The sequence below is a fragment of the Klebsiella sp. GL120222-02 genome (genome assembly GCF_003097195.1).
Taxonomy (GTDB): Bacteria; Pseudomonadota; Gammaproteobacteria; order Enterobacterales; family Enterobacteriaceae; genus Klebsiella; species Klebsiella variicola.
The window spans coordinates 603,625-716,043 of the sequence record NZ_QEQO01000002.1 but is presented as its reverse complement, the minus strand read 5'-3'; the positions used below and the strand labels follow the sequence as shown (position 1 = coordinate 716,043).

Genomic DNA, 112,419 nt, shown 5'->3' with positions numbered 1-112,419 from the left:
CGTCAGGATAGCGATCCCTCCAGTGGAACACAATCCTTATTTTCGCCCCACCGCCCCCGACGGCGGGTAAGGTATACTGGAGCAAGCGTGAAAGGGAGAAAGGATGAAAAGTAAGCTTTTGGTCAGCGCCTGCCTGATGGGATTCCAGGTGCGGTATAACGGTAGCGAGAAGGCACAGCTGGCGGCGACGCTGTCCCGCTGGCAGCAGACGGGGCGGCTGGTGATCCACTGCCCGGAGCTGGCGGCCGGTCTGTCCACGCCCCGTCTGCCGGCGGAGATCGTCGGCGGCGCAGGCGGAGATGTCCTTGCCGGGCGGGCGCGGATCGTGGAAAGCGACGGCCGCGACGTCACGGGACATTACCAGCTGGCCGCCTGGCTGGCGCTCAGCGCCGCCCGGGAAGCGGGCTGTCAGGCAGCGTTACTCACCGATGGCAGCCCTACCTGCGGCAGCCAGTTTGTCTATGACGGCTCCTTTCGCGGACGACGCAAAGCGGGCGCCGGGGTCGCGGCCGATCTGCTGCGCGCTCACGGCATCACGGTATTTTCCGACGGGCAAATCCCGCAGTTGCTCGCCTGGATGGCACAGAGGGAGCAGGATGATGATTCAATGTAAACGGGTGTATGACCCGCAGGAAAGCAGCGACGGCTACCGGGTGCTGGTCGACCGTCTCTGGCCGCGGGGGATTAAAAAAGAGGCGCTGGCCTGTGATGAGTGGTGTAAGGCGTTAACGCCTTCCGCTGAGCTGCGAAAAGCCTTTCACGGCGAGGCGATCGATTTCGCCCACTTCAGCCAGCGCTATCGCCAGGAGCTCGACACCCATCGTGAAACGGGCCTGCGGCTGGCGGCGCTGGCGCAGCGCCAGCCGTTGACGCTGCTGTACGCTGCGAAGAACACCGAGCAGAATCATGCCCGGGTGTTGGCCGCCTGGCTGGCGGCCCTGCCGGTTACGATTTAGCCGGATGATCCCGGCGCCACAGCGCCCACTCGTCGAGGGTTTCGCCGCTGGGTAGTTTGCACTGGGTGCTAACGCCCTGCGGCGTTTGCACCGGCACCCGGGTACCGCCGGATTGCTGACAGTACACCGACGCGGGATTGGCCATGCCGATGGTTTTCGTCGGCGCGGTGGACTGCGGCTGGGCACAGCCGGCTAATACCAGTGGCAGAATAGCCAGTAACTTTTTCATCGTTCCTCCCTTTCCTGAATGCCCGGGGATTTTAGCCTGAATCTCCACGTTTTCTCCATCTTGCCTGCACTTTTCCCCCGTAGAGTAGCCCCTGTTCTCGAACTGACCAGAGAACAGATCATTCCATAATCAATGAGTTTTTCCCCGTCGCCCCCGACGGGGCTTTTTTTCCTGCCGCGTGGACAAGTATTCCCCAAACAGATGTGATAAATTTAAAAATATCACTGTTTATTCGACGCTGATGTCCGTTTGCAGCCCATTATGCTGGGGTGACGTTTGGCGTGCTGGAGCTGTATTATTCATGTCAGATTTTATTCTTGCCCGGGTGTCGCAAACCCTCGCTGCGGAACAGTCCCTGGAAACCCTGGTGCGCCAGTTGCTGGAGATGCTTGAGGCGGTGACCCGAATGGAGTCCACCTATCTTACCCGCATCGATATCAACGCCCAGCGGCAGCAGGTGATGTTCGCCCATAACAGCAGCGAAATGCAGATCCCGGAAGGATTCTCCGTCCCCTGGGATGAATCCCTGTGCAAACGCGCCCTTGAGGACCAGTGCACGTTTAGCAACGACGTGGCCCATCGCTGGCACTCCTGCATCGCCGCCCAGGAGCTGGGGATCGCCACCTTTTTAAGCATTCCCGTCCGCCTGGCCGATGGCTCGCTGTTCGGTACCCTCTGCGCCACCAGCCGACAGAAGCAACCTTATAATCTCGAAGGTGAACAGGTGATGGGCCTGTTCGCGAAGCTCATTTCCCACTACGTGGAAAAAGACACCCTGGTGCAACAGCTGCAGGCGGCTAACGTCGCGCTGGAGCTGCACTCGTCGACCGATGAGCTCACCCAGCTTCCTAATCGCCGTGCGCTGTTTAAGCAGCTGGCGCTACGCTTTGCCTCCGCCCGCGCCCAGCAGCAGCAGGTGTCACTGATTTTTATCGATCTCGACGGTTTCAAAGCCATTAACGATCGGTTCGGTCATCCGTGCGGCGACAGCTTTCTGGTGCAGGTCGGCGAACGACTCACCGCCGTCGCGCGCCGTGAGGATATCGTTGGCCGCCTTGGCGGCGATGAGTTTTTGATCGTCGGTAGCGCCCAGGATCCCGCGGCGCAGCAAGCGTATGTCACGATCCTGCGCCAGGCCCTGTGCGGCGTCTACTTCCTCGGCGAACAGCGTATCGACTATGAAGGCGCCAGCTTCGGGGTGATCATCTGCGATCCGCAGAGTATCGATGTTGAAGCGGCCTTACGCGCCGCCGATGAGGCGATGTACCAGGATAAGAAGTCCCGCCGTCAGGAGAATTTCATTCATATTGACTAAAGTACCGCGATATCCAGTATCATGCTGGGCATCATTCGTGGGTACAGGGACACTATCATGAAATTGGGTATTCTTTTCCCGGTGGCGATCTTTATCATCGCCGTCGTCTTTCTCGGTTGGTTTTTTGTCGGCGGCTATGCGGCGCCGGGTGGGGCATAATGAAAAAAAGCACCATTATTATGCTGGTTGTCGCCATCGTGGCGGTGGCCGGCAGCCAGTTCGGCTGGTGGTGATCGCGGCGGCGATATTGCGGAGTTATCCTATCCCATCAACAAGTTAACCCTTTACACTCACGTTATCCACCGCGGCATTCTCTGCCCCGGGGAAAGCAGAATAGCGGGAGAAGTAAGGGATGAAAAAACCGATCGTGTTACCGTTGATTATTGCGCTGTGCACGCTGTTATCGGGATGCATTATTGACGATGGGTACCACGCCCATCGCCATCACCACCATCATCACTATCATGACGATGATTAATCCTTCAGGCTGTTGATGGGCCGATAAGACAGGGCGAACCATGGTTCGCCCGTTGACGCTTAATCCTGGCGCTCATCGCCGAGGAAAATAAAGCCGAGAGGAATAGCGAAGAGCGCGGTAAAGACAATGCTGTAAACCGTCACCATCGCCCCCTGCAGGAAGAACATGGACGTCGTCCACTCTGAGTACGGCATATTGTACTCGCTCACCACGCCCCCGAAGGTCGCCCGCCCCACCACCGCCAGCGCGATAGCAAACACCGCCGCGAGCGACAGACAGTATTTTTTGCAGTTTTTATTGCTGAGGAGTTTTTGCAGAATCATCGGGGCTTCCTTTTTGCTGAGCGATAAACGGCTGTATATGTAACACCAATGCAATAAAAAATGAAGGGTTTTTGTTACAGGGCAGAATAAGAGACGGCGGGCCGGTCTGCGGGTAACCGGCCCGAGGGGATCAGGACTGCAGGGTAGCCAGGCGCGCGGCGAACCCAACGAAAACCAGACCAATCAGGCTGTTGCCAAGTTTGGCCAGCTTCTTGCGGGTTTTAACGTAGCGGGTGACAAACGAGCCGGAGAGGATCAAAAAGCTCATATAGCAGAAGCTAATCACCTCGAGGGTCAGCGCCAGAATAAAGAACGCCACGCCGGGCGCTTTGGCGTTGACATCGATAAACTGCACGAAAAACGACACATAGAATAGAATCGCTTTCGGATTGGTCAGACTCAGGGTCAGAGAGCGCTTGAGGATCGCGCTCGCCGGCTCCGCGCTGGCGTCGGCCTGGCCATCGCGCTGGGTCAGCACCGCGTAGAGCATTTTGCCCCCCAGCCACAGCAGGTAGATCGCCCCGAGGTAGCGGACGACGTTAAACAGCACCGGCGTGGTCTTAATCAGCGTCGCCACGCCGGCAAAGGCCAGAAACATCAGCACCGCGTCGCCAATAAAGACGCCCGCCGCTGCAAGATAGCCTTTCTTCACGCCGTGGGCAATGCCCGTCTTCAGCACAAAAAACGTATTAGGGCCAGGGACGAGGATGATAAACACCGCCCCGACCAGGTAGGTCAAATAATTCAGAACACCAAACTCAGCGAACACTCTGCACTCCTTCGCGCACGACTAAAACATGATCCGGCTCACGTTACCCCAACTGTCGGGATTTTGAAAGCGCAGCCTGTGCGGGAAGGTTAATAGACGGAAGGTTCACCCAGCGGGCGGGTTTTAAAACGACGGTGCACCCACAGATACTGCTCGGGGGCACGCAAAATCTCGCGCTCGATCACCTTGTTGATATAGCCGGCAGCGATCTGCTTATCTTCACCCGGATAATCATTCATTACTTCGCTAATATGCAGGCTGTAGCCCTGGCGATCCAGCTTGCGCACCATACTGATACTCAGCATTTTCGCACCCGATAAACGGGACAGGACATAGGTGCCGTTGGTGGTCGCCGCCTGTGGGACAGAGAAAAACGGCGCAAACACGCTGCCCTTAGGACCGTAATCCTGGTCGGGAGCAAACCACACCGCTTCGCCTGATTTTAAGGCATGCACCAGACCAGTCAGGTTGTTGCGATCGATCATCGCTTTGTTCGAACGCAGGCGACCACGGGTTTGCACCCACTCCATCAGCGGGCTGTTGTGCGGACGATAAGTGGCCATCATTGGACGGCACAGCCCCATCGCGCGCCCGCCCAGCTCCAGCGACATAAAGTGCACACCGACCACCATCACCCCTTTGCCGCCGCTAAGCGCATGATTAAGGTTGGCAAATCCTTCGACATCAAACCATTTTTTGACCCGCTCGTCGCTCCAGAACCAGGCCATGCCGGTTTCGATAAGCCCCATTCCCAGCGACATAAAGTTTTGATCGATCAGGGTCTCGCGCGCCGCCGGCGACATGTCCGGGAAGCAGAGCTCAATATTGCGCCGGGCGATATGTTCGCGGCGTTTGAGAAAGCGTCGGGAGAGGCGACCCGCGCTGGTGCCAATAAAATGCAGCAGCGGATAAGGCAGTTGCACGATTAACCAGAGGATGCCGAGCCCAAACCAGGTCAGCCAGTTGCGCGGGTGTAAAAGTTGTTTATTAAATACGCAGGCCATGATTTTTCCTGTAAACATTAATTATGTGGTAACGCTTAAGGAAAACAGAATCCATTTATCATCATTAGGCGGTACGTACAGCAAGTTCGACAATACTAATCCGCTGAAATTCCCTCCGGCAAGTAAAAAACAGCTTGCTGACAAAAAAACATAATTGCGGCACAAATGTTACCAAATGTAAACTTAAATCTTATCCTCTTCTTAATATATTCATCGTGCATATCATTTTCACGCTAATCATCAGCGTTACTAACAGGCATAACCGAAACCCGCCGCGAGGACGCCTTGTCTGCCGGGGACTGAGCCCGCTCAGCCACGCGCCCCACAGCCTGCCCGCGTCCACAAGATCGTCGTCTGTACCGCGAAAGAATTAAAGCACTCCCGCTTCAGAGTGAAACATTTTTTATCCGTCGGCATAAGGAATATTAAAATCGCCTTAAGGGAATAATTAAGAATAGACTTATTTAAAGATGCTTTAAAAATAAGCGTCTTGCCAGTTGTTTGCACTTTAATACCGCCCTCACCCGCCGTAAAAAAAATATTTCTTTACGCCTTATACGCATAAAGCGCGGCGTTTAGCGCGGACAGTGACCCGACATCGGGTCACTGTGGGGCAAACCGCAGCGAAGGCGTGAGCGACGCCCTGGCCGCAGAGGATCAGTAGGTGTGGAAATATTGCTGGATCAGCTGTGGATCTTTCGTTTGCGTCAGCGCAGTCATCAACAGAATACGCGCTTTCGCTGGGTTGAGGGAGTCGGACACCAGCCCAGGCTGGCTGTCATCCGGCGGCACGACACCGCTGCCGGTACGGGAGGCGCGAACCACCACGATGCCCGCCTGCTGCGCTTTTTTGATGCCCGCAGCGCTACGTACCGACACCGACCCCGCCCCGGTTCCGGCGTAGATAATACCGTCGGCATGATGGGCGATCGCCGCGTCGTACATATACTCCGGGTCGTCCTGATAACCATAAATGATCACCACCTTCGGCAGGGTCTTCAGCTGGCGGACATCGAACACCGAGCGCAGGGTGTGAATTTTATCCACGCGCGTCTCGAACTGGGGTTTTCCGCCCACCACGACGCCAAGGTAGCCCTCCTCCGGCGCCCGGAAGGTATCCAGCGAAGTGGCATTGGTTTTGGTGACGAAGCGCGCCGCGCCGATGCGGTCGTTCAGCACCACCATCACCCCGCGACCCCGGGCATCAGGATCGGCGGCGACTGTGACCGCTTCCAGCAGGTTCATCGGCCCGTCGGCGCTGATCGCCGTCGCCGGACGCATCGCCGCGGTAAAGACCACCGGCTTGTTGCTTTTGACCGTCAGATTGAGGAAATAAGGGGTTTCATCGAGGGTGTCCGTGCCGTGGGTGATCACCACGCCATCGACATCATCCCGGGCCAATAACGCATTCACCCGCTTCGAGAGTTCCAGGATAATGTCGCTGGTCATATTCTCACTGCCGATATTCGCCACCTGCTCGCCCTCGACATGAGCGATTTTACTCATTTCCGGCACGGCGTTAATCAGCGTCTGCACCCCAATCGCCCCGGCTTTATAACCCGTTGTCTGGGTATTGCTGGCCGCCGAACCGGCAATCGTCCCGCCGGTGGCTAAAATAACGATATGCGGTAGACGCGTCTCGCTAAATGCCAGACTGCTCATCGTCAGTAACGCAATGGTAAGTAATGCTCTAAAATTCATACAGGTCACTCCCTTCATAGACATTAATCAAACTAACGCTTGCTTAATGCAAAGGGCTTGCCAGAATTTATTTATTTTTTGGGGGGGAAATGGTTAACTATCAGACAATAATAAGGTTCTCGCATCAACATCGCCCAAATCTGGTGCACGGCAGGCTCTGAATCGGGCAGCGCTATGAACCTGATACATTCTGGGTATTAACCTGTTCAGCAGCCAACTACACAACACGCATTGCGATCAGATTATCGACACTTCCGTCACCCGCGAGGTCATTTTTGCCCGCCAGGTAACGCGTACGGAGAACAGAAATGCGTATTGCCCTGAAATCAGCGCTAATGCTGACGACCAGAGTCATTCAGATCATTAACCCTGAACTGCACCAGCATATGCAACGAACGGCCTTAATCGCCCTGACGCTGGCGCAAAGGCTGGGGCTGCCTGCCGAGCGGCAGCAGACCATTTTTTGCGCCGCGCTGCTGCACGATATCGGCGTGCTGGGAGATAAACGCACCATTCATTCGCTGGATGCCATCGATAACATCCACGATCCGCATCAGCGCCAGGGGGCGGCGATGCTGGAAGGGTTAGTGACCTTTCTGCCCATTGTCCCCTTCATTCGCGATCACCATTTTAGCCCGGACCACCGGGGTAGCCGCGAACAGCATATTGTCTATTTCGCCGATGCCTTTGAACGGCTGCTGCCTGCCGGGAGTCACGTGGCCGGCTGGCCCACACGGGCGGTGGTGGAACAGTTCGTCTCCCTGCACCGGGAGATCGATCCGCCGCTGTGCGATATGCTGTGCGAGGTCGCTGAAAATGCGAACTTCTGGCAGCACCTTCATCCCGGCCATATTCAACGGCTGCTGGAAATTATTGGTCCCATCAACACGCTGTATCTGGATATTCATGGTCTGAAAGATATCTGCCTGCTGATTGCCAAAATTGTCGACACCTACAGCAGCTTTACCGCCACCCATAGCATCATGGTGGGGGAAATCGCCCGCCAGCTTGCCCGCTGGATGCAACTGCCGGAGCCCATCTGCCAGCAAATTCAGATTGCCGGCTATCTGCACGATATCGGCAAGATCTCTATCCCGCTTTCCATCCTCGAAAAAGAGGGCGAACTGGATGAGGACGAACTGAACCAGGTGCGCGAGCACAGCTATATGACCGGCGAGATCCTCAGCGACTACAGCGAGCTCGGCGACATCATTAACTGGGCGTCGAATCACCATGAAAAACTGGACGGCAGCGGCTACCCTCTGCATCTCGAAAAAGATCATCTGACCCTCGCCGACCGTATTATCTCTATCGCCGATATTTTCACCGCGCTGACCGAAGATCGCCCTTATCGTAAAGGAATGGCCTGGCAGGAGGCCTTACAGATTATGGAAGCGGATGTTATAAATGGCGCTCTGGATAGCGATGTCTTTCTCGTTTTGCGCCACCATGCGGAAACGCTGCACGCCATCATTCTTCAGACCCTCGAACACCCCCGCAGCGAGCACCGCCCCTGAGGCAGGCCGCCGTCATGGCGGGGGGCGAGTTCTATAATTAAAACAGCTTCATCTGCATGCAAGGAAATACAGGGTGAGAATCGCCACCATCACCAACTGGGCTTACGGGATCACCGTCGGCCTGACGCTGGCATCCGGCAGCGCCATGCTTATGGCCTCCAGCGCCGACCGCGTCGAACGCCAGGCGGTACAACAGCGCCAGGTCTTTGATACCCTCTCCGACGAAGTGGAAAACGACGCCTGGGCGCTGTCTGACCTCGCCCGGCTGTACGTGGTTAAGCCTTCGCCGGAGACGCTTACGCAGTATCAGCAACTGCAGCAGACCGACAAAAGCATTGAGCAGCGGCTGGCCGGACTGAAAGATAACGGCGCCAGCCGCGAGGAGCTGGCGCTACTCCAGGATGGTCTGCGGATCGCAGATGAGCTTCAGGATGAACAGCAGGCGGCCCTGACGCATGTCGCCCGCGGCGATGCGCCAGCGGCCATCGCGGTGCTGTACGGCAAAGCGTATGAGACCGAACTGGAGCGCATGCAGACGCAGATCGATCGCTTCCGTCAGATGCTTGAGCATCGCGCCGCCATCGCTATCGACCAGGCCACCGAGCGCTCGCGGATCTGGCGTACGCTGTCGGAAATCATGGTCGGCCTGACCGCCCTGATGTTTTTGTTTGTCCTCGGCTTCATTCTCAAACGCCGGGTGCTGTACCCGGTGGTCCGTCTGAGCGACGTGGTGCAGCGTCTCGCCTCCCAGGACTATGCGGTGGAGACGCCGCACTTCACCCAGGTGGATGAGATTGGCGATATGGCCCAGGCGATCCGCATTTTTCGCGAGAACGGCCTGGCCCGCCAGCAGCTGGAGCAGCAGCGCGACGCCGACTGGGCGATCCGTGAACTGCTGGCGCGTATGACCCAGCGTCTGCAGGGCTGTGAAACCATAGAGGATGTGATTAAGGTGGCGGAGCTGTTCGCGCCGAACATCGCCCCGACGATCCCCGGTAAACTGTATATTCTGGATACCGATCCATGGCAGATGCGCTGCGTGGCGCAGTGGCTGTCGCCCGCCGGGGAGACGACGTCCTTTGCTCCCGACGACTGCTGGGCGATACGGCGGGGACTCAGCCATCCGCCGGTGCAGGGTGAGCCCGATATCACCTGCTATCATCTGCCGGAGGCGCACGCCGGTCAGTCGCTCTGCGTACCGCTCATCGCCCAGGGCGAAGCGATCGGTCTGCTGAGCTTTCAGAACGTCACCGCCAGTGACGCCCCTTCCCGGGCTTACCTGGAGCTGATGGCCGAAGCGCTGGGGCTGGCGCTCGCCAATCAGCGTTTACGCAGCGCCCTGCTGGAAAAAGCGTTGTTCGATTCGCTGACCGGCCTGCGTAACCGCCATCATCTTGATGAAGCGCTGCACTCGCAGATGGCGCTGGCGGTCCATACCCACACCCCGCTGAGCTGCCTGATGATCGACATCGATCACTTCAAAGCCATCAATGACCGCTACGGCCATGAAGCCGGGGATCTGGTGATTAAGAGCGTCGCGACCATTGTGCAGCGCGCGGTGCGCGATATCGGCATGGCTTTCCGCTACGGCGGCGAGGAGTTTTTAGTGCTGCTCCCCGGCATTGACGAAGCCGGGGCGCACCAGTGCGCCAGCGAGATCTACACCCAGGTGCACAATATGACGCTGCGCGATGGCCTGACCGAGATAGGCCAGGTGGATGTGTCGATTGGCATCGCCAGCTACCCGCAGCACACCCAAAGCGACAGCCTGCTGCGCGCAGCGGACGCCGCGCTGTACCGGGCGAAAGAGCTGGGCCGTTCAAGGATTGTCAGCTTTGGCCGCCTGAAGACCCGCTAAGCGGGATTATTGCTCAGCGGCATTAAGCAGCGAGATAACTTTCCGCACCACCGCCGAACGGAAATGGCGGTGGTAAACCATGCTCAGCTCACTCTCCGCCAGCCGATCCTGGAGATCGATATACACCACGTTATCAAGGCGTAAGGCCCGCGCCGAGACCGGCACCAGCGCCACCCCCACCCCGGCGGAGACCAGGCTAATCATCGAGGTGACATCGTTAATTCGCTGCACCACCTGCGGCGTAAAACCCGCGACGCGACAGGCGTCAATAAATACCTGCTCCAGTCCGGTGCCCTGCGGATCGTCAAGCGAGATCCAGTTGTCAGTGCGCAACGAGGCCAGATTGAGCGCCCCCACGCCTGCCAGCGGATGCTGTTGATAAAGCGCCAGGCAAAGTTTTTCCCGCACAAATGGCCTGACCACCAGCGCGTCCGGCGGTGAAGCCAGCGGCGCGCGGATGATGGCGATATCCAGACGCAGATCCAGCAGCGCTTCGTAGAGCATTTGCACATCCCCCTGCACCAGCGACAGCTCAATCCCCGGCCAGTCAGCGCGCAGCTCGCGCAGGAGCCCCGGCAGTTTGCTGTCATACATCGCACTGGAGACATAGCCCAGATGCAATCGCCCCTGCTCGCCTCGCGCGGTGCGCTGGGCGTCCAGGACCGCCTGATCGGCCATCTCCAGCGCCAGCCGCGTCTTCTGTAAAAAGGCCTCGCCCGCGGCGGTGAGGGTCAGGCGCCGGTTAGCGCGGGAGAAGAGCACCACGCCCAGGCGCTGCTCGAGTTGTTTAATCTGCTGGCTGAGGGCGGGCTGGGCGATATGTAACCGCTCCGCCGCCCGATGCATATGTAATTCTTCAGCAACGACCACAAAATGGCGTAACGCTCGCAAGGACATGGCCGAACTCCGCGAAGTAAATTGATAATAAAAATCTTATCAATAACGCATGAATGATGCAATTGATAACCATTAGCCTGCGAAGCATACTGTGCGCATCGACACGCTAAGGAGAACATCATGACCGCACCGATTCAGGATCTGCGCGACGCCATCGCGCTGCTGCAACAGCATGACAATCAGTACCTCGAAACCGATCATCCGGTTGACCCTAATGCCGAGCTGGCCGGCGTCTATCGCCACATCGGCGCGGGCGGCACCGTGAAGCGCCCCACGCGCATCGGCCCGGCGATGATGTTTAACAATATTAAGGGCTATCCGCACTCGCGCATTCTGGTGGGCATGCACGCCAGCCGCCAGCGGGCCGCACTGCTGCTGGGCTGCGAAGCCTCACAGCTGGCGCTGGAGGTAGGCAAAGCGGTGAAAAAACCGGTCGCGCCGGTGGTCGTTCCGGCCAGCAGCGCCCCCTGTCAGGAACAGGTCTTTCTGGCCGACGATCCGGATTTTGATTTGCGCACCCTGCTCCCGGCGCCCACCAACACCCCGATCGACGCCGGTCCCTTCTTCTGCCTGGGCCTGGCGCTGGCCAGCGATCCCGACGACGCCTCGCTCACCGACGTCACCATCCACCGCTTGTGCGTCCAGGGCCGGGATGAGCTGTCGATGTTTCTCGCCGCTGGCCGCCATATCGAAGTGTTTCGCCAGAAAGCCGAGGCCGCCGGCAAACCGCTGCCGATAACCATCAATATGGGACTCGATCCGGCTATCTATATCGGCGCCTGCTTTGAAGCGCCAACCACACCGTTTGGCTATAACGAACTGGGCGTCGCCGGTGCGCTGCGTCAGCGTCCGGTAGAGCTGGTACAGGGCGTCAGCGTCCCGGAGAAAGCCATCGCTCGCGCCGAGATCGTTATCGAAGGGGAACTGCTGCCGGGGGTACGCGTCAGAGAAGATCAGCACACCAACAGCGGCCATGCGATGCCGGAATTTCCTGGTTACTGCGGCGGCGCCAATCCGTCGCTGCCGGTCATTAAAGTCAAAGCGGTGACCATGCGAAACAATGCGATTCTGCAGACGCTGGTAGGGCCGGGCGAAGAGCATACCACCCTCGCCGGGCTGCCAACGGAAGCCAGTATCTGGAATGCTGTCGAGGCTGCTATCCCGGGCTTTTTACAAAATGTCTACGCCCACACCGCGGGCGGCGGTAAATTCCTCGGGATCCTGCAGGTGAAAAAACGCCAGCCCGCCGACGAAGGGCGTCAGGGGCAGGCCGCGCTGGTAGCGCTGGCGACCTATTCCGAGCTGAAAAATATCATTCTGGTCGATGAAGATGTCGATATCTTTGACAGCGACGATATCCTGTGGGCGATGACCACCCGTATGCAGGGGGATGTCAGCATCACGACAATCCCCGGCATCCGTGGTCACCAGCTGGATCCTTCCCAGACCCCGGCATACAGCCCGTCGATCCGCGGAGAGGGTATCAGTTGCAAGACGATTTTCGATTGCACGGTGCCGTGGGCGCTAAAATCACACTTCGAACGCGCACCGTTTGCCGATGTCGATCCGCGTCCGTTTGCGCCGGAGTATTTTGCCCGGCTGGAAAAAAACCACGGTCAGTAAAATCAGATGATAGCCGCCGGAGCACGGCGGCATCTTCCGGGCCAGCATCACCTGCAGCGGGTGGCTGACGCAGGGTTAGTTGATCGCGGCGGAGTGGTCTTTTTTCACCTGCTCACGCTGCTCGGGGGTCAGCACCTGGCTCACGTCGAAGTAGTATTTCACACGATAATACCGCACCTGCTGGTCCAGCTGGCCAAAGGCGGCCAGCTGCTGTTTGACCTTAGCGTCATCCCATTTTCCGGAGTGAATAACGTCTGCCAGAGCACCATCCTGATAGCCGCTGATTTTAATCTGGCTTACATTATTTTCGAATCCCTGACGCAGCGCCTGGATTTTGGCGACCTGCTCTTCACTCAGCTTCAGGTGCTGGACGACCGGATCCTGCGAGACAGACGGTATATCGGCGGAGGTCGACGCCTGGCTGGCTGCCGTAAAGCAGGTGGTCAGCGCAATGGCGAGCAGGGTGTTACGCAAGCGAGTATTCACAGTGAATGATCCTTCAAAAAAGAAAATGAGAGGCGATTATCACTGCGCTAATAAAGACTATCTGTAACAAAGGGTTAATTTAAAACTGGATAAAAAAAGGATGGTAAGAAACAGAAATCAGATCCCGGGTCAGCAGCACAGAAAGATATATTCATCCTTCCAGTAACGGCCCTGTCCAATGATATCCCCGGCGGCGCTGATTAACTGTTTTTGCTTTTCGGTTTCAATCCCCTCAACGATCACATGGCTGGTCAGGGTATGAATAGATTGCAACAGCCCGGGAAAAGCGGGGTCGTTTTCTTTATCCCAGAAGTAATCTTTATCCACTTTGACGCAATCGAAGCGGAAGCGCTCCAGCAGCGGGAAGGACGTCCGTCCGCGGCCAAAATCATCCAGCCAGACCGGGCAAAGCGCCGCCAGCGTGCTCAGCGCCGTCAGCTCACGTCCGGCGATAAACTCGTGAAAGTTCTCATTTATTTCCAGAGCAATGTGTTTGCAGGAGCGCAGGAAATCACAGAGATAGCGATCCGTCAGAATAAAGTGGCTTAATAAATCATCAATATTCAGCGATATCGGTTTATTATCGACCCGGGCGAAATCAAATACAGAAAGTAACTCGATTTGCCGAATAAATAGAGCAAGCTTATCGCGTTCGGTAAGCGTGGAGAAAGAAAACGTCGACGCAGAGGTGGTATTTTGTGCGGGTGCTATAATATCTTTAGTAAGCAACTCCCACGAGTGGTAGCTGCCGTCATCGCTAATAGCGGGCTCCAGAACGAAGCGATAAGAGGTATTTTTCACGTTTTCTTCAACCATTTAAAAAATACCAAAAATAAGAAAGGGTTAAAGCATGTCATATATTTTCCGCCAACAAAAATAGTTTAAAGTGATCGATAATAATCATTCGATAGTTAAAAACTATCAAGATATAATTTATTGATCGGTAAATTGAATTAATATAAATTAGCCACTGCTGTAACTCCCTCTGAAAAGTCAATTAAAATATTGTTTCAAACCAGCCAGTTACCAGAGTATTCTGCGTAAAGCCTGGTCGTCTCACGCTTTGTGCTGCCAGGTAAAAAAAGAGAGGGGTAATAAAAATGAAAAATACAAGCCGCCAGTTTTAGTCATATCATTATGCCGAATATGAATAACGCTGCGTCCTGAGGCGCCGCTTCGCCTGGCATGCCATGAGTCCTCAATAAAAAAGTGTGACTCAGTCGACAAAACGTCATACTTTCCCGCTATCCTGCAGCGAAGAAGAGTGAAGTGGATGACAGGCAGTGAAAAAAATAAACGTGATTCCGCTGGGGCTGATGCTATTCATGCTCATCGCCAGCGCATGGCTGGGCCCTGCGCCGCGGCACACCGGCAGCATGCAGTGCGTTTGGTTTGACGGGGCAATGGTGAGCTGCCTGCCGAAGCAACGACTGGGCGAAGGCTCGCCGCATCATTTACTGGTCAGACGATAAACCGGTACTCGCCGGGTGGTGTTGAACAGATTATCGCTGGCTTCCACCTCTTCCGTGACAATTCCCATGCCGGACCGGCGCAATTGCGCAATGTCCGCCGCCACCCGCTGACTGCCGAACCAGAACAGCGCATCAAGCGCGGTAACCGGCAAGCCGGCAAGTAGCGCATGGCGAAGTCGCTCCCGGGCCGGCTTTATCTCGCGGGCAATCTGCTGGTACGGAGCCGCCGTCGGTCCCTGCGGATCGACGCGACGGATACGGTTTGACAGGTGGTAATGGAAGGACTCCGGAATCGGCTGTAAATCCTGCTTCAGACTGTAGACACAACCGTAACGTTTGCCGTTGAAAACGGCGGCTTTACGATTGAGCTGCAGCTGATCGCGCACGTCGGCGATCAGCTGCGGCGCGCGCACCAGCAGCAGGCGAAAAGGCAATTCGAAGCTGGTGACATAGTCGACATTCAATAGCGCAATGCGCAGACGCTCCTCAGCCCCGGCCTGCTGCTGACGACACTCCAGATAGACCTCACGCCACTGCGCTCTGAGCCGTGGCGACTCACCGGCTTCGGTAAACTGGTATTTTTCAATATCGTAATCAATTCTCCCGGCCACCGCGCATTCCTTTCTGAATCAGTCCGGCGTCATAATAACATCCTCTGGCGCAGTACCCTATGCCGAGCGTCCTCGCGCATCCCCTTCCCGGTTATTTACGATACAGATAACGGGTGATGACCACATCGAGGAGATAAAGCAGGAAAATAACGCTGCTTAACCACAATAAACCTGCGAATAAATCAAGTAATTGCATCGTTGCTCCCTCACTGTTAGCCATCGCCGAATGACGCCCCTCACCATAAAGTAGTTAAGTTCTGCCTTAACAGCCACCGAATAAATTTATTTAGTCAAAAGAAAGCCCGGCGCTATTGTACGTTCATTTTACTGTCATCAATTTGTCATCATAAAATGTCTATCATCAACCCGCGCCGCAGGGTTGCCCCGCGCCCCATGGCATCCAGGAGAAACGCGCGGCCACAGGTTTAACAACATGGAATAATATCGCCCCACCGTATCCTTAATGACATTGCATCATCTTATATCAGGCGCCACTGTCATCCTGCTGAATAATCCGGAAAACGCTTTAAACAATAAACGCCCTGCTGATTGGTTTACCATGGAGAAATAAGATGCCCAGCGAAAAAGCCCGCAGCCTTGACCATTTCTATGAATTACTGGCGACAGGACAACACCCGAAAATTGAACTCGATTTTGATGTCGCCGCGGACGATTTTTTTAAAATCGCCACCGAGTTTGGCGATATTGGCGCGAGGATCACCCGGGTTAACGAACGATTTATTATTAAGATCAAGCCGCCGAAAGCGTAAGCGCCCCCTGCCGCCTTGTTGGGTGCCACGCCAGCCGTCGCGGCCCGACAAGGTTTTCTTAACGAGCCGCGGTCTGACGCTCGGCAAAATAGTGCGCCGGTGTCGTCCCCATCGTTTTTTTGAACATGGTAATAAAGGCATTTACCGATTCATACCCCAGCTTAGCCGCCACGTTTTGTACCGAAACGCCGCTGGCCAGCTCCTGCAGGGCAATAATCAAATGCAGCTGCTGGCGCCAGCGCCCGAAGGTCAGGCCGGTCTCCCGCAGCATCACCCGGGCCAGCGAGCGCTCACTCAGCGCCAGACGCTTCGCCCACACCGACAGGGTGCTGCGATCGTCAGGATGGCTGACCAGCCGGTCGGCCATCGCCCGAATTTTGGGATGTGCTGAGACGGGCAGATTCAGGCGCTGCGCCGGCATGGTCGCCAGTTCGTCAAGGGTCACTCGGGTGAGTCTCCCGGCATGGCTATCCGCCACATAATCCGCCCCCTCACGAGTGAGTCGCTCCACCAGCTCGTGGATCAGGGGAGAGAGCGCCAGGGTGCAGCAGCTGCCAGGCAGCGCGGCAGCGCCGGGTTCAATAAACAGATAATTGAGGCGCGCGTTCCAGGTGGCGGACACACTGTGCGGAATACCGCCCGGGATCCATACCGCGCAGCGAGGCGGCACAATCCACAGGTTATTTTCCGCCCGACAACTCACTGCACCATACAGCACAATAATCAACTGCCCTTTGCGATGGGTATGCACCGGCACTTCCGCTTCATACTCGACAAAATCAAGATGACAGGCGACGGCCGGGCAGGACGCGGCGTCCGGATCGTACAGCGTATTGGCAAAAGGTGATGGCATACGATTGGCCAGATTCAGGTATTTTTTGACAGAATAGAGTATTTCGCCGCAAGCGCAAGCCAGCCATAATCCGCGGCATGAACATTAACCTCTTTCGCCAGTCCTCCTGGCTGCGTGCCGCAGGCGCCGTCGCGCGCCCTTTCATGCCGCAATCGACTTCAGCCGTCCTGCGCAGTGATGCCCAGGCAATACTCTTTTCCGCAAAGAGTTTCGCCGCGGCGATGCTGGCGTACTATCTTGCGCTATCCATCGGTCTGCAAAGGCCTTCGTGGGCCATCATCACTGTCTATATCGTGTCGCAGACCTCGGTGGGCGCATCGCTAAGCCGCAGCGTCTATCGCCTGGTCGGGACCCTCGTCGGCGCGGCGGCCACCGTCTTCATCGTGCCCACCTTCGTTAACCAGCCGATCCTGTGTAGTGCCATGCTGGGCCTGTGGATCGCGGGTTGCCTGTGTCTGTCGCTGCTTGAGCGCACGCCGCGCGGATACGCTTTTTTGCTGGCGGGCTACACCGCGAGCCTGATTGGTTTCCCCGCCGTCTCCGTGCCCGGGACCATCTTTGACCTCGCGGTCACTCGGGTGGAAGAGATCGCCATCGGTATCTTGTGCGCCGGATTGATTCACCGCTTCGTGCTGCCGGTGCGCATCGCCGGGCGGTTTAACAGCACGCTGGCACAGACGCTGGCAACCGCCCGGCAACGGATCGCCGATACGCTGGCCGGTAAGCCGGTGGCGGCGGAAACCCTGCGGCTGGCGCTGAGCCTGCAGTTTTTGCAGGGCATCAACCACCATCTTCCCTGGGATGACGGTCTCTCTGTTCCCCACCGCGAGGTCAGAAAAGCGATCCACGACCGGCTGGCACGACTGTTGATCGTCAATGGCGAATTGTATGACCGTTTACAGAGGTGCGGGCAGCCACCTGACGACCTGCAGACGCTGCTAACGGAGGCAGAGGTCTGGCTGAGAAGTCCGGAAGCCCACAGAACGGCGCTCTCCGCCGACGGACTACTCTCCCGCTGCGAGCAGCTCATCAACCGGTGCGCCCCTGCGCAGACGCTGAACGAGGCGCTGCGCGTTAGCCTGGTGCGCCACCTGGCGGAAGCCATCCGTCTCCTGCAGCAGAGCGAACGGCTGGCGAAGGCGATTTATCACCGCCGATCGCCAACCCTGCCCCCTGACGCCCACGCGGCAAAGGGCTATGTTTTCCATCGCGATCCGCTCAGCGCCCTGCGGACCGCCTTCGGCGCCTTCGTCATCATCCTCAGCGGCTGCCTGATCTGGATAGGCTCTGCCTGGCCCGATGGCGGCACTGCGGTCTCGATCCTCGGGGTCTGCTGTAGCCTGTTCGCCAGCTTCGATGCGCCGGCGGCGCAGCTGGTGAAATACCTGATCGGCTGCGTGTGGGGCGTGCTGTTCAGCCTGCTGTATAGCTTCGCCCTGCTGCCGCAGGTGAGCGAATTTGTCCTGCTGGCGGCGATGCTCGCCCCGGTCTATCTGCTGGCCGGTTCGCTGCAGGCGCGGCCGCCGACCACCTTTATGGCGATGGGCATCACCCTGACGCTGCCGATATTGTGCGAACTGGGCCCCAGTTATCAGGGGGATTTCGCGACGGCGATGAATACCTCTATCGCGCTGTTTGTCGCCATCGGCTATGCCGCGTTTGGTATGCGCCTGCTGCAAACCGTGCAGGCCGATGCCGCAGTCCATCGTCTGCTGACACTGTGCCGTCGCGATATCCGCCGTGCCGCGCGGGGCCGACTGGCGCACAATGCCCACCGCTGGACCAACCTGATGATCGACCGGACCGCTTTACTGCTGCCGCGGCTACCGCAGAGCGGGCCTGCCGCAGGTCAGCTGCTGGACAAGATGCTGCACGATATTCGTACCGGCCTGGCGGTGATCCACCTGCGCCGTAGCTATCAGCCGGTGGATCGAGAAGCGGCTACCGCTGTGCAGACGCTGCTTGACGCCCTTAAACAGGAGCCTGGCATAGAGGCCCTCGCGCAGCCTGTTGACGCGCTGTTAGCCCACGGTTTACCGGCTGATGCCGCCTCACATGAGCGCGCGGAAGCGCTCATTTCCCTGTATTGCGCCTTACACCGGCCTGAGGAGAGCCAAAACCATGCGTGATCTCGCGATGGGCGGGGTATTTTTCCCCGGCCTGCTGGTTGTCGGCCTTGTCGCCCTGCTCGCGACGCTGCTGCTGCAACCGCTTATTTTCTCCGTCCGGGGCCTGGGCCGCTTGCCCTGCCGCCCGCTGTGGGGGCTTTCCCTCTATATCGCACTCTTTTTCCTGCTCCTGCAGGAGGTTAACACGCTGGGGTTTGCCGTATGACAGTCTATCTCACTCTTCTGGGCCGCTACGCCCTGACCTTAGGCGCCGTTGCCGCCGCCGCGCTACTGGCTTTCATTCTCTGGAAACAGGAGGCGCAAACGCCCTGGACCCGCGATGGTCGGGTACGGGCCGACGTGGTGCAGATCGCTCCCGATGTCTCGGGACCGGTGGCCAGCGTGGCGGTAAAAGACAACCAGTGGGTCAATCGGGGAGATGTGCTCTATTCCATCGATCCGCGCTGGCTGAAGCTGGCGGTCAGTAGCGCCCAGGCGGAGGTGGAAGCCCGACGCCAGGAGATGGCGATGCGCCAGGATGCCGCCAGACGACGGGCGCAGATCCAGGGCGTCATCTCCAGCGAAGATCTGAAACAGACCAACAGCGCGGCCAGCGTCGCGGCCGCTAACTACCAGGGCGCGCTGGCTGCACTGGCGCTGGCGCAACTGAATTTAGCGCATGCCACCGTGCGGACGCCGGTGGCCGGGTACGTCACCCATCTGCGGCTACGCCCGGGCGACTATGCCACCGCCGGGGTGACGAAAGTGGCCATTATCGATGGCCAGCGTTTCTGGGTGGTGGGGTATTTTGAAGAGACCCGTCTGCGCCACATCCACGTTGGCGATACCGCACATATCACGCTGATGGGGTATGATCCGGTCATTACCGGCCATGTCGAGAGTATCGGACACGGGATCGGCGATACCAATGATGAGACCGGCGCCCTGGGCCTGCCGGAGGTCGAGCCGACCTTCAGCTGGGTGCGGCTGGCGCAGCGTGTGCCGGTACGCATCCATATCGATACCCTGCCCGAGGGGGTGGAACGGGTCGCCGGCTTGTCCGCGACTATCTCGGTCATTCCCGCGCGGTTGGCGCGACGCGCCGGCAAATCCTCACCTGCCGGCGCGAATCAGGCTCAGTGATAGCCCTCGCTGCCGGAGACTTTGCCGCGAAAGACGTAATAGCTCCAGGCGGTATACATCAGGATCACCGGGATAATGAGCAGCGCCCCCGGCAGCATAAACACCTGGCTGGAGGGCGGCGCGGCGGCATCCCACAGGGAGATATTCGGTGGGATAATGTTCGGCCAGACGCTGATCCCCAACCCGCTGAAGCCGAGGAAAATCAGGCCCAGCGTCAGGATAAAGGGACGAGCGTGGCTGGCGGGGCGCGCGCTCAGGCGCCAGATCCACAGGCTCAGCGCCAACACCAGAATCGGTACCGGCAGGAACCAGAAGAAATTGGGCAGCGTGAACCAACGCTCCGCCACGTAGCGCCAGCCCAACGGTGTCCAGACGCTGACCACCGCGATCACCACCATCAGCGCCAGTAGCACCTTGCGGGTCAGCTCGCGCATCCGCTGCTGCAGCGCGCCTTCGCTTTTCATGATCAACCACGTGGTGCCGAGCAGCAGATAGGCCACCACCAGCCCCAGGCCGCAGAACAGGTTAAAGGGGGTAAGCCAGTCCAGCGTCGAACCGGCGAAGCGGCGGTCAGCCACCGCAAAGCCGTTGATAAACGCGCCGACGACAATCCCCTGGCTGAAGGTCGCCAGCAGCGAGCCGCCGGCGAAGGCATAGTCCCAGAAGGTACGATGCGAGGGAACCGCTTTAAAACGAAACTCAAACGCCACGCCGCGAAAAATCAGGCCGATGAGCATCGCCGTCAGCGGGATGACCAGCGCATCGGTGATCACCGCATAGGCCAGCGGAAAGGCGCCGAACAGCCCAGCCCCGCCGAGTACCAGCCAGGTTTCATTTCCATCCCAGACGGGCGCCACGCTGTTGACCATCACATCGCGCTCTTCGCCATCATGCACCACGCTGAACAGCATCCCAATACCTAAATCGAAACCATCCATCACGATATACATCAGCGTGGCGAAGACGATGATGACAAACCAAATCACCGAGATATCGATGCTCATGATGCGTTCTCCTCATCACGCACCGGCTCTGCCGCCGAGAGCGGACGCGCCGGGGTGCCTGCGGTTTGCGAGGTCAGCTCCGTCACCGGTTGCGGCCCTTTTTTAATCAGCCGGAAAATATAGTAATACCCCACGCCAAATACCGCGCAGTAGACCACGATAAACACCAGCAGGCTGATGGCCATCTGCAGCGTGCTGTGCAACGACACCGCATCCCGGGTGCGCAGCAAGCCGTAGATCACCCACGGCTGGCGGCCCATCTCGGTAGTCACCCACCCGGCGACCAGGGCAATAAGGCCGGCAGGCCCCATGCAGAGCGCAAACCACTGAAAGGGACGCGAGTGATACAGTCGCCGCCGATAGCGCAGCCAGGCGCTGCAGATCCCTAAGGCGATCATCAACACGCCCATCCCAACCATGATGCGAAACGACCAGAAAACGGCGGGCGAATAGGGTCGGTCCTCTTTCGGGAAGTCTTTCAGCGCCGGCACCTGCTTATGCAGACTGTGGGTGAGGATCAGGCTGCCGAGAGCGGGGATCTCGAGGCCATAGCGGGTGCGCTCCTGTTCCATATCCGGCAGGCCAAACAGCAGCAGCGGCGTGGCCTCGCCGGGTCGGTTTTCCCAGTGCCCCTCGATGGCGGCGATCTTCGCTGGCTGATGCTCAAGGGTGTTAAGACCATGCATATCCCCCACCACCGCCTGGATTGGCGCTACCAGCAGCGCCATCCACATCGCCATCGACAGCATTTTGCGGATGGCCGGCGAGTCGTTGCCGCGCAGAAGATGCCACGCGGCAGAGGCCCCGACGAACATGGCGCTGCTGAGAAACGCGGCTATCGCCATATGAAACAAACGATACGGGAACGAGGGGTTAAAGATAATCGCCAGCCAGTCATGCGGAATGAGATGGCCATTTTCGATGGTAAAACCCTGCGGCGTCTGCATCCAGCTGTTGGAGGCGAGGATCCAGAAAGTGGAGACCAGGGTGCCAAGCGCCACCATGCAGGTAGTAAAAAAATGCAGCGCCGGCGGCACCTTATTCCAGCCAAATAGCATCACCCCGAGGAATCCCGCTTCGAGGAAAAAGGCAGTCAGCACTTCGTACAGCAGCAGCGGGCCGGTTATGCTGCCAGCAAACTGGGAAAATCCGCTCCAGTTGGTGCCGAACTGATAGGACATCACTAATCCGGAGACCACACCCATCCCAAAATTGACGGCGAAAATTTTCAGCCAGAAATTGTAGAGTGAGCGCCAGACGTTATCCCGGGTTCGCAACCACATCCCCTCAAGCACCACAAGGTAGCTGGCGAGGCCGATGGTGATGGCCGGAAAGAGGATATGGAAGGAAACGGTAAAGGCGAATTGCAATCGGGCCAGATGAAACGCGTCGAATTCAAACATATTCCACACCCATCATTGTGAATCGCCCCGGCCGCAGCCGGGGCTCATGCGAACATCACTTAGCCGATGAGGAAGTGTTTTGCTTACCGGCGCCGAGTTCGGCGCCGGTCAAAGGATCGCCCTGCGGGTCAGACTGCGTTCGCTTCAGCATCGCTTTGCACAGCGCTTCCTGCTCTGGCGTCAGGCCGACAGTAGCGCCGCCATCTCCGCCATCCACGGCCGGCTGCGGATCCTTGACATAATCGAAGTGTTTGTCACTGTTCCAGCTGCCGCGTACTTCTCCACCTTCAGACATATTGTAGTAGGTGTTAGCGTACTCGCTAATGGGCGGCAGTTTGCCCGGAGGATAGTTGTTGCGAATCGACTGCAGCGCCTTCTCAAAAGAGAGCTGATGCGCCGCTTCGCGGGTCATCAGGAACGCCAGCGCGTCTTTCACGCCGGGATCGTCGGTCACGTTAATCAGGCGTTCATAGACGATCTTCGCCCTCGCCTCCGCCGCGACATTCGACCGCAGGTCGGCGGTGGGTTCGCCGATAGTATCAATGTAGGCCGCCGTCCACGGCACGCCCGCCGAGTTGGTCAGCGGGGGACCGCCGCCGTACAGCAGCGAGGTAATGTGGCTGTCATTGCCGTTGGCGGTGAGTGAAAGATAAAGTTCCGCCTCGCTCTCGGTGCCCTCAGCCAGAGCTCCTTTGGCGCCTTTATTCAGCATGCCGACCAGGGTGCCAATGATCTCCAGATGGCTCAGCTCCTCTGTCGCGATATCCATTAGCATGTCTTTGCGGCCGGGATCGTCATCGCTTAATCCCTGGGTGAAATAACGACACGCGGCGGCCAGCTCGCCCTGAGGGCCGCCAAACTGTTCGAGCAGTAAATTCGCGAGCCCCGGATTGGGTTCAGCAACGTGCACGGTATACTGCAGTTGTTTCACATGACGAAACATAGGCCTGCCTCCTGGGTTATTTTTTCGCTTCTACGCCGTCAGCATCTGAACGCAGGAGAAACTGCTCCGTGGTCTGAGGAATATGTTTGATCAGCCAGTCGGCCATTTCCCGCTCTTCCGCCAGGATAGCCTCAATAGCCGGGATGGAGGCGGTGTCGCCCGCTTTTTCAGCCGCCGCCAGCAGAGAGGTGTAGCAGGCAATCTCAAATTGCTCGAAGACGTACCCGCTGATCGAGCCTTTGACGATTTCATCGGAAGGAAACATTCCGCCGATGGACTGGCCGAGAGCCGCCATTTTACTCATCGAATCTTTAATCACCGAGCGCGAAATGTCGTTGCGGTCGAGGATCTCTTCCAGCACGGTAATTTGCCGTTTGGTCTCATTAATATGCTGTTCAATTCTGGCACGGAGATCCGGATAATTATCGATACGGCCAGCCATCGATTCCAGCATGGATTCTGCCTGCTTTTCCATGGCATGCGCATCGCGTAGCCAGTCATGATAATGTTCAACGTGATTCATGGTCATTTCCTCGTGTCAGGGAGCGTTTATTTTTCCGCTTTTTTATTAATGTTACCTACCGCCAAATCGGTTAATTTAACGTCGGTTTGCTTTTCTTCTTCCAGCGTTTCGGCCAGCAATTTGACCGCTTTTTTATAGCCCAGCTGTTCTGCCAGGGTGACCAGGGTGCCGTAACTGGCAATTTCGTAATGCTCGACCTTTTGCGCAGCGGCAATTAGCGCAGCATCTCGTACCTCATTTTTTTCCGTGCTCTCAACGACTTCATTGGCCTCTTCGATTAATCCTTCCATGGCCACGCATTTCATGCGTTTGATTTTCAGGCCGGATTCCTGCTCAATAATTTGGTCAATACGTTCAATCTGGCCCTGGGTTTCTTCGAGATGAGCATTGAACGCCGCGCTGAGTTTTTCACTGGACGCCGCTCTGGCCAGTTTAGCCAGCCCGCGGGTTAATTGTTTCTCTGCGCTGTAGGTATCTGAGAGCAGGTGGATAAATACATCTTCAATGCTTTTCATATTCATAGAAATACCTTCTGGAGTCAGAAAATAACTGCGAGTCTATACAGACTCGCAGGAGATACTTTCACTTCAGGGTGCAAGGAAAAGGATAATCAGGAATTATCGGACTTGCGGCCACCGCCGTGGCTGTTTTGTCCGCCTTTTTTACCCGCTTCGGACGCACGCTGCGGATCATTTTTAAAGTTCCCGCCGCTGTGCTGACCACCTTTACGACCTGCTTCAGAAGCTTTTTCACGGTCTTCAGCAAAATTACCGGAACCACCACGATGCTCTGCCATATTTCACCTCATGTATATCGGTTATGTCAGTACGATACGAAAATATTCCGTATCACTCGTCGTTCGATATTTAACTCTAGCGGGTAATGCTGGTTAGTCAAATTATTATTCCGTTTTCCCGACGTCTTTCAGCAGTAATTCGGAATAATTCTACAACACACATTAAAAATAACCAGACGGCACATCACCGCTAACTTACTGTGTGCGGGGAAATAATACCTGCAGCCCTCGTATTATCGATACAATCGGAGTGCTCCTGTTGAGGTATATAACGAAGCGGCGCGGCGAGGCTTCGTCGGCATGAAATTCAGAACTTTTCTAAAGATAACCAATAAAAAAAGCCGCTGGGGGAGCGGCTATCAAATAAAAAAATGGAGCGAATATCATGCCTGATTAAGGCTAGCCTTCTTCATCCGAATATGCAAATAACCCAACAAACCAAACGTTAAATAAGCGAAACGTAAAATACACCCAACAACTGAAATATCACGCAGTTCCATTACTTGTACTCTACGCTTTATTTTTACGGTGGTTTATCGGTGGCCATCGCGTCAGGTCAATATGCCTTTGCACCTGATGCGGTCAGCCGTTCTCTCCAGGAGAATATGCAATGAAAGCACTCACTTATCATGGTCCCCATCATGTCAGCGTCGACACCATGCCCGACCCGGCCCTTGAAGCGCCGGACGATATTATACTGCGCGTCACCGCGACGGCGATTTGCGGTTCCGATCTCCATCTTTACCGCGGAAAGATCCCCGGCACGCATCACGGCGATATTTTCGGCCATGAATTTATGGGGGAAGTGGTGGAAGCGGGTTCCGAGGTCACCGCGGTCCGCAAAGGCGACCGGGTGGTTATCCCGTTTGTGATCGCCTGCGGAGACTGCTTCTTTTGTCGCCTGCAGCAGTATGCCGCCTGCGAAAGCACCAATAGCGGCCAGGGGGCGACACTCAACCGAAAAGGCATTTCGCCACCGGCGGCCCTGTTTGGCTATAGCGATTTGTACGGCGGCATCCCGGGCGGCCAGGCAGAATATGTACGGGTCCCCAAAGCCAATACCGGTCCATTTAAAGTGCCTGACACCTTACCCGATGAAAAGGTGCTGTTTCTGTCAGATATTCTGCCCACCGCCTGGCAGGCAGTAAAAAACGCCGAGGTCAAACCCGGCAGCAGCGTGGCTATTTTTGGCGCCGGCCCGGTAGGGCTGCTGTGCGCCTCCTGCGCCAGGCTCAATGGCGCAGAGCAGATATTTATCATCGATCATAACGATTACCGACTCGATTTCGCGCAGCAACGCTATGGCGCGATCCCGATAAACTTCGACACCCATGACGACCCGGCGCAGTGGATTATCGATAACACGCCGGGACATCGCGGCGTCGACGCGGTGATTGACGCCGTGGGCTTCGAGGCGAAAGGCAGCCTCACGGAAACCGTCCTCAGCAACCTGAAAATCGAGGGCAGCAGCGGAAAAGCCCTGCGCCAGTGCATCGCCGCCGTGCGCCGCGGCGGTATCGTCAGCGTGCCCGGGGTTTACGCCGGTTTCATTCATGGGTTTATGTTTGGTGATGCCTTTGATAAGGGACTGACCTTCAGGATGGGGCAAACCCACGTCCATGCCTGGCTGCCGGACCTGCTGGCGCTAATTGAGCAAGGGCTGCTCACCCCGGAGGAGATCGTCACTCACCATATGCCGCTGGAGGAGGCCGCGCGCGGCTATCAGATCTTTGAGAAACGCGAAGAGGCATGCCGCAAAGTCATCCTTGTGCCGGGGATGCAGCCCGGGAAGGCAACGCTTTGAGGCGGAAGTTAATCCGCCCTTCTCGGCAGCCAGTCCGGGCCGTGATATAAAAACAGCATGCGTTGACCCGCCGTCGCTGATACAGCCGTTAACCACAGGAGAAGTTAATGCTCGAGTTACGCCCGAATTGCGAATGCTGTGATAAAGATCTGCCGCCAGACTCACCCGAGGCGTTTATCTGCTCGTTCGAGTGTACTTTTTGCCGGGACTGCATGACGGCGCGGCTGCACGGTCGTTGCCCAAACTGTGGCGGCGAACTGGTGCGGCGCCCTGTGCGTCCCGAAGAGGCGCTGCGGCGGCACCCCGCCTCCACCCTGCGCCGCCATGCACAGTAAAACCGGATGAACTGGCGTGGCAAACGGGAGCCATCGAGCTCCCTTTCTTCACCATTATTTCTCTGCAGAAAAGTGCCACTCTGCGGCGGTCGATAGCGTCACAAATGGCCCGGCAAGCGTGATATTGTGATGGCCAATAATGTCAGGCGCTGACAACCGTTCGTTATCCATGGTTGAGTGCGCATCCGAGATCAGCACCGTCCGCCATCCCAGCGCCGATGCCGCACGGCAGGTCGTGTCCACGCAGAATTCGGTTTTCATCCCGGCAATAACCAGCTGTTTTACGCCGGCCTGAGCGAGCCGATGCGCAAGGTCAGTTTGTTGGAAACAGGAAGGGTACTTTTTAATAAAGACGATATCTCGCTCGCCGCTAACCCCCATCTCAGGCAGCAGTTGGGTTAATGGACTTTGTGCTGAGAACGGAGAATCGTCCGGCCCGGTATGGCGGGCAAAGAAGACGGGCACCTCAGCCTGTCTCGCTTTTTCAATCAGCAGGCAAACGTTCGCCAGAAGCGCATCGGCCTGATACGGAGAAACCGGGCTATGGAAAAGCCCCTGCTGCATATCGATAATTAAAAGGGCATGCTCAGATGAAATCATGATGGGTCTCCATTCAGTGTGTCACGAACGGAGAGGTCTCTCCCCGTCCACATTGGCGGGGAGTGAGGATCTGTTTGTCAGGAGCCGGTCACAGATACGCCCACACCACCGCAGGTTACGGTCGTGGTGGTGGTGACGGTGGTGGTTGGCTGCACTGACGTAATCATTATCTGACCTTCACTGATTCCTTACAGATAAAAGATAAGCACCATTAAAACGGCTCTTTTCTTATAGCATTGAGCAGATACGGATGGCAATTTATGCGCGATCAACGCAGCCGCCAGCACATAAATCCCCCTCCACAGAGAAAAGGCAAATCTATGCAACATGCTTATACCAGCCATATCACATGGACCGGCAATCAGGGCACGGGAACTTCGGGTTACAAGGCTTATGCCCGGACCTGGGTTATCGCGGTAAAGGGAAAAGAACCCATTCATTGTTCAAATGATCCATTACTGGGCGGCGATCCCGGCAAAATGAACCCGGAAGATCTCCTGCTCTCTTCTCTCTCAGCCTGTCACATGCTGTGGTACTTACATCTGGCCTCCGATGCCGGCATTACGGTCATGGAATATCAGGACTCGCCGGTGGCAACGGGTGAAGTGTTAAAAGGGGGCGCGGGTCGCTTTATTTCTGCCACCCTCAGGCCGAAAATCACCGTACTACCAGGTACCGATCTCGACGCCGCCACGGCCATTCATCAGCAGATCCATCACGTCTGTTTTATCGCCCGATCGGTCAATTTCCCGGTCAGTTACCAGCCTGAATTTATTATCTTTAACGCAGAGTAACGCGTTTCTGAAGGGTAATCCGGTGCGCAGGGACGGCGGCTGAGGGTATCCCCCCTCAGCCATACTTCGCTGCAGACCGAAGCATTCTGCTCTGGGCGTCAGTAGACTGCGGGGATATTCACCACGGAGAAGAATGATGATTGCGGTACTTTTTGAAGCCGACGCCTTACCAGAAGCACAGGAAAGATATTTACAGCTTGCGGCCGGGCTGACGCCTTTGCTTTCAGACACGCCGGGGTTTATTGCCATTGAGCGCTTTCAGAGCCTGAGTACGCCCGGCAAAATCCTCTCGCTATCCTGGTGGGAAGATGAAGCATCGGTGGCCAACTGGCAGCAAAATGAGCGGCATCTGGCTGCCCAGCGCGAAGGCAAAGCATCGATTTTTTCATACTACAGAATACGCGTCGCCCGCGTGTTCCGGGATTACGCATCGGCTCGGGGAGCACAGCCAGATGTATGACATTCACGTGATTCTCAGCAACACGCCGGGCTCGCTTGGCGCAATGGGTATGGCGCTGGGTAACAACGGCGTGGGGCTCGAAGGCGGTGGTGTATTCACCACGCCTGATGCCGGACATGCGCATTTTCTGGTGGAAGACGGTGAGAAAGCCCGCAGGGTACTGACCGAGGCCGGTTTTGCCGTCAGCAGTGTATGCCGTCCTCTGATCAGAAAGTTACCTCAGGAACGACCTGGGGAACTGGGAGACATCGCAGACACCCTGGCCCGCAATGGCATTAATATTCTGGTACAGTACAGCGACCACCGTAACCGGCTCATTCTCATTACCGATGATGACACCCGGGCAGCGGAAGTGACCAAAAAATGGGCCATACTTTCTGAATGAATCTCTTGAAAACGCAGCAAGACAGTGAGCCAGAGGAGGCGCTGGAAACCGCTATGGCGATGGTGGCCTCCGCCCTCTCTGACCCGTCAAGGGTCAGTATTCTGTGCGCGCTAATGGACGGGCGCGCATGGACAGCAACCGAACTCAGTACGGTTGCCGAGGTGTCTGCCTCCACCACCAGCGGGCATCTTGCCCGACTGCTCAGCAACGGGCTGGTGGTGTGTCTCGCGCAGGGGCGTCACCGCTATTACCGCCTGGCGGGCGCGCATATCGCCGCGCTGCTGGAAAACCTGATGGGCGTCTCTATGCAGGCGCATAAGACGCTTCTCCCCAGCACGCCGGTTAATCTTCGTTACGCACGCACCTGCTACGACCATCTGGCTGGCGAACTGGCGGTGAACATTTATGAATTTATGCTGCGGGAAAAATGGCTGGCGGCCGATGGACTGGCCCTGACATCAGCCGGTAAAGCCCAGCTTGAACGCCTTGGCGCAGTACTGAACACCCGCCCGCGACGTAAGCCTTGCTGCCCCTGTCTTGACTGGAGTGAAAGACGTTTTCATCTGGGCGGTGACGCCGGTTCGTCGCTGATGGCGCTGTTTGAGCAGAAAGGATGGATAACCCGCACGCCGGGATATCGGGAAGTGCAAGTGACGAATAGCGGCAGAGCGGCGCTGTCCCGGCTGTTTAATCTGAAGGTGAGCGGATAGCCTGAGTTTAGGCTACATCACATTTTCGCCGAACGGCGCCGGTTTAAGCCGGTCGGGCCATCAGTAAGACCCCTGGCGTTCAATCCATACCCACTTGCGATCTCGCGGTAAACTGAGCTATCCCTGTCACGAGGCGCATGGCTTTGATGGACATTTTGTTGCGGGAAATCGGCCATGGCACCGCGCAGCGAGCGTCCGGCAAAATAACGGCCTGAATGCGATAAAAAAGCGGGAGCCCATCGGCTCCCGCTTTTACTTAATCCACCAACGGGATTACATATTCGCGATAATCGCGTCATCAAACTCACTATATTTCAGCAGCTTAGCGCCTTCCATCAGACGTTCGAAGTCATAGGTCACGGTCTTGGCGGCGATAGCGCCTTCCATGCCTTTGACGATCAGGTCTGCGGCTTCGAACCACTGCATGTGGCGCAGCAGTACATTAGCCAAAAATATCTACCATATTGAATTCATTGCAAATATAAGCCCACACAACTCTAAAATCGATATCAAACCCTCTGCTAGTATCCCTTTGTTTTACAAATAGTTAATTTTAGTTTTGGGGAATGGTTTTCGCTTATCCGCGTTTATTTGAACAGAGGGTACAACTCCACCAATCATGATTGGACATTGATAGGACCTCACTAGCAATAAAAGTTAGTTAGAAGTTTCAGCAGGACACCGACCAGACGGTGAGGGACAAAAAGGGATACGTGGAAGAGCCTCGGCTCATTCATGACATTAAAGCCCGCTTCTGCGGGCTTTTTTAATACTTGTAGTTGAGTAAGCAACACAACCTTTTAAGATCTGTTGCTTTATTTCGAAGATTTACTTTCTCTGTCTTGCCTCAACGTTTTTTTGATACAAAGCGATAGCTTCATCTACCAAACCAAGGGGGTATAAGGTGTTGATTCCGATCCCTGACGGACATTTTATTTTTTCAGCCCCTCTTTCGCTGCGTAATTTTTCACACCAATGCCACAACTCCTCAATTGACAAAACCTCCAAGCCTAAGTCCATTAAGCGTTGTGGGACACTTCGGAATTTTGAAAGATCTCGTAAACTTTCTAATGAGTTAACTTTTAACTCTACATCATTAACACGGCTCTCGAGCTCCTCACGTTTAGCAATTTCCATAACTAAAGCATTTACTGTTTGTTGAAGGCTTGTAGCAAAAGCACGTATCTCAGATTGTTCTTGCTTTGGAGGAGGGGGAAAAACACCAAATTCACGAATGGAGGGCAAAACTTTATGAAACAGCCACCGTTGAAATTTTTTCCCAGCTGCTGATGTATCTTGAGCTAAAACCCTATACAGCCCAGGTTCAGCTAAAAATGCTTCAGAAGTTGTGATTCCGTTTTCGATAATGGGGAAGTTCTTAATCTCATCAGGATCAAGTGTTTGAATAACTGCTTTTATAACAGGTAATAAGCTCTGAGGAGTCTTACCATCCATTTTTCTGTTTTCAGTTGAGAGCGTCTTTAGTACATCAGATAGCGAAACATAGAATTGACCTTTCTCATTGATGCTACGGATGTAACTTTCTCCACTTTCACCTTCATAGCAGATCTGTAATAAATTCTTATCCATTTGGTACTCCCCATTTTTTCTCATGATTATACCGTGGATAACAACGGTGTCATGGGGTGTCGGGGGGTCGGAGGTTCAAATCCTCTCGCGCAGACCAAAAACCCCAAATAAATCAGCACGTTAATGCTGGTTTTTTATGCCTACTTTTTGCGCGGAGAGTTAGTGGGGTGAAACGGGGGAGAAACCCCATCAATAACAACTACTCCTGGGCTATTTTCCTCCCTAAGAAATGCTCAATTTTCTGTCTTCTATACTTTCAGAATGACTACTGGAGGTAACCATGTGTGGACGATTTGCCCAATCACAGACACGCGAAGAATATCTGGCTTACCTTGCCGAAGAAGCTGAACGTGACATCGCCTATGATCCAGAACCAATCGGCCGGTACAACGTGGCGCCAGGGACTAAAGTTTTGCTCCTGAGCGAACGCGACGAGCAATTGCACCTCGACCCGGTTCACTGGGGGTACGCGCCAGGGTGGTGGGATAAACCACCGCTGATTAATGCTCGAGTAGAAACCGCGGCGACAAGCAGAATGTTCAAGCCTCTATGGCAACACGGGAGAGCAATTTGTTTTGCAGACGGCTGGTTTGAGTGGAAGCGTGAAGGAGACAAGAAGCAGCCCTATTTCATCCACCGGAAAGACGGCAAGCCCATCTTCATGGCAGCTATCGGCAGCGTCCCTTTCGAGCGCGGGGATGAATCTGAGGGATTTTTGATTGTCACGGCTGCAGCCGATCAGGGTCTCGTCGATATTCACGACCGCCGGCCACTGGTTCTGACGCCGGAAGCAGCACGCGAATGGATGCGCCAGGATATTGGCGGGAAAGAGGCAGAGGAAATAATTGCAGATGACGCTCTGTCAGCAGACCATTTCACATGGCACCCAGTTTCACACGCGGTGGGTAACGTGAAGAATCAGGGGCCTGAATTGATTGAGGCTATCAAAAGCCTGTAGCTTTGATGACGTCCGGAATCTGCCAGAAGCGGAAGTGACCTGCACCCCGTTGAGTAACAACTGGAGGCTGACCAGCGGATGTAATCCGTCTCAGGACTCGATAATCGAGCGGATGATGATCAATCGATTTATTTCATAAGCATCAGATTGACTTCAATCTGATAAAATTGACATAATTTAAACGGATGGGGCAGGTTCTTCCTCTTACTAATGTAAGGGCGGCTCTGATAATGAACGGCAACCTTTGCTGTTGAGCGTTAAGCTTACCGATCCTGCTTAGCAGGGTGTTCAACGATTCCAATCTCTCCTGCCCCCTCCAAATCCCTAAAAAATTAAATGGAGTTTTTATGCGGGACAATATCTGGTTTACATATAAAGCACGCATAAATGCACATCATCGCTTAGAGTGGCTTGAGAAACATTCTCAGTTCATTCTCGTCTGGTATGCCATATTTAGCGCGGTACTTTCCGTCATATCCATACGCTTCCCAAAGGTGCTCGGGGATAATACCGATATAATCGCGTCAATACTTTCTGTGGCTTTGCTAGGTATTTCTCTTGTAGTTTCAAACCTCGATTTTCGCGGAAGAGCGATTTCCATGAGAAGGAACTATCTAGCGTTACAACGGCTGTATGCTAACACTTCTGATGAGGTTCCTTTAACATCTACACAACTAGATAAATACCATGAATTACTCGATGAAGTTGAGAACCATCTTGATATTGATGATAAGGCAGCACGCGTAGCCCAAACAGGACTGAGATCAAGGATCCCTACCGCTGATGAAACGCAGAGTGTTAAGCGCTGGAAAGCGAAGCGATTTATCTTCACTTACTCCTTCTATTTGCTCCCTCTCCTAATTATTTGGATAAACTATGACAGCTAACCGAAAATTCAGAAAGTCTTTTTCGGAACGAAATCTCCTTAAGATATATAAGGAAAGGATAAAAGAATCTGGAGCTATTGGCATTGACCGAGTACGACCTGCCAAACTAGAACCGATAATTAAAAGTGAAGTTAAGTTCATTTCTGAAAAGGTTCAATCTGGTGGCTATAAGTTCACCGCCTATAAAGAAAAACTAATCTCAAAGGGAGCCAACTCAAATCCGAGGCAGATCTCAATACCCACTGCCAGAGACAGGATTACGCTTCGTGCTCTCTGTGAATGCCTTACGGAAATTTACCCCGAATCAAGGTTAAGGCTCCCCCACACAGTCATTAATTCGCTAAAGGCTGCACTGGATAGCGGTCTTTATACAGAGTATGCCAAGATAGATCTCAGGGCTTTTTATCCTTCAATTGAACATAAGCTAATAGCTGATGCGATAAAAAACAAGGTCCGGAAAAATGAGATTAGAAAATTGATAATGTCATCGTTGGTGGTTCCTACCGTAAACGAATTTAAAGGCAGCAAAGGGTCTTCATCAAATACTATAGGAGTGCCTCAGGGATTAGCAATATCAAACATTTTAGCTGAAATTTCCTTATCTATTTTCGACAAGGATATCAATGCAATATCAGATATCTGGTTCATGCGCTACGTTGATGACATTCTAATATTAACTACGGATGGACAAGCAGAATCAATAGCATCTAATGTTATTGAAAAGCTCCAACGTCTGAATTTAAATCCTCATCCATTAAATGATGAGAACTCAAAATCTAAAGCTGGCCCTCTTCGTGAATCTTTTGACTTTCTTGGCTATCACATAAGCCAAGGAGAATTGCTAATTAAACATGAAAGCATTCTCAGATTTGAATCTTCATTGGCTAAAATCTTCACCGCTTACAGACACGCATTAATGCAGGCCAAGAGTAAGTCAGATAAAGAGCGTGCGATAGCTTACTGCCAGTGGAAACTCAACCTTAGAATAACGGGGTGTGTATTCGAAGGGAAACGCCTTGGATGGGTATCATATTTTTCTCAAATAACCACAACATCTCAACTTCGTTCCGTTAACCATACCGTGAGTCATCTCATTCGTCGGTTCAGGCTCTCATCAGATATAAAGCAAAAATCATTAATAAAAACATTCTATGAACTTCGCCGTGGAACTGCCGATACATTCAAATACATACCTAACTTTGATAACCTTGATATAGTTCAGAAGAGGGAACTGGTTTCAATGTGGGTAGGCAAATCCAAAGCAGAAAAAATGAGCAACAGTGAAATCGAAAAGCGGTTTAAATATATAATTGCAAAGTCTGCTAAAGAACTTGAAGAAGACATCTCAGGAATATCATAAAACCAATTACTAACACTCTGCACGCTGACAGAAGAGGTGACCTGCCCCCCGTTGATTCAAACAGAATGCTGTTAGCAATGTCCGCAGATCGCTCTAAGCGGACTGTAGTAACAGCATAACCACTACCGTTAATGGCCGAATCATCTAACTTTGAGCAGGTCACAGAACCTCGTAGTATAGCGAGGCGAAAGCATTTCCCGCTTCATCTGCCAAGCAGTCTGGATCCCCTGCCCTGCAAAATACAGCGTTCCCCTTCCGCCTTTTGCATTGAGATGATCGAGAACTTCCATCAGTTTCTCACTCCCCCTCCGGGGAGCGTTATCATCGAACAGGTTTAGCTGGGCCACTCCCTGACTGTAGAAATCGCCAAGCATCACACCTGCTTTCTGATATCTATGCCCATCTTTCCAGATGGCATCAAGACATTTTGTCGCCGCGGTGATGATGTCCCGGCTATCCTGGGTCGGTGTAAGCAGCTTTAATGATGAGCTGTTCCCGTAATACGGCTCGTTCAGCGCGAAAGGACTCGTTTTGACGAATGCAGAGATAAAGCGGCAGTACTGATGCTCGCCACGGAGTTTCTCCGCGGCACGGGATGCGTATAAGCATATCGCCTGGCGCATCTCTTCGTAGGTGGAAATCCGCTGCCCAAAGCTGCGACTACAGACAATCTCCTGCTTTACCGGCGCGAACTCCTCCAGACCGAGACAGGGTTCCCCGCGTAGCTCCCACACGGTTCGCTCCAAAACCACATTAAAATGCTTCCGGATAAACCTGATATCTGTATCCGCAAGTTGAAGCACCGTTTTAATGCCCATTGCCTCCAGTTTTTTACTGATGCGGCGCCCGACTCCCCAGACCTCATCCACTGGAAGCAAAGCCATCACCTTCCTCTGTCTTTCCAGATTAGACAGATCCACCACTCCTCCGGTCTGTCGCTGCCACTGTTTCGCCGCGTGATTGGCCAGCTTTGCCAGGGTTTTAGTCTGGGCTATGCCGACACCGACCGTGAGGTGCGTCCTGCGCAGAACCGTCTCGCGAATTTCCCTGCCAAAATCGGTAAGATCGCGACAGTTACGAACACCAGTCAGATCGCAAAAAGCCTCATCAATACTGTAAATTTCGCAGTGTGGGGAGAGTTCCTCCAGCGTTGTCATCACTCGGTTTGACATATCGGCATAAAGCTCATAGTTGCTGCTAAACGCGATAATACCGTGCCGGCGAAACATGTCCTTTTGCTTGAAATAAGGCTCCCCCATTTTGACGAAGGGCTTCGCTTCTTGCGAACGGGCGATCACACAGCCGTCGTTGTTTGACAGAACGACCACCGGCCGCCCCTTCAGGTCAGGACGGAAAACAGTTTCGCAGGATGCGTAAAATGAGTTCACATCGCAAAGTGCAAACATCTTAGCCAGCTGATTTAATGATGTACGTAACCACCCCGAACACGTCGAGAGTATCCTCGCTACCGACGACTATCGGCGAATATGCAGGGTTCATTGGGTTAAGCTGAACTCTTGGATGCAGCTGCAGCTTCTTAACGGTGAATTCCCCATCCACAGCAGCAATAACGATATCGCCATGAACTGCTGTTCTTGAGCTATCCACTACCAGAAGATCACCCTCCCCTATGCCGGCGTCTTTCATGCTGTCGCCCGCGGCTTTGACAAAATACGTCGCACTGGGGTGGTTAACGAGCAACTCGTTCAGATCGATACGTTGCTCAACGTAATCCTGTGCAGGACTAGGAAAACCACATTGCACAAGGTCGCTGTACAACGGGAGCAGCATGATCTGACGTAACTCAACGGGCGTGTAGAACTGCATAATAGACTCGCTCACATTTATACTGTTTTTATATACAGTAGTTTTAACAGGGCGACATATCAATATAGGTTCTGGCTATCAATTTACGCCATTGACGTAACATATTGATGTAATAAGTAAGGTAAGTCTTAAAGTGTTTTCAGGCCTTAGCTGTTTGATGGTTTTGCGAACAATGGGAGGTTAAAATTTTTCAGCTATGGCAATGCCTTCATAGCAAATTGCTCACCTGCGATCTCTTGCATACGGTTCGCAGGTGAGCAAACTTAACCGGCTGGAAAATATTTATAAATCGTCTTCACCCCCACCCCTATCACATCGGCTACCTGCTGCCGGGTTGCGCCCGTACCCAACATCCTGCGGCATCGCTCCACAACCTCAGTGGTCATTACCCGGCGGCGTCCGCCTACTCTCCCCTGCTCCCTCGCTGCGGCTAAACCGGCGCGGGTACGCTCGACGATCAGCTCGCGCTCCATTTCCGCCAGGTCGCTCATGACGTGGAAGAAAAAACGGCCTGCTGGCGTACTGGTATCGATGCTGTCGGTCAGACTGCGGAAATTTACCCCGCGAGCCTGCAGCTCTGACACGAGCGTAATCAGATCGCGCACGCTGCGGCCCAGCCGGTCCAGTTTCCACACCACCAGCACATCGCCGGGCTTAAGCCTGCGTAAGGCGCGCCTCAATCCCGGCCGTCTGGCATTTTTTCCGCTCGCGGTATCTTCAAATATCTGTACACATTCTGCGCGAAACAGTGCTGTTTTCTGCAAATCGAGGTTTTGATCCCCTGTTGAGACCCTGGCATAACTAATCCGCATGATGTAACCCTTTGAAATAGCTGATTGTAAAAAGCCCCTCTCTTTCGCTCAAACCCTCGTTTGGGCGAAGTCTCTTTTTGGAGCAAAAAACATGGCCTTAACCCGGAGCTGGGGAGCACGTCTCCCGCTGTGCTGCTCGGTAATGCCGAATAGCACCTCACAGGCTAGTCGTGGTGACCAAGTGTCAGCCAAAACACTTACTTCAACGTTCAAGAAAGCACGGGATAAAAGCGGTCTTACATGGGAAGAGGGAACAGCACCGACTTTCCATGAACAGAGATCTCTTTCCGAGCGCTTGTATCGTGAGCAAGGGATAGACACCCAGAAACTATTGGGCCACAAAACAATGAAAATGACTGACAGATACAATGATGATCGCGGTAAAGAGTGGATCGTTGTTGGTAAAAAAGCAGTATGATCTTCAATCAGTTTTGGGGAAGCCTCCGCACACTCCAAAAAAAACGGGAGCCCATCGGCTCCCGCTTTTGCTTAATCCACCAAGGGGATTACATGTTCGCGATAATCGCGTCGCCAAACTCGCTACATTTCAGCAGTTTAGCGCCTTCCATCAGACGTTCGAAGTCATAGGTTACGGTCTTGGCGGCGATAGCGCCTTCCATGCCTTTAACGATCAGGTCTGCGGCTTCGAACCACTGCATGTGACGCAGCAGTAGTTAACTAATAACATTATTATTTATTGATTTAAAAAGAAAAATAGGTATTTTTGATACGTGGTTAATGTTTTTAGTCTAAGCCCTAACCTATTGAAATTCATTAGTATATTTTCAGTTTTGATAACCGGCTTTGAGTCTTTCTGCTCATCTGGATAGTGAATTATTAGCCAATAATACTCACTCCCTGTGAGTCGGGTTAAATATTTCCGGTGTTATAAGTCATGATTTGAAAAGAAAATAAAAAAGCCTCGGAATCCGAGGCTTGCATTGGAACCAGCAGCGCCATTATATTATTTAATTACTACCTACCATGTAATGATTGCTCTTTTCCAAACCATCTTCCCTTTTTTTTCTTCTTTTATATGTAGAATCCTTTTCATAATAAAATATAAAATAAGAGAAAACGCTATGATAGCAATATATGTCCCGATGCCGAAAGACACCAGAAACACAACCAAGATCCCAAAGAGCGCTACCAGTAAAGATGTGCAGATAGATATCAAATTAATTGTCTTGCGTGCGTCTCTTGATACATAACCTTTAATCTTAAATGCATGGCAACTGTGGCAGTGGTCCTCATTAATTAAAATTGCACCACAAAATGGACATTTATCATCTTTTGTTGTCATTTATTTTAAATCTCGACATAATAGTAATCACTCATCCACAACCTTCCCTGGCAAGCGCAATCAACAACAGAATGTACTTTATTTTTTTGTTCTATTGTCTCAACTCCCTCAACAATCACGAAATTGCAGTATGATTTTATTTTATTTATTATTTTAAAGAATTCGCTCTCACTCTGTATTTCCCAGAAGTAATCTTTATCAATTTTTATACATTCAAAATCAAACATATCTATAACTGTTAAGCTTGTTAAGCCACTCCCAAAATCATCCAGCCATACTGGACACAATTTTGAAAGACACTTTAAGTCAACCATACAGCATTTAGTATTGAATTCATGAAAATGCTCGTTAATCTCAAAAGCAATGTTTTTTTGGTTTTTTAAGTAATCACCAATATATTTATCGTTCAAAATACAATCGCTAATAAGACTGTCAACATTCAACGAAACTGGCTTGAACTTCAATTCTGATGCATCAAGCTTTTCAATTGTCAATATCTGTTTCTTAAACACATCGATTTTTTCTTTATCGCTTAATGAAGTGAAACAAAAACCACTTTCATTAGCAAGGTAATCATTGCAGTCCTTTTTTTTAACATTTTTCGTGAGAATTTCCCAAGAATGAATAGAACCATCTTTTTTAAAAGATGGTTCTAAAACAAATCTACAGGAATCTATTTCCATACTGTTCTTTATCATTAAAAAACACCGGAACTAGGAATAATCCTAATCGTGTCATATTTAGAAATCAAAGGAAAATAGTTTAAAATGATCGATAACGATCGAACAATAGGCGAAAGCTATCACATTTCTTAAATTGATCGATTATTCAAATCAAATGACTTAAATGGGAAAAAAAAGAAACATGATTTCAATATAAATTTGAATAAAATCATATTGTTATGGAACGACAATACTTTAGTGGCATGTATCAAACGTTAGTTGAGAGGGGTCTGTGGTTCCGAGGAAATGTATCCGTATTGGCAATGCCGATAATAAACTATCTTAAAAATTTATATGTATAAAATCATGAGAAAAGAAATCATTTCATCTTCAATTATTCGGCATGCAATATCCATTCTTCCCGTTACGTTTAACTTCATATAGCATTTCATCAGCCTCTTTGATCCACTCGATGATTGATTCTTTATTTTCTGCACAAGAAATACCGATACTGACAGTACAGTAAATATCGTTGTGAGAAGGTAATGAAAGATCTTTAATTTTTTTCTGAATTATATGAACCATAGCTATAACAAGCTTGCTATTACTATTATTAACAATAATAGCCAACTCATCGCCACCAAATCTTGCTGGTACGTCCTTCTCGCCAGCACACTCTCGTAATATTGTTGATATACGAGATAACACCGCATCACCTACTTCATGGCCATAGGTATCATTAATTTTTTTAAAATTATCAACATCAATGAGCATAAGATAAGAATGAATTCTCTTTTTACGCGTTGCACGAAAAGCACTTTCCATTTTTTGCTCAAAAAAACGGCGATTTGGTAGATCTAAGCCAGGATCCATCAGAGCCTGTTTTTCCAGTAACTCCCTTCTTTTCCTCAACTTTATAGATAAGTGCCTTGAAACAATACTCAGTACTATGGGATAACAGGTCGCCAAGGGTAAAGAAAGCAATACTGTTCGGGTACTGAATTCTATAGTATATCTGAAATCATTTGCTAACCAAACTGTCAGGAAACTAATCATCATCCATATTAATGCTGGTTTTAAAATTTTCCATCCACCAGCAGCATAGCGATCAGCTATTTGAACTGAGATTATGAATAATGATGGAATTGGACTAACTTGCATTACAGCTATCCAGATCCCAGCCCAGAATGAATCAAGTATCATATTCTTTTTTTCAGTACTCAGCATATCCTTCGACACCATGCTTGCAAGATAAGCAACCGATGGCCAGATTAGTGCATTCAGAATTAACAAGGCTATTGTTATTTTTTGATGTGACTGTTCCTGGAGGACTGAATATATAGGAAGAAAGCAAAGAACGACACCAATCTGACGTAAAAAATATACTCGCTTAATGAACGATGAATTTCTATCAGATATGTATTTTTCATCCGGGAAATTTGTTAACATAGAAAGCCTATTACAAATCACTAAGAGCCGCCATCACTTTAACCCACTAAATAACAAGATAAAACCGCACTGCATTACAAAGTTATAACACGGATGTGAAAATTACAAGATTGCACTTCAATTAATGATAAACGTATCAATAATAACATTTGGCATCCATTTTTTTGAATCTATCCTCACGATTTATATCTGCTGCATATTAATTCTTTAGGATCATATTCTTAAAAATTAATTTCTATTGGAATTTAGCACTACCAAATTATTAATTTTGGTAGGTCATTAAAAAATAACACAACATCTGACCAGTAAAACTTTACTTGAACTTACTTATCGTTTACTGCAAATTATTCTGTGATGTACACAGCAATTAATGTCGTTTCAGTTGCCCCCGGCAAGTGCCTCCGGGGGATTTTTTATGTTCCTCAACTTTCTAGTGCGTCAACTCGCCTAATCAAATCCTGCACAACTATTACCAAATCGGCGATGATCGCCGTGTAATCTACATTCATCACCCTGAGTTTTTCGCCATCAATCTCCTGCTCGATGCCGAGAAAAGTATACAGTTCGTCAGCTTTTTCAGCCTGCTGAGCGATAAAACCGCGCCTCCGGCGCGTTTCGCCTTTCATATTGAACTCGCATACCCCGAGCGCATTAATGCGCCTGGAAGCCCCTTCCCGTGGTGCCGTGAATGCATCTTTCAGCCGTACATCTGAGCCAGTGGTCAGAACGTCACCCTTACCGGTGGAGATCGTGCCGCCAGCGCGAAAGATCCATGCGTCCGTCCGCCCGAAGCCATCAGCGTAAAGCACAAGCCGGTGCTCAATCCCGACCTGCTCTTCCATGTACATCTGCACGTAAGCGCCGTCCACGTCACCATAGGCCCCGCGCCCGGCCATCAATGAGCGTACCGGACTGGAGGTCAGTTGCGTTCCGATGGCTGGGTTGGCTGGCATGGTCGATGATGCTGTGATCCTCCCGTCCGTTACCCAAAAACTTTGTACCTGCGCGTTCAGGCGGTTCTGCCTGTCGTGGATAAGGCGAGCGGTATAATCCGCACTGCTGCCGTTGTAGTGGAAGTCAATGTAAGGCGTGCTCATTGACAGCTCGATCGCCTGCGTCAGAACCTTCCCCTTTGACGTGTTATCGATGTTGCCGCCAGCTGATAACCCACCGGGCAAAGTCGTCTGGTTATCGGTCCCAATAACGAGGATGTCATCAAAGGTATCTGACGGTGACACAGTGGTCGCTCTTGAACGCTGAACTCTGAACGGTGTTCCCGAGCCAACGGCAATTGTCCCGCCTTGCCCCTGTTTTTTGAGCAGAGCCAGATCTGAGTTCTTACCGAGAATAAAACCGGCATTATCGCTGGTTATAACCTGCGAGCCGTCGAGTTTGTTTCCTCCGGTGAGTTTTGCCAGCGCGTTAAGATCCGATGCCTTCGCCATCCCGGCTATTGCCGGCACGGTCACCTGGTTTCCGGTGATCGGGTCAGTCAGGGTGATATTGCCGCTGCCGGTCAGGGCCATCGACCAGCCCTCCACCACACTACGCCAGAATGCAAATGCGCTGGCCAGCTGGTTAGCAAACGACGAGGTGCTGGCGGTTTCAGCGGTAATAATGCCGTAACTGGCACCGGAAAATGCGGTGGTGATATTCCGGGTCAGCGTCAGTTGCGTGTCGCTGTCCACAGATTTGATCGCATACAGGTCAGCACTACCGCTGCGGTAGACCACCAGAATCGACCCGGGCAGTATCCCCAGCGCCTCCTGTGACCATTTTGTTGTCGCACCTGTCACCCGTGCCTGCGACGCTGCACCCGTGACGGTGCCGACTTCATACATCGCCATAATAAAGTTCCTCCTGGATGGTTTTCCCTGGAAAAAGAAAAGGCCCCTTACGGGGCCTCTGTTAGCTAAATGAACTGCTGTCCGTCCGAAATGCGGTTGCGGTGATGTTCTCGACTGTGCAGGTGTAATCAATCGCGGCAGTACGACCTGACGCTCTGATAAAGAAGCCGACATTGTTGTAGTCAGCATCCAGGCGCGCGGCAAACCGCAATTCAAAGGCCGTGGTGCCGCCTGTGATATTACCGGCATCGACGAAGATACGGCGGGTTACCTCCTGCCCACCAATGTTGAACGTAATATCAGAGGTATACCCCAGGCCACTGCCCGTCCCATAGGTCTGGCACACCAGGGTGCAGGCCAGAACCACTGTCATGCTATACCCCCTGTTCTGATACGCACCGTTCCGCTGTACCGTCTGGTTGCGGCGGAAAGTCAGGCTGTCGTAACTTTTGGCCACCGCAATGTCACCAATGAACGAATCCGCCTGGACAGTGCCACGGAACACGCCGCTATTCGCTTCAACCCTGCCACGGACGATCACGTTATTGAACTGCGAAGAGCCATCCTTGGCGATACGCCAGCCTTGCGAGCCATCAACAAAGTTATTCGAGCGGATCTCGTTACCGATCTTCGCGTTCGTAATGGAACCGTCCGCGATTTTGGCAGAGGTCAGGGAACTGTTTTTGATACGTGCCGTATCGATATACAGCTCATTGCCTTCGGCAACCATCACCGGAACAGCCGTCGCATTATTACGGTTAAACAGCGAGAAGCGGTCAGCGTAGAGGATCATGTCGCTCGTTTCACCATTGCTGCCCAGCGTAATCCCCGCGCCAACATTCTTCCCGTTAACCGTCTCAACCTTCATCGACCACAGCGAACTCACCGTACCATTCACATCCGCCACGGTTTTGGCGGTGTTCTGAACGGAAGCGCTGAGATCCCCGACACTGGATGTCAGGGTCGTCTGCTGCGTTGCCAGCGCCTCCAGTGCCGTTGCATGCGTCTGCTGGGTACTGGTGATACTGGCCACCGATTTAATCGTGTTGTCCAGCGTCGTCTGGTTTTTGATGTTGGCGGCCGCCTGCGCGTCAATCTGCGACTGAAGCGAGGTATTCAGGCTGGCCTGTGTGCTCTGGCTGTCGCTCAGCGTCTTCGCCATGTTATCGACGCGGGAGTTGGCATTATCCACTTTCGTGGCCAGTGCTGTCTGCTGCTGCGCCTGGGCAGTGATTTTCCCTTCGGCATCCGTTACGCGCGCCGTCAGGCCGCTCACGGCGCTCGCCGTCGCGTCAGAGGCATCCTGTGCCGCTTTCGCATCGGTAACATCCGTGATGACCAGATCGTCGATATACAGTGAATAGCCAGGGGTACCGTTGCCGGTGGCGCCACGAGTGGAGATCCAGACCACCGCGCGTGTTCTGCCTGCCCCGTTGTTACTGGCGATACCCGTGAATTTCACCCACTTATCGCGCGCGCCCAGAGAGGCTTCGCTGACAGTGACCGCCGCCTGCCACGCATTTTGCCCGGCAGCATTCTGCGACTGGATACCGACCAGCGTTGTCCACCCGGAGGAGAGCGCCTGATCCGCCGGCATCATGGCCCAGAACTCAAACCGGAACTTCGCGTCCTCACGGACTGATTGCCAGGTGCCAAGCTGTTTATCACTGTTGCCGCTGTTGTTCTCATCCCGTCTCAACTTCAGGCTCTTACCGCCGGTGAATTTCTGAGACGCCACCACAACGGCTGTGCCGTTCCCGCCCAGCACCTGGCCATCGCTGTAGCTTTCAAACGTACCGTCAACCCACGGATTAGCTCCCTGAGTGCGGATGGTATTGATGGTGCTGGTCAGCGACGTGATGCTCTGCGACTGGCTGGTGATGGTGTTTTCCACCTGGCTTACGCGACCGGTCAGTGAACTCACCGCGGACGTGTCAGCCTTTTTACCCAGCTCAGTATTCATCGTGGTCAGGCTGTTCTGCAGACTGGTGAGCTGCTGCGACTGCGAATCCAGTTTACCCTCGGCAGACGTCATCCGGGTGGTCAACCCGGTGACAGCGCTTTGCTCGGCCTTCTTACTGACCGCCGCATTCGTGACGGCCAGATCGCCGCTGAGTTTCGTCAGCTGCTGCGCCTGGGTGGTGATAGCCCCTTCAGCAGCGGTGACGCGGGTATTCATCTGAGAAATGGCCCCGGCATTAGCTGCGATATCCTTTTCATCCGTAACATCGAGGACATGGAAATCATCGAAATACATTGCCCCCGCGCTGAGGAAGGTCGTCAGCTGGAAACTGGCCGTCGTGGTCTTCGTGGCTTTCCAGTCAAACGTTACCAGTTGCCAGCCAGAACTAAACGGTCCGTAGTTTGAGCCGACCAGCAGGCCAGTGCTGTCGGCCACACGAAACTTCGTGTTACCCGCATCTTTAATCGTGGTTCCCGGGTCCTGCTTCGCCCATACCCCCATGCGGTAGGTACGGCCCTGCGTGATACTGATTTCCTGTCCGACCAGGTTCGACTGGCCGGCGGACATTTTCAGCGCCTTGTTACCCGAGTGCGGAACCTGTAAATCGGCCACCGTCGCGGTACTGCTCCAGCCGGTAAAGCCCGCCGCGCCGCGCTCAAAACTGCCGTTGACAATGAGGTTGCCCGGCATTTTCCCGCTGGCGTCAATATCCGCTGCCGTCTGGCTCAGGCTGTTACTCAGTTGCGTCAGAGAATCCCCCTGCGCACTGAGTGTTTTGCCCTGCTCAGTGACCTGGTTCTGCAGGGTGTTCATCGCGCTTGCGTCCGCTTTTTTGTTCACATTCGCATTCGTCGTGGCCAGATCGCTGCTGAGTTTTGTCAGCGCGCTGTTGGCTGCCGCGATGTCATTCCCCTGCTGCGTCACCGTGCCCTGCAGCTGTGTCACCGCTGTCGTGTCAGCCTTTTTACTCACCGTATCGTTTGTCGACCGGAGGCTGTTCTCCAGCGAGGTGGTCCGCGTGCCGATGCTGCTGAGCGTATCGCCCTGCTGGCTAACCGTGGTGGTCAGTGAATCCACCGCTTTTGCGGTCGCATCTGCGGTTTTCTGCGCACTGTTCGCCGCCGTCACGTTACGCATATGCCAGTCGGCAGCGTACCAGACAGTGCCGAACGGGCTGCTCTGATTAACCTGCAGGAACGGTCGCAGGAAGTTCGTGTCTGCCGGCACAGTAAAGCGCCAGGTGGCTCGTTTCCACGCGGTGGTGGTCTTGGTGTTTCCCCCGGACGCTCTCGCCCCAATACCACCAGTAGCAGTGGTGGCACGACCGATGTAGAAATTAAAGTCAGCGCTGCCGGTACCACACGCTACCAGAGCAGACATTTCGTAAACGTCGCCCGGCGTCACGGCGATGTTGTTGATTTTTGGCACATGGTCTCGCCCGGCCAGCCGGACGGCATACCTGAACGGGCAGTCAGCCGGCACACCTGCAGCAGTGGTCTCCACCACGTCATAACCCATGCGGTCATACGCCGGGTCAAATGACGGGTTTGGGATGTAATCATCCCCGGCAGCATTCCCGGCGTTCACCGCCGCCGTCAGGCTGACGATGTTGCTGTTGGCTGCCGTGAGGCCTGCCTCGGTTTTCTCCACCCGACCAGTCAGCGCGTTAAGCGCTGTCTGATCCGCTTTGGTGTTGACCTTATCGGTGGTGCTGCTCAAATCGCCCTGCAGCTTCGTGATAGCCTGCCCCTGGGAGGTGATTTTGCCTTCCGCACTGGTGACCCGGCTGGTGAGATCACTCACCGACTGCGCGCTGGCCTTTTGTGCCACGTTGTTGTTGGTGGTGTTCAGGCTGTTCTGCAGATTCGTGATGCTCTGAGACTGCGCGGTCAGTTGACCCTCGGCATTCGTCATCCGACTGGTGAGGCTGTTAATGGCCGATGTGTTCACGGTAATACCGCTGGCCGCATCATCCGGACTCGGTGACCAGTCAGTCATCACGGTCCCGGTTTCCAGCTGAGGGCGACAGAGCCAGACTTCTTTGTCGGCAGACGTCGCGCTTTCCAGACGCGCGGCAATCAGCCGTTTGGTGCCACTGGTGGCAGGAATAACCCATTTCACCCAGTAACGCGCCCATGAGGTGGTCAGTTTCGTGACCGCCTTGCCGTCACCGGCCCCGCCTTTAACCCCCTGGCTGGTTTCCGTGGTGGTGGTGTTCGACGGGTTATAAAAATAACTCGCCATTTCCTGTCCGTTATAGGCACCTTTCGCATAGAAGCTGAATACAAATTCAGTACGCCCGGTAACATCCAGCGTCTGTTCATCCAGCTGGATATAACCGGATGCACCTTTCGCCAGCCGGGTGTAGGCCACGCGGTCGCCCAGATACGTCTCTGTGGCGTGGCGGCTGCTCCATCCCTCCAGTGTGTCCGCATTGCGGATAAGGTTGGTCCCGCCAACGGCCAGGGAGGAAAAGTTGTTTTCCAGGTTCGTCAGCGCGCTGCTTTGCGCGGTCAGATCCCTGCCATGCTGTTCAACGGTGTTCTGCAGGCTCTGCAGCGCCGTTGCATCAGCCTTCTTCGCCACATTACTGTTGGTCGTGTTCAGGCTGTTCTGCAGGCTGGTCAGGCTGTCTCCCTGCGATTTCAGACCGCCTTCGGTAGCCGTCACGCGGGTCGTCAGATTCGTCAGCGCGCTGGCATCGGCCTTGCCGCTGATATCCTTACCCAGTTGCGTCACATCCGACTGCAGTTTCGTGATCGCGCTGCCCTGAGACGTAATATTCTTCCCGTTCTGCGTGACTGACGCGGACAGACTTGAAAGCGCCTGCGCATTCGCATCGGCGGCATCGAGCGCCGCTTTCGCATCGGTCACGTCAGTGATGATCAGATCATCAATCAGGAAGGCATCACCCAGGCGAACTTTTGGTGTATTCGGGATGGAGATCCTCACCATTGCCTGTTTCAGCGCGGTTCGGTTGTTGGTCAGATAGCCACTGACTTTTGTCCAGTTGTCCACCGACAACTCGGAGACTTTCACGTTCAGGCCAGGCCACGACCAGCCATTGGCAGAATCCTGGAAGGAAAATCCGAGCACCATATAAACGGTCGGATCGGCGGTCGAGCCAGCCGGCAACTTAACCCACGCCTCCACGTAATAGACCGCGTTATCGCGAACCTGCATGCCTGAAAAGATATGGGTATCGTTATTATCCGTCGCGTTCGGGTTGTACTCCGTACTGCGCGTAACACGCAGGCTTTTGGTCCCGCTGTGCGCAGCTTCACTGGTGATAACGGCGCGGGCATTACTGAGAACATCTCCGACGGCATAGGATTCAAAGCTGCCGTCCGGCAGTACGTTGGCTCCCCGTGTCGCCTGCTGCTTCAGCGATGTATTCAGGCTGGTCAGGCTGTCGGCCTGGCTACGGATATCCTTTTCAGTCTGGGTAACCCGGTTGGTCAGTGAACTGACCGCCGACGCATCAGCCTTCTTCGCCACATCGCCTTTGACCCCTTCCAGCGCGTTATTCAGCGCCGTGATGGATTGCCCCTGTGATGTCAGGGTGTTCCCCTGGTTCGTCACCGTCCCGGTCAGAGACGAAACAGCATCGCTGGTCGCCTTGATGTTGGTTTCATCGGTGATATCAAACACCCGGACGGAATCGAGCCAGATTTCACCGTTTGTCGGATGAGAATAAAGTTTGAAGTTCTGCCCGTCCGCGCCGGCAGCCGTCAATCCGGTTTCCCAGGTGATGGTTTGCCAGTCAGAGGTCAGCGTGACCGTTTTATCCTCATACGTACTGTCCGTCTGGCCGATTTTGTTCTGGCGACGGATCAGCAGACTCATCGCACCGGAAACACCTTTGGCCTTCACCACCACCCGATACTTGCGCTGGCCATACAGCGGCACCGGCTTGTTGTTGTTGGAGAAAATGCCTGGGCTGGTAGTGGTCGTCCGGTTCAGCCGGACCCCCGCTTTCCCGTCCCCGAAATCGCCAAAGGTCACACCGGCTGGATACTGAATATCCCAGGCCGTGCTGCCCTGCAGGAAATCGTAGTTCGGGATCAGGTTGTCGCCGGCGTTGCGGGTCGCCGTCAGCACATTCGCCAGATTTGTCAGCTGCTGGCTCTGTGTGGTCAGTTTCCCTTCCGCCTCTGTCACCCGGTTATCGACCGAAGTCAGTGCCGTGGCATCGGCCTTCTTCGAGACATTGCTGTTGGTCGTATTCAGGCTGTTCTGCAGGTTCGTCAGCTGCTGGCTTTGTGAGGTGATGGCCCCTTCCGCAGTGCTGACCCGGCTCGTCAGTCCGGTCACGGCGCCGGCGGTGGCATCGATGTCCACCCGGTCGGTAACGTCAGTGACGTAAAAATCATCGAAGTAGCGGCTGCCGCTAATCAGATAGTTACTCAGCGTCACCGGCAGGCTGGCTGTCTCCGTCGCTTTCCAGCGACCGGAAATCAGGGTCCAGTTCGTCCCCACCGTACCGCTGTTGTATGGACGCTCAAAAACCGGCTGGCCGGCAGAGTTGCCGATCCGCAGCTTGTTGTTCCCCGCGCCATTATCCGTCGTCGCTCCGGGTTCCTTGACCCACACCCCGATTTCATAGGTTCGCCCCTGAACAAACGGGATGTATTGCCCCGGAGTCACATTCCCCGGATCAACCTTCAGCGCCCGCGTCCCGCTGTGAGGAACGGAAACCTCCACCACACTGGTCGCGGTTGACCGCCCGGTGTAGCCATCCAGCCCACGTTCAAACGAGGGATTAACGACCAGGTTACCCGGTATCTGACCGCTGGCATCGATATCTGCCGCAACCTGCGAGAGACTGTTCGACAGGTTCGTCAGCGAATTGCTCTGGCTCTCCAGCGTTTTACCCTGCTGCGTCACTTTCGTGTCGAGCGTGGCCAGCGCAGTCGCATCGGCTTTCTGCGCCAGCGCTTTATCGGTATTCGCCAGATTTCCGGTCAGTTTCGTGATGGCGCTGTTCGCAGCAGTCAGATCGTTGCCCAGCTGTGTGACGGTATTGGTCAAATCCTGCACCGCTGTCGCATCAGCCTTTTTGGCCACTGCGGCATTGGTGGTTGCCAGCCCGTTTTCCAGCTGGGTTGTCCGGTTGCCGGTCGAGGTCAGCAGATTACCCTGTTGCGTCACGGTGGTGGTCAGGGAGTCAACCGCCGCCGCCGTGGCATCCGCAGTATCCTGAACCTTTTGCGCCGCTGTCACATTTCGCATATGCCAGTCCGTAACGAACCATACGGTGCCATACGGGCTGTTCTGCGAGATCTGCAGGAACGGGCGGATATAACCCCTGTCCACCATCGCCTGCGTGACCTTGAAGCGCCAGGTGGTTCTCTGCCAGGTCGCGGAGGGGGATTTCCCGCCCCCCGCCATGAGTGGCGCACCGGTGCTCGTATCTGGCCGAACGGCGGTGCCAACATACAGATTAAAATTCGCCGTGCCGGCGCCGCAGGCAACCAGTGCGCTGATCTCAATCACATCGTTAAGCGTGGCCGGGAACGCGGCAAAGTTAGGATGGTGATCCCGGCTGGCAATTCGGGCCGCATAACCATACGGGCAGCCCGGCGGGACCTCCTCAGCCGTCGTGGCTACCACGCTGAACCCCATCTGGTCATACGCCGGGTCAAACGTCGGGTTGGGAATTAAATCCCCGCCTGATGCGTTTCCGGCCCGTACAGCGGATTTCAGCGAGGTAATGTTGGCGTTAGCAGCCGTCAGCCCGGATTCCGTCTTCTCCACTCGTCCGGTTAGCGAGTTCATCGCCGTCTGATCCGCTTTGCTGGCCACGTTCGCGTCTGTCTGCGTCAGCGCATTCCGGAGTTGGGTGATGTTCTGCGAATTGCTGACCACATCGTTGCCAATCTGGCTGACATTCGAGCTGAGCACGCCGGCTGCGTTTGCCAGCGCGGAAACCCCGAGACCGGAGTACATCTCAGCAACCTTGTCTGACAGCTTCAGACCCAGGTTGATATACGCCTGGCCGGTCCACTGATTCACCAGAAACTCAACGGTGTTCCAGCCGGCTTTCAGTTCAAAACTGACGGTATTCCAGCTGGCGTTACCCCAGGCGACCTGAACCCCATTCACAAATATGGCGCCGGTATCATCAAAAACCCTGGCGCCGGGCGCCAGTGTGATGGTGGTATCTGCGGCCACTTTCACCTGGCAGGAATACAACGCGATCAGATAGCTGCCGGCGGACGTAAAGTCCAGTTTGGCCGCGTCGGCCACCTCATCCACGACCGTTGGCGCCACGGCGCGAACATCGCTGAATGACGGGACTGTCCCGGCGTTAGCCAGCTGCACCGGATAGAGTCGACGGGACCAGCGATTCGGCTGGCCATTGACCAGTTGATTCGACAGGCTGGTGATGCTGTCAGTATTGCTGCGAATATCCTGCCCATTTTGCTCTACCTGCAGCGTTAAGGCAGTGACCGCAGCCGCTTCGGCTTTCTTCGCCAGCGCGGCATTTGTCGTGCCCAAATCGCTCGTCAGTTTCGTGATGGACTGACCCTGGCTGGTTATCCTGTCACCCTGCTGGGTAACAACAGACTGCAGCCCGCTCAGCGCCTCATTCGTACCAGCCAGGCCCGTTTCCGTCTGGCCAACCCGGTTAGTGAGCGATGTTAACGCGGCGCCCTGCGATGTCAGCGTGGCGCCCTGTTGCTCAACTTTCTGCGTCAGGGACGTCAGCGCGGCTGCATCGGCTTTTTTCCCGAGGCTGGTTTCCAGGCCACCGATACGGCTCGCCTGCGCGCTCTGCTCTGTCGTCAGAGAACTCAGTTCACCAGAAACAGCAGCTTTATTGTCGTTAAACTGCGTCTGCAGGGACTCTCTGGCCTTAACTTCCGCCGAGATGGCGGTAACGCGTGCGGTTTTTTCCTGGTACAGCAGCCCGGAGGTGACTTTCTCCAGATCGCTCCCATCATAGGAGCCACGCATCTGCGCCGCCAGCGTGCTGCGTGCCTGCGCTTCGGCAGTCAGCGCGTTACTTAGCGTACTGCGCACATCCTGCAAAGCCGCCGTACTGGCGCCAGGTGCTGGCCGGCCAACGGCGATCCAGTCGAATTCGATAAAGTTGCTGGCATCCTGCTGGTTCGTCAGGTCCAGGCGAATACGATCAATGTTCCCTGTCCACGGAATATCACGCACCGTCAGGGTTGCCACCCCATCGGCATATTCCGGCTCAGCAACAATGTATCGCTTCGTGTTATTGAAGTTTTCGCCGGCAGACACCCAGCGGATCTCACCCGCCCAGACTGGTTTGCCGGTTTTACGAAAGCGCAGCATGATGAAACGGTACGCCGCACCATCGACAGCCAGCCCGCCAGGAGAGGTAATGTACGGATCGGTGGCGCTGTCCGCCGGGCGTAACCAGCCATCCTGTGACACACCCGGTACGCCGGCGCTGCCGGTCCAGCCCTCGGTCGTCTGATTGTTGAAATGCCAGATAACCTGCGAATCGAACTGGATATTAGCGCCGGCAGCGAGGCTGGACATTTCCCGCGCCAGATTTTCATCGGCGGTCTTCATCACCTGAGTCAGGCTCTCGATACTCGCCTCAATCCCCTGCGTTGCCGCCAGCAGTTCATCAGCGGCCTGTGACGCCTTCGCGTTAACATCGGCGATACGATCCGCGGTCTCCTGCTTCACCGCATTGGTCAGCGTGGTGTTGACCTGAGACAGCGACTGCTTCAGGCCATTTTCGGCAGTCATTATCTGCGCATTCAATGCGGCATCGCCGTCGGCCAGCGTTTTGCTGACCCTGGCAATCTCCAGGTCGATGGTGGCGTTGATTTCCGCAGCCGTATCGGTGACTGACTGTCTTACCTGGGTGATGCTGTCGGTCAGCGACTTGTTCACAGTTGCGATCTGCTTGTTCGCATCTGCGACGGCGGATTTTGCCTCCTGAACGCCTTTGTTTGCCTGAGCCAGACCAGAATCGAGAGCCTCATTGACCGAGGTGATCTCATCCATGATGGTTTTATTCACGGCGGAGATCTTCCCGTCAACATCAGCAGTGATGCTTTTCGCCGATGCATCAATATCCTGGCTGACCTGCTTCGCCTGGTCTTCGGCTTCCTTACGCAGAGCTTCAGCGGTCAGCTCCAGTTCCTGCTGCGTATTGCGGATACCTTCCTGCGTTTCGCTAATGGTGCGCTGCGTTTCCTCCCAGGCAGCCGTATCCTTGATCGCGTCAGTCAGGTTTTCGTAGTAGTCATCAAAGTTATCGCTGGCCATCCCCTGGACCCAGCCGGTCCACGGGCTTTCATTGCCAAGACGGTCCACAAGGCGCGCCCGATACCAGAATTCTGCGCCCATACTGAGGCCCATCTGCTGATAGCTTTTCCCCGGATAGGCCACGTCTGATAACGGCATCGGCGCACCGCCGTCCTGATTTTTGCTGTACTGTAGTTCCGTGCGCAGCGTATCCCCGGAGCCGGTCGGGAACTCCCAGCTAACCTGGACCCCATGAACCAGAGAACGGGTTGCCAGCGCCAGCGGTGCCAGCGGCTCGCCGACCTTGCCGGTCAGGGTTTTCTCTTCGGAATACGCCCAGCCGCTCGAGATCTCCGCCGCATTTATCGCGCGGACACGAACCAGATAACGACCGGCATAAATGCCGCTGACCTCAAACGAGGTGGTCGAGCTGCGCGGTACATTAATCCAGTTCCCGTCATTACGGCGCCACTGCGCCTCGTAGGCAATAGCACCGCTGACCGCTGACCAGGTAACCTGCATCGTTTCGACGCTGATCCCCTGATTCACGACCGAGCGGGATGTGATGACAATATCGTCAGGAGGTGACTGGTTGCCCGCCGGCAATACGCTAACCGGGCGCTGGTCGATAATAGCGCCGTTATCGATGCGGGGGAATTTATCCGGGTCATGTGCCACGCCGGTGATCGTGAGGGTGGCATCGCTGTTCTCTTTTACCCCTGTAACCCGGTACTGCTGCAGGAAGAGGTCATCGGATTCAATGGCCCAGACGCATTCCCGTTCTGGTGTCTCACTGTACGCCGTTGTGACCGTAATCTGCCGGCGTCCGTTAACAGCCTGAATTGTCCGGCTCTGTGAGATCCCGGATGGCAGGTTTAGCTGGAGGCGGTCGCCAGGTTTGGCATCCACATCACGATCCAGCGTAATCACCCGGCCATTCACCGCGCTGATTCGCCCGCCGTTGACCCGTCCGGCCAGCAACTCATCCGCCAGGGCAATGATATAACCGGGTTGAGGAATGCGACCGTCCAGCCCGACATCAATTTCGACCATGCGGTCCTTATTGTTGGTCAGTATGCCCCACAGCCCCTTACGGTGGGCTTCGCTCTGGCGCGTACAGCCAATCGCCGTCATTTCGAGCTGGTTAAAACTGTAGCGGGAAACCAGTTCCGGGATAAATGCCGGCTCCATTGCATCAGCATAAGCATTATCCGGATCAGACCAGGAAACCAGGGCGTTGGTGTACCGAACCTGGCTGCTGCTGCTCGAATAACGGGGTTTGCCGATAATATTGGCGCGCGTATAGGTAAAATCGACATCACGCGGCATATCAGCCTGCACAACAATCTGCTCACCGTTCCAGCAGGTCATGCCCCGGAAAATGGCGGCAAAGTCTCGCAGCACGGTGTAAGCATCGTTGCGTTCCTGGACATAGACGTTACAGGTATAGCGCGGCTCCATGCCGTCACCACCGCGCCCGTCAGGAACCAGCTGATCGCAGTACTGTGCAATCTGGTACAACGTCCATTTCGAAATATTGGCGCTGCTCAGACGATTACCGAGACCAAAACGGTCAGCTATAACAATGTCGTAATAGATCCAGGCCGGGTTATCCGTCCAGGCCCATTTAAACCCGCCGGTCCAGACGCCGGTATATTCGCGGGTTTCCGGATTGTAGTTATCCGGCACACGAATCACGCGCCCACGCGGCTCACAGGAAATTTGCGGAATGGAGCCATTAAACTGGCTGGAGTCGAACTCGATATAAAGCAGCGCGGTGTTGGGATAACGCAGCTTCGCGTCGATCACTTCGGTATAGCTCTGCAGCGTCATCACGTCGCCAACTTTGACACTGTTTGCATCCGGAGAGATTTTACGCAGGCGTAGCGTCCAGGTACTGCCGGCATGAGGCAGATCAATACGATGGCTCCGCTCATAACCGGAGGTGGTTTTACCCGTGACAGCGGTTTCCAGCACCGTCTGCCAGGCGCCGCCGTCGGTCTGCAGGTCAATCGCATACTTGACGGTATTGCCCACCACGTCGCCGTCATCTTCCTGTTTCATCAGGGACGGCCATTTCAGGCGGACACGAACGGCAGAAAGCTGGGTATTAGTAAAGGTATGGGTCCAGGCTGTCTTGCTGGAAACTTCCGTTCCTACACTGATTTCATTTTCAGTACTGGGAATACCCTGAATATAAGTCTGTGCCTGCGTGCCGGGGCGAAATTCCCAGGACACACCACTGAAGTTTTGCGAACCATCAGCATTTTCAAGCGGGGTGCCATCAAGATAAATATCTTTCCCGGTTAAACCACCTGCAAATTCACCCTCACCTAATGCGAGCAGAATTTTGGCTTTCGCAACGGACTGTAAATCATCCGGCTGTTCCGTCGGTGTACGCTGCTTTGAGCCGCCACCCTTGCGCCCTTTAATTATGTTATTTGCCATATTACGCCCATAAAAAAAGCCACCGCAAGGTGGCCTGAATTGGATGGTTTACTGAATAAAACTTATTGCTGGTCTTCTACGTAAATACCGGCAGATATAATGGCGCCGCCAATTCGCCGTTTGCCATAAAGCAAAGGGACCGGGTATCCCTGAGAGGCAGTGTTCGTCACGCCCCCAAAGGCGTAGGACGCTTTATTGTCAGCGGATTCTTTTCGTGCCAGGCCAGCTGGCTGTGGGGAAAGCATCTGAACAACGCCGCCGAGCATCATCGCAGCCCCCATTTTATAACCAAATGCTGACACGGGGTTGCCAGGAACAAAGTAAGAGCCGACAGCAGAGGCAACAATAATAACTGCTCCAAGAATTGTTTGAAGCAGTCCCGCCTTTTTACTACCAATTAAAACAGGAACAATTCTGATAACTTCACCACCAACAGGGAATCCTAAATCATCCTTACCGATATTTTTCTTTCCTTTGAAAACAGCAAAGGTCAACCCTTTTTCTTTGCTGTTATTCATGAAATGTTCAAATCCAGGGATGGTGGCAGCCAGTGCTATGCCTGCTTCTTGGACTGTTGAAATCAACCGATGATGAATCTTCCCGAAAGTTTTGCCAAGAATTCCAGAAAGCTCAATTCTTGTCATTATTTCCTGCATAATAGCTCCAGTTGGTGGGAAACGAGTTAATTAATAGTGGTTGGCCTTATATCCAAATCGCCATTAGCATCCGTAAAAACTCTTGCTGCTTTTTTCTCTCCAGCTTTAATATTGAAAAATCGTTCTTGCCTCTCTCGGTTTAAACTGCAAAGTCCTTTCCCTTCAAGATTAGCACCGACAGCCCACTCTCCCTCTGATAAATAAAATGTCGCTTTTTCTTTCGGATCCAGTTTCGCTACTCGCTCACCATTCAAATAAACTGTTGCATAGCATCCTGCCCCCACGAATCCTGAATCACGAACGATTGTCAGGCTACCGTTATTACCATCGTTTTCTTGATATTTAAAAACATGCTCTTTTGAGGCGGAAATAGCTTGGCTGGGAGGTACAACTGTTGTCGAACAACCTGTTACTGTGACAATTGCCAATGCTAGAGCTATTTTTTTCATTTCAGTGTCCCTTGGATTTATAGTTAAAATTCCACAAGAGATTAACACAGAGAATGGTATCGGACGATTTTCATTGTCCTTTCCATCCAGTATCCACCATACGGCACGCGCTTGCTGAGATGGCCATACAGGTGATGCAGCAGCATATTCCCTTCCAGCAGAATCCCGGCGTGGTTCCACTTATCCGCCTGCACCTGCATGATCACCATGTCACCCGGTTGCGGTGGACCATCAAACTCACGGAACCCGCATTCATACCAGCAGTCCTGATAAAAATTGTCCGGATACTCCTTTTCCCACCACGGATAATCGACGCGGTAATCGTGCAGCTCGATGCCGTGGGTTTGCCTAAAATAGCTCATCACCAGGCCCCAGCAATCGTAGTGACCCAGCACGAATGGTCGCTCGAGGAGCGGCAACTCACCACGCGGGTGGATGGTACGGAGATCGCCTTCTGGCCAGCTGATAATATGCCAGGGGAGAAGGGTCGCGTCGCATTGCGCTTTATCCAGTTCGCTCGGCTGGGTGGTGGCATCAGGATGGCTGTGAACAATACCGGTGATCGTTCCCCATTCCTCAACCTCCGCATAATCCTCCGGCGCCAGCACAAAATTATCTTTCGACTCTGTGGCCAGGTTCCGGCAGGGGAAATAACGCTCCGCTCGGCCCCTCTGGGCGACGAGGCCGCAGGCCTCGCGCGGATATTCTGCGGCCGCATGTTCCTGGATGGCCTTAATCGTTTTCTGACGCATATCAGCTCCTGATTAATGAGGTGCCGGGGAACCCGCCAAACGGCAGTTCACTATTCTCACCATGACGTAATTTGCAGGCCGTGAGCGTTCCGTTGCAGACATCCTGCGACGGGTCATCAACTGGCTGATTGTTCCTGTCAAAATACCGGGTGCCGGCATAGTCGCACCCGTTACCGCTGCGGTACTGATTGCGGATACACCAGGTGCAAATCGCATGCAGCTGGCGAGTCGGGATCATCATCCCCTGCAGGGCAAACGGGCTGGAGAGAGTAAATTCCACCTTCTCATCGTCTTCATAATGCTTTACGTCAATGAAGAAAAGGCGCCGTTTCTCCTGCGTCGGATCAGCTGAGGCATTCCCGTCCGGAAAGTTCTTCGCATCGAGATACTGTTTTTGCGTGTCGTGGATGACAACCCGCGCCAGAGCCAGATCGTCGTAATGAAGACAGAGCGCGGATATCTTTCCGTCGATGTTCCCTACCCGCAGCGTTGGCTGCGCGTCGCTGCCCGTGGTGGATGACTCGATCCCTTCGATTTCACATGGCCAGGCTTTATACTCCCGCCCCTGCCACCAGATGCTTTTCGCCGGCAGCTTATCCAGGTCGCCGCCAGCGGCGAGGATTTCGGCTGCAGTATGGGGAACGTTATAGCCGTGGAAATACAAAACCTCATCCAGGCCAAACGCCTGGCCATCGATCTCCAGGAGACGAACCTCATCGCCTGGCTCTAACTTCTGATAATTCGCGTTAAGGCTCATGGTTTAAATGCCTGAATAAAAGTGGCTGAAAGTGAGTAATTTCCGCCGCCCAGCGGCACCGGTTTGTATTGTTCGCAGCGGTAAAGCCCCACCTCTTCCAGAGGCGGGGTCCACTGAAACGCGCGGGTGCCGGCATGACGGTCGAAGAACTGCTTAATCGGACGGATATAGTCCTCCGTACCGACAAAACTCAGCTCCCAATCCTGTGATCGGGTGTTAATACCATCGCCGGATACCTGCGCATACCCGTCACCGAACTGCGCCTTCCGGACACGAAAGTTAACGGTCTGCTGGGGATTAACCCGCGGACTCCAGGTGAATATCTCAATAGCCATTAGCGTTGCCCTTTAACTGCATTCCAGACCATCCCGCCAGGGCGCATATCCTGCGCCATCAGCTCCCTGTATTTTTTCTCCACAAACGAGCCAATCTGCTGGCCAAACTGCTCAAAACCAGACGGCGCCTGCGTTGAGGTGTTTCCGCCTTCAATCGTGATATAGACTTTTGGCCCTTCCGACGCGCCGGCGTTCTGACCTCCACCGACAGCGCGTACACCCAGCGAACCATCGCCGGCACGCGTCAGTGGCATGATGGCCTCCGGCCCGGCCTCGCCAAATACGCCGGCCCCTTTTGCGAAAGCGAAGAACTGCGGAGAGTCGTAGACCTGGTTGCTGTATGCGCTCAGCGACGGCGAGTCGTAAACGCCGCCTTTGGCGTTGAACTGGAAGTTACTGGCGGCATTCTGGATCGCCGTCCCCGAGCCTGCGCCCGCAGCGCCCGTGACAACGCTGGTCCCGACGCCCACCACGCCCATAATGGTTTGCATGACGGAACTGGTGACCAGCGCCTGAGCGGCCATATCAACGAGGTTTTTTATGATCGACTGCGTGAGCGAGGAAAACAGGTCAGCCATGTTCTCCTTAAAGCTTCTCGTCCGCGTCAGCATGCTCGTCAGGAAGTTGCTTGAGCGCTCATGAGCCGTTTCAAATAACCCGACGGCCAGGCTCTGGAATTCTCCCTGTGATCGGTATAACTCCAGTGACGTCTGATACTGCGCATCGGCGGATTCTTTCGTCGCCTTCTGCATCAGCATTTCGTACTGTTCTTTGCTGATCGCGCTGCCCTGGTAGTACGCCTGCAGCAATGCCTGCCGCTGCGCAAGCTGATTGCGCAGCGAGACCAGTGGATCAACTTCGCCGGCGATATCCAGTGCCGGCGCAGCGATTTCATCGGCATGCGCCTGCAGCAGCTCTTTCGCGGTATCTCTGGCCAGCGTTATTCGTGCGGCCTGGTACTCTTTTTCATCAAGAAGGCGGGCTTTGAAAAGCTCAGCCAGGTCCCGGCTGGCTTCCTGCTCTTTTCGCAGAGTTTCCTGGGCGGGGGAATACTGCGCGGCCAGATCCAGTCGCTGTTTCTGGTAATTCTCTGCGTTCATTAACAGCGCGCGCTGCAGGTCAGCATCACTGGCGCCATTTTTCTTCGCCGCTTCCTGCAGCTCCCTGTTACTGTCCTTTTCCTGCAGGTTAATTCTGGCCAGGCTGGACGCATGGGCTTCTTCAATTTGCTGCCGCAGCGTTTTGAACTGGTCGACCTTGGACTTACTGCCTTTCCCCGTGCCGGTACCGCCATCGCCGCCCCAGGGATTTCCATCTCCGGTCTCTTTGGGGGGCGTGCTTAACGCCCCTTTCAGATCGTCCGTAAGGGAGGTTATTTTTCCCGATAAACCCAGCTGAGCCAGTGTTTTTGCATCACTGACACGCTTAATGTTTTCCTCGGTTTTGCGGAGTCCCTCGTTAACGCTATCTAGATCCGCCCGTGCACGCGCCTGGCCTTTTGTTACCCCTTCCAGCTGGCCGAAGGGGTCAAACCCTTTCAGGCTGTCGATACGACTGTCGGCATCCTGAATCTCTTTCATCAGCTGGTTACGCTGCACGACCTGGTTTTCGTACTGATCCTCCAGGTCGAACTGCTTCACATTTAGCTGGTTAAGCGAGAGGCGCATCAGCGCTTCACTGGTTTCGACTACGGCATCTTTTAAATCAATGGCTGACTGCCTGGCCTCCTTTGCTTTCTCATGAAAGTAAAGGAGGCCCGAACCGGCCAGCATCGCGGCGCCGAACGGACCACCGATTAAATTTAATGCACCTCTTGCCAGCCCCACCGCAACGGAGGCCGCGCGGGCTGATATCGACAATTGCCGGTTTGCCGCCGCCAGTTTCAGTTTCGCCTGGCTGGCCAGATTGGTTTGTTCAGTTTCCTGTCGGATGAGGCGGGTAAACTCATCCTGGTAACTGATATTCATCCCGAACAGTTTAGCCGTCCGCTCCATCTGCCGGTAGTGGCCAAACTCAGCGTCGTTCTGTTTCAGGATGGCCGCTGTCGAATCCAGCGTTTTGCGGGCAATATCCGCATCAGCCTGCGCCCGCGCTTTTACCGCCGCCTGGCTTTCCCGCCAGGCCGCGATATTCTCCCGTAGCCCTGCAGTCAGTTTCGTGGATAGCACGGGGATCAGGCTGTAAAGCGCCACGCTGGAGACGGTGTTGAAATTGTCTGCCAGGCTGTTCAGTGCCTCCGTGGCAACCTGAATCCCGCTGCGGAGTGGCCCGTTACTGCTCTGGCCGATCTTAATGACCATCCCTTCAAACGCACTGCTCAGCCCCAGCAAATCGCCGTTCAGGTTGTTAACCCTGATGGATGCCTGCTCATGCGCCGTTTTGGTACCGGTCAGGGAAGCGGTCAGCTCATCAAGCTTTGAACGGTTCTGGACCAGGATAGACGCCGCATTCAGGTTCTCCACGCCAAACAGTTTTACGGCCTGGGCCGTGGAGAGATTTTTCCCGGAAAGATTGGTCAGCGCCTGACTGAGACCAACCACGGACGGCTTGAGGCTCTTGTCCGTGCCCTTTTCCAGATTCAGGATGACGTTACGCAGCGCCGTGCCGGCTTCACCGCCTTTAATTTCACGCTCTGCCAGCACCTGAATCGCGGCATTCAGCTGCTCAAAACCAACGCCGGCCTGTGCGGCTGCGACGCCACCATTTTTAATGGCGGCCGCTGTATCCACAATCTCCGACGACCCGTACTTCGCGCCGGCAGCCAGCACGTTGATATAACGATCCGCCTCCTGCGCGCTCGCCCCGTACTGGTTTAAGGAGAGCGCCAGCGTTCTGGTCGCATCGGGCAGCGTTGTGCCGGCGGCTTGCGCCAGGATAAGCGCGCTGTTCGTAGCCTTCTGCAGTCCATCGGACGTTTTTAAAAGTTCCGGTTTAGCCGACGCCATCAGCTTTAACGCTTCGGCGGCCTGGCTGGCGCTGTACTCTGTCGTGCGCCCCATTTCCTGCGCAGCCAGATCCAGCGCTTTCATTTCAGCTGCAGTCGCACCGGTGATGGCCTGCAGGTCTGATAATGCCTGTCCATATTGTCTGGACGTGGTGACGATCGTGCCGATGGAAAGGCCGGCTCCTGCCAGTCCCGCCAGCCGGCTGGCCATCCCGGATATCGACAGACCGACCTTCTTATAGGCGTCCTCCGTCTTTTTCGCGTCCGCCTGGGCATTACGGTTAAACCGTCGTGACTGGTTCTCCGCATCGCCATACGCTCCCAGCAGCTGGGATTTAAAACTGGCTGCGTTCAGGTGCAGCCCGACCGCTAAAGATGCGACGTCTGCCATTACATTAATGCCCTCATGACTGCCGCGCATTCATCATCGACCCGGGATGGCGCAGGTGTGGTTTCGGTTGGTGGCGCGTTTTCATCGCCAGGACGGCGGAAAGTGCCCTGTTTCAGGAAGTAGGCTCGCCAGTGGTACAGAGTGTTTGCCGGCAACGCGGCAATTTTGGATGGGTCAGGCTCGCCCCAGCGGTCGGCCAGCCAGAAAATCAGCTCCAGCCAGGGCGAGTCACTCAGTTTTTTTCCGCTTCCTCCAGCTTGCCGATGGCGTGTTGCTTCACTTTTTCCACTGCGGCCAGCAGTTCGGGGTTTTCATGGGCCTTCAGCAGCTCGGCTGCCGTGGGTTTAAACTCATCCGGAATGGCCGTTCCATCCGGCTGAACCAGTGCATCGATGACGATCTGGATGACTTGCTCCGATGCCTCGCGCGCTGCGCCAGCTTTTGCGGTTTCAGCCATTTTCTCTTCGTAGCTGATGAGGTAATCCCCGGTCAGGCGGCGGATGAATACGGTGGCGCCAAATAACTCGGTTTTAATGACGGTTGGCTCCGATTTAAGCAACGCGGATTTCAGCGTGGACAGGTAATCTTTATCTTTCACAGGTAGTCCTTAAAAATAAAAAGCCACCCGAAGGTGGCTGTTTACAGGTTAAGTTAATCAGGCGCCGCCGGAGACAGCGACGGTTCCCCAGGTGATCTTGTTCTGCTTACCCTGAACAGTGATCTGGATGACCTCATTCGCCGGAGCGGCGATTTCATTCATCTGCCAGCCGGACAGCGCCAGGAGCATCGTCGCTGTTCGCTTGTTGGGTAATTCGACGTATAACTGGATGGTCTTGCGGGCCTCTGCTGCGTTCAGCAGCGCGGCAAAATCGGTATTGCCCGGATCATCAATGAAGCCCAGCGACTTTTCAGGCCCGTCAGGCAGATCGCTGATGGACTGTTTCTGCTTATCCAGTAACGTGGTGCAGTCGACAAAGCCCCCCGTCTGCCCCATTGCACCCAGCGCTTTACAGTTAATCAGCGGTTTCAGCGCTGACGTGGCAGTGCCAGGCTCCCCGTATTTCACAATGGTGCCCGCCGGCAACATCGCATATTCAGGCGAAGTTTTATCAGCCATGTTTCTCTCTCTTTTTATACGGCAGCGGATGCTACCTGTTTTCAATGCCGTTTCGGATTTCCACGGTTAACACGCGCAAAACGGTCTGGAGGTTGTAATCCAGGGCGGGTCGGATAAAGGGGTCTGCAACCTGTTTAACCGTGCCAAGCTCCTGCGCCAGCGCCTTCATATGGTGCTGCTTGCTGGGGCCAACACGGAGCGTTACAACCGCGTTCCCTTTACCCTTGCGGGTGGAAGAGCGGATTTTGATTGAGTCCCGCATGTGCGGCCCGGCAGACGTTTCGTCAAAGCCGGCATGCTGCTTCATATCTTCCTCGACGACCTTTAGCGCTTCGCGCCCGGCATCCCGCAATACCTTCGTCGCCACTTTTTCGCCCAGGGCCATTAACTGCCGCTCCAGCTCATCCAGCCCTTTAACTTCCATTCGGATCACGAGGAGTCCTCCACGTAGTGAATGATGAAATCGCGGGTCAGGCGATACTGAATGCGACGATTCGTCAGCTGGTTTTTATCCTGATGGATACCGCCTCGCTCCACATACTGAACCGGGATACCCTCCAGCTGGCCATGAACGACTGACTTCAGTTCCGCCCAGATTTTTTTATCCAGCTGCAGCAGTGAGGTGTAATTATCGAGAAGGTATAGGTTCACCTGGATACGGGCAGAGACGATCCCCGTTCGCAACATTCCCGAGACCATTTCCGGGTCAGAGATACGCTGAAAGGTCGCTCCTTCCTGGACTGTGTCCGGCAGTAAAAGCGGATACGCATTCATGCCGGTGATGCGCTCCAGCGCCCCCTTAATCGCCAGCTCTATCATGCCGCCCGTCAGCCTCCCCCGTGATAATGATCCGGTCCGTTTTGCGGTCGATATTCCGGACGGTATAAACCAGATTTTTCGTCGTGATTTTCCAGTCAATATCAACCAGCACACCCGGATAGACCGTAAACAGGCAGGTTTCCACCACCTGCTGCTGATCCAGCGTGCGGACTTTCCGCCCCGATACCAGCTCCCGTTTTGCCCACGCTTTTCCCGATTCAACCTGCTTTTCCGGTAGCGGTTCACCCAGCGGCCCCCGCCCGGACTGAACGTAGCTAATTGCAATGCGACAGTTCATATCACCCGGTTTCAGGCTCATAGCGTATGCTCCTGCAGGGGGAAAAGAAGATGCCTCACCGCAGCGGTTTCCAGCCACTGTCCGGTATGGCCATTCAGATACGCATCGCTGACCAGAAACTGAATGGCCAGCCGGATATCTTCATCCGCGATAAATCCGCGGACGGTCTCCGGGAGTGCCTGCAGCTCTTCATCACTGGTGACCAGCTTGCAGTAATAATCACGCTCGATGCTCCGCTGCGCGGCGTTCACCATTTGCGTGAGCATGGCGTCATGCTCCGTGAAATCCAGTTCCAGGCGTAGCTGGTTTTTCACATCATCCAATGTCAGTATCAAAATCGCTGTCTCCCGGCTTCGGTTTCAGCGCACGTTCGGCATCCTCCGGCCATACCGCGATACGCCGCTTAACCAGTTCTTCGGCGAGCGATCCTTCAAAGCACGCGATATCTCCACGGGAATAACGGTGGTGCGGCCCAAGGAACACAACGGATTTACGCTCTGCCTGTGCGACCACGGTCGCATGGTTGTCCTGTGTGCCTGTTTCTTCCGGCTCCACTGCTTTATTTTTCGCAGCCATAACATTCTCCTGAAAGGGAAAAGCCCGCATATGCGGGCCGTATTTACTGAGGGATGGGTTAGAACAGGACGCCGGTACCCAGCACCAGGCCTTCCGGATGACGGAAGCCAATATCATGCTCAGTAACAACGCGGATTAGCGACTGGTTACGGGAAAACGCAGATACCAGGGTGCCATCGGCATCGATGTAAGAGGCTTCCTTCGAGAAGTCGACTTTCATATTACCGTCTTCAGCGATAACCACATCATTGAAGTCAGCAAAGTAAATCTCAGTCTCCTTACCCCCGGTCCCCAGATTCGCAGGGATCGCGCTGGTACGCTGAACCGGATATCCTTTAAGTAATCCCTGAGCCATTTCCGGATAGACTTTGTTGCCGTTGCCGTCACGCAGCCCAAACAACTTCATATAGGTACGGTTCGACATGCCCCAGCCGCTGCTGATCATATTGCTGTTGCCGTCCATCGCCATCAAAATGATCTTGTCCAGATACTCGTCAACCGTGTTCAGGTTGATCGCTGCATCAGCTTCCCACGGCAGCAGGCGGTTCCACTGCGTCGCGCGCGCCTTCATACCAATCGGTGTATCGCCGGTACCGTCATCGCGCATAAAGGCTTTATCCTCACGCACTGAGATGGCGGTCAGAATATCCTGCAGGACCAGCTGCTCGACGTTGAATCCGGCGCGGCCAATCAGTGCATTGGAAATAGGCACCATCGCAATCAGAGTTTTCGCCGTCAGTTTTACATCATCAAAGCGTGTTTCTGATGTCTTGGCGTCTTTGTTTTCTCCTGTGTAGCTTGCCGTTGCACCACCGGCTACGCGTGGTAGCGTCATATTACCGTTAGGCAGCGGAACGGGACGGGCACCCAGCTTGCGGACGATGGTTCGGTCGCTCAGTAGCTCGATCACCTCACTGTGGAGGTTCTGTGGAATAAGCACCCCCCCGGATGCCGCTGCGGTGGAAATGGCCATCGATACGGACTGGTCATTCAGATCTTCTGAAGCGAATTTTGCCGCATCCTGCAGATCACCTGCGCCTGCGGCGACAGACATAACCAGTCGGGTCATGCCGGCACCGGTGTACTGTTTCGGCTCCTGCTTAACAATAATGCCGGGGGCCTGCTGAGTCGCTTTCACGGGCTTTGCGACCAGCGCCGCAGCACGTTCGGCGGCTTCCAGGCGTTCAATTTTGGCGCTGATATCAGTGAACTGCTGCTGCAGGTTCGCAAACTCCGTCAGCTGCTCCGCAGTCAGCGTGCCGCCGCTGGCGTCAATGGTTGCCAGGGCCTGAACCTGTTCGTTTATACCCGCACGCTGACGACGCAATTCTTCAATATGTGGCATTTTATTTCTCTCTTTTTAGACATAAAAAAAGCAGCCTACTGGCTGCTTAAGGTGACGCGGTTTGTGTTTGCGCCGGGTTACATTTTAGTTTGCAGATCCATCGCGGCTGCCTGCATCTGAATGGAGGTTTTTTGACGGGGTTGCTGATACTTTGCCGCGATAGCATTGATCGCCGCCTGGGGGTCAGAGACTTCATCCGCCAGGCCGGCGGACACAGCGCCAGGGCCAAAATACACCCCCGCCTGCGTATCAATGACGGCCTGCTGATTCAGGCCGCGATATTCGGCCACCGACCCCGTAAACGTCTCGTACATTTCGTCGATCATGCCCTGGAACATACCCAGCGACTCTTCACTCAGTGGTTCATGTTGGGTGCCGTTATTTTTGTTATCTCCCCGGTAAATGGTGGTGAACGTCAGCCCCATTTTTTCTTCCATCTTCGACGTATCGAGGTGCTCCATGATCACACCAATCGACCCCACGCCACTGGTCTGGCTGACGATGATTTTGCTGCAGGCCGATGCGATGAAATACGCGGCGGAATACGCGCTGTAGTTCACAATCGCCGTGATGGGTTTCGTGTCGCGAGACTGATAAATGTAATCGGCCAGCTCCTTGCACCCCACCGCTGCGCCGCCGCCGGAGTTAATATCCAGAACGATTTCGCTGATTGAGGGGTCGTTTAACGCCGCCTGCAACTGCCCGCGGATCCGCTCGTAGCTGGTCAGCTCGGAGCACATCGCCGTAATCTGCCCCCGGCGTGGAACAAGAATGCCGTGAACGGGGATCACCGCCACCCCGCCGGTGGGCTGGACCTGCTCAGCAGCAGGTGATTTCCCCGGATTCAGCGCCATCTGAATGACGGCATCTTCGGTGATCCCCTGAATACGGGGGATGAGCACCGCTTTCACGGAGTCCATTGTTTGCCGCGTCACGTAATGCGGCACGCCAAAGACCATATCTGCCAGGTGCGGCAGGTTAATTAATTTCGTTGTCATGTTGTCTTCCAGGTCATCCCGCGCGGCGGGAAATAATCAGGCTCTGGCCAGAAGGGATTCTATTTCGGCCAGCTGTTTTGCTGTCGGCGACTTATCGCCAGGAAGGATCTTCGCGCTGTCGACCATATTGAGCGGCGTCAGGTATTTGTCCCCGCCAGCAATTGGCGGCAGATTCTCCATACGCCGGATATCGTTAGTGGATAGCCATCCCCACTGGCGGCCCAGCGCATACGATTCATAGCGTGACTTCTGGTCGCCTCGCAGCAGCCCGGAAACGTTGAACTCGATGTACAAATCGCGGCGTTCGCAGGGCAGAAGCAGATCGCGCTGCAGCGCACCCTCATGGCGTTTCAGCCAGGCCAGCAGCGTATACATCACGAACTGCAGGCCCTGGTGCTCGATGTTGTTGTTGGTCGCTTTCGCCAGCATCTGCACCATATGTGGCGGGATTTTATAGAGCCGGCAGACCTCTTCCACGCCCCACTGCCGCGACTGTAGCAGCTGCGCCTTTTCGTTATCCTGCGACAGTTGTTTGTAGCTCATGCCCTCCTGCAGCAATGCCACAGAGAACATATTGTGAATACCGGAATGGCGCTCGGTCCATTTCGCCAGCAGGCGATCAATAGCATCCTGGCTTTTAATGGTCGCAGCCTCTTTCGGACGCTCTATCACCCCGCTCATCGTTGTCCCGCGCCGGAATGTCGCGGCCGCATGCTCCTCAACCGCCAGATTCAGCCCCAGAACATCTGCGTTCGTCTGAATGGGGGAACTGCCGATATAGCCATCCAGAGAAAAGACCTTCACATGGTGCATCATGCGCATCGGCAGAATTTCACCGACTTCCGGGAGTTGGTAATACGGCATACCGTCCGGCCCTTTCAGCACAATGACCTTTTTCGGGTTAATGGGGATCAGCTCTTTCGGGTAGCCTTTCCCGTCCCGTTCGATGATCGAGTAGCAATTTCCCTCCAGCCCCAGCAATCCCTGCTGCTGCTCGAAATACTCGAATGAGGTATCTTTCCTGTTAGGCCGGGAGTGAATCAGGTCATAAACCGGGTGATCCGTCGCACGCTGGCGCCCGCCATTTTTATCCCGCCGGTAAAGTTCGCACGGCAGCTGCGCGACGGACTCCGCCAGGAGGGTGACACAGGCCCGGACCGCTGAAAGCCCAAGAGCGCTTTCCGGCGTGATTATGATGCCAGTTTTGCTCTGGCTTGAACGAACCCCGCCCAGCATGGCTTCCCAGAAGCTATTACCCGAATATTGTCGGCCCCTGAACATCTGGGGAAGGAACATTATTCACCTCCGCCATTGCTGACGCCGGAGGAAAAGGCCCGGGTTGTCATATATGACCAGCCCAGACAAATAATCCCTCCTGTTATCAATCCCACTGATGGAGAAATAAGCCAGGCTCCAGCTGATAACAATCCAGCACCAGTGAGGCCGACAATAAAACTCAGAACTGAAATTAGCATGCTATATCTTCCTCATCGTATACGGATGTCATCACTGAACTGTTAAGCATGGCGCGCCCCAGCCCCATCATTAAACCAACCGCACCATCTATCTTGTTCTGCCGCCCTTCTTTCCCGGGACGCACAATATCGTCACTTCCGGGAAGGTACTGGCCGACGATATTGGAAATACACCAGTTCATGATGGGGTGTCCGTCATGATGGAATCTCCCCGAGATGAGCGCAGCCTCAATCTCTCTCATAGGATCACTCATATGGGTAAAATTTTGTCTTATCTCAACAGGCTCAAGCCCCTCTTCCTCAAGCATGTGACGTAATGAAGTCGCGCCATAAGGATCAATGGGGCATTGGGCAATTTTTACGGTATTCCGCAGCTTCAGGATCGTTTCAAATATCAGTCTGTAATCAACTTCGCCACCATCGGTCGGGATCAACTTACCCTGCCGGACAAAGGACTGATAACGTTCTGCGGTACTTTTCAGCGCGGTCTCCTGCGAGTAAATGGTTTCTTCGGGTGCCCAGAACAGAGGAGAAACACAGTAAAAATGTGTTATTCCGTCTATTTCACGACGAAAAACTGGAACCACGGCATTGAGGTCAACTTTCGAGGCCAGATCGATACCCAGCCAGCATTCTTCCCCTTCAAAATCTGACAACTTAAGGTTTTTATCGGCTGCATCCATCCATTTTCTCAGGTCGTAATAAGCTGATTTTGCGCTTACCCAGCGATTGAAATGCTTGGTCAGAATCTTGTTTGTCTGCCCGGGCGTCGACATACCCAATAATTGTTTAGCCCGGAGAAAATCTGCTTTTACCGAAATGCCATAGTTGGGGTTTGCCTTGATTAATGCCTCAGGAGTCGTCCAGTCATCATCGTCATCAAGGCCATAAATCAGCCCAAATATGGTTTCATTTTCCTCGCCATTACGGGTTCTCCGCAGGATCTCGACAACCTGAGTACGCTTTTCATAGCAAGGGGATGTAATGTCATAGCCGGCAGTGGTGATGATCAGTGTCATCGGTTGTTCACGAGCCCCCATACCGGTGGTCATGGTGGTGTAAAGCGCATCAGTAGTATGTTCGTGATATTCATCAATGATGGCGCATGATGGCGAATCACCATCCCCCGGGTCACCGATCACAGGCGCAAAAACCGAACCGTCAGGGCGCGTCATTTTTTTTGCCCAGGGTTTTATCGAGAATTTTTGCCGCAATGCCGGCAGCTTTTTCACCATTTGCAGCGCCGGAGAAAATACCTTCCATGCCTGTTTTTCAGTCGTGGCGCCGCAATAGACTTCTGCACCATGCTCGCCATCTGCACAAAACATATAATTTCCTACAGCAGCGGCAATAGCGGATTTCCCGTTCTTCCTGGGCACCTCGATATAGATTTCAGAGAAACGACGCAGGCCTGTCTTCTTGTGTACCCATCCAAACGGTACGCCAAGAGCGAACTTCTGCCAGGCTTCAAATTCAATCCGGAGTTTACGCCGGGCCCATTCCCCTGAGGTATGAGGCATTTTCTGGGCAAAACGAAGAAATCGTTCTGCTTTGTTTTTATCGAAGCGGTAGGGCCAGTGGGGATCCTTTGCTCGTTCGAGGTCGTCCAGATGTCGCTGACAGGCAAGTACCGTTAACTGACACGCCAGAATCTTCCCGCCAACGATATCCCGCGCATACTGGTTCGCCGCATTGACGTTCGGATAGGTAGCCATCAGTCAAACTCATCGAATTCATTCCCGTCATCGTCCGGATCCTTTTGTCCGCTGGTCATGCGAAGACGACTGAGCGGATCTAACCCCAACAGAGAGCCGAGGCGGGCAAGCTGGGAAACCGAGTCATTCCGGACATTAACTGCAGGGTGTTTTTTCAGGCCCCCCATTTCACTTTCTGAGGTCAGTCCGCTGGCCAGCATTTTTTCGGCTTCGAGCATCAGATGAAAAGCATTGCAGTAAGCCAGCAACAAAGGTGCGTCCTCCAGCTCAAACACCCCTCGGTCGATGAGTATTTTGCTTTGCGTCTTCCACATTCTTATTGCCGCCTCCCCCATTAACTCAGCGGGAGGCGCAATACGTGTTAATTTGCTTTTTTGCCCGGTGGGTAAAGTGGGTTTTCGGCCACCACCGGACGATCGAATTCCTCCGGCCATAAACGTTCCTTTGATAGATGAAACCTTCCGGAAAAAAGTTTCTTATTTCTGGCGTGTAAAAATAGACTTCAACGGGCAGTCCCGAAGCGCGAAAGGGGTCAGGGATTTGCTCCCCCCTACCCCTGGCTGCAGCTGCCTAAGTCGAGGAGGAGGTCGTCATTCCGGCTGCGCCGGCGGCGAATACGGTTCGCATTGCGCGGGCCTGCATATCTCAGACGTTCAATGAACACCAGTTGTTATACCGGCGGTCAGGATCCTGTCGCTGTAGCGGAGCCTCCATCGGCCTGCAGTACGCTTTCTGGTAGCCGTTCATCTAATGGCTGGTTCTCGAACACCTTCATCCCAAACTGACCGATCCAGGTGCTGACTGAGTTGATGTTCCCTGCGATGAAGTCGGTCACCTCGGCGATCAATGCTTTAACGACGACATCTGTACTCTGACGCCAGTAATTCTCAATCGCAACCAGCAACGGATCGGAACCATTACTGACAGATTGTTCACCTACGCTATATGTTTTTTTCTTCGCGCTATCGGTGATGCATAGCAGCTGGCTGGTCTGGACGGCTCCAGCCTCTGCCGCAATGACCTGCATCGTCAGCGTAGCCAATTTGTTCCCGTCTGCATCAGCGCTGGATGCATAGAACATGGAGAGCGTCAGATCCGTGCGTTGATACATCATTGCTTACCTCCACGGCGATGGCGGGAACGGCGACCACCGGAAGGCGGAGATTGTTGCTCCTGTACCAGCTCACCCTCTAAAGGCTCCTGATCCATTGCAGGTGATGAGGCAGGGGCCGGAGCAATATCATGTGCAATCGTCAGTTTAAGCAGGGGCCGGCCGCCCTGAACATGCTCAAAATGGATGCCATGTACGGCTTCATGCATCCGTGACTGACCATCCGTCTCCAGAACGGTCAAAGCGCCATCAACGTATTCAATTTTGAAATTCTTCATCGGGTTCTCTCTGTTGCTGTTTTCTTGCTGTGGCAGGTCCAGCACAATGACTCGAGATTAAAGTCATCGTCTGTACCGCCATGAGCTTTAGGAATAATGTGATCGACACTTGAGGCTTTCGTGGCAATACCGTCTCGCCTGCAGTTCTGACAAAGGTATTTATCCCTCTTCATGATACGGGCCCGTTTAATTTCCCACGGACGACCATAACCACGTTCCTGCCGAGTTTTTCCAGTCTGATAGTTACGCCAGCCATCACCGGCGTGTTGCTGCCGATGGATCTCACAGTACCCACTGACATCATTCGTTACTGCCGCGCATCCTCTGTGCCGGCAGGGTCGTTTAGCGCGTAGTGGCATTACTTTTTCCGAAGTTAGTGATAACGCAGCCGTTAACACCGTTTTGTGTTATAGGGATGATGCCAGGGTGAACTTGACGCCATATTGACCCCAATAAAAAGCCCCGCATGAGCGGGGCTGTAGATTCAGATAAATGGTTTGGCTACTGGTAGCTATCTGCAAAATGCCCTTCAATCTGAGATCTGACATCAACAGTTTCGTCTAACTTTAAGGAATCATAGCCCTTAATATGGAAATGAGGCTCATATGAATAAATTGTAATAAACGCATATGACCCTTCATCTCCTGAGAAAATCTCATATTTGACGCGAGAAAGACCGGCACCAACTAACATGTATGTATCCAGAAGCTTCTGGGTATTCATCATCCATTCCTTTTCCTTTAAAAATCCTTCTCAGCGTACATGAATTCGATAGATGACGACAGCAATGGATCCTTGCAGACTTCTAAAAACCTCAATATTAGTGAGTCAATACCCATGCAGCCCCCCAAAAATGCCAAAAAATAAAGCGGCAAGCAGCCAGGCAAGCGCAGTCTTCTTCATTAACACTCCGTAAAATGCTATAGACATTGCCAGACACAGCGTTATAAAAATTGGCCACATAGTCAATAACAAAAACAAATAACTAAATAACCCATTATTAATAGTTATATTCACCGCTAACTTAACCCTGACGTTCTAAATATGAGCTGCATCTCATGACACCATACAATCTGTTCTTTCTGGCGAACTATAGCATTCCCAAAGGTACTCAGTGAATGCTTGATGCCTTAGCCGCTGAGCTCCGTTAACTGATTTACAACCGCTACGCTTGTTATATCCGGAGTGTTGTCTAAACTATCAAATGACTTTGCTCTGCCATGACAAAGTCCGTCGTTCTACCCGTGAGCTCAGGGATGAGCCACTTCCTGTAGTATCTGACCTTCCATTTTTTCTCAAAACCAGTAGAAAAACATCCCGCAATCTGACTAAACTCCGACATTGGCTGCCCCTGCAGCACCCCGTCAATTTGTCGGATTTACTCCACGGGGTTTTTTATAACCTGAAGCTGCTGGACAAAGGCCCCAGGAATCCAGCCCACCAGCGGCACATTTCCCCGGTATCCAGAAGCAGGATACCTGAGAGTTGTTATATCCTTCTAACATATGAGGATAGTATTGTGATTAGTTCTATTCAAACGTGAGTTCATCGAGCCTTAATGGTTTTCTTATAAAAGTCTTTTTGCATTCGATAATGAGTATCTGCCCCTCGCACAATGCGCAAAGCACAGGAGAGGATTTATCGGAATCACTGCTTCCACAGGTGTACTCCTTAACTCCATAAAGAGTGCACTCAATCGTGTTATCTCTGACAAGATTGATATGCCCGGCATTCCGTTCACCTTGTAAAATATACTTACTCTGCTTATCTTTTATACCACCAGAGAGAGTCGCCACTCCTTTATCAAAATCACATATGAAAATCTTAAGTCCGCCATCTGATATAAGCACTTCCAATGTCAGTTTGTCACCTGAAGCTGGATCAGACATCCTCGCATAACATTTTCTAACCACAACGCACCTACTTATTTTTAGGTAGAATATAAGCGTGCCAGGGACAGCATTCAACAAGAAAATAACCTATCGGGCTATCGCTTTATAATAAGCCTGCCAGCGGTACTTATCCAATCTCAGTTGCCGCAAGCACTGAGTGCTTTCAATATCAGCCTGCAGATCTTCGTCGCTGTCCTTCGCGGCGTCACTTGCTTTGCACGGGGGGCTCATCAAATCCGGGGATGGAGTTGGCAGCATCGATGGCGCGCTGACGCAGCTGCACAGCATCATCATCAAACCTACATACAATACGATTCGGAGACTGAACATATTTCACCACGTCACGGGTTATTGTTTTGTAGATGACCTTACCCGCTTCGTTAGCAGTAGCGGCCTTTTCCTCTACAGGCTTAATGGTATTCTCGGCCTTCTCTCTCTTCTTTGAAGCCTGAGCATTGATGTGATCAGCGTGAGAACTCCAACCTGAGCGCCACGAAATCACGTTGGAGGCCAGCAGGATTGTTATAGCGATGATAACGGCGGTTAAGCGACTCATCTTTGCTCCCATAAACACACTTCGCGCTCAATCTCCCTACGGGTAACAAGTCCCTTCCACTGCTTACCTTTGGCATAAGTCCAGCGACGTAGCTGATCACATGCCCCTTTCTGGTCACCCTGGTTGATTCTGCGCAGTAGCGTTGAGGTCCGAAAGTTACCAGCGCCGACGTTATAGGCGAACGAGTACAGAGCCCCACGCATCGTTTCGGGGATAGGCTTCTGGATGTATGGGTCAATCTGGCGGGCAACGGTGTTCAGGTCTTTACTAAGCAGCGCGCGGCATTCAGCCTCGGTGTACCTCTTACTGAGCATGATGTCTTTGCCAGTGTGGCCGTAGCAAACCGTCCAGACACCAACCACATCCTGATAGGGATCGTATCGCACACCCTCAAGGCCATCGTTACCGGTCGGGCCAGTGATGAGCGCTGAAGCAATGGCTATGGCTCCCCCACCGACGGCAGCTATAACGCTATTCCTCAGCCTTGTTGACATAGCCATTGAGTCGGTCCTCTCGTTCTTTTCTTCGGTAATACCAGTTCACGCCGCAGGTAATAACGGTGCATGTGATACCGACAATGATTGCCCAGTCACTCAGGGTCAGCCCTGCAATTTTGTCGGCCAAAATCCATACCTCTGTTTTAGCTGTGTCAGCGTATGCCTTTGCGGAGACACCGCAGCCCGTCAGTGCGGTACCGGTGCCGTAGGAAAGTCTGCTGTATATGGTGCTCATTCTTGTCATAACCTCACCTCCGCTGATTACGGATGGCGCTGTGTGCATGAAGGGGTCAGGCCCATCGGGCTGATTTGACAACGAGCCGTATCGATGATGATTCCCGTGAGCCTGAAAAAAGAAAGGCCACGCAAAGCGCAGCCTTCAAACGATGTTTTCCTTTGGTTACTGAATCGCCTGATTGATGGCGTAAAAAAGCCCGCCGTGAGGCGGGCACAAAGTAGGCATTCTAGGTAGTAACGAAACGAAGGCATCCCTAATAGTCCGAGCTACCGATTTACCAGGAAGCATTCACTTTTGCCGTTACGTTCTATAAACATAGAAGGGCAACCGCAAAAGTAAACCCACTATGAAATATTCAATATGCTTAGTGACAGTGTGGTGCCGGGTGCCTCCCGGTGAGCATGCCCCAGTCGGCATGGCCCGCGCTGCATTTACAGGTTTCTGTAACTGACTGGTCGCCCCTCCGCACAGGGGGATTCACCACCTGAATAATTTATGATGCAAACATTCAAAGTGTCAATATCTGACCATTCCGCCAGCGCCTCTGCCATAATATAAGCCAGCAACAGCCCCACTTAAATTGTATGCATTCTAATACTTGAAGCTATTGCAAAGCCCTGACTCAATGTAGCACTCACTGATATCAGGTAAATACAAGGTAAGTAAAATGCTATCTACTGATAACCAAAGAATTTCAGAGATTTTTGAACGTTTGGCAGAAATAGCAGCTAAAACTGCTGAATTAACAAGCAACCCTAATCTATCCCCTGCTCAAAAGCAGGCAGCATGTGACAGTTACTTTAGCGAACATGATCAGTTAACAACCGAAGCCCTAGAGATCTTCAAAAAAATCACTAAAAATCCTCAGTGAATGCTGAAGCATGTGAGATTGCGTATGCAATACGACGATATGACAGGGGTATTGATGCAGCACATCTCGCGAATACCCCTGTCGTATCGCCGGAAAGCAAAAACCCCGCACGGGCGGGGTTTTCGTTATATTCAGATTGTCGCTTTTTGTCGCTGCCGAGTTGCGCAGCTCTGCCAAGCATGAAGGAATTATCTAACTTTCTGGCCCATTTTCAATACCAAAAAGGCAACATAGCACTTTTTGCTAATCCGCATGAATCGCCTTATGAACAGAAAGGAAAGCTTTTGCTCTGAATATTTCAAGGCACCAGCGCACTCTTTTCCGGGCCTCACTGTCTGTTAACCATGGAGCCACCAGCTGTATTTCCCGTGTTATGTCTGAGATTTTTTTGCGGGTGGTGTAATAGTTAACGCCAACGAGATAAACAGGATCACCCGTTTCAAATATCGCCAGTACACATCGTTCAACAAATTCAACATCATCCTCAGTGATCGCAGCGTCAATGACGACCGTTGCAGGCTTCGGCCACAAAATGGCATGCGCCCTGCTTAATGCCTGCCGCCCGCGATACCCTTCACTTCTTGCCTGCTCAATTGCTGCCGTAAAGCGTTCTAATGCTTTATCTGACCAGTGATTACCCTTCATGCCTCGCCAGCATGAATGTCCTGATGGTTTACGTGGGGCAGCACCTCCTCTCATCCCTTCCCCCCAAACAGTAAGCAGAGATTTTATCCAGGCGGACTGAATGCCATTAAGGGGAGTGAATCGGCCCAGCCAGCTTTTGCGCGGGGCGGCGGCCACTGTTTCTAATCCTGCACGGTGCAGACGGCGTTGACGTGGTGTCATTCTGTTCTTCTCCTTACTACGCCAGAACGCCGAGCGCGTATGCCCGGTCCAGCAATTTAATAATCAATACCGGTTGGGTGCCGTATTCACGCTCAAAAGCGGCAGGGTCATGGTGCAAAGCACGGTGGTGCTTGCGGCATAATGGGATCGTAAAAACATCGTGGGCCTTGGTGCCTACGCCGCCCTGCCCCCAGCCAATAAGATGGTGTGCATCATCTGCAGGCTGCCCGCAGCACATACACGGCTGTTTTTTAACCCATGAGATAAAGTCAGCTGATAACCATCGGCTCCGCTTAGGTCTCGCGAATAGTGTCGCCGGTGCAACAGGATCGACGTATACAGGAACCAGAGGTTTGCCCGGCGTTGTTATTGCCGTCGGCTTGATTGCTTTTTCGAGACGGGGAGAAAGAATGCTGGTGGCCGATACCGACGGAACAATTTCACTCTCCCTGTAAACCGATTTAATGCCATCGTCTTTAATACGCAGGGATCGGCGCGCCATTTCTTCTGTAATTTCATCGCCAATCCCGGCGCCAACCGCCCACCAGCATAGCTCCGCCAGTGACAATGAGCGCTGAGCGTCCAGACCAAGCGCGATGCGGGCAGTGTCGATTACCCAGTCAGCGTTGTTAACACCTACCAGCTGATCGAGGGTTTGTTCCGTTTGGTTTTTCAGCTCATTATCACAGTGCCAGCATGCGATTATTACACCCGTCGAATGGAGAAACGGGACGAGCTCATGGTGATGGTAATCGGAATGTGTCCACTGACAGTTTTTAACCTGCCGGCGCAACCATGACTCTAAAGCGCTAACACCACCAGCCGCAGTGATAACAGCTTTCTTCATGAAAAATGGTCTGATCCCCATATCATCCCGCAACGGCTGCCGGGCATCAGGAAGACGTCCACTGGGTATCTTTTTCATGCTTGCCGGAGGTATTTCAACAAGAACCCGGCCGGCACCGAATAACGGCATTAATTCACTACCCGGCTTAAGCAGCACAATTCCAAGATGGCGTGCAATATCCACGTTAAGCAAAGCTCGCATCAGTCCCTCCACATCTTCTGTATGTAGGTCCTGTCAATCCGTGGCGGCTTCTTCGATTCCGGCAACAACACGCGGATCTCCCACGATGCAAAGTCTCTGGATAAGCTCTTCTCAACCACACAGTTATTTTTACGGTATCGCTCCACCAGCTCTGTAGCCTCAGCCTCTGAAAGCTGCTCGTGTAAAAACCAACTTTTCTTCATGGCTGATCACCGAACAGTCGCAAAAACTCAATCGCTCTTTCCCGCGCTCCGGGTTCTTCAGCGATCATTTCCTGCAGCAGCTGCACGGCGAGCATAGGCTCCTTTCGCCCGACGATGGAAATTCCTCTGGAAACACGGCGAGAGAGTTTTATAAAATTTTTTCTCTCTAACGCACGCAGATGCAACAGGACAGCATTAGACGAGCTAACGCCGAGCATATCGGCCAGCTCAGATAGCGTAGGTGGGTAGCCATGCTGATTGATGTAGGCCACCAGCAGATCGAAAACTTCCTGCTGTCGAAAAGTTAGTTTTGAAGACGAAAGCAAACCGGCGCTCGATGAAGGAGCACCAGTCTGATGGGATTTTGATACTTCGGGGGTTTGCGTCATGGTTTCTCTCCGCGACGCAGCAGGTATAGGTTGTTCAGGCCTATGACGGGATTGTAACAGAACCAGGGGGAACCTGGTAACCAACTCCAGACTTAGCCTTTTCAATCATCTGTGAAAAAAGAGAGAGAGTCCCCACGATCTCATCCGGCTGCAAAGGCATAAACGAAACAGTGTCGCCGCGCCGGTACATCAGAGCGCGCTCACACACAGGAAAGGATGTCAGACGAGCAACGATCACCCCATCGTCGCATCTGATAATTGCATAGCCGGTGTTCGGCATTTCTTGTTTTTTACTCACAGCAAAATCCTCAAAATAAACCAGGCAAGCCACTGGACCTCAATTTAACAGAACCAGTCATCAGCGCTTTCCCAGGTGTCCTGCAGGATTTCCTCTACACGTTTTTTATCTCCGTCCATTCCACCAAGCACGGTCAACCCATCAGAGCTGGCCCGACGAATCACAAGACTGCAGTTATTAAAGTTTTGATCCAATCGCCGCAGTAGCTCCTTCTCAAGAGCAGGCACAGCGCCATCCGGCAATTTTTTTTGGCGATCAATTGTGATTTCCACTTTCATAACTAGCTCCTAATGCAAATACTGTATAAATAAACAGTATACTCGTTAGGTGAAATGTTCAAGCGTTTAATGCCACTTTTCGCTAACCCATGCTCATGTTTAGATTGATCTTTTCTGCACAAAGGACGAAATCCGCTATCACAGGGATACAGTCATTTTTGTGATGATCAACACCGTTGATAAGAAACGTTGCTACCTCTGGCGCTCCAGATTCCGCTCTTGGCACAGAGCGGACAAACTAACTGATTTGGAGGTCCGCTATGAGCGAAAAGCGGAAGTTTGCCCCTTTTGTCGTCGTTGATGAGGTTTTAACGATCCAATATATCGGCCAAATGGCAGCTAGTCAGGATGCAAAACGAGTAGGTATTGAATGCCTTCTGGTTAGGCCTGACAAAATCCCTAGGGGAAAGTATCAACCTTTGGTCTTTCTGATTACTTAATGAAAGAGGGCTTTAGGCATCTTTTTTATGATAATTTCCGGCAAACTCCTTTTTTTGTTTATATAAAAACTATAAAATTGGATTCAACTCATCCAATGGGAGTATTTAATATGGCAATAAATCAAAAGGACATCAAATTGTTGTGGGGGCGTTCCGGAAATCGATGTGCAATATGTAAGACAGAGTTGACGCAGGATAAGAACTCCGTTAATTCTGCATTTACATTGGGGGAACAGGCTCATATTATTGGAGAGAAGGAAGATGCGGCTCGAGGAAAATCGCATTTAACTCTGGATGAAAGAAATAGTTATCACAACCTTATTCTCCTTTGTCCGAATCATCATACGGAAATTGATAGAAATGTAGAAGATTGGCCAGTCGAAAAACTCTATAACGTTAAGTCGGTACATGAGTTATGGGTTTCAGAGACTCTTAGTAGAGTTGAAGATAAATTTTTTCTAGCTAAGCAAGTTTCAGTAACTTCAATAATTGACTCCGCAGTAAAATATTGTCGTTTAGAAAATTGGCAAAATTGGACTAGCTTTGCATTATCACCAGATCCTACATGGCCTAAAAATTTACCCGATGATATATTTGAATTTCGGCAAAAAGTCATTTCTGCTATATGGCCTGAGGAGTTTGATGAACTGCGGAGAGCCACAGAAACATTTTCCATAACCCTTAACATAGCCGCTCAAATTTTCATGAGGCACTCTAATCTTTATGAGGATACTTATTATCCAAATAAATTTATAAAACTGGTGGCTGGAATATTAATTATGAAGAAGATGTTGAAATATATAAGCAATGGATTCAAGAATGTCATGATTGGTTAGTGGAAGCTACAAAATCAGCTAATTGGTTTGCTGATGTTGTTCGTAGAGATATTAATCCCATGTTCTTTGCAGAGAAAGGTCGATTCTTAACTATGGAAGGTGATATTCTAGGTTTTCAGGCTAAATTACATGTTTATACCAAAGAACAAAGAGATTCACTGCCTGACTCACTTGATCTCTAATTTAATTATGAATGTAATTTATTATCGGTTTCATACGCAGTGATGATGCCTGCTACTGGCTCAGAGCGGAAAGGCTGGGATATGTCAGGTCTGCTTTGAGCGAAATATAGTCATTCGCACCCTGAGAATTACATTTTTAAGTGATTCAGGGTATGCGCTTACTGGTTACGAATATTGAGCGAGAATCACGTGATGATCGCCGCTTTTCTTTCGAGCCAGTAGGTGCTCCACGTTCGCTAACGAATACTCAGGGCATGCAGATAACTGCTGGCTATATTTCTTTCGAAGAGCGTGGAATGCATACCAATCCCCGATGAAAGGAGTTGGTGATGACTGCGACTAATCAATTTGCTGCACACGTTGGTCTGGACTGGGCAGATAAAAAACACGATGTCTGTGTTCAGTTTAAGAACGGCGAACGTGTATTCCATGTGATTGAACATACAGCAGAAGCGCTTGACGTCTGGCTTACCGAGTTACATCAGAAGGTAAAAGGCAGGATCGCTATAGCTCTCGAACTGAAGAAGGGCCCCGTGGTGTATGCTCTTCAAAAATATCCGTTTATCACCGTTTTCCCTGTCCACGCTTTGTCCCTGGCTCGTTACCGGCAGGCCTTCTCACCCAGCGGCGCAAAAGATGACCCACAGGATGCTGAGCTGGCATTAGAGTTAATGCTGCGCTATCCCCAAAAGATAAAGGCCATTGAACCCGATAATGCGGATATTCGCTTACTTCAGCAACTGGTTGAGCAGCGTCGTCAGCTGGTTGAAGATAAACGCCGTTTTGTGAACCGGCTAATCAACTCACTCAAACAGTATTATCCTCAGCCCCTGGAGTGGTTCTCACATCGGGGTAGCTTGCTATTGTGTGAACTGATTATACGATGGCCCAGTCTGCAACAACTAAAACGAGCCAGGCGAGACACGATCCGCAACTTTCTCAATGCCAAAGGTGGCCGCGCAATGGCCCTTACCGAGCAGCGTGTTGTGAGTATTGATAACGCCATCCCGTTGACAACAGACCCGAGTGTTATAGAGGCTAATGCTTTGATGGCAACAGCACTGGCGACGCAAATTAAAGTCGTGAGTGAAATCATCAAAACCTATGACGAACGAATCGAAACGCTGTTTGACACATTGCCAGATGCGGGGCTGTTCAAATCACTTCCTGGAATGGGCCCATGTATGGGCCCACGGATGCTTGCCGCACTAGGTGATAACCGCGACCGCTTCAACAGCGCCGAAGAAATTCAAAACTACGCTGGCATCGCGCCAGTAACCGAGCGAAGTGGCCAGAAATCCTGGGTACACTGGCGTTGGCAGTGCGCGAAGTTCGTCCGACAGACATTCGTGGAATGGACTGCGAAGACGGTTAACTCATCGTACTGGGCCAGACTTTATTACCTAGGTCAGCGAGAAAAAGGGAAATCGCATCAATCGGCTATACGGGCTCTGGCGTTTAAATGGATAAGGATCATTTACCGCTGTTGGAAGACCAGAACCCAGTACGACGAAGCGAAATACTTGCTGGCACTGGAAGCGCGACGCTCGCCCTTACTGAAGCCATAAAAAGCTTGTCGAATGTCTCAGGGCGTGAAGCGGACGTTGAGGCACCTGATAGATCGTCTCAATTTTCAACTTTTCAGACCCGTAGTGTCTGGAGGAGCAAATCGTACAAACTATCCACTGTAGGAGAACCCTGAGAAGCACGGCTTCTGAACAATGAGACTTCCATCGGTTCAAGGTGACCTGTCCCCAGTGTTAGATACAGCCGTCAGTTAGTAATGTCGTTTTCTTTAACTCCACATTTTCAATTTTGCCACTATGCTGCAAACTCCGATTATCTTACGCTGATCGTGCCGAGTCGTGGGATTCAATGCGGCATTTAATGTGTTAGGCTCTATGAATGGTTCTTGTTCCTCTTTACTTCTTACAATAGACTGTGAGGTAGTCCCGCATGATGTCCAGCTCTGGAGCCTACGGGCCACCAAAGAGTAGGGACACAACTGAGAAGAGAACTGTTATCTGATATAGGTTGTTTAGTTCAAAAGATGAATGCATGATATAACCTATCTATATCGCCTTTGAAAGTGAGAAAAAAGTGGATAGATTGTACGAACTGGGAAAAAGATTTGATAGATTATTATACATGAGTATTGTTGTTGTTATTTTTAGTTTCCTCACCTGCTCTTTATTAATCACATTAAGCAGCCAAAATCTATTTGCTTTAATAACCTCATACAAAGATATAAAACAGCAAATTGAAACAAAAAGAATTAAAATAGAATTTATCGAAAAACAAATTGCAGCTATTAATGAAAACGTGTCGGATATTCTAGATTTTCGAAAAAGAATTAATAAATCAGAGGGGAATACAGCAAGCTATAAATCAAGAATCGAAAATGAATTTTTTTCCATTAGAAAAAAAACAATAAATGAGAGCTTGATTGAAATAGACCTTGATGAGGTGAACTCAATTAACGAGTTAAATTACTTCATGTACAATCTGTTGAAAAAAGAGATTGAAAAATCAAGTATGGGTTATATTGTAAGGGATAAAATAGAATCAGCTCTCCCTGAAAAAAATAAAATCGCAAACTATCATGATGCAATGAACTGGTTGGATGAAAAAATAAAGGACGAGAGTAATTCAAAAATAGAGATAGTCAATATAGAATCAACCTTAATTATCCCATTTAAAATAGGTGACATGGCATCTAGTGTATCATTGATAAGCATTGCAAAAATAGCTAGTTATGTTATGCCTGTATTCATGGTTTTTTGGTTTGGTTCACTGTTCGTCACGCGGAGAATAGAGATGATGAATCTTATTAAAATAAAGGATGTATCATTGATATACCCACATATTTTTAATATTTTCTCAGTAGACACAACAAAATCTCAAGATTTTAATCTTTATCTCTTAGGCGATGAAAAGATAAGAAAGCAAGTAAACTCCTCTATATTCTTAATAAAAATAATAAAAGGCTTTTTATTTATATCATTAGCACTCGCAATGTGTGGGCCATTGTATTATGGCGAAATTGTTTACCTGATGAACTACAATACAACCTCCCTGTCGCTATTTATTGTTTTACTTTTTTGTATGACAATAAATATAATTCAAGTAGTTGGGTATGTTTACTTGGAGTCAATTTCATCTAATGTTATTTACAGAATAAAAAATGGTGAAGTTGATGGGTATGAACTTAATTTTTAATGTAAAAATAGCTTCTTTTGCTAATATTTATTTCCACTCATGGCTCTCCTAAAGAGAGCCTCCCCCTCCTTAACTTTTACTTCCTGTAATTGATTGAATTTCTAACTCATGGGTTTTCTCTACAAAGTTACGCTCAACTAAGGAGGGAAGAGATTCCTCCCTGTGTCAATAGCATCCATGCCGAAGAAATTCTGTGCCTGTATGTCGATGAGCCCTGCCATGGTAAAGGATTTGCACAGGCACTGATGCAAAGTGCTTTGCTGAATTTGAGGGATCCTGTTTGGTTAGGTGTCTGGGAACATACCAAGGGCAATCGCTTTTTACCGTAAGCTTGAGTTTGCCGAGGTGGGTGAGCATATTTTCAGGTTGAGTCAGACACGCAGAGAGATATCATTATGAAACGCTCAAATTACGCTAGCTGAACATACATTTTGACGTCCGCTTTTGGCACTCAGCGGACATCTCAGCTTTGCCTCATCCCGGAATATTTGAACTTAGCTTTGACATCCCGTACCAGATGCTGTTGATTCCATTTTAGGCATAATCAGCACCTCGTCGCATTGCGCAGGCAGCGGTTACGCATTTTGGCAATCAACCAGAGTTCGTTTGCTGTTGTAGTCATCCCAAGCATCGATGTGTAAACAGTCGCAGCCCGGCGCCACAGCTTTTTGTCTTCCAGCGTCTTCGCTAGGGCCAGTGCGTCCTTGATTTTTTTCACATCCTCTTCAGATAATTGTGTTACAGCCTGCGGCAGGGCAACATCGGGAACCTCAACGCCTGCAACAACTCGGTAGACATACTGGCAACCGTTATGGGTACGATGGAGTTTTCCCGCGGCATGGAGCTGCCGCAGCAAGTTACCTGCCGTACTGGCTTGCAAGTCCAGCGCATCGCAGACATCCTGCAGGACGCATTCTGGCGTCCGGCTAACGATGGCAAGCACCATCTGCGCTTTGGTTACTTTGGTTTTTGATTGTTTGGTCATGGTCAAAACTCGTTTACTTGGTTAAACCTGCCGCCTTGCGGCGTTTGTACTCTTCCATCAGAATCTGCGCTGGCGTCGGTCCTGCTGGATGTCTCGGTGCTGCCAACTGCTGACGAATTGGCGGAATCGAAAACCCGTTAGCCAGGTGTTTGGTCCATTTCGTGAGTAAGTTTTCTGCCAGTTTTTTCAGCTCTCCCTCCGTCAGGTTCCTCTCAACTCCGGTTCTGCGCATCTCAATGCAAATGTGATAGAGAACATCCTGTTTCCATGGGTATTTGTCGCTGCCCGAGTATCGGTAAGACTCATTCCTCCAGCGCTTGTATTCAGCCATCACAGCTTCGGATGTCAGGTTGAATGGGTTGGCTCCACTCGCCGAAACCAGCGCAACGAATTCAGCCAGATCCGGTGGCCATGTGTTACCCGTGGCGCAGCGCTCCATGCACTGGCGGCAGACCAGGGTAATCTGGGCATCACTCATCGTTCCAATCTGGGCAATCCACATATCCGAGGGTGCCGCCCCGTTCTTCTGGGTCCACCGGTTCGAGAATATCTCCCCCATGACCGTCCATAGCCGCCATGCCGTATCCGCCGCCAGCAAGTCCGCGTTGCTTCTCCCAGAGCTCTCTGGCTTCCTGAATTTGCTGGACTGCCCGGGATGCGGTGTTAACTGATTGAATTCTTGCATTGCCGTTACCTCCGGTTGCTGGTTGTGGTTTGGATTTGGCTCTGGCACTTATCACGCTGCGGGCAAATTTCTGCTCCCATTGAATCTGAGTGAACACTTTCCCCTCGGATTTCCAGTACGCGATGAACTCTGCCAGCTCTGTCGGCAGGTATGCCGGTTCGGGAAGCGCTATACCCCAGGTAGCAGCCAGCCGCGGCCAGTCCTGTGACGGCAGCCAAAGGTCGTGCATGGTGAATTTCCCGATCGGAATATCCACTCCAGGCAGATACTGAGGTTGCTGGGTAAAATTTCTCTCCTGCGCATAGAGAGTGGGGTTTGATCCTTTTCCCTTCCCTTCCCTTCCTTTTCCGTCAGTGAGTCCTCCATGAGGATTCACTGAGTCCTCACTGAGCACTCCTTGATTAGGAGCTCTCTTTTCTTCCTTTCCTGCCTTAGACTCAGTGAATTCTGGCGGAAGAGGTATTTTTGAGGCCGAAGGCCTGTTTATTTTTTGATGCTTAAGGAAACCTTTAATCTGCAAATAGCAGACATCATTCACTGAATACTCAGTGAGTAATCCATGAGTAATCAGTTCCTGTATTAGTGGTTCGCAATCGAGCGCGTCCGCAGGGAAGATTTGCATCTTCAACCGTTTTGGCGAACGCTCAAGGCATCCCATATCGTTGGCGAAGTTGAACAACCCGATAAACAGGAGACGCGCTGGAATTGAACATTCCACCACCTTCTCATCTGTCCAGAATTCAGGTTTAACTGTTCTGATGCGGGCCATCTGAAACCTCTTATTAACCAGCTGGTGCTGGTGGTCATTGTCAAAACTCGATTAGAAAAACTGCGGCGCTACGGCGCTGATGCTCGCCAGTAGTGGTCCCGCCGCATCTGCAGGGAGCATGTTAAAAAGTGCAATTGCAGCTTCCCGTATTTCACGCTCTAGTTTCTGCAGAGGTGCGCCAAGTAACTTGGCCTGGTGCGCTTCGCTGCATTCTTTGATTGCATTGGCCACCAGCTCAGTTTCAGTTAAGCCATGTTTTAGGCCATGTTTGCGCGCGATCTCTATCGGCATTGCATCAGCGATCGCCGCCGAAAGCTGGATGACATAACTGGTGTACTTCTCTGAACCGCCCTCGTTTTTCAGGTAGCGATACAGATTTTGTTTATTGACGCTGATACCGCGCCCGTTTTGTTTCTCCCACTGTTCGGCCACCAGCTGCGCGACGTGGTCTTGCGCACGCCCAGGTAATGAGGACTCCCATTCCTGAACGGCGGCCAAAATGGCTCGGCATTTCTTGCCGTCACGCCGACGGGGCAAATACTGATTTTCCGTTTTCAGTTGCATACTCATCACCGGAGTATGATTTTCAAAAGAGGTGGTTTGCATGGTCACTCCTTAGGTATTCCATCTGTCGGATTCGGATATAGATCAGGACGTAATTCATGAGGCGTAACGCCCGTTGCATTAAAAACCTGTAAAACTCGCGATGAAGGCACAATACCTTTTGTTTTCCACTGACTTACTGCCATGCCGCTTACTCCAAGCGTTGATGCTAATTTATTGGCTGAGCCAGCTACTCGAATTGCGTTATCAAGGGCTGTCATATCTATCTCCTCGTTAAGTTAGGCGTAATAAAGCATAGGTTTATATTCAATGCAAATTTTTAATTTATTGTGACTATAAACTAAACCTTTACAATGGGCTTATGAAAAACACTGAAGAACTCAACAACCAACTGATTGCTCGTTTGGAAGAAATTACTCAAAGAGGGATCAGCAAGGCGGATATGGCTCGCATTGCTGGAGTTACACCTCAAGCGGTGAATGGGTGGTTTAAGAAAGGAGTAATCAGTAAAAAGTCCGCAATTGCCCTCGCGGAAGCTGCCAATGTCTCTGTAACTTGGTTGCTTGGAGAGAAAGTATCTGAAGATTCAGGCCTCAAGCCAAATGAGAGCAAAATGTTACGTCTGTTTAGGCAGTTACCTGAGGCTGAACAAGAGAGAATGATCGATACCTTTGAAGTCCGCCTAAAAGAAATCGATGATTATGTTGAGAAATATCTCCGTGGTCGATTTAAGGCTAGCGACACTAACTAACATCTCTGATCTCCCCCCATGAAACCGGCAAATGCCGGTTTTTTTTTGCCTGCCGCGCAGCCTCAATCACTCCAACAGCTCCCCTGTCTCGATTAAAGCAAAAGTTTGCATCTTCATAAATCTAATGTTGACATCAAACATAAACCAATGCTTTAATCATTCCATCGCAGCAAGTCATCGAGGCAGGAAGCCCACGTAGTAGCTGCCGGCGGCATACGAAACACCGGATGAGATGACGACCAGAAGAATTCGCAGCAGGTTTAAACGTTCCGCCGGCCGGCGTTACAGGCATGAGGTAGGACATCACTATGAGAATAGATATATCCAAGATAGGGAAAATTTACTTTTTACTCGTCTCCCCAATCAAACTTTCTGTCGCGCAGGATTTGGAGGCCCGATTCGGAGACCGCGTAATCATTGCAGCTTTTGGTACTGATATCACGTCCATGGGCCTGGCACCAGGTGATGAAATCGTAAGTGCTGGCTACCACCTTCACAGCCTGGATACCGCTGTTTTCGTAGCGCTCCACCATGCTATCGGTGCGGATACGCCAGTCGTGGTAGTCAAAGGGAAGGACGTAAGCATCTGAAAGGATTTTTTGGAATTCTTCATAGTGAGCGGGATTTTCGTACCAGAAGACAGGTATAGGGCTACGAGAGATTTTGCTCTCTTTTATTTGGCTGTGTGAGAGCGCCAAGAATACCACCGAGCCTGAAGTGGTGAAAAGACAGTAGGTGAGCCTCTCCCGAGAGGCGTTACCAAAGCCAGATTAAGCGCTGGTTTTGGTATCCAGGCAACACCAATCACCACACAGTGGTTGGGAACCATAAAACGTTCTGCTACCCGGCGAAAAGGGTCAAAGTTTCGCTTGCCAGAGTGCCAGGCAAAAAAAGCGCCCCGATGGACGCTTAGCTCTTTAACAATCTGGATATCTTTAACATCAGTAGCTGGCTGGAGGTGCAAAATCTGTATCAAACACATTCTTACAGGAGGGGCATCTACTTTGATTGAAACTCGCATACATACTCACCTGTTGACGTTGAGGTTGCAGTATAGATACTTTATTTGCAGCAAAACAATGTGGACAAAGATGCACGGTTATTTCCGTATCACCCACAATCTGGTCCTTGGAATACACCAGAGAACCAGAATCCAATTTATTCAGAAGATAACCTTCAGTCTGTCTTTTAAAATCTTCGAACTCTGCAATTTTTGCTTTGAGATGCATTACCTCTTCATCACGAAGGCGAATAGCATCGCCAAGAGAGAAGCATTCAGCCTGAAGAGTAATTAGTTTGTTCTGGAGATCGATGGTTGCAGCTTTAACTTCTGCATCAGTCTTTGCGTCATTAATAACTTTAACAAGACCCGCAGTCTCTTTGATAGCGGTCATAGCCGCAGATAATTCAGCTATCACTGTAAATACTCTTTTTTGTTGTTGGGGATATCCAGATTAAACGAATCCTTGTTGTTGGGGAATAGCCAGGATCCACCGAGCCTGAAGTGGTGAAAAGACAGGCATGACGACTAGTAGGTTTTGCAATGCGGTGAATGCGGCTATGCGCACGCGGCACAGTTAAAAAATAAACATGGCGGTTATTCACATGTTGTGGGGAAAAAGTTGTCGGCGGTAGTTGTTAACTGGCTGCCGTCACCGGGAGGCACCCGGCGCCGCATTGCAAAACCACATCCTAATACTGAGTAAACTGGAGATAACTATGAAGGATTTTGCCCGAGTACCTACCGGGAACCAGGCGACCCGCCTGAACTGGTTCGAGGTGAGGCTACGCCAGCTGTGTTACTTGCTGGCGCAGAAAGGAAACCCTGAGGCTGAGGTATGAATACCCTGTTTGCCCTTGTCATCAGCGTGTGTGCTCTCACTGGTGAATGCTCTGATGTTCTGATCGGTGTTTATCCATCAGAGGCCAGTTGCAACAGCAACGCCGATGAACAAAAAGTACAGGGCCAGTGCCTCCCCTACCGAAAGGCACAAAAAACGGCTGACGACCAACAGCCTGCTGTGGGTTTTTAATCGAATTTTGACCAATGGCTTACCAGCCTAATGCCCGGTGCACAGGGCATTGTGATGGTAATACCGCCATCGTAACCAAACAGGAGGCGAGGCCTGTTCTGGTTAAATTGGAAAAATTATCTTTGCCCGCCCAAGGCGGGCCTTTTTCCGGAGGCTTTATGTCAGCTAATGATCTGGCATTGAAATTCAGTAACACACCAGCTGAGCAACTCATTGGTATCCTGCCGGTCCTCGAGGTGAAAGAGGCACTGCGTGATGAAGTTGAAGAGGATGTTTTAGACGAAGTATGGACTGAACATAACTTCGAAATGGAAGCCATGGGCGAACAAGTCGATGAAACGGCCAGGCTTGCAAGGAAGTTTGAGCTGATTGCCGAATCCTTTGGAACAGCAATAAAACTGGCTCTTACGCAGCAGCATCAGGAAGCGCAAGCAACCTTGATAAAAGTGCTAGAGGAATACCCTGGTTACGGCAAAGAGCCTGCAGAAGCCTCATAAAGCACAAAACCCGCGCAAGGCGGGTTTAGTACCCGGTCAGCCGACCAAAGCTTTCCGGAATCGAGTTTTGACCAATGACCACCACCAGGGCGGCTGCCATCAGCTGCCGGGTATCTTACAATCCAAAGGAGCCCAAACGCAATGAACAACTACCCGTATCTCATTAAAGCTAAGGCAAAAGCAAACGAAGCGAAAAGTCTCTTCTGCTGGTTCTCTGCTAAATCCGATTCTCGCGCCGAGCGCAAAATTCGATAACTCTATTCTGCGTTCTTCTTACGATTGCATTGCTGAAGATTATCCGTGGGAATACTGGAACGATCGGGACGTACGAACAATGTTAGAGCTCGGCCAGGTCATTAGCTTCGACCCCAAAACAACGATCCCGTTTGAAGGGTCTCGTCACAATGCCCTCGCTGATGCTATTCATCAGGCCCGCTATGTATCAGCGATCTGGCAGCGAATAATTACCGGCAATCAGGTGCTGCAAAAATTGATGCAAGACTGATTTTTTATTTTCAGATACTGGCCCAGCAATGGGCCATAATGAGGTAAAACATATGCTCCAGATGTTAACCCTTGAAGAGTGGGCAAACGAGAAATACAGAAGCAATCCTCCAAGCGTTTCCACTCTCAGGAATTATGCTAAACAGAATATGTTTTCTCCCCCAGCCAAAAAAGAAGGTCGATTCTGGCGCGTCAGGGAGGATGCTGAGTTGGTCGGTACATTGACCACTCCTGTAGTAAAGAAAAGCGACCCTGTTCTTTTGCAGAGGATTTTGAACGATGGCTGCCAGACCACGTAAAAATAATATATCTATTCCAAATTTATACCCGCTCTTCAGTAGAAAGGTGAATAAAGTATACTGGCGTTATAAGCACCCGATAACTGGTAAGTTTCATAGTCTAGGAACAGATGAAGCAGAGGCCACGGCAATAGCTATTGAAGCAAATAAAAGACTGGCGGAACAACAAACCCGCCAGATAATGGCAATCACTGACAGAATTTCCGCCAGCTCAGGAAAATCAATATCAACTAACACTTGGCTTGAACGTTACTGGAAGATTCAGCAGGAAAGATTAAAGTCCGGAGATATTAAAGAAAACACTATCAAACAAAAAGCAAAACCAGTATCTCTGCTTAAGGAGCGGGTAGGAATGAAATTAATATCCGCTGTCAATGTTCGAGATGTTGCGCAAATTCTTGATGAATATTTAGCGGAGGGACAACCCAGAATGGCTCAGGTCATTCGCTCTGTCCTAATAGATGTTTTTAAAGAAGCTCAGCATGCGGGAGAAGTACCTCCTGGTTATAACCCTGCACTAGCAACTAAACAACCTCGTAGAAAGATCACTCGCCAGCGCCTCACTCTTGAGGAATGGCAAAAGATTTTTGATATAGCCGATGAAAATCACAAATACATGGGGAACGCCATGCTTTTAGCCATAGTAACAGGACAGCGACTAGGTGATATATCCCGTATGAAATTCTCAGACATCTGGGACGATCATCTACACGTTGAGCAAGAGAAAACCGGAAGCAAAATCGCTATACCATTAGCTCTGCGTTGCAACGCAATCAACTGGAGCCTCCGAGATGTAATCAGTCGTTGCCGGGATTATGCAGTAAGCCCTTATTTGGTTCATTTCTTTAGAACCACCTCACAGGCTGAGCGAGGAGCACAGGTGAAACCCAGAACACTGACCATGAATTTCAGCAAGGCAAGAGACAGTGCAGATATTGACTGGGGACAAGGTACACCGGCAACTTTCCATGAACAAAGATCGCTTTCCGAGCGGTTATATAAAGCCCAGGGTATAAACACGAAAGATTTACTTGGACATAAAACTCAACAACAAACGGATAGGTACCATGATGATCGAGGGAAGGGGTGGACAACTGTGGCCTTATGAGGTTTTTCGGGAGGGGTTTTGATAACTTGTTTTGATAAAATTTTGATAACCGTTCGAAAACTAATAATAAAAACGGGAACCAACAGGTTCCCGTTCTGACATAATCTGGGGGCCAGATTACATGTTCGCGATAATCGCGTCACCAAACTCGCTACATTTCAGCAGTTTAGCGCCTTCCATCAGACGTTCGAAGTCATAGGTCACGGTCTTGGCAGCGATAGCGCCTTCCATGCCTTTGACGATCAGGTCTGCAGCTTCGAACCACTGCATGTGGCGCAGCATCATTTCTGCGGACAGGATGATGGAGCCCGGGTTCACTTTGTCCTGGCCGGCATACTTCGGCGCAGTACCGTGAGTCGCTTCGAACAGCGCGCACTCGTCACCGATGTTGGCGCCCGGGGCGATACCGATACCGCCAACCTGTGCCGCCAGCGCGTCAGAGATGTAGTCGCCGTTCAGGTTCATACAGGCGATAACGTCGTATTCCGCCGGACGCAGCAGGATCTGCTGCAGGAACGCATCGGCGATCACGTCTTTCACCACGATCTCTTTACCGGTGTTCGGGTTCTTGATTTTCACCCACGGGCCGCCGTCGATCAGCTCGCCGCCGAACTCTTCGCGAGCCAGCTGGTAGCCCCAGTCTTTGAACGCGCCTTCGGTGAACTTCATGATGTTGCCTTTGTGCACCAGGGTGAGGGAATCACGATCGTTGGTGATCGCGTATTCAATCGCGGCGCGAACCAGGCGTTTGGTGCCTTCTTCAGAGCACGGCTTGATGCCGATACCGCAATGTTCCGGGAAGCGAATTTTCTTCACGCCCATCTCATCGCGCAGGAATTTGATGACTTTGTCTGCTTCAGCAGAGTCGGCTTTCCACTCGATACCGGCATAGATATCTTCTGAGTTTTCACGGAAGATAACCATATCGGTCAGTTCAGGGTGCTTAACCGGGCTCGGGGTGCCCTGGTAGTAACGTACCGGACGCAGGCAGACGTAGAGGTCCAGCTCCTGGCGCAGCGCCACGTTCAGAGAACGGATGCCGCCGCCGACTGGGGTGGTCAGAGGACCTTTGATAGCAACGCGGTAGTCACGAATCAGATCGAGGGTTTCAGCTGGCAGCCAGACATCCTGGCCATAGACTTGGGTCGATTTTTCACCGGTGTAAACTTCCATCCAGGAAATTTTACGCTCGCCCTTATAGGCTTTCTCAACGGCGGCATCAACCACTTTCAGCATCGCTGGGGTAACGTCAACGCCGATACCGTCGCCTTCAATGAACGGGATAATCGGATTGTGAGGGACGTTCAGTTTGCCGTTTTGCAGGGTGATTTTTTGACCTTCCGCCGGAACTACTACTTTGCTTTCCATTAACCTCTCCTTCGAGCGCTTCTGGTTCTGCTCTTCCCTCTTCACGCGAGCCTGGTGTTGGCTGAGTCGGCCAGCTCCAGCGTACCGGGTTTTCCCGCTAAGCGGAGCTATCGCGTCCGTGTCGCCTTCCTGCCTGTAGTGCGAATCGGTTTGAGCAATTTTTTGTTAATAATTTGTAATGAGCATGTCAATACTACCTGAATGTTTGCGTCCATGAAAGGCATTCGTAATTAGGCTATAATGCGGCAATTGATAGAGCCTGAAAATACCATGCAGAAAACTTCATTTAGAAAACATCGCGTTGAGCGATTCAGCACACAACAAGTCACCAGACAACGTAAAGAACGCCAGCCAAAAACTGTGATCTTGTTCAATAAACCCTATGATGTGTTGCCGCAATTTACCGACGAAGCCGGGCGCAGCACGCTGAAAGATTTTATCCCCGTGGCGGGCGTCTACGCCGCCGGTCGTCTTGACCGCGACAGCGAAGGGCTGCTTGTGCTGACCAACGATGGCGCGCTGCAGGCGAAGCTAACCCAGCCGGGTAAACGCACCGGCAAGATTTACTACGTCCAGGTGGAAGGCGAACCCACCGCCGAGGCGCTGGCCGCGCTACGCGACGGCGTCACGCTCAACGATGGCCCCACCCTGCCTGCAGGCGTGGAAGTGGTGGAGGAGCCCGCGTGGCTGTGGCCGCGCAACCCGCCTATTCGCGAGCGCAAATCGATCCCCACCCGCTGGCTGAAAATCACCCTTTACGAGGGACGTAACCGCCAGGTGCGCCGGATGACCGCCCACGTCGGCTTCCCCACCCTGCGTCTGATCCGCTACGCCATGGGCGGCTATACGCTTGACGGGCTGGCCAACGGCGAATGGCGTAAAGCCGAATAACTAGAAAGGAAAAGCGATGTTTAAACCTCATGTCACCGTTGCCTGCGTGGTTCACGCCGAGGATAAATTCCTCATCGTCGAAGAGACCATTAACGGCAAAGCGCTGTGGAACCAGCCGGCGGGCCACCTGGAGGCCAACGAAACGCTGCTGCAGGCCGCCGAACGCGAACTGTGGGAAGAGACCGGCATTCGCGCCACGCCGCAGCACTTCATCCGCATGCACCAGTGGGTCGCTCCCGATAACACGCCGTTTCTGCGCTTCCTGTTCGCCATCGAACTTAGCGATCTGTGCGCCACCGAACCGCATGACAGCGATATCGATCGCTGCCTGTGGCTCAGTGCTGAGGAAATTCTTAACGCGCCGAATCTGCGCTCGCCGCTGGTTGCCGAAAGCATTCGCTGCTACCTGCAGGACCCGCGCCAGCCGCTGTCGCTGATTGGCGCATTTAACTGGCCGTTCACAGGGGGTGAATGAACGGTGAGCGCGTGCTAGAATACGCCGCCTCGAAGTTCAATGTAGCGAGTATTTCCATGTCAGAAAGCCAGAAAAAAGTGATCGTCGGCATGTCCGGCGGCGTCGACTCCTCGGTCTCCGCGTACCTGCTGCTGCAGCAAGGGTATAAGGTGGAAGGCCTGTTCATGAAGAACTGGGAGGAAGACGACGGCGAGGAATACTGCACCGCCGCCGCCGACCTTGCCGATGCGCAAGCGGTCTGCGATAAGCTGGGCATTGAACTGCACACCGTTAACTTTGCCGCCGAATATTGGGACAACGTCTTTGAGCTCTTCCTGGAAGAGTACAAAGCCGGCCGCACGCCGAACCCGGATATTCTGTGCAATAAAGAGATCAAGTTTAAAGCCTTCCTCGAGTTTGCCGCCGAAGACCTCGGCGCCGACTACATCGCCACCGGGCACTATGTGCGCCGCGCCGATGTCGACGGCAAAAGCCAGCTGCTGCGCGGCCTCGACGGTAACAAAGATCAGAGCTACTTCCTCTATACCCTTAGCCACGAGCAGATTGCCCAGAGCCTGTTCCCGGTGGGTGAGCTGGAAAAACCGCAGGTACGTAAGATCGCCGAAGAGCTGGATCTGATCACCGCGAAGAAAAAAGATTCCACCGGCATCTGCTTTATCGGCGAACGTAAATTCCGCGATTTCCTTGGCCGCTATCTGCCGGCGCAGCCGGGCAAAATTCTCACCGTCGACGGCGAGGAGATCGGTACCCATCAGGGGCTGATGTACCATACGCTGGGCCAGCGTAAAGGGCTGGGCATCGGCGGCACCAAAGAGGGTAGCGAAGATCCGTGGTACGTGGTCGATAAAGACGTTGAGAATAATATTCTTATCGTCGCCCAGGGCCATGACCACCCGCGCCTGATGTCCGTCGGCCTGATTGCCCAACAGCTGCACTGGGTTGACCGTGAACCGCTGCAGGGCACCCTGCGCTGCACGGTGAAAACCCGCTATCGCCAGACCGATATCCCCTGCACCGTCACCGCGCTGGATGAAGACCGTATCGAAGTTCGCTTCGATGAGCCGGTCGCGGCGGTCACCCCGGGCCAGTCCGCGGTGTTCTATCTGGGTGAAGTGTGCCTCGGCGGCGGAATTATTGAACAACGACTGCCTCTGCAGTCCTGAACGCGCGTTATTTCCGTCGGGACGAACCGCCCCGACGGCTGACAAGGAGTATGTGTGGCGAAGAATTACTATGACATCACGCTGGCGCTGGCTGGCGTTTGCCAGGCGGCACGACTGGTTCAGCAACTGGCGCATCAGGGACATTGCGACAGCGATGCCCTGCATGTGTCGCTGAACAGCATCATCGACCTCGATCCCGAGTCGACGCTGGCGGTGTTCGGTGGCAGTGAAGCCAATCTTCGCCTCGGCCTTGAAACGCTGCTCGGGGTGCTCAATACCAGTAGCCGTCAGGGCCTCAATGCAGAACTGACGCGCTATACCCTGAGCCTGATGGTGCTGGAGCGCAAGCTCGCCGCCAGTAAAGGGGCGATGGATACGCTCGGCAACCGCATCGCCGGCCTGCACCGTCAACTGGAACACTTTGACCTGCAGTCCGAAACGCTGCTCAGCGCCATGGCAGGCATCTATGTTGACGTGATAAGCCCGCTGGGGCCGCGTATTCAGGTGACCGGTTCGCCTGCCGTGCTGCAAAGCCCGCAGGTGCAGGCGAAAGTTCGTTCAGCGCTGCTGGCGGGTATTCGCGCCGCGGTGCTCTGGCATCAGGTGGGCGGCGGACGTCTGCAGCTTATGTTTTCCCGTAATCGTCTGGTTAACCAGGCAAAGCAAATTCTTGCTCATTTAACCCCGGAGTTGTGATCTATGGAATTATCCTCACTGACCGCCGTTTCCCCTGTAGACGGCCGCTACGGCGATAAAGTCAGCGCGCTGCGCGGTATCTTCAGCGAATTCGGTTTGCTGAAATTCCGCGTTCAGGTGGAAGTACGTTGGCTGCAAAAACTGGCCGCCCACGCAGCGATCAAGGAAGTTCCTGCTTTTGCTGCCGACGCAAACGGTTTCCTTGACAAAATCGTCGCCGATTTCAGCGTCGAAGACGCGGAGCGCATCAAAACCATCGAGCGCACCACTAACCACGACGTGAAAGCGGTAGAGTATTTTCTGAAAGAGAAAGTCGCTGACGTCGCCGAGCTGCACGCGGTATCAGAGTTTATTCACTTCGCCTGTACGTCTGAAGACATCAATAACCTCTCCCACGCGCTGATGCTGAAAACCGCCCGCGACGAAGTGGTTCTGCCTTACTGGCGCAAGCTGATTGACGCGGTAAAAGATCTGGCAACCCAGTACCGCGATGTGCCGCTGCTCTCCCGTACCCACGGTCAGCCGGCAACGCCGTCCACCATGGGTAAAGAGATGGCGAACGTCGCCTACCGTATGGAGCGCCAGTACCGTCAGCTGAACCAGGTGGAAATCCTCGGTAAAATCAACGGCGCGGTGGGTAACTACAACGCCCACATCGCGGCCTACCCGGAAGTCGACTGGCATCAGTTCAGCGAAGAGTTCGTCACCTCGCTGGGCATTCAGTGGAACCCGTACACCACCCAGATCGAGCCGCATGACTATATCGCTGAGCTGTTTGACTGCATCGCGCGCTTCAACACCATTCTGATCGATTTCGATCGCGATGTGTGGGGCTACATCGCGCTCAACCACTTCAAACAGAAGACCATCGCCGGGGAAATCGGCTCCTCCACCATGCCGCACAAGGTGAACCCGATTGACTTCGAAAACTCCGAAGGCAACCTCGGCCTGGCCAATGCGGTCATGCAGCACCTGGCCAGCAAACTGCCGGTTTCCCGCTGGCAGCGCGACCTGACCGACTCCACCGTCCTGCGTAACCTCGGCGTGGGAATCGGCTATGCGCTGATCGCCTATCAGTCCACCCTCAAAGGGATCAGCAAGCTGGAGCTGAACCAGGATCGCCTGCTGGACGAACTGGATCACAACTGGGAAGTACTGGCTGAGCCGATCCAGACCGTGATGCGCCGTTACGGTATCGAAAAACCGTACGAGAAGCTGAAAGAGCTGACCCGCGGCAAACGCGTTGACGCGGAAGGGATGAAGCAGTTTATTGACAGCCTCGCCCTGCCGGAAGACGAAAAAGTGCGCCTCAAAGCGATGACCCCGGCCAACTATATTGGTCGGGCAACCACCATGGTTGACGAGCTGAAGTAATCGCCCTGCCCCTCTTTCCGGCGGAAAGAGGGGCGTTTTGTCGTCGGAAAGCAATCAGATCCAGACGTCGTTCACCGCCGTCCGCTCGCCGCCCTCATGGCCGGTATTCAGCACGCCACGCGGCTCAATCAGCATGAGCTTCGCTTCCGTCTCCGCCGAGGTCTTATGTTCCACCCCGCGCGGCACGACGATCATCTCCCCGGCCTTCACCAGCACATGTCCGTCGCGGAAGTCCACGCGTAATACCCCCTCCACCACCATCAGTGTCTCATCGGTTTCCGGGTGGCTGTGCCAGATAAAATCGCCGGCGATGCGCACGATCTTGAACTGATAGTCGTTCATCTCAGCCACCACTTTGGGCTGCCATTGTTCGCTGAACAGGGAAAATTTCTGAGCAAGATTAACGAGTTGATACATGGGCTGTCTCCTTGTGATAAAGGCAGTCAGCATAGTTCGCCTCGCCGCGGTCACGCTTGAACGATTGTGCAACCTGAACCGCGCTAGCCGCGGATCGCCCGCAGCCAGCGGCCCGGAGAGAGACCAAAGCGGCTAATAAACTGGCGCGTCATGTGGCTCTGATCGGCAAACCCCGCGTCGGCGGCAATATCCACCAGACGTTCCCCGGCGCGCATCCGCTGGCGGCAAAAATCAAGCCGGCGCATCATGACGTAACGCCACGGGCTGGTGCCGTACAGCGTTCTGAAATCCCGGCTCAGGCTCCAGCGGTCCCGGCCGCTGACCTGCGATAAGGTGTCGAGGGTCATATCCTGCATAAAACAGGCATGGATATACTCCCGGGCCCTCTCCGCCGCCTGATAGTCAAATGCCTGGCGACGGGAACGCTGCCCGCCGACCACAGCCAGGGTCTGCGCCAGGTCGTACAGAGCATCCTCTTCCTCCAGCGGCTCGAAGGTGTCCGTGACCGCTTTTAACAACGGCTGCGCGGCGCAACGCAGGCGCGGATCCGCCGACAGGCCGCCGGGGATAAACGGCAATGGCCTGCCGCCGAGTATCTTCTGGATCAGCGCCGGTTCGATATAGACCATGCGGTAGTGAAACCCCGCCTCGGTGCCCGCCTCGCCGTCATGTATTTCGTCCGGGTGAAGCACCATCGTTCCGCCGGGCAGGCTGTGCTGGAGTCCGCCGCGATAGTGAAAGCTCTGCACGCCGGCGATCGTCTGGCCGATAGCATAGGTATCATGCCGGTGGGGCTCATAGCCGTGGCCGCCGAAGAAGGCTTCGATGCGTTCCGTCTGACTGGGCGACTGCGCCAGCCTGACCCAGTCCGCACTTTTCTGCTGAGACATAATGGATAACCTGCGGCGTCATTGAGAGGTGATCCCAGCACTATTACACAAAAAATTAACATCACCAACCCGCGCACTGCCCGCGCTCTGCCGCTGGGCGTTTGCTGAAATTACGCATAGAATGAAGGAGTTCCATGCACTATGCGCAAAGGGCATCGCCGAAGGCTGGCCTGCCTGGCGGTGTTATGCGCCGTTGGTATAAAAAGCTTTATTTAACAGCTGTTTATATTTTGCGTATATAATGAGCGTCAGATTACTATCAACACAGGAAGGGAGAACAGTCATGCGCGTACTCGTGGTTGAGGATAACGCCCTGCTGCGTCACCACCTCAAAGTTCAGCTGCAGGAGCTGGGCCATCAGGTCGATGCGGCGGAAGATGCCAGGGAAGCGGACTACTATCTGGGCGAACATCTCCCGGATATCGCCATCGTCGACCTCGGCCTGCCGGATGAAGACGGACTATCGCTGATCCGCCGCTGGCGCAGCCACGATGTGTCGCTGCCGGTGCTGGTGCTGACCGCCCGCGAAGGGTGGCAGGATAAAGTGGAAGTGCTGAGCGCCGGGGCGGATGATTACGTCACCAAGCCTTTCCATATTGAAGAGGTTGCCGCCCGCATGCAGGCGCTGCTGCGCCGCAACAGCGGCCTGGCCTCACAGGTGATCTCCCTGCCGCCGTTCCAGGTCGACCTCTCCCGGCGCGAGCTGTCAGTCAACGATCAGCCGATCAAGCTGACGGCCTTTGAGTACACCATTATGGAAACCCTGATCCGCAACCGCGGCAAAGTGGTCAGCAAAGATTCCCTGATGCTCCAGCTTTACCCGGATGCCGAACTGCGTGAGAGCCATACCATCGACGTACTGATGGGCCGGCTGCGCAAGAAAATTCAGGCTGAATACCCGCAGGACGTCATCACCACGGTGCGCGGCCAGGGCTATCTGTTCGAACTGCGCTGATGAAGGGACTGTTGCGGCATATCTTCCCCCTGTCATTACGGGTTCGCTTCCTGCTGGCGACCGCCGGGGTCGTACTGGTGCTCTCCCTGGCCTATGGCATGGTGGCGCTGGTGGGCTACAGCGTCAGCTTTGATAAAACCACCTTCCGCCTGCTGCGCGGCGAGAGCAATCTCTTTTATATGCTGGCGAAATGGGAGAACGGCGCTATTGACGTCGATATCCCGGAAAACCTGAATATGGAAAGCCCGACGGTGACCCTTATCTACGATGAGAAGGGTAAACTGCTGTGGGCACAGCGCGATGTCCCCTGGCTGGCGAAACGCATTCAACCGGAATGGCTGAAGCGCAATGGTTTCCATGAGATCGAAGCCGATGTCGACAGCAGCAGCATGCTGCTGCGCAACAACCACGAGATTCAGGAACAGCTGGACGCCATCCGCGAGCAGGGCGACGATTCGGAGATGACCCACTCGGTGGCGATCAACCTCTATCCGGCCACCAGCAAAATGCCCCAGCTCAGCATTGTGGTGGTCGATACCATTCCGGTGGAGCTCAAGCGCAGCTATATGGTGTGGAGCTGGTTTATCTACGTGCTGGCCGCCAACCTGCTGCTGGTGATCCCCCTGCTGTGGGTCGCCGCATGGTGGAGCCTGCGGCCTATCGAGTCGCTGGCGAAAGAGGTGCGTGAGCTGGAGGAGCACCACCGCGAAAAGCTCAATCCCAACACCACCCGTGAGCTGACCCGGCTGGTCAGCAACCTTAACCGGCTGGTTCGCAGCGAGCGTGAACGCTATGACAAATACCGCACCACCCTCACCGATCTCACCCACAGCCTGAAAACGCCGCTGGCGGTGATGCAGAGCACCCTGCGCTCGCTACGCGGCGAGAAGATCAGCGTCGACGAGGCGGAGCCGGTGATGCTGGAGCAGATAAGCCGCATCTCGCAGCAGATTGGTTACTATCTGCATCGCGCCAGCATGCGCAGCGGCGGCACCCTGTTGAGCCGGGAGCTGCATCCGATCGCCCCGCTGCTTGATAGCCTGACCTCCGCTCTCAACAAGGTCTATCAGCGCAAAGGGGTCAATATCTCGCTCGACATCTCGCCGGAGATCACTTTTGTCGGCGAGCAGAACGATTTTATGGAAGTGATGGGTAACGTTCTCGATAATGCCTGTAAGTACTGTCTGGAGTTTGTGGAGGTTTCCGTGCGCCAAACCACCGACAGCCATCTGCATATTCTGGTGGAAGACGATGGCCCGGGGATCCCGCAGAGCCAGCGCCGCGCCGTCTTCGACCGCGGCCAGCGGGCAGATACGCTGCGTCCCGGCCAGGGCGTGGGGCTCTCCGTCGCCCGCGAAATCGTCGAGCAATATGACGGGGAGATTATCGCCAGCGAAAGCCTGCTCGGCGGCGCCTGCATGGAGGTGGTGTTTGGCCGCCAGCTGATGGAAGATAAACAGGGTTAATCATTGAGTTTTTTAACGGCGCCTGCATCGCCGGGGCGCCGCATCCGTTATAATCCCTGTCAGACACCTGCAGTGGAATATCAATATGGATTATCAATTAACGCTTAACTGGCCCGACTTTATCGAACGCTACTGGCAAAAACGGCCGGTGGTACTGAAGCGCGGCTTCGCCAATTTTATCGACCCCCTAAGCCCGGACGAACTGGCTGGACTGGCCATGGAGAGCGAGGTCGATAGCCGCCTTGTCAGCCATCAGGATGGAAAATGGCAGGTCAGTCACGGTCCCTTCGAAAGCTACGATCACCTGAGTGAAAACAACTGGTCCCTGCTGGTGCAGGCGGTTAACCACTGGCATGAACCCTCAGCGGCGCTGATGCATCCGTTCCGCGCTCTGCCGGACTGGCGTATCGACGATCTGATGATCTCCTTCTCGGTACCCGGGGGCGGCGTCGGTCCGCATCTGGATCAGTATGATGTGTTTATCATTCAGGGCACCGGCCGTCGGCGCTGGCGCGTCGGGGAAAAGGTGCCGATGAAACAGCACTGCCCGCATCCGGACCTGCTGCAGGTTGACCCCTTCGAGGCGATCATCGATGAAGAGATGGAGCCGGGCGATATTCTCTATATTCCGCCAGGATTCCCGCATGAGGGGTACTCGCTGGAAAATTCGCTCAACTATTCGGTCGGCTATCGTGCGCCGAATGCCCGCGAGCTGTTCAGCGGCTTTGCCGACTACGTTCTCCAGCGCGAACTGGGCAGCCAGCGCTACGCCGATCCGGACGTGCCGTCCCGCGACCATCCGGCGGATATTTTACCCGTCGAACTCGACCGCCTGCGCGAGATGATGCTGGGGCTGATTAATCAACCAGAGCACTTTAAACAGTGGTTTGGCGAGTTTATCACCCAGTCGCGTCATGAGCTCGACGTCGCACCGCCGGAGCCGCCGTATCAGCCAGATGAGATTTACGATGCCCTGCAGCAGGGCGACACGCTGGAACGCCTGGGCGGCCTGCGGGTGCTGCGCATTGACGGCGAGGTGTTCGTCAATGGCGAGAAGATCAACTCCCCGCACCGCCCGGCGCTGGACGCCCTGGCTACCCACCTGACGCTGCGCGCCGACCATTTTGGCGATGCGCTGGAAGATCCGTCATTCCTCGCCATGCTGGCAGCGCTGGTCAACAGCGGCTACTGGTTCTTTGGCGACTGAGCCATCATCCTGCCCGGCGGCGCTGCGCTTGCCGGGCCTACAAACAGCACGATTTCCGTAGCTCCTGTATCGGTTTGCAACGGTTTCGACCCGGGAAAAACGTTTGTTCTGTGTTATTTCCGAGCAGATTGCGCTCCCAATATGTCTTCCGTGTTATGTCTCTTCTGGCGCAGGGAGCGCACAGGGGGCGGCCAGTCGCCGCCGCCCCCTGTACCCCCGGGCTCCGGCCAGCAACATCGCCACTTCGTGGTGCCTTCGACTTATCCCTGCAGGCTTCGGGTCGGGCCGAGGCAGCGTCCGTGCAAAACACGGCCCTCAGCCCGCATCCATGCGGGCTGCCCCTGCCTTCCGGGAACGTCTCAGCGATTTTGAGGCCGCCAACACCGGCAGTTTCAGTCGCGCAAGTGGGTAAATTAGCATCAGATCGCACGAGTCGTAGGCCGGATAAGGCGTTAGCCGCCATCCGGCATCTTGTGCGACAAGCAGAATGAGCGGCCTGGTTGCGAAGGCTATTTCCCTTTTCGTGTTGCCGTCAGCTCGGCGATACGCACGATCACCTGCACCGCCTTCTCCATCCCTTCCAGGGTGACAAACTCATGTTTGCCGTGATAGTTGTAGCCGCCGGTAAACAGGTTCGGGCACGGCAGTCCCATAAACGAGAGCTGCGCGCCGTCGGTGCCGCCGCGGATCGGCTTCATCTGCGGTTCAATATCGCAGTCCACCATCGCCTGGCGGGCAATATCGACCACGTGCGGATGGGCGATCACCTGCTCATGCATGTTGTAATAACTATCCTCGATCACCAGCTCGATATAGCAGTCCGGGTGCAGCCCCTTGCCGACCTTTTTAGCAATCTCCATCATCTTGCGTTTACGCGCCTCAAAGTGCTTGCGGTCAAAATCGCGGATGATGTAGTGCATCTCGGCCCGATCCACGCTGCCTTTGATGCTGGTGAGGTGATAAAAGCCTTCATAACCTTCGGTGGTCTCCGGCGCCTCGTCGGCCGGCACTTCGGCATGAATGCGCGCAGCCAGCGACAGCGCGTTGACCATCACCCCTTTTGCGGTGCCGGGATGCACGTTATTGCCGACAATCTTAATGGTCACCGAGGCGGCGTTGAAGTTTTCAAACTCCAGTTCCCCCACGCCACCGCCGTCGACGGTATAGGCCCAGCGGGCATCAAAGGCCTCGACATCGAAATGCTTCGCCCCTTTTCCGACCTCTTCATCGGGGGTGAAGGCCACGCGGATATCGCCATGAGGGATGTTTTTCGCCTGCAGGGTCGCCAGCGCGGTCATGATCTCGGCGATGCCGGCCTTGTCGTCCGCCCCCAGCAGCGTTTTCCCGTCGGTGGTGATCAGCGTCTGCCCCAAAAGCTGATGCAGAACCGGGAACATCACCGGGGAGAGCACCTCATCGCCGATACCCAGCGCGATATCGCCGCCGCGATAGTTTTCGACAATCTGCGGATTAACGTTTTTACCGCTGAAATCCGGGGAAGTATCGACGTGAGAGATAAAGCCGATGGCCGGGATATCGCCCTCCACGTTGGCGGGCAGGGTTCCCATTACCGTCCCTTTTTCACTCAGCGTTACCTTGACCAGTCCCATTTCTTCCAGCTGCGCCTGCAACAGGCGTAACAGCTTCCACTGCCCTTCCGTGCTGGGGACCTGACGAACGCCAGGCTTCGACTGCGTGTCCAAAGAAACGTACTGCAAAAAACGCTCAAGCAATTTATCCATGTAGCCACCCTCTTCTTTTGTGACAACATTATTCATAAGCCAGAAAAGACAAATATTGCGTCAGGTCATTCTTAGCCCGTAAAGCGAAATTTAATAACGGAACCGACGTTATGGTGTAAAGGTAGACTATGCAGGCGTATCAAGGATTGGCGATTACCCTCGTTTGCCGTAGAATGCTGGCCCTTATTAAAAACGTGCAACCCCAAAGGTGGTTAATCACAAACCCCGCAGCGGTCGGAAGTTTCCGTTGCGTCTACATGGGACAGAGTCAAAAATTGAATATACAACCGCGTTCGCGTTCGCCGCTGGTGCAACTGGCGGGAATTCGCAAGAGCTTTGATGGTAAAACGGTCATTGATAACCTTAACCTGACCATCAACAATGGTGAGTTTCTCACCCTGCTTGGCCCCTCTGGCTGCGGTAAAACCACCGTTCTGCGCCTTATCGCCGGCCTGGAAAACGTCGACAGCGGACGGATCCATCTCGAAGATCACGATATCACCCATGTCCCGGCGGAAAACCGCCACGTCAATACCGTCTTTCAAAGCTACGCCCTGTTTCCGCATATGACGGTATTCGAGAACGTCGCCTTTGGCCTGCGGATGCAGAAAACCCCGGCGGCGGAAATCACCCCGCGGGTTCTGGATGCCTTAAAGATGGTGCAGCTGGAAGACTTTGCCCAGCGCAAACCGCACCAGCTCTCCGGCGGCCAGCAGCAGCGCGTGGCCATCGCCCGCGCGGTGGTTAACAAACCGCGCCTGCTGCTGCTCGACGAATCCCTTTCGGCGCTGGATTACAAGTTGCGCAAGCAGATGCAGAACGAACTGAAAGCGCTGCAGCGTAAGCTCGGGATCACCTTCGTCTTCGTGACCCACGATCAGGAAGAGGCCCTGACCATGTCCGATCGCATCGTGGTCATGCGCGATGGCAAAATCGAACAGGACGGCACCCCGCGAGAGATCTACGAAGAGCCGAAAAACCTGTTCGTCGCCAGCTTTATCGGCGAGATCAATATCTTCGACGCCACCGTGATCGAGCGCCTCGACGAGCAGCGCGTGCGCGCCAACGTCGAAGGACGGGAGTGCAATATCACCGTCAATTTTGCCGTGGAGGCCGGCCAGCGTCTGCACGTCCTGCTGCGCCCGGAAGATCTGCGCGTCGATGAGATCCACCACAACAGCGACGCCGACGGCCTGATCGGCTATGTGCGCGAGCGTAACTATAAGGGGATGACCCTTGAGTCGGTGGTCGAGCTGGAAAACGGCAAAATGGTGATGGTCAGCGAGTTCTTTAACGAAGACGACCCGGATTTCGACCACTCTCTTGACCAGAAAATGTCTATCAATTGGGTGGAGAGCTGGGAGGTGGTGCTGGCCGATGAAGAACTCCAGTAAATTCCAGAATGTGGTGATCGCTACCATCGTCGGTTGGCTGGTGCTGTTTGTCTTCCTGCCCAACCTGATGATCATCGCCACCAGCTTTCTGACCCGCGACGACGCCAACTTCGTCAAGCTGGTCTTCACGCTGGACAACTACTCGCGGCTGCTGGATCCGCTCTACTACGACGTGCTGCTGCATTCGCTGAACATGGCGCTGCTGGCGACCCTCGCCTGCCTGGCGCTGGGCTACCCGTTTGCGTGGTTCCTCGCCCGGCTGCCGCAGAAGGTACGCCCCCTGCTGCTGTTTCTGCTGATCGTTCCCTTCTGGACCAACTCGTTGATCCGTATTTACGGGCTGAAGATTTTCCTCAGTACCAAAGGCTATCTGAACGAGTTCCTGCTGTGGTTAGGGGTGATCGACACGCCGATACGCATTATGTTCACCCCCTCGGCGGTGATTATCGGCCTGGTATATATCCTGCTGCCGTTTATGGTGATGCCGCTCTACTCCAGCATTGAGAAACTGGATCGCCCGCTGCTGGAAGCGGCGAAAGATCTCGGCGCCAGCAAGCTGCAGACCTTTATCCGCATTATCATCCCGCTGACCATGCCGGGGATCATCGCCGGCTGTCTGCTGGTGATGTTGCCGGCGATGGGGCTGTTCTACGTTTCCGACCTGATGGGCGGCGCCAAGAACCTGCTGATCGGCAACGTGATCAAGAGTCAGTTCCTGAATATTCGCGACTGGCCGTTCGGCGCGGCAACCAGCATTACCTTAACCCTGGTGATGGGCCTGATGCTGTTGATTTACTGGCGCGCGGCGCGCCTGCTGAATAAAAAGGTGGAGCTGGAATGATCGGTCGACTGCTGCGCGGCGGCTTTATGACCGCCATCTACGCGTATCTCTACATCCCTATTATTATTCTGATCGTTAACTCGTTTAACCGGTCGCGCTTTGGTATCAACTGGCAGGGGTTCACCACCGACTGGTATAGCCTGCTGATGAACAACGATAGCCTGCTGCAGGCCGCCCAGCATTCCCTGACCATGGCGGTGCTGTCGGCAACCTTCGCCACCCTTATCGGCTCGCTGACCGCCGTGGCGCTGTACCGCTACCGCTTTCGCGGCAAGCCGTTCGTTAGCGGCATGCTGTTTGTGGTGATGATGTCGCCCGATATTGTCATGGCCATCTCCCTGCTGGTGCTGTTTATGCTGATCGGTATTCAGCTTGGTTTCTGGTCGCTGCTGTTTTCGCATATCACCTTCTGCCTGCCGTTTGTGGTGGTCACCGTTTACTCCCGGCTGAAAGGCTTTGATGTGCGGATGCTGGAGGCGGCGAAAGATCTGGGCGCCAGCGAGATGACCATCCTGCGCAAAATCATCCTGCCGCTGGCCCTGCCGGCGGTCGCCGCCGGGTGGTTGCTGAGCTTCACGTTGTCGATGGATGACGTGGTGGTCTCTTCGTTCGTGACCGGTCCGGGATATGAAATTCTGCCGCTGAAGATCTATTCGATGGTCAAGGTTGGCGTTTCGCCTGAGGTGAACGCCCTGGCCACGATTCTGTTGGTTCTGTCGCTGGTGATGGTCATCGCCAGTCAGTTAATTGCACGTGATAAAACTCAGGGGACGTTAAAATGAAAAAATGGTCACGCCACCTGCTCGCAGCCGGCGCTCTGGCAATCGGCATGAGCGCCGCACACGCGGACGATAGCAAAACGCTCTATTTTTATAACTGGACCGAATACGTACCGCCGGGCCTGCTGGAGCAGTTCACCAAAGAGACCGGCATCAAGGTCATCTATTCGACCTACGAGTCGAACGAAACTATGTACGCCAAGCTCAAGACCTATAAAGACGGCGCGTACGACCTGGTCGTCCCGTCGACCTACTTCGTCGACAAGATGCGCAAAGAAGGCATGCTGCAGAAGATCGATAAGAGCAAGCTGACTAACTTCAGCAACCTCGATCCGCAGATGCTGAACAAACCGTTCGATCCGAATAACGACTACTCCATTCCCTATATCTGGGGGGCGACGGCTATCGGCGTCAACAGCGATGCGATTGATCCGAAAACCATCACCAGCTGGGCCGACCTGTGGAAGTCGGAATACAAAAGCAGCCTGCTGCTGACCGACGACGCGCGCGAAGTGTTCCAGATGGCGCTGCGTAAGCTGGGCTATTCCGGCAACACCACCGACCCGAAAGAGATTGAAGCCGCCTATAACGAGCTGAAAAAGTTAATGCCTAACGTCGCGGCGTTTAACTCCGATAACCCGGCGAACCCGTATATGGAAGGCGAAGTGAACCTCGGGATGGTATGGAACGGCTCGGCTTACGTCGCACGCCAGGCCGGTACCCCGCTGGAGGTGATCTGGCCGAAAGAAGGCGGCATCTTCTGGATGGACAGCCTGTCGATCCCGGCGAATGCCAAAAACGTCGACGGCGCGCTGAAGCTGATTAACTTCCTGCTGCGCCCGGATGTCGCCAAACAGGTCGCGGAAACCATCGGCTACCCCACGCCAAACCTGGCGGCGCGCAAAATGCTCAGCCCGGCAGTGGCCAACGATAAATCGCTCTATCCGGACGCTGCGACCATTGAGAAAGGCGAATGGCAGAATGACGTCGGCAGCGCCAGCGCCATTTATGAAGAGTATTACCAGAAGCTGAAAGCGGGCCGCTAATCCCGCAGGGCGGAACCGCGGTTCCGCCTTTTTTTGCTCTCACCTTAGCCCCTCAGCGCGCGCCAGAGGATCGCCGGCAGCTTGCGCCAGCGCGGCCGATGATAAAAATCCACCAGCTTCTGCGCCACCGCTTCCTGCCCCCGGTGGGTAATAAACCAGGGCGGCAGGGGCATCAGCGTCAGTTCGCCATGCCACAGACTGCGCGGAAACGGCCGAAACGGCGCCTCAATCACCGTGCGCTCGGTTTTCTCCAGCATAAAGCTGTTATGCACCTTGCCCCGCCCGCTCTGAATATCGTCGAGCGAGTGGCCGGGAAACGCGCCCCACGGGCAAGGGGCCAACAGGAAAGCCACCCCGCTCCAGCAGTTGATCGCCACCGTGCCGTAGCGCAGCTCAGCGATTAACGCGTTAAAACGCTTACGTCCAATCGCTTTGCGGGTGCGCGGATGGATCACAATATTGGCCCCCAGCGTGCCCTGCAGCCGCTGATTCGCATAGCCGATCGCCTGGCGCAGAAAACTTTCCGCACTGTCGGCCTCAAGACGAGTGACCGACAGCCCCGGGCCAAAGACCTCCTGCTGACAGAGCGCCGGGTCATCGTCGGTGTTCGCCACAATCAACGGCAGCGCGTCGCCGCGCGCTATCTCCAGCGGCTGGCGGGCGCGCAGGCGAAAGTCGGTCAGCCGTTTTTCAGCGCCGGGGTAGTAGTCCGGGCGGGTATTCGCGGCGATCAGTCGGTACAGCTGATTCAGCAAACCCGTCGCTGGCTCCCAGCCCTGCTGCAGGATCAGCACCTGGCTGGCCACGCAGTTAAACCCGCCGTTGTTCATCTTCTGCGTCGCCAGCTGCTGCGCCTGAAACGCGATATCCGCCTCGCTCCACGGCCCGGGTACGATGATGGTAGGGCTGACGCCGCCCAGCTCCGAAGTCACCCGACGCGGGTTCAGCGGCGTCCTGGCGGCCCGACGCTGGCGAGCCGCTTCACCGTCGCCCCAGACGATGACGTCATGGGTCTCGCGAGAGCCGGTGATATGGATCTCATCGACAGCGGGATGGGTGGTCAGCCATGCTCCCGCCTGGGCGTCGCCGGTGACGATGCGGAGCGCATCCATGGCAATCAGCGGCGCCAGGGCCTGGGCCAGCAGATCGTGCAGATAATCATTCACCGGGTTGAGCTTCAGCAGGCAGACCTGATTTTCAATAAACAGCTTGTGTAGCACATCCAGTGGCGCAATCGAGGCCACATTGCCGGCGCCAAGCACCAGCGCCAGCTTGCCCTGCCGCGCGGCCGGCGGGATGTCGTATGCCCGCGCCGCATAGCGGTCGAGATGGGCCCGGGTGACGCCTGGCTGCATCCATATCTCAGCGCGAACACCAGACAGCAACAGTCGATCCCAGAGCGTGCCGGGCACCACCCGCAGCGCCAGGCGGCCGTCCGCCAGCGTCCGCAGCGGGATCCGCCGCAGAAAGGTCTTCTCTTCCAGCTGCTCCAGGGTGGCGATAAGCCCGTTGCAGCCGACCATTAGCGCGCAGGGGCCCGCCAGCCACTCCTCCCCCACCAGCGGATCGCCCGCCGGCAGCCCTTTGGCCGCCGCCGCCGCGGCCACCCACGCCGGGGCAATACCGGCCAGGGCATCCTTGATCTGGCGCAGCAGCGCCAGACGACGGTTCACTGAGGTTTCCGCCCAACGCTGGCGCGCCGCCGACAAGGCGTACAGGGCAGCATCATACTGAGAGCAGGTCGTCAGACCGGGTCGCGCATGGCTCATTTTCCCTCACTCATTAAAATCTCTCCGTAGGCCTGGCGCAGTTGATTTTTGAGCACCTTACCCGTGGCGCTGACCGGTAGCGCGTCGACAAATATCACCCGGTCCGGGATCTGCCACTTTGGCACCCGCGTCTCAAACCAGGTCAGCAGATCGGTCTCTTCCACTTCGCCCCCTTCCGCGCGAACGCACAGCAGCACCGGCCGCTCGTCCCAGCGCGGATGACGGGCGGCGATGGCCGCCGCGCTGCGCACCGCCGGATGCGCGATGGCGATATTCTCCAGCTCAACGGTGGAGATCCACTCGCCACCGGACTTGATAATATCCTTTGCCCGATCGCAGATCACCAGATAACCATTGGCGTCGAGCGTACCGATATCGCCGGTATCAAACCAGCCTCCCGCGGTCAGGGCGCTCGCGTCCTGACCATAGTACTGCTCCACCACCCAGTGCCCTCTGACCTGCAGATACCCCTGACTTTGACCATCCCGGGGCAACGGTTCGCCATCCACGTCCACTACCTGCAGTTCGATGCCGAATATGGGCCGCCCCTGACCGGCGCGCTGCTTTTGCTGCTCCTGTGCCGGGAGCGCGTCATGTTTGCTCAACGGCGTGTTGATGGTGCCGATAGGCGATGTTTCGGTCATTCCCCAGGCGTGGGTCAGTTCAATGCCGTAATCACGCTGAAAGGCCTCGGCCATCGACGGCGGCAGCGCGGAGCCGCCAACCAGTGCACGTTTAAATTCAGGCAGCCGGACCTCTGTCCTGCGCATCGCCGCCAGCAAGCCGGCCCAGATCACCGGCACGCCAAACCCCACCGTTACCTTCTCGGTGGCCAGCAGCTGCAGCAGGCTGTCGCCATCGAGGTGCGGCCCCGGCAGCACCAGCCGCGCGCCGACCATAGCGGCGATAAACGGCGTCCCCCACGCGTTGACATGGAACATCGGCACCACCGGCAACAGGCTGTCCTTCGCCGATATGCCGGCGGCGTCCGGCTGGTTGCCGCTCAGGGCGTGCAGGACCAGCGAACGATGGGTATTCAACACCCCTTTCGGCCGGCCGGTAGTTCCCGAGGTGTAGCAGAGCGAAGCTGGGTTCAGTTCATTGAGCTGCGGCCAGCGATAGTCTACTGTCCCCTGCTGCAACAGATCGTCAAAAAACAGCAATGAGGGCAACTGGCTGAGCGCCGCTTCGCTGCGGGGTTCCATCAGCACGATGTGTTTCACCGTCGGCAGCTGCGGCAGCAGCTGCGCCACCAGTGGCAGAAAGGTCTGGTCAAAAAACAGCACTTCGTCGGCAGCGTCGTTGAGGATATACCGCAGATGGTCAACCGACAGCCGCGGGTTGACAGTGTGCGTCACCCAGCCGCCGGAGGCGACGGCAAAATAGATCTCCAGATGGCGGCGATTGTTCCATGCCAGGGTAGCGCAGCGGGCGCCTGGCGGCAGCCCCAGCGACGCCAGCGCCGATGCCAGCCGCTGAGCGCGGCTGGCCACCTCCCCCCAGCTGCTGCGCTCCTTCTCACCGCCAGTACTCACCGAGACAATCTCGGTCTCGCTGTGATATTGCGCCGCATGGCCGAGCAGCGCGGCAGTGGTGAGATCCTGATAAATCATCGGTGACGGCATTACGGGGTCTCCTTTACAGAATTCCGGCAGGGAACAGGGTCGCGGCACGATCGTGCGGGCGCCTATTGAATCTGGTCTACATTTGCCGGTCTGCACAAAAAAACGTACAGAAATCAGCGGTCACGCACAAAATAGAGTAAGAAATGATTCAGGAGGAAAAAGACGAAATCATAACAGGCAGGTCATTGCTCAGGGCGGGTATCGCCCGGCAGCGGGCCGGGCGATAGCGTGTGTGGCGCAGCGGAAAACGATCAGCGTCGTCCACCGTCGCGCTGGCCTTTGCCCTTCCCTTTTTCGGCTCGCTGTATCAAAAAATCATCAATGATGCCGACAACCCAGTTGAGAGGTTTCCACAGCACCACCAGCAGCAGCAACGGGCCGTATATCCGCACAACACTACCTGTCGCGACCTGACCGGTGAACAGCAGGGCTAAGCCATCCAGCAGCAGGCACAACATGCTGCCGATGCTGATGAGATAGCACAGTATGAAAAGGATCGGCCGACTATCGGCGTGTAGCGGTAAAGCGCGCTGGCTCCAGACGCCAACGATAATGGCCGCGATCAACATGATCGCTTCGATAACCAGCGGATTATGCATGGTCTGACTCCTGTCATGACGTTTCATCCTTGTCAGCAGCGCTGCCGGAAGCAGTGGCCAGGGCCCTGGCTACCGGCAGGCGGCTTCAGTTTATAGCGGGTTTTCCTGCAGCAGCTTATCGATAAAGGCAGGCACCACTTCGCTTGCCAGCCCGTAGTGCTTCTCGGCAAACTCGCTGCCCACCTGGCTGGGTTCCAGGTTCAGTTCAACGGTATGGGCGCCGTGCAGCCTCGCCTCGTGCACAAAGCCAGCCGCCGGATAGACATGGCCGGAGGTACCGATGGCGATAAAAATATCCGCGTCGGCCAGCGCGCTGTAGATCTCATCCATCCCCAGCGGCATCTCGCCAAACCAGACTACGTGCGGACGCAGCGCCGCCGGGAACTGGCAACAGTGGCATTTGTCCTCAGCGGTGACGTCGCCGGTCCACTCCAGCACCTGGCCGCTCCACGAACAGCGCACCTTTAGCAGCTCGCCGTGCATATGGATCACCCGGCGGTTGCC

118 protein-coding genes and 3 pseudogenes (1 of these 121 only partly in view) are annotated in these 112,419 nt (G+C 53.7%); 46 read left to right on the top strand and 75 right to left on the bottom strand.

All coding sequences use genetic code 11. From position 1 onward, the window contains the following. Positions 1–103: 103 nt before the first annotated feature. The gene (locus N438_RS08790; RefSeq protein ID WP_012968516.1) at positions 104–613 is read left to right on the top strand and encodes a DUF523 domain-containing protein; all 510 of its coding nucleotides are present in this window, start codon (positions 104–106) and stop codon (positions 611–613) included. Between the two features lie 4 nt (positions 614–617). After that, positions 618–956 carry a DUF488 family protein gene (locus N438_RS08785; RefSeq protein WP_162493323.1) on the top strand — a complete coding sequence of 113 codons (339 nt, stop codon included), beginning with the start codon at positions 618–620 and terminating at the stop codon, positions 954–956. On the opposite strand, the gene N438_RS08780 is transcribed toward N438_RS08785, so the two are convergent. Next, positions 946–1,185 carry a DUF333 domain-containing protein gene (locus N438_RS08780; RefSeq protein WP_008807687.1) on the bottom strand — a complete coding sequence of 80 codons (240 nt, stop codon included), beginning with the start codon at positions 1,183–1,185 and terminating at the stop codon, positions 946–948. The genes N438_RS08785 and N438_RS08780 overlap by 11 nt on opposite strands. Before the next feature lie 301 nt (positions 1,186–1,486). Here N438_RS08780 and N438_RS08775 point away from each other — a divergent pair, with 301 nt between their 5' ends. From N438_RS08775 to N438_RS08760, 3 genes are all read left to right on the top strand, one after another. After that, positions 1,487–2,500 carry a sensor domain-containing diguanylate cyclase gene (locus tag N438_RS08775; RefSeq protein WP_008807688.1) on the top strand — a complete coding sequence of 338 codons (1,014 nt, stop codon included), beginning with the start codon at positions 1,487–1,489 and terminating at the stop codon, positions 2,498–2,500. 57 nt (positions 2,501–2,557) lie between these two features. Then, positions 2,558–2,659, top strand: a complete 102-nt coding sequence (locus tag N438_RS08770; RefSeq protein WP_004150782.1) for a YoaK family small membrane protein — start codon at positions 2,558–2,560, stop codon at positions 2,657–2,659. A 193-nt stretch (positions 2,660–2,852) separates the two neighbouring features. Next, a complete protein-coding gene (locus N438_RS08760) occupies positions 2,853–2,978 on the top strand; it encodes a hypothetical protein (RefSeq protein WP_012542130.1) in 126 nt (41 codons plus the stop codon). A gap of 59 nt (positions 2,979–3,037) precedes the next feature. Here the strand turns inward: N438_RS08760 and N438_RS08755 are convergent, their stop codons facing one another. From N438_RS08755 to fraE, 4 genes are all read right to left on the bottom strand, one after another. Next, positions 3,038–3,301, bottom strand: coding sequence for a DUF2534 family protein (locus N438_RS08755; RefSeq protein ID WP_004203731.1), 264 nt, complete (start codon positions 3,299–3,301; stop codon positions 3,038–3,040). Between the two features lie 130 nt (positions 3,302–3,431). Then, positions 3,432–4,070 carry a leucine efflux protein LeuE gene (gene leuE, locus N438_RS08750; protein ID WP_004203730.1) on the bottom strand — a complete coding sequence of 213 codons (639 nt, stop codon included), beginning with the start codon at positions 4,068–4,070 and terminating at the stop codon, positions 3,432–3,434. A gap of 89 nt (positions 4,071–4,159) precedes the next feature. Beyond that, a complete protein-coding gene (gene lpxP, locus N438_RS08745; RefSeq protein ID WP_008807690.1) occupies positions 4,160–5,074 on the bottom strand; it encodes a kdo(2)-lipid IV(A) palmitoleoyltransferase in 915 nt (304 codons plus the stop codon). 657 nt (positions 5,075–5,731) lie between these two features. Further along, positions 5,732–6,775 carry a fructose-asparagine asparaginase gene (fraE, locus tag N438_RS08740; RefSeq protein WP_012542131.1) on the bottom strand — a complete coding sequence of 348 codons (1,044 nt, stop codon included), beginning with the start codon at positions 6,773–6,775 and terminating at the stop codon, positions 5,732–5,734. Positions 6,776–7,083: 308 nt separating this feature from the next. Here fraE and N438_RS08735 point away from each other — a divergent pair, with 308 nt between their 5' ends. Both N438_RS08735 and N438_RS08730 read left to right on the top strand, forming a co-directional pair. Further along, positions 7,084–8,292 carry an HD domain-containing phosphohydrolase gene (locus N438_RS08735; RefSeq protein ID WP_049010394.1) on the top strand — a complete coding sequence of 403 codons (1,209 nt, stop codon included), beginning with the start codon at positions 7,084–7,086 and terminating at the stop codon, positions 8,290–8,292. 73 nt (positions 8,293–8,365) lie between these two features. Next, complete coding sequence (locus N438_RS08730; RefSeq protein ID WP_012542132.1) at positions 8,366–10,150, top strand: sensor domain-containing diguanylate cyclase; 1,785 nt, start codon at positions 8,366–8,368, stop codon at positions 10,148–10,150. 6 nt (positions 10,151–10,156) lie between these two features. On the opposite strand, the gene N438_RS08725 is transcribed toward N438_RS08730, so the two are convergent. Next, complete coding sequence (locus tag N438_RS08725; protein WP_008807694.1) at positions 10,157–11,047, bottom strand: LysR substrate-binding domain-containing protein; 891 nt, start codon at positions 11,045–11,047, stop codon at positions 10,157–10,159. 120 nt (positions 11,048–11,167) lie between these two features. Between N438_RS08725 and N438_RS08720 the strand changes: the two genes are divergently transcribed. After that, positions 11,168–12,670: a UbiD family decarboxylase gene (locus N438_RS08720; protein ID WP_016160696.1), complete on the top strand. Its 1,503-nt coding sequence runs from the start codon at positions 11,168–11,170 to the stop codon at positions 12,668–12,670. Between the two features lie 75 nt (positions 12,671–12,745). Here N438_RS08720 and N438_RS08715 read toward each other — a convergent pair whose 3' ends face one another. Together N438_RS08715 and N438_RS08710 are read right to left on the bottom strand one after the other, a co-directional pair. Beyond that, positions 12,746–13,156 (bottom strand): Spy/CpxP family protein refolding chaperone, encoded by a 411-nt coding sequence (locus tag N438_RS08715; RefSeq protein ID WP_116696241.1) that lies wholly within the window; start codon positions 13,154–13,156, stop codon positions 12,746–12,748. 129 nt (positions 13,157–13,285) lie between these two features. Next, entirely contained in the window at positions 13,286–13,972 is a 687-nt protein-coding gene (locus N438_RS08710) for an EAL domain-containing protein (protein WP_016160694.1), read from the bottom strand. Between the two features lie 467 nt (positions 13,973–14,439). Here N438_RS08710 and N438_RS27900 point away from each other — a divergent pair, with 467 nt between their 5' ends. Next, positions 14,440–14,628, top strand: a complete 189-nt coding sequence (locus N438_RS27900) for a hypothetical protein (RefSeq protein WP_032691162.1) — start codon at positions 14,440–14,442, stop codon at positions 14,626–14,628. Here N438_RS27900 and N438_RS08705 read toward each other — a convergent pair. Beyond that, positions 14,607–15,239 carry a helix-turn-helix domain-containing protein gene (locus tag N438_RS08705; RefSeq protein WP_008807698.1) on the bottom strand — a complete coding sequence of 211 codons (633 nt, stop codon included), beginning with the start codon at positions 15,237–15,239 and terminating at the stop codon, positions 14,607–14,609. The two genes, N438_RS27900 and N438_RS08705, sit on opposite strands and share 22 nt — an antisense overlap. Positions 15,240–15,811: 572 nt before the next feature. Between N438_RS08705 and N438_RS08700 the strand changes: the two genes are divergently transcribed. After that, a complete protein-coding gene (locus N438_RS08700; RefSeq protein ID WP_004140506.1) occupies positions 15,812–16,009 on the top strand; it encodes a hypothetical protein in 198 nt (65 codons plus the stop codon). Positions 16,010–16,067: 58 nt separating this feature from the next. On the opposite strand, the gene N438_RS08695 is transcribed toward N438_RS08700, so the two are convergent. Beyond that, entirely contained in the window at positions 16,068–16,862 is a 795-nt protein-coding gene (locus N438_RS08695; protein ID WP_012542139.1) for a helix-turn-helix transcriptional regulator, read from the bottom strand. 77 nt (positions 16,863–16,939) lie between these two features. On the opposite strand from N438_RS08695, the gene N438_RS08690 reads away from it, so the two are divergent. The 3 genes from N438_RS08690 to N438_RS08680 are packed head-to-tail and all read left to right on the top strand — an operon-like array spanning position 16,940 to position 20,113. Then, complete coding sequence (locus N438_RS08690; RefSeq protein ID WP_116696240.1) at positions 16,940–18,991, top strand: FUSC family protein; 2,052 nt, start codon at positions 16,940–16,942, stop codon at positions 18,989–18,991. Further along, complete coding sequence (locus tag N438_RS08685) at positions 18,984–19,196, top strand: DUF1656 domain-containing protein (RefSeq protein WP_012968537.1); 213 nt, start codon at positions 18,984–18,986, stop codon at positions 19,194–19,196. The genes N438_RS08690 and N438_RS08685 overlap by 8 nt, the downstream gene beginning before the upstream one ends. Further along, a complete protein-coding gene (locus tag N438_RS08680; protein ID WP_012968538.1) occupies positions 19,193–20,113 on the top strand; it encodes an HlyD family secretion protein in 921 nt (306 codons plus the stop codon). The genes N438_RS08685 and N438_RS08680 overlap by 4 nt, the downstream gene beginning before the upstream one ends. Here N438_RS08680 and cydB read toward each other — a convergent pair. The 6 genes from cydB to N438_RS08650 all read right to left on the bottom strand — a co-directional run bounded on the left by cydB (position 20,107) and on the right by N438_RS08650 (position 24,782). After that, positions 20,107–21,117 carry a cytochrome d ubiquinol oxidase subunit II gene (cydB, locus tag N438_RS08675; RefSeq protein WP_008807703.1) on the bottom strand — a complete coding sequence of 337 codons (1,011 nt, stop codon included), beginning with the start codon at positions 21,115–21,117 and terminating at the stop codon, positions 20,107–20,109. The two genes, N438_RS08680 and cydB, sit on opposite strands and share 7 nt — an antisense overlap. Then, positions 21,114–22,520: a cytochrome ubiquinol oxidase subunit I gene (locus N438_RS08670; RefSeq protein ID WP_023297396.1), complete on the bottom strand. Its 1,407-nt coding sequence runs from the start codon at positions 22,518–22,520 to the stop codon at positions 21,114–21,116. Before N438_RS08670 ends, cydB begins: the two co-directional genes overlap by 4 nt. Before the next feature lie 55 nt (positions 22,521–22,575). Beyond that, positions 22,576–23,463 (bottom strand): manganese catalase family protein, encoded by an 888-nt coding sequence (locus tag N438_RS08665; RefSeq protein WP_116696239.1) that lies wholly within the window; start codon positions 23,461–23,463, stop codon positions 22,576–22,578. Between the two features lie 16 nt (positions 23,464–23,479). Further along, complete coding sequence (locus N438_RS08660; RefSeq protein WP_008807706.1) at positions 23,480–23,986, bottom strand: ferritin-like domain-containing protein; 507 nt, start codon at positions 23,984–23,986, stop codon at positions 23,480–23,482. A gap of 26 nt (positions 23,987–24,012) precedes the next feature. Continuing rightward, entirely contained in the window at positions 24,013–24,507 is a 495-nt protein-coding gene (locus N438_RS08655; RefSeq protein WP_008807707.1) for a ferritin-like domain-containing protein, read from the bottom strand. 89 nt (positions 24,508–24,596) lie between these two features. Further along, a complete protein-coding gene (locus N438_RS08650) occupies positions 24,597–24,782 on the bottom strand; it encodes a general stress protein (RefSeq protein ID WP_004150795.1) in 186 nt (61 codons plus the stop codon). 610 nt (positions 24,783–25,392) lie between these two features. Between N438_RS08650 and N438_RS08645 the strand changes: the two genes are divergently transcribed. Both N438_RS08645 and N438_RS08640 read left to right on the top strand, forming a co-directional pair. Continuing rightward, positions 25,393–26,586, top strand: a complete 1,194-nt coding sequence (locus N438_RS08645; protein ID WP_008807708.1) for a zinc-dependent alcohol dehydrogenase — start codon at positions 25,393–25,395, stop codon at positions 26,584–26,586. A 107-nt stretch (positions 26,587–26,693) separates the two neighbouring features. Further along, positions 26,694–26,921, top strand: coding sequence for a DUF1272 domain-containing protein (locus tag N438_RS08640; protein ID WP_012542149.1), 228 nt, complete (start codon positions 26,694–26,696; stop codon positions 26,919–26,921). A gap of 54 nt (positions 26,922–26,975) precedes the next feature. Here N438_RS08640 and N438_RS08635 read toward each other — a convergent pair whose 3' ends face one another. Continuing rightward, positions 26,976–27,521, bottom strand: a complete 546-nt coding sequence (locus N438_RS08635) for a cysteine hydrolase family protein (protein ID WP_110199570.1) — start codon at positions 27,519–27,521, stop codon at positions 26,976–26,978. Between the two features lie 320 nt (positions 27,522–27,841). Between N438_RS08635 and N438_RS08630 the strand changes: the two genes are divergently transcribed. The 4 genes from N438_RS08630 to N438_RS08615 all read left to right on the top strand — a co-directional run bounded on the left by N438_RS08630 (position 27,842) and on the right by N438_RS08615 (position 29,870). Further along, positions 27,842–28,315, top strand: a complete 474-nt coding sequence (locus N438_RS08630) for an OsmC family protein (RefSeq protein WP_116696238.1) — start codon at positions 27,842–27,844, stop codon at positions 28,313–28,315. Positions 28,316–28,451: 136 nt separating this feature from the next. Then, on the top strand, positions 28,452–28,775 hold the full coding sequence (locus tag N438_RS08625; protein WP_116696237.1) for an antibiotic biosynthesis monooxygenase: 324 nt from the start codon (positions 28,452–28,454) through the stop codon (positions 28,773–28,775). Further along, positions 28,768–29,160, top strand: coding sequence for an amino acid-binding protein (locus tag N438_RS08620; RefSeq protein WP_012542152.1), 393 nt, complete (start codon positions 28,768–28,770; stop codon positions 29,158–29,160). The genes N438_RS08625 and N438_RS08620 overlap by 8 nt, the downstream gene beginning before the upstream one ends. Further along, the gene (locus N438_RS08615) at positions 29,157–29,870 is read left to right on the top strand and encodes a winged helix-turn-helix domain-containing protein (RefSeq protein WP_086893053.1); all 714 of its coding nucleotides are present in this window, start codon (positions 29,157–29,159) and stop codon (positions 29,868–29,870) included. Before N438_RS08620 ends, N438_RS08615 begins: the two co-directional genes overlap by 4 nt. A gap of 273 nt (positions 29,871–30,143) precedes the next feature. Here the strand turns inward: N438_RS08615 and N438_RS08610 are convergent. Both N438_RS08610 and N438_RS08605 read right to left on the bottom strand, forming a co-directional pair. Next, positions 30,144–30,311, bottom strand: a pseudogene (locus tag N438_RS08610) (NADP-dependent isocitrate dehydrogenase); the annotation flags it as partial. A 387-nt stretch (positions 30,312–30,698) separates the two neighbouring features. Further along, positions 30,699–31,460, bottom strand: a complete 762-nt coding sequence (locus N438_RS08605; RefSeq protein ID WP_048999869.1) for a BRO family protein — start codon at positions 31,458–31,460, stop codon at positions 30,699–30,701. 280 nt (positions 31,461–31,740) lie between these two features. Here N438_RS08605 and N438_RS08600 point away from each other — a divergent pair, with 280 nt between their 5' ends. The 3 genes from N438_RS08600 (at position 31,741) to N438_RS08590 (ending at position 34,665) form a co-directional block, all read left to right on the top strand. Continuing rightward, positions 31,741–32,418 carry an SOS response-associated peptidase gene (locus N438_RS08600; RefSeq protein WP_116696236.1) on the top strand — a complete coding sequence of 226 codons (678 nt, stop codon included), beginning with the start codon at positions 31,741–31,743 and terminating at the stop codon, positions 32,416–32,418. 347 nt (positions 32,419–32,765) lie between these two features. Next, positions 32,766–33,305 (top strand): SLATT domain-containing protein, encoded by a 540-nt coding sequence (locus tag N438_RS08595; RefSeq protein WP_116696235.1) that lies wholly within the window; start codon positions 32,766–32,768, stop codon positions 33,303–33,305. Then, a complete protein-coding gene (locus tag N438_RS08590) occupies positions 33,295–34,665 on the top strand; it encodes a reverse transcriptase domain-containing protein (protein WP_116696234.1) in 1,371 nt (456 codons plus the stop codon). The genes N438_RS08595 and N438_RS08590 overlap by 11 nt, the downstream gene beginning before the upstream one ends. A 140-nt stretch (positions 34,666–34,805) precedes the next feature. On the opposite strand, the gene N438_RS08585 is transcribed toward N438_RS08590, so the two are convergent. The 3 genes from N438_RS08585 to N438_RS08575 form a co-directional block, all read right to left on the bottom strand. Continuing rightward, complete coding sequence (locus tag N438_RS08585; RefSeq protein WP_116696233.1) at positions 34,806–36,071, bottom strand: Y-family DNA polymerase; 1,266 nt, start codon at positions 36,069–36,071, stop codon at positions 34,806–34,808. 1 nt (position 36,072) lies between these two features. Continuing rightward, the gene (locus tag N438_RS08580) at positions 36,073–36,492 is read right to left on the bottom strand and encodes a translesion error-prone DNA polymerase V autoproteolytic subunit (protein ID WP_004179627.1); all 420 of its coding nucleotides are present in this window, start codon (positions 36,490–36,492) and stop codon (positions 36,073–36,075) included. A 263-nt stretch (positions 36,493–36,755) separates the two neighbouring features. Further along, positions 36,756–37,304 (bottom strand): recombinase family protein, encoded by a 549-nt coding sequence (locus N438_RS08575; RefSeq protein WP_116696232.1) that lies wholly within the window; start codon positions 37,302–37,304, stop codon positions 36,756–36,758. A 148-nt stretch (positions 37,305–37,452) separates the two neighbouring features. Between N438_RS08575 and N438_RS08570 the strand changes: the two are divergent. Then, positions 37,453–37,722 (top strand): annotated as a pseudogene (locus tag N438_RS08570) (tyrosine-type recombinase/integrase); the annotation flags it as partial. Between the two features lie 88 nt (positions 37,723–37,810). Here N438_RS08570 and N438_RS08565 read toward each other — a convergent pair. From N438_RS08565 to N438_RS08395, 32 genes and pseudogenes are all read right to left on the bottom strand, one after another. Further along, positions 37,811–37,978: pseudogene (locus N438_RS08565) on the bottom strand (isocitrate/isopropylmalate family dehydrogenase); the annotation flags it as partial. A 634-nt stretch (positions 37,979–38,612) separates the two neighbouring features. Further along, entirely contained in the window at positions 38,613–39,305 is a 693-nt protein-coding gene (locus tag N438_RS08555; protein ID WP_080883086.1) for an EAL domain-containing protein, read from the bottom strand. A 354-nt stretch (positions 39,306–39,659) separates the two neighbouring features. Continuing rightward, positions 39,660–40,718, bottom strand: a complete 1,059-nt coding sequence (locus N438_RS08550) for a sensor domain-containing diguanylate cyclase (protein ID WP_080883085.1) — start codon at positions 40,716–40,718, stop codon at positions 39,660–39,662. Between the two features lie 422 nt (positions 40,719–41,140). Beyond that, a complete protein-coding gene (locus N438_RS08545; protein ID WP_116696231.1) occupies positions 41,141–42,565 on the bottom strand; it encodes a tail fiber domain-containing protein in 1,425 nt (474 codons plus the stop codon). A 61-nt stretch (positions 42,566–42,626) separates the two neighbouring features. Beyond that, entirely contained in the window at positions 42,627–55,214 is a 12,588-nt protein-coding gene (locus N438_RS08540) for a DUF1983 domain-containing protein (RefSeq protein WP_116696230.1), read from the bottom strand. Positions 55,215–55,276: 62 nt separating this feature from the next. Beyond that, positions 55,277–55,870, bottom strand: coding sequence for a tail assembly protein (locus tag N438_RS08535; protein ID WP_116696229.1), 594 nt, complete (start codon positions 55,868–55,870; stop codon positions 55,277–55,279). A 26-nt stretch (positions 55,871–55,896) separates the two neighbouring features. Then, positions 55,897–56,319, bottom strand: a complete 423-nt coding sequence (locus N438_RS08530; protein ID WP_073557413.1) for a hypothetical protein — start codon at positions 56,317–56,319, stop codon at positions 55,897–55,899. Between the two features lie 41 nt (positions 56,320–56,360). Continuing rightward, positions 56,361–57,071, bottom strand: coding sequence for a C40 family peptidase (locus N438_RS08525; protein WP_116696228.1), 711 nt, complete (start codon positions 57,069–57,071; stop codon positions 56,361–56,363). Between the two features lies 1 nt (position 57,072). Next, on the bottom strand, positions 57,073–57,828 hold the full coding sequence (locus N438_RS08520; protein ID WP_023289191.1) for a phage minor tail protein L: 756 nt from the start codon (positions 57,826–57,828) through the stop codon (positions 57,073–57,075). Next, a complete protein-coding gene (locus tag N438_RS08515) occupies positions 57,825–58,163 on the bottom strand; it encodes a phage tail protein (protein WP_017898999.1) in 339 nt (112 codons plus the stop codon). The genes N438_RS08520 and N438_RS08515 overlap by 4 nt, the downstream gene beginning before the upstream one ends. Next, positions 58,163–61,498, bottom strand: coding sequence for a phage tail tape measure protein (locus N438_RS08510; RefSeq protein ID WP_116696227.1), 3,336 nt, complete (start codon positions 61,496–61,498; stop codon positions 58,163–58,165). The genes N438_RS08515 and N438_RS08510 overlap by 1 nt, the downstream gene beginning before the upstream one ends. A gap of 232 nt (positions 61,499–61,730) precedes the next feature. Next, complete coding sequence (locus tag N438_RS08500) at positions 61,731–62,096, bottom strand: phage tail protein (protein WP_014228914.1); 366 nt, start codon at positions 62,094–62,096, stop codon at positions 61,731–61,733. Positions 62,097–62,153: 57 nt separating this feature from the next. Continuing rightward, a complete protein-coding gene (locus tag N438_RS08495; RefSeq protein ID WP_116696226.1) occupies positions 62,154–62,615 on the bottom strand; it encodes a phage tail protein in 462 nt (153 codons plus the stop codon). Between the two features lie 31 nt (positions 62,616–62,646). Further along, positions 62,647–63,048 (bottom strand): HK97-gp10 family putative phage morphogenesis protein, encoded by a 402-nt coding sequence (locus tag N438_RS08490; RefSeq protein WP_021462608.1) that lies wholly within the window; start codon positions 63,046–63,048, stop codon positions 62,647–62,649. Continuing rightward, complete coding sequence (locus tag N438_RS08485) at positions 63,045–63,434, bottom strand: hypothetical protein (RefSeq protein ID WP_048263894.1); 390 nt, start codon at positions 63,432–63,434, stop codon at positions 63,045–63,047. Before N438_RS08485 ends, N438_RS08490 begins: the two co-directional genes overlap by 4 nt. Next, positions 63,415–63,753 carry a head-tail adaptor protein gene (locus N438_RS08480; protein ID WP_014228910.1) on the bottom strand — a complete coding sequence of 113 codons (339 nt, stop codon included), beginning with the start codon at positions 63,751–63,753 and terminating at the stop codon, positions 63,415–63,417. Before N438_RS08480 ends, N438_RS08485 begins: the two co-directional genes overlap by 20 nt. Next, complete coding sequence (locus N438_RS08475; protein WP_023339902.1) at positions 63,750–64,067, bottom strand: head-tail connector protein; 318 nt, start codon at positions 64,065–64,067, stop codon at positions 63,750–63,752. The genes N438_RS08480 and N438_RS08475 overlap by 4 nt, the downstream gene beginning before the upstream one ends. Continuing rightward, positions 64,048–64,308, bottom strand: a complete 261-nt coding sequence (locus tag N438_RS08470) for a hypothetical protein (RefSeq protein WP_116696225.1) — start codon at positions 64,306–64,308, stop codon at positions 64,048–64,050. The genes N438_RS08475 and N438_RS08470 overlap by 20 nt, the downstream gene beginning before the upstream one ends. A 58-nt stretch (positions 64,309–64,366) precedes the next feature. Further along, positions 64,367–65,653: a phage major capsid protein gene (locus N438_RS08465; RefSeq protein ID WP_116696224.1), complete on the bottom strand. Its 1,287-nt coding sequence runs from the start codon at positions 65,651–65,653 to the stop codon at positions 64,367–64,369. Positions 65,654–65,730: 77 nt separating this feature from the next. Then, the gene (locus tag N438_RS08460) at positions 65,731–66,651 is read right to left on the bottom strand and encodes a S49 family peptidase (protein WP_116696223.1); all 921 of its coding nucleotides are present in this window, start codon (positions 66,649–66,651) and stop codon (positions 65,731–65,733) included. A 36-nt stretch (positions 66,652–66,687) separates the two neighbouring features. Continuing rightward, on the bottom strand, positions 66,688–67,947 hold the full coding sequence (locus N438_RS08455) for a phage portal protein (RefSeq protein WP_116696222.1): 1,260 nt from the start codon (positions 67,945–67,947) through the stop codon (positions 66,688–66,690). Then, the gene (locus tag N438_RS08450) at positions 67,947–68,126 is read right to left on the bottom strand and encodes a hypothetical protein (protein WP_020318187.1); all 180 of its coding nucleotides are present in this window, start codon (positions 68,124–68,126) and stop codon (positions 67,947–67,949) included. Before N438_RS08450 ends, N438_RS08455 begins: the two co-directional genes overlap by 1 nt. After that, positions 68,120–69,841: a terminase TerL endonuclease subunit gene (locus N438_RS08445; RefSeq protein WP_116696221.1), complete on the bottom strand. Its 1,722-nt coding sequence runs from the start codon at positions 69,839–69,841 to the stop codon at positions 68,120–68,122. Before N438_RS08445 ends, N438_RS08450 begins: the two co-directional genes overlap by 7 nt. Next, positions 69,841–70,275, bottom strand: coding sequence for a phage terminase small subunit P27 family (locus N438_RS08440; RefSeq protein ID WP_012542168.1), 435 nt, complete (start codon positions 70,273–70,275; stop codon positions 69,841–69,843). The genes N438_RS08445 and N438_RS08440 overlap by 1 nt, the downstream gene beginning before the upstream one ends. A 248-nt stretch (positions 70,276–70,523) precedes the next feature. Then, on the bottom strand, positions 70,524–70,955 hold the full coding sequence (locus N438_RS08435; protein ID WP_023316687.1) for a hypothetical protein: 432 nt from the start codon (positions 70,953–70,955) through the stop codon (positions 70,524–70,526). Then, positions 70,952–71,275, bottom strand: coding sequence for a hypothetical protein (locus N438_RS08430; protein WP_072057606.1), 324 nt, complete (start codon positions 71,273–71,275; stop codon positions 70,952–70,954). The genes N438_RS08435 and N438_RS08430 overlap by 4 nt, the downstream gene beginning before the upstream one ends. Next, entirely contained in the window at positions 71,227–71,589 is a 363-nt protein-coding gene (locus N438_RS08425) for an HNH endonuclease (protein ID WP_086893036.1), read from the bottom strand. Before N438_RS08425 ends, N438_RS08430 begins: the two co-directional genes overlap by 49 nt. Before the next feature lie 142 nt (positions 71,590–71,731). Then, on the bottom strand, positions 71,732–71,956 hold the full coding sequence (locus tag N438_RS08420; protein ID WP_227543539.1) for a DNA gyrase subunit B: 225 nt from the start codon (positions 71,954–71,956) through the stop codon (positions 71,732–71,734). Positions 71,957–72,759: 803 nt separating this feature from the next. Further along, positions 72,760–73,119 (bottom strand): hypothetical protein, encoded by a 360-nt coding sequence (locus N438_RS08410; protein WP_064793021.1) that lies wholly within the window; start codon positions 73,117–73,119, stop codon positions 72,760–72,762. A gap of 208 nt (positions 73,120–73,327) precedes the next feature. Then, complete coding sequence (locus N438_RS08405) at positions 73,328–73,678, bottom strand: hypothetical protein (RefSeq protein WP_023289180.1); 351 nt, start codon at positions 73,676–73,678, stop codon at positions 73,328–73,330. Next, positions 73,675–74,172 (bottom strand): lysozyme, encoded by a 498-nt coding sequence (locus tag N438_RS08400; RefSeq protein WP_032429121.1) that lies wholly within the window; start codon positions 74,170–74,172, stop codon positions 73,675–73,677. The genes N438_RS08405 and N438_RS08400 overlap by 4 nt, the downstream gene beginning before the upstream one ends. Next, positions 74,150–74,419 (bottom strand): phage holin, encoded by a 270-nt coding sequence (locus tag N438_RS08395; protein WP_023289178.1) that lies wholly within the window; start codon positions 74,417–74,419, stop codon positions 74,150–74,152. Before N438_RS08395 ends, N438_RS08400 begins: the two co-directional genes overlap by 23 nt. A 661-nt stretch (positions 74,420–75,080) precedes the next feature. Between N438_RS08395 and N438_RS27490 the strand changes: the two genes are divergently transcribed. Further along, positions 75,081–75,284, top strand: coding sequence for a hypothetical protein (locus N438_RS27490; RefSeq protein WP_004147997.1), 204 nt, complete (start codon positions 75,081–75,083; stop codon positions 75,282–75,284). Positions 75,285–75,527: 243 nt separating this feature from the next. On the opposite strand, the gene N438_RS08390 is transcribed toward N438_RS27490, so the two are convergent. The 6 genes from N438_RS08390 to N438_RS08365 are packed head-to-tail and all read right to left on the bottom strand — an operon-like array spanning position 75,528 to position 78,346. Further along, a complete protein-coding gene (locus N438_RS08390; protein WP_116696220.1) occupies positions 75,528–76,130 on the bottom strand; it encodes a hypothetical protein in 603 nt (200 codons plus the stop codon). 16 nt (positions 76,131–76,146) lie between these two features. Beyond that, entirely contained in the window at positions 76,147–77,178 is a 1,032-nt protein-coding gene (locus tag N438_RS08385) for a DUF968 domain-containing protein (protein ID WP_116696219.1), read from the bottom strand. Continuing rightward, entirely contained in the window at positions 77,178–77,381 is a 204-nt protein-coding gene (locus N438_RS29075; protein ID WP_017898980.1) for a hypothetical protein, read from the bottom strand. Before N438_RS29075 ends, N438_RS08385 begins: the two co-directional genes overlap by 1 nt. Next, positions 77,378–77,770 (bottom strand): hypothetical protein, encoded by a 393-nt coding sequence (locus N438_RS08375; RefSeq protein WP_016160645.1) that lies wholly within the window; start codon positions 77,768–77,770, stop codon positions 77,378–77,380. The genes N438_RS29075 and N438_RS08375 overlap by 4 nt, the downstream gene beginning before the upstream one ends. A 40-nt stretch (positions 77,771–77,810) precedes the next feature. Next, positions 77,811–78,068: a hypothetical protein gene (locus N438_RS08370; protein ID WP_022065893.1), complete on the bottom strand. Its 258-nt coding sequence runs from the start codon at positions 78,066–78,068 to the stop codon at positions 77,811–77,813. A gap of 44 nt (positions 78,069–78,112) precedes the next feature. After that, on the bottom strand, positions 78,113–78,346 hold the full coding sequence (locus N438_RS08365; protein WP_012542186.1) for a DinI family protein: 234 nt from the start codon (positions 78,344–78,346) through the stop codon (positions 78,113–78,115). A 439-nt stretch (positions 78,347–78,785) separates the two neighbouring features. Here N438_RS08365 and N438_RS08360 point away from each other — a divergent pair, with 439 nt between their 5' ends. From N438_RS08360 to N438_RS08345, 4 genes are all read left to right on the top strand, one after another. After that, positions 78,786–79,622 (top strand): HNH endonuclease signature motif containing protein, encoded by an 837-nt coding sequence (locus tag N438_RS08360; protein WP_207786595.1) that lies wholly within the window; start codon positions 78,786–78,788, stop codon positions 79,620–79,622. Then, the gene (locus tag N438_RS27485) at positions 79,622–79,804 is read left to right on the top strand and encodes a hypothetical protein (protein WP_133246602.1); all 183 of its coding nucleotides are present in this window, start codon (positions 79,622–79,624) and stop codon (positions 79,802–79,804) included. The genes N438_RS08360 and N438_RS27485 overlap by 1 nt, the downstream gene beginning before the upstream one ends. Positions 79,805–80,133: 329 nt before the next feature. Beyond that, a complete protein-coding gene (locus tag N438_RS08355) occupies positions 80,134–81,372 on the top strand; it encodes an IS110 family transposase (RefSeq protein ID WP_116696217.1) in 1,239 nt (412 codons plus the stop codon). 532 nt (positions 81,373–81,904) lie between these two features. Beyond that, positions 81,905–83,023, top strand: coding sequence for a hypothetical protein (locus N438_RS08345; protein ID WP_243414571.1), 1,119 nt, complete (start codon positions 81,905–81,907; stop codon positions 83,021–83,023). Between the two features lie 544 nt (positions 83,024–83,567). Here N438_RS08345 and N438_RS08335 read toward each other — a convergent pair. From N438_RS08335 to N438_RS08315, 5 genes are read right to left on the bottom strand one after another with little or no spacing between them, the layout of a single operon-like run. After that, positions 83,568–84,008 (bottom strand): PerC family transcriptional regulator, encoded by a 441-nt coding sequence (locus tag N438_RS08335; protein ID WP_116696215.1) that lies wholly within the window; start codon positions 84,006–84,008, stop codon positions 83,568–83,570. A gap of 13 nt (positions 84,009–84,021) precedes the next feature. After that, on the bottom strand, positions 84,022–84,567 hold the full coding sequence (locus N438_RS08330; RefSeq protein WP_243414569.1) for a replication protein P: 546 nt from the start codon (positions 84,565–84,567) through the stop codon (positions 84,022–84,024). After that, the gene (locus N438_RS28745) at positions 84,479–85,462 is read right to left on the bottom strand and encodes a DnaT-like ssDNA-binding domain-containing protein (protein WP_116696214.1); all 984 of its coding nucleotides are present in this window, start codon (positions 85,460–85,462) and stop codon (positions 84,479–84,481) included. Before N438_RS28745 ends, N438_RS08330 begins: the two co-directional genes overlap by 89 nt. A 51-nt stretch (positions 85,463–85,513) precedes the next feature. Continuing rightward, positions 85,514–86,068 (bottom strand): toxin YdaT family protein, encoded by a 555-nt coding sequence (locus tag N438_RS08320; protein WP_014907826.1) that lies wholly within the window; start codon positions 86,066–86,068, stop codon positions 85,514–85,516. Between the two features lie 2 nt (positions 86,069–86,070). Continuing rightward, positions 86,071–86,286, bottom strand: coding sequence for a Cro/CI family transcriptional regulator (locus tag N438_RS08315; RefSeq protein WP_012542199.1), 216 nt, complete (start codon positions 86,284–86,286; stop codon positions 86,071–86,073). Positions 86,287–86,387: 101 nt separating this feature from the next. On the opposite strand from N438_RS08315, the gene N438_RS08310 reads away from it, so the two are divergent. After that, positions 86,388–86,777, top strand: coding sequence for a helix-turn-helix domain-containing protein (locus N438_RS08310; protein WP_012542200.1), 390 nt, complete (start codon positions 86,388–86,390; stop codon positions 86,775–86,777). A 347-nt stretch (positions 86,778–87,124) separates the two neighbouring features. On the opposite strand, the gene N438_RS08305 is transcribed toward N438_RS08310, so the two are convergent. Next, positions 87,125–87,475: a hypothetical protein gene (locus N438_RS08305; RefSeq protein ID WP_243414567.1), complete on the bottom strand. Its 351-nt coding sequence runs from the start codon at positions 87,473–87,475 to the stop codon at positions 87,125–87,127. Between the two features lie 243 nt (positions 87,476–87,718). Then, entirely contained in the window at positions 87,719–88,195 is a 477-nt protein-coding gene (locus N438_RS08300) for a hypothetical protein (RefSeq protein ID WP_243414565.1), read from the bottom strand. A gap of 420 nt (positions 88,196–88,615) precedes the next feature. Between N438_RS08300 and N438_RS08295 the strand changes: the two genes are divergently transcribed. The 5 genes from N438_RS08295 to N438_RS08275 all read left to right on the top strand — a co-directional run bounded on the left by N438_RS08295 (position 88,616) and on the right by N438_RS08275 (position 91,218). Continuing rightward, positions 88,616–88,810: a DUF1482 family protein gene (locus N438_RS08295; protein ID WP_072123311.1), complete on the top strand. Its 195-nt coding sequence runs from the start codon at positions 88,616–88,618 to the stop codon at positions 88,808–88,810. A 158-nt stretch (positions 88,811–88,968) separates the two neighbouring features. Next, positions 88,969–89,307 carry a hypothetical protein gene (locus tag N438_RS08290; protein ID WP_072123312.1) on the top strand — a complete coding sequence of 113 codons (339 nt, stop codon included), beginning with the start codon at positions 88,969–88,971 and terminating at the stop codon, positions 89,305–89,307. A gap of 157 nt (positions 89,308–89,464) precedes the next feature. Next, the gene (locus N438_RS29070; RefSeq protein WP_308148991.1) at positions 89,465–89,812 is read left to right on the top strand and encodes a 3'-5' exonuclease; all 348 of its coding nucleotides are present in this window, start codon (positions 89,465–89,467) and stop codon (positions 89,810–89,812) included. Positions 89,813–89,864: 52 nt separating this feature from the next. Continuing rightward, positions 89,865–90,110, top strand: a complete 246-nt coding sequence (locus N438_RS08280; protein ID WP_012542206.1) for an excisionase — start codon at positions 89,865–89,867, stop codon at positions 90,108–90,110. Beyond that, positions 90,091–91,218: a site-specific integrase gene (locus tag N438_RS08275; RefSeq protein ID WP_043875519.1), complete on the top strand. Its 1,128-nt coding sequence runs from the start codon at positions 90,091–90,093 to the stop codon at positions 91,216–91,218. Before N438_RS08280 ends, N438_RS08275 begins: the two co-directional genes overlap by 20 nt. 117 nt (positions 91,219–91,335) lie before the next feature. Here N438_RS08275 and icd read toward each other — a convergent pair whose 3' ends face one another. Continuing rightward, on the bottom strand, positions 91,336–92,586 hold the full coding sequence (gene icd / locus N438_RS08270) for an NADP-dependent isocitrate dehydrogenase (protein WP_008806032.1): 1,251 nt from the start codon (positions 92,584–92,586) through the stop codon (positions 91,336–91,338). Between the two features lie 240 nt (positions 92,587–92,826). Between icd and rluE the strand changes: the two genes are divergently transcribed. From rluE to purB, 5 genes are read left to right on the top strand one after another with little or no spacing between them, the layout of a single operon-like run. After that, positions 92,827–93,477: a 23S rRNA pseudouridine(2457) synthase RluE gene (rluE, locus tag N438_RS08265; RefSeq protein ID WP_023339894.1), complete on the top strand. Its 651-nt coding sequence runs from the start codon at positions 92,827–92,829 to the stop codon at positions 93,475–93,477. Positions 93,478–93,493: 16 nt separating this feature from the next. Then, positions 93,494–93,952, top strand: coding sequence for an NUDIX hydrolase (locus tag N438_RS08260; RefSeq protein ID WP_008806030.1), 459 nt, complete (start codon positions 93,494–93,496; stop codon positions 93,950–93,952). Positions 93,953–94,008: 56 nt separating this feature from the next. Next, positions 94,009–95,115 carry a tRNA 2-thiouridine(34) synthase MnmA gene (gene mnmA / locus N438_RS08255; protein ID WP_012542211.1) on the top strand — a complete coding sequence of 369 codons (1,107 nt, stop codon included), beginning with the start codon at positions 94,009–94,011 and terminating at the stop codon, positions 95,113–95,115. Positions 95,116–95,169: 54 nt separating this feature from the next. Beyond that, the gene (hflD, locus tag N438_RS08250) at positions 95,170–95,811 is read left to right on the top strand and encodes a high frequency lysogenization protein HflD (RefSeq protein WP_004140557.1); all 642 of its coding nucleotides are present in this window, start codon (positions 95,170–95,172) and stop codon (positions 95,809–95,811) included. Between the two features lie 3 nt (positions 95,812–95,814). Then, positions 95,815–97,185, top strand: a complete 1,371-nt coding sequence (purB, locus tag N438_RS08245) for an adenylosuccinate lyase (protein WP_012968556.1) — start codon at positions 95,815–95,817, stop codon at positions 97,183–97,185. A gap of 54 nt (positions 97,186–97,239) precedes the next feature. Here the strand turns inward: purB and N438_RS08240 are convergent, their stop codons facing one another. Next, complete coding sequence (locus N438_RS08240) at positions 97,240–97,602, bottom strand: cupin domain-containing protein (RefSeq protein ID WP_012542212.1); 363 nt, start codon at positions 97,600–97,602, stop codon at positions 97,240–97,242. 83 nt (positions 97,603–97,685) lie between these two features. After that, on the bottom strand, positions 97,686–98,492 hold the full coding sequence (locus N438_RS08235) for an AraC family transcriptional regulator (RefSeq protein WP_008806026.1): 807 nt from the start codon (positions 98,490–98,492) through the stop codon (positions 97,686–97,688). Between the two features lie 283 nt (positions 98,493–98,775). On the opposite strand from N438_RS08235, the gene phoP reads away from it, so the two are divergent. From phoP to N438_RS08220, 3 genes are all read left to right on the top strand, one after another. After that, positions 98,776–99,447: a two-component system response regulator PhoP gene (gene phoP, locus N438_RS08230; RefSeq protein ID WP_004150807.1), complete on the top strand. Its 672-nt coding sequence runs from the start codon at positions 98,776–98,778 to the stop codon at positions 99,445–99,447. After that, positions 99,447–100,913 (top strand): two-component system sensor histidine kinase PhoQ, encoded by a 1,467-nt coding sequence (gene phoQ / locus N438_RS08225; protein ID WP_022065903.1) that lies wholly within the window; start codon positions 99,447–99,449, stop codon positions 100,911–100,913. The genes phoP and phoQ overlap by 1 nt, the downstream gene beginning before the upstream one ends. 85 nt (positions 100,914–100,998) lie before the next feature. Then, positions 100,999–102,120, top strand: coding sequence for a cupin domain-containing protein (locus tag N438_RS08220; RefSeq protein ID WP_012542214.1), 1,122 nt, complete (start codon positions 100,999–101,001; stop codon positions 102,118–102,120). A gap of 509 nt (positions 102,121–102,629) precedes the next feature. Here the strand turns inward: N438_RS08220 and pepT are convergent. Then, positions 102,630–103,862, bottom strand: coding sequence for a peptidase T (gene pepT, locus N438_RS08210; RefSeq protein ID WP_012542216.1), 1,233 nt, complete (start codon positions 103,860–103,862; stop codon positions 102,630–102,632). 257 nt (positions 103,863–104,119) lie between these two features. Between pepT and potA the strand changes: the two genes are divergently transcribed. The 4 genes from potA to potD are packed head-to-tail and all read left to right on the top strand — an operon-like array spanning position 104,120 to position 107,922. After that, a complete protein-coding gene (gene potA, locus N438_RS08205; protein WP_012542217.1) occupies positions 104,120–105,256 on the top strand; it encodes a spermidine/putrescine ABC transporter ATP-binding protein PotA in 1,137 nt (378 codons plus the stop codon). Further along, entirely contained in the window at positions 105,240–106,097 is an 858-nt protein-coding gene (potB, locus tag N438_RS08200; RefSeq protein ID WP_008806020.1) for a spermidine/putrescine ABC transporter permease PotB, read from the top strand. Before potA ends, potB begins: the two co-directional genes overlap by 17 nt. After that, the gene (gene potC, locus N438_RS08195) at positions 106,094–106,879 is read left to right on the top strand and encodes a spermidine/putrescine ABC transporter permease PotC (RefSeq protein WP_012542218.1); all 786 of its coding nucleotides are present in this window, start codon (positions 106,094–106,096) and stop codon (positions 106,877–106,879) included. The genes potB and potC overlap by 4 nt, the downstream gene beginning before the upstream one ends. After that, positions 106,876–107,922 (top strand): spermidine/putrescine ABC transporter substrate-binding protein PotD, encoded by a 1,047-nt coding sequence (gene potD / locus N438_RS08190; RefSeq protein WP_023297371.1) that lies wholly within the window; start codon positions 106,876–106,878, stop codon positions 107,920–107,922. Before potC ends, potD begins: the two co-directional genes overlap by 4 nt. A 44-nt stretch (positions 107,923–107,966) precedes the next feature. Here the strand turns inward: potD and N438_RS08185 are convergent, their stop codons facing one another. The 4 genes from N438_RS08185 to cobB form a co-directional block, all read right to left on the bottom strand. Further along, positions 107,967–109,691 (bottom strand): aldehyde dehydrogenase family protein, encoded by a 1,725-nt coding sequence (locus N438_RS08185; protein WP_072121800.1) that lies wholly within the window; start codon positions 109,689–109,691, stop codon positions 107,967–107,969. Further along, positions 109,688–111,316, bottom strand: coding sequence for a long-chain fatty acid--CoA ligase (locus N438_RS08180; protein WP_116696213.1), 1,629 nt, complete (start codon positions 111,314–111,316; stop codon positions 109,688–109,690). Before N438_RS08180 ends, N438_RS08185 begins: the two co-directional genes overlap by 4 nt. Before the next feature lie 251 nt (positions 111,317–111,567). After that, positions 111,568–111,915 (bottom strand): hypothetical protein, encoded by a 348-nt coding sequence (locus N438_RS08175; RefSeq protein ID WP_116696212.1) that lies wholly within the window; start codon positions 111,913–111,915, stop codon positions 111,568–111,570. 90 nt (positions 111,916–112,005) lie between these two features. Next, on the bottom strand, positions 112,006–112,419 hold the final stretch of the coding sequence (gene cobB, locus N438_RS08170; RefSeq protein WP_008806007.1) for a Sir2 family NAD+-dependent deacetylase. It continues 417 nt past the right edge of the window; 414 of the gene's 831 nt are visible here — the last part of the coding sequence; the start codon falls outside the window, past its right edge — the gene reads right to left on this strand; the stop codon is at positions 112,006–112,008.

Excerpts from the sequence above, each read along its gene's own strand:
- N438_RS08790 (WP_012968516.1), top strand. The coding sequence starts at position 104 with ATGAAAAGTAAGCTTTTGGTCAGCGCCTGCCTGATGGGATTCCAGGTG.
- N438_RS08780 (WP_008807687.1), bottom strand. The coding sequence starts at position 1,185 with ATGAAAAAGTTACTGGCTATTCTGCCACTGGTATTAGCCGGCTGTGCC.
- N438_RS08775 (WP_008807688.1), top strand. The coding sequence starts at position 1,487 with ATGTCAGATTTTATTCTTGCCCGGGTGTCGCAAACCCTCGCTGCGGAA.
- N438_RS08770 (WP_004150782.1), top strand. The coding sequence starts at position 2,558 with ATGAAATTGGGTATTCTTTTCCCGGTGGCGATCTTTATCATCGCCGTC.
- N438_RS08760 (WP_012542130.1), top strand. The coding sequence starts at position 2,853 with ATGAAAAAACCGATCGTGTTACCGTTGATTATTGCGCTGTGCACGCTG.
- N438_RS08755 (WP_004203731.1), bottom strand. The coding sequence starts at position 3,301 with ATGATTCTGCAAAAACTCCTCAGCAATAAAAACTGCAAAAAATACTGT.
- lpxP (WP_008807690.1), bottom strand. The coding sequence starts at position 5,074 with ATGGCCTGCGTATTTAATAAACAACTTTTACACCCGCGCAACTGGCTG.
- fraE (WP_012542131.1), bottom strand. The coding sequence starts at position 6,775 with ATGAATTTTAGAGCATTACTTACCATTGCGTTACTGACGATGAGCAGT.
- N438_RS08735 (WP_049010394.1), top strand. The coding sequence starts at position 7,084 with ATGCGTATTGCCCTGAAATCAGCGCTAATGCTGACGACCAGAGTCATT.
- N438_RS08725 (WP_008807694.1), bottom strand. The coding sequence starts at position 11,047 with ATGTCCTTGCGAGCGTTACGCCATTTTGTGGTCGTTGCTGAAGAATTA.
- N438_RS08720 (WP_016160696.1), top strand. The coding sequence starts at position 11,168 with ATGACCGCACCGATTCAGGATCTGCGCGACGCCATCGCGCTGCTGCAA.
- N438_RS08710 (WP_016160694.1), bottom strand. The coding sequence starts at position 13,972 with ATGGTTGAAGAAAACGTGAAAAATACCTCTTATCGCTTCGTTCTGGAG.
- N438_RS08700 (WP_004140506.1), top strand. The coding sequence starts at position 15,812 with ATGCCCAGCGAAAAAGCCCGCAGCCTTGACCATTTCTATGAATTACTG.
- N438_RS08695 (WP_012542139.1), bottom strand. The coding sequence starts at position 16,862 with ATGCCATCACCTTTTGCCAATACGCTGTACGATCCGGACGCCGCGTCC.
- N438_RS08690 (WP_116696240.1), top strand. The coding sequence starts at position 16,940 with ATGAACATTAACCTCTTTCGCCAGTCCTCCTGGCTGCGTGCCGCAGGC.
- N438_RS08685 (WP_012968537.1), top strand. The coding sequence starts at position 18,984 with ATGCGTGATCTCGCGATGGGCGGGGTATTTTTCCCCGGCCTGCTGGTT.
- N438_RS08680 (WP_012968538.1), top strand. The coding sequence starts at position 19,193 with ATGACAGTCTATCTCACTCTTCTGGGCCGCTACGCCCTGACCTTAGGC.
- cydB (WP_008807703.1), bottom strand. The coding sequence starts at position 21,117 with ATGAGCATCGATATCTCGGTGATTTGGTTTGTCATCATCGTCTTCGCC.
- N438_RS08670 (WP_023297396.1), bottom strand. The coding sequence starts at position 22,520 with ATGTTTGAATTCGACGCGTTTCATCTGGCCCGATTGCAATTCGCCTTT.
- N438_RS08665 (WP_116696239.1), bottom strand. The coding sequence starts at position 23,463 with ATGTTTCGTCATGTGAAACAACTGCAGTATACCGTGCACGTTGCTGAA.
- N438_RS08660 (WP_008807706.1), bottom strand. The coding sequence starts at position 23,986 with ATGAATCACGTTGAACATTATCATGACTGGCTACGCGATGCGCATGCC.
- N438_RS08655 (WP_008807707.1), bottom strand. The coding sequence starts at position 24,507 with ATGAATATGAAAAGCATTGAAGATGTATTTATCCACCTGCTCTCAGAT.
- N438_RS08650 (WP_004150795.1), bottom strand. The coding sequence starts at position 24,782 with ATGGCAGAGCATCGTGGTGGTTCCGGTAATTTTGCTGAAGACCGTGAA.
- N438_RS08645 (WP_008807708.1), top strand. The coding sequence starts at position 25,393 with ATGAAAGCACTCACTTATCATGGTCCCCATCATGTCAGCGTCGACACC.
- N438_RS08640 (WP_012542149.1), top strand. The coding sequence starts at position 26,694 with ATGCTCGAGTTACGCCCGAATTGCGAATGCTGTGATAAAGATCTGCCG.
- N438_RS08635 (WP_110199570.1), bottom strand. The coding sequence starts at position 27,521 with ATGATTTCATCTGAGCATGCCCTTTTAATTATCGATATGCAGCAGGGG.
- N438_RS08630 (WP_116696238.1), top strand. The coding sequence starts at position 27,842 with ATGCAACATGCTTATACCAGCCATATCACATGGACCGGCAATCAGGGC.
- N438_RS08625 (WP_116696237.1), top strand. The coding sequence starts at position 28,452 with ATGATTGCGGTACTTTTTGAAGCCGACGCCTTACCAGAAGCACAGGAA.
- N438_RS08620 (WP_012542152.1), top strand. The coding sequence starts at position 28,768 with ATGTATGACATTCACGTGATTCTCAGCAACACGCCGGGCTCGCTTGGC.
- N438_RS08615 (WP_086893053.1), top strand. The coding sequence starts at position 29,157 with ATGAATCTCTTGAAAACGCAGCAAGACAGTGAGCCAGAGGAGGCGCTG.
- N438_RS08605 (WP_048999869.1), bottom strand. The coding sequence starts at position 31,460 with ATGGATAAGAATTTATTACAGATCTGCTATGAAGGTGAAAGTGGAGAA.
- N438_RS08600 (WP_116696236.1), top strand. The coding sequence starts at position 31,741 with ATGTGTGGACGATTTGCCCAATCACAGACACGCGAAGAATATCTGGCT.
- N438_RS08595 (WP_116696235.1), top strand. The coding sequence starts at position 32,766 with ATGCGGGACAATATCTGGTTTACATATAAAGCACGCATAAATGCACAT.
- N438_RS08590 (WP_116696234.1), top strand. The coding sequence starts at position 33,295 with ATGACAGCTAACCGAAAATTCAGAAAGTCTTTTTCGGAACGAAATCTC.
- N438_RS08585 (WP_116696233.1), bottom strand. The coding sequence starts at position 36,071 with ATGTTTGCACTTTGCGATGTGAACTCATTTTACGCATCCTGCGAAACT.
- N438_RS08580 (WP_004179627.1), bottom strand. The coding sequence starts at position 36,492 with ATGCAGTTCTACACGCCCGTTGAGTTACGTCAGATCATGCTGCTCCCG.
- N438_RS08575 (WP_116696232.1), bottom strand. The coding sequence starts at position 37,304 with ATGCGGATTAGTTATGCCAGGGTCTCAACAGGGGATCAAAACCTCGAT.
- N438_RS08555 (WP_080883086.1), bottom strand. The coding sequence starts at position 39,305 with ATGATAAAGAACAGTATGGAAATAGATTCCTGTAGATTTGTTTTAGAA.
- N438_RS08550 (WP_080883085.1), bottom strand. The coding sequence starts at position 40,718 with ATGTTAACAAATTTCCCGGATGAAAAATACATATCTGATAGAAATTCA.
- N438_RS08545 (WP_116696231.1), bottom strand. The coding sequence starts at position 42,565 with ATGGCGATGTATGAAGTCGGCACCGTCACGGGTGCAGCGTCGCAGGCA.
- N438_RS08540 (WP_116696230.1), bottom strand. The coding sequence starts at position 55,214 with ATGGCAAATAACATAATTAAAGGGCGCAAGGGTGGCGGCTCAAAGCAG.
- N438_RS08535 (WP_116696229.1), bottom strand. The coding sequence starts at position 55,870 with ATGCAGGAAATAATGACAAGAATTGAGCTTTCTGGAATTCTTGGCAAA.
- N438_RS08530 (WP_073557413.1), bottom strand. The coding sequence starts at position 56,319 with ATGAAAAAAATAGCTCTAGCATTGGCAATTGTCACAGTAACAGGTTGT.
- N438_RS08525 (WP_116696228.1), bottom strand. The coding sequence starts at position 57,071 with ATGCGTCAGAAAACGATTAAGGCCATCCAGGAACATGCGGCCGCAGAA.
- N438_RS08520 (WP_023289191.1), bottom strand. The coding sequence starts at position 57,828 with ATGAGCCTTAACGCGAATTATCAGAAGTTAGAGCCAGGCGATGAGGTT.
- N438_RS08515 (WP_017898999.1), bottom strand. The coding sequence starts at position 58,163 with ATGGCTATTGAGATATTCACCTGGAGTCCGCGGGTTAATCCCCAGCAG.
- N438_RS08510 (WP_116696227.1), bottom strand. The coding sequence starts at position 61,498 with ATGGCAGACGTCGCATCTTTAGCGGTCGGGCTGCACCTGAACGCAGCC.
- N438_RS08495 (WP_116696226.1), bottom strand. The coding sequence starts at position 62,615 with ATGGCTGATAAAACTTCGCCTGAATATGCGATGTTGCCGGCGGGCACC.
- N438_RS08485 (WP_048263894.1), bottom strand. The coding sequence starts at position 63,434 with ATGATAGAGCTGGCGATTAAGGGGGCGCTGGAGCGCATCACCGGCATG.
- N438_RS08480 (WP_014228910.1), bottom strand. The coding sequence starts at position 63,753 with ATGAGCCTGAAACCGGGTGATATGAACTGTCGCATTGCAATTAGCTAC.
- N438_RS08470 (WP_116696225.1), bottom strand. The coding sequence starts at position 64,308 with ATGGCTGCGAAAAATAAAGCAGTGGAGCCGGAAGAAACAGGCACACAG.
- N438_RS08465 (WP_116696224.1), bottom strand. The coding sequence starts at position 65,653 with ATGCCACATATTGAAGAATTGCGTCGTCAGCGTGCGGGTATAAACGAA.
- N438_RS08460 (WP_116696223.1), bottom strand. The coding sequence starts at position 66,651 with ATGACAACGAAATTAATTAACCTGCCGCACCTGGCAGATATGGTCTTT.
- N438_RS08455 (WP_116696222.1), bottom strand. The coding sequence starts at position 67,947 with ATGTTCCTTCCCCAGATGTTCAGGGGCCGACAATATTCGGGTAATAGC.
- N438_RS08450 (WP_020318187.1), bottom strand. The coding sequence starts at position 68,126 with ATGCTAATTTCAGTTCTGAGTTTTATTGTCGGCCTCACTGGTGCTGGA.
- N438_RS08445 (WP_116696221.1), bottom strand. The coding sequence starts at position 69,841 with ATGGCTACCTATCCGAACGTCAATGCGGCGAACCAGTATGCGCGGGAT.
- N438_RS08440 (WP_012542168.1), bottom strand. The coding sequence starts at position 70,275 with ATGGCCGGAGGAATTCGATCGTCCGGTGGTGGCCGAAAACCCACTTTA.
- N438_RS08435 (WP_023316687.1), bottom strand. The coding sequence starts at position 70,955 with ATGATGTATCAACGCACGGATCTGACGCTCTCCATGTTCTATGCATCC.
- N438_RS08425 (WP_086893036.1), bottom strand. The coding sequence starts at position 71,589 with ATGCCACTACGCGCTAAACGACCCTGCCGGCACAGAGGATGCGCGGCA.
- N438_RS08420 (WP_227543539.1), bottom strand. The coding sequence starts at position 71,956 with ATGATGAATACCCAGAAGCTTCTGGATACATACATGTTAGTTGGTGCC.
- N438_RS08410 (WP_064793021.1), bottom strand. The coding sequence starts at position 73,119 with ATGTCTGATCCAGCTTCAGGTGACAAACTGACATTGGAAGTGCTTATA.
- N438_RS08405 (WP_023289180.1), bottom strand. The coding sequence starts at position 73,678 with ATGAGTCGCTTAACCGCCGTTATCATCGCTATAACAATCCTGCTGGCC.
- N438_RS08400 (WP_032429121.1), bottom strand. The coding sequence starts at position 74,172 with ATGTCAACAAGGCTGAGGAATAGCGTTATAGCTGCCGTCGGTGGGGGA.
- N438_RS08395 (WP_023289178.1), bottom strand. The coding sequence starts at position 74,419 with ATGACAAGAATGAGCACCATATACAGCAGACTTTCCTACGGCACCGGT.
- N438_RS27490 (WP_004147997.1), top strand. The coding sequence starts at position 75,081 with ATGCTATCTACTGATAACCAAAGAATTTCAGAGATTTTTGAACGTTTG.
- N438_RS08390 (WP_116696220.1), bottom strand. The coding sequence starts at position 76,130 with ATGACACCACGTCAACGCCGTCTGCACCGTGCAGGATTAGAAACAGTG.
- N438_RS08385 (WP_116696219.1), bottom strand. The coding sequence starts at position 77,178 with ATGCGAGCTTTGCTTAACGTGGATATTGCACGCCATCTTGGAATTGTG.
- N438_RS29075 (WP_017898980.1), bottom strand. The coding sequence starts at position 77,381 with ATGAAGAAAAGTTGGTTTTTACACGAGCAGCTTTCAGAGGCTGAGGCT.
- N438_RS08375 (WP_016160645.1), bottom strand. The coding sequence starts at position 77,770 with ATGACGCAAACCCCCGAAGTATCAAAATCCCATCAGACTGGTGCTCCT.
- N438_RS08365 (WP_012542186.1), bottom strand. The coding sequence starts at position 78,346 with ATGAAAGTGGAAATCACAATTGATCGCCAAAAAAAATTGCCGGATGGC.
- N438_RS08360 (WP_207786595.1), top strand. The coding sequence starts at position 78,786 with ATGAAAGAGGGCTTTAGGCATCTTTTTTATGATAATTTCCGGCAAACT.
- N438_RS08355 (WP_116696217.1), top strand. The coding sequence starts at position 80,134 with ATGACTGCGACTAATCAATTTGCTGCACACGTTGGTCTGGACTGGGCA.
- N438_RS08335 (WP_116696215.1), bottom strand. The coding sequence starts at position 84,008 with ATGACCAAACAATCAAAAACCAAAGTAACCAAAGCGCAGATGGTGCTT.
- N438_RS08330 (WP_243414569.1), bottom strand. The coding sequence starts at position 84,567 with ATGGGGGAGATATTCTCGAACCGGTGGACCCAGAAGAACGGGGCGGCA.
- N438_RS28745 (WP_116696214.1), bottom strand. The coding sequence starts at position 85,462 with ATGGCCCGCATCAGAACAGTTAAACCTGAATTCTGGACAGATGAGAAG.
- N438_RS08320 (WP_014907826.1), bottom strand. The coding sequence starts at position 86,068 with ATGCAAACCACCTCTTTTGAAAATCATACTCCGGTGATGAGTATGCAA.
- N438_RS08315 (WP_012542199.1), bottom strand. The coding sequence starts at position 86,286 with ATGACAGCCCTTGATAACGCAATTCGAGTAGCTGGCTCAGCCAATAAA.
- N438_RS08310 (WP_012542200.1), top strand. The coding sequence starts at position 86,388 with ATGAAAAACACTGAAGAACTCAACAACCAACTGATTGCTCGTTTGGAA.
- N438_RS08295 (WP_072123311.1), top strand. The coding sequence starts at position 88,616 with ATGAATACCCTGTTTGCCCTTGTCATCAGCGTGTGTGCTCTCACTGGT.
- N438_RS08290 (WP_072123312.1), top strand. The coding sequence starts at position 88,969 with ATGTCAGCTAATGATCTGGCATTGAAATTCAGTAACACACCAGCTGAG.
- N438_RS08280 (WP_012542206.1), top strand. The coding sequence starts at position 89,865 with ATGCTCCAGATGTTAACCCTTGAAGAGTGGGCAAACGAGAAATACAGA.
- N438_RS08275 (WP_043875519.1), top strand. The coding sequence starts at position 90,091 with ATGGCTGCCAGACCACGTAAAAATAATATATCTATTCCAAATTTATAC.
- icd (WP_008806032.1), bottom strand. The coding sequence starts at position 92,586 with ATGGAAAGCAAAGTAGTAGTTCCGGCGGAAGGTCAAAAAATCACCCTG.
- rluE (WP_023339894.1), top strand. The coding sequence starts at position 92,827 with ATGCGGCAATTGATAGAGCCTGAAAATACCATGCAGAAAACTTCATTT.
- N438_RS08260 (WP_008806030.1), top strand. The coding sequence starts at position 93,494 with ATGTTTAAACCTCATGTCACCGTTGCCTGCGTGGTTCACGCCGAGGAT.
- mnmA (WP_012542211.1), top strand. The coding sequence starts at position 94,009 with ATGTCAGAAAGCCAGAAAAAAGTGATCGTCGGCATGTCCGGCGGCGTC.
- purB (WP_012968556.1), top strand. The coding sequence starts at position 95,815 with ATGGAATTATCCTCACTGACCGCCGTTTCCCCTGTAGACGGCCGCTAC.
- N438_RS08240 (WP_012542212.1), bottom strand. The coding sequence starts at position 97,602 with ATGTATCAACTCGTTAATCTTGCTCAGAAATTTTCCCTGTTCAGCGAA.
- N438_RS08235 (WP_008806026.1), bottom strand. The coding sequence starts at position 98,492 with ATGTCTCAGCAGAAAAGTGCGGACTGGGTCAGGCTGGCGCAGTCGCCC.
- phoP (WP_004150807.1), top strand. The coding sequence starts at position 98,776 with ATGCGCGTACTCGTGGTTGAGGATAACGCCCTGCTGCGTCACCACCTC.
- phoQ (WP_022065903.1), top strand. The coding sequence starts at position 99,447 with ATGAAGGGACTGTTGCGGCATATCTTCCCCCTGTCATTACGGGTTCGC.
- N438_RS08220 (WP_012542214.1), top strand. The coding sequence starts at position 100,999 with ATGGATTATCAATTAACGCTTAACTGGCCCGACTTTATCGAACGCTAC.
- pepT (WP_012542216.1), bottom strand. The coding sequence starts at position 103,862 with ATGGATAAATTGCTTGAGCGTTTTTTGCAGTACGTTTCTTTGGACACG.
- potA (WP_012542217.1), top strand. The coding sequence starts at position 104,120 with ATGGGACAGAGTCAAAAATTGAATATACAACCGCGTTCGCGTTCGCCG.
- potB (WP_008806020.1), top strand. The coding sequence starts at position 105,240 with ATGAAGAACTCCAGTAAATTCCAGAATGTGGTGATCGCTACCATCGTC.
- potC (WP_012542218.1), top strand. The coding sequence starts at position 106,094 with ATGATCGGTCGACTGCTGCGCGGCGGCTTTATGACCGCCATCTACGCG.
- potD (WP_023297371.1), top strand. The coding sequence starts at position 106,876 with ATGAAAAAATGGTCACGCCACCTGCTCGCAGCCGGCGCTCTGGCAATC.
- N438_RS08185 (WP_072121800.1), bottom strand. The coding sequence starts at position 109,691 with ATGAGCCATGCGCGACCCGGTCTGACGACCTGCTCTCAGTATGATGCT.
- N438_RS08180 (WP_116696213.1), bottom strand. The coding sequence starts at position 111,316 with ATGCCGTCACCGATGATTTATCAGGATCTCACCACTGCCGCGCTGCTC.
- N438_RS08175 (WP_116696212.1), bottom strand. The coding sequence starts at position 111,915 with ATGCATAATCCGCTGGTTATCGAAGCGATCATGTTGATCGCGGCCATT.